The 100,530-nt window shown below is 63.2% G+C and carries 83 protein-coding genes and 1 tRNA gene; 42 read left to right on the top strand and 42 right to left on the bottom strand.

Annotated elements, in window-relative coordinates:
* Window positions 1–41: 41 nt before the first annotated feature.
* The 3 genes from acnD (at window position 42) to prpD (ending at window position 5,391) form a co-directional block, all read left to right on the top strand.
* The gene (gene acnD, locus APH28_RS05415; protein ID WP_060507946.1) at window positions 42–2,630 is read left to right on the top strand and encodes a Fe/S-dependent 2-methylisocitrate dehydratase AcnD; all 2,589 of its coding nucleotides are present in this window, start codon (window positions 42–44) and stop codon (window positions 2,628–2,630) included.
* A gap of 13 nt (window positions 2,631–2,643) precedes the next feature.
* Window positions 2,644–3,834, top strand: coding sequence for a 2-methylaconitate cis-trans isomerase PrpF (prpF, locus tag APH28_RS05410; protein WP_060507945.1), 1,191 nt, complete (start codon window positions 2,644–2,646; stop codon window positions 3,832–3,834).
* 72 nt (window positions 3,835–3,906) lie between these two features.
* Window positions 3,907–5,391: a 2-methylcitrate dehydratase gene (gene prpD, locus APH28_RS05405; protein WP_060507944.1), complete on the top strand. Its 1,485-nt coding sequence runs from the start codon at window positions 3,907–3,909 to the stop codon at window positions 5,389–5,391.
* A 66-nt stretch (window positions 5,392–5,457) separates the two neighbouring features.
* On the opposite strand, the gene acnB is transcribed toward prpD, so the two are convergent.
* Window positions 5,458–8,067, bottom strand: a complete 2,610-nt coding sequence (acnB, locus tag APH28_RS05400; RefSeq protein ID WP_060507943.1) for a bifunctional aconitate hydratase 2/2-methylisocitrate dehydratase — start codon at window positions 8,065–8,067, stop codon at window positions 5,458–5,460.
* Between the two features lie 404 nt (window positions 8,068–8,471).
* On the opposite strand from acnB, the gene APH28_RS05395 reads away from it, so the two are divergent.
* Both APH28_RS05395 and APH28_RS05390 read left to right on the top strand, forming a co-directional pair.
* On the top strand, window positions 8,472–8,969 hold the full coding sequence (locus APH28_RS05395) for a DUF1289 domain-containing protein (RefSeq protein ID WP_156340867.1): 498 nt from the start codon (window positions 8,472–8,474) through the stop codon (window positions 8,967–8,969).
* Between the two features lie 49 nt (window positions 8,970–9,018).
* A complete protein-coding gene (locus tag APH28_RS05390) occupies window positions 9,019–9,612 on the top strand; it encodes a hypothetical protein (RefSeq protein WP_060507941.1) in 594 nt (197 codons plus the stop codon).
* Between the two features lie 13 nt (window positions 9,613–9,625).
* Here the strand turns inward: APH28_RS05390 and queD are convergent, their stop codons facing one another.
* Both queD and APH28_RS05380 read right to left on the bottom strand, forming a co-directional pair.
* The gene (gene queD, locus APH28_RS05385) at window positions 9,626–9,982 is read right to left on the bottom strand and encodes a 6-carboxytetrahydropterin synthase QueD (RefSeq protein ID WP_019097597.1); all 357 of its coding nucleotides are present in this window, start codon (window positions 9,980–9,982) and stop codon (window positions 9,626–9,628) included.
* Window positions 9,983–10,035: 53 nt separating this feature from the next.
* Window positions 10,036–11,115, bottom strand: coding sequence for a patatin-like phospholipase family protein (locus tag APH28_RS05380; RefSeq protein ID WP_060507940.1), 1,080 nt, complete (start codon window positions 11,113–11,115; stop codon window positions 10,036–10,038).
* Between the two features lie 152 nt (window positions 11,116–11,267).
* Here APH28_RS05380 and APH28_RS05375 point away from each other — a divergent pair, with 152 nt between their 5' ends.
* The 5 genes from APH28_RS05375 (at window position 11,268) to APH28_RS05355 (ending at window position 15,184) form a co-directional block, all read left to right on the top strand.
* On the top strand, window positions 11,268–11,576 hold the full coding sequence (locus APH28_RS05375; protein ID WP_060507939.1) for a PepSY domain-containing protein: 309 nt from the start codon (window positions 11,268–11,270) through the stop codon (window positions 11,574–11,576).
* Window positions 11,576–11,890, top strand: coding sequence for a PepSY domain-containing protein (locus APH28_RS05370; protein ID WP_060507938.1), 315 nt, complete (start codon window positions 11,576–11,578; stop codon window positions 11,888–11,890). The genes APH28_RS05375 and APH28_RS05370 overlap by 1 nt, the downstream gene beginning before the upstream one ends.
* 1 nt (window position 11,891) lies before the next feature.
* The gene (locus tag APH28_RS05365; protein WP_060507937.1) at window positions 11,892–12,560 is read left to right on the top strand and encodes a response regulator transcription factor; all 669 of its coding nucleotides are present in this window, start codon (window positions 11,892–11,894) and stop codon (window positions 12,558–12,560) included.
* Window positions 12,557–13,876, top strand: a complete 1,320-nt coding sequence (locus APH28_RS05360) for a sensor histidine kinase (RefSeq protein WP_060507936.1) — start codon at window positions 12,557–12,559, stop codon at window positions 13,874–13,876. The genes APH28_RS05365 and APH28_RS05360 overlap by 4 nt, the downstream gene beginning before the upstream one ends.
* Window positions 13,877–14,026: 150 nt before the next feature.
* On the top strand, window positions 14,027–15,184 hold the full coding sequence (locus APH28_RS05355) for an HPP family protein (RefSeq protein ID WP_060507935.1): 1,158 nt from the start codon (window positions 14,027–14,029) through the stop codon (window positions 15,182–15,184).
* Here the strand turns inward: APH28_RS05355 and APH28_RS05350 are convergent.
* Window positions 15,158–16,024 carry a LysR family transcriptional regulator gene (locus APH28_RS05350; protein WP_060507934.1) on the bottom strand — a complete coding sequence of 289 codons (867 nt, stop codon included), beginning with the start codon at window positions 16,022–16,024 and terminating at the stop codon, window positions 15,158–15,160. The genes APH28_RS05355 and APH28_RS05350 overlap by 27 nt on opposite strands.
* Before the next feature lie 180 nt (window positions 16,025–16,204).
* Between APH28_RS05350 and APH28_RS05345 the strand changes: the two genes are divergently transcribed.
* The gene (locus APH28_RS05345; RefSeq protein WP_060507954.1) at window positions 16,205–18,094 is read left to right on the top strand and encodes a propionyl-CoA synthetase; all 1,890 of its coding nucleotides are present in this window, start codon (window positions 16,205–16,207) and stop codon (window positions 18,092–18,094) included.
* A gap of 49 nt (window positions 18,095–18,143) precedes the next feature.
* Here the strand turns inward: APH28_RS05345 and zapE are convergent, their stop codons facing one another.
* On the bottom strand, window positions 18,144–19,232 hold the full coding sequence (gene zapE, locus APH28_RS05340) for a cell division protein ZapE (RefSeq protein WP_060507933.1): 1,089 nt from the start codon (window positions 19,230–19,232) through the stop codon (window positions 18,144–18,146).
* A 108-nt stretch (window positions 19,233–19,340) separates the two neighbouring features.
* Window positions 19,341–19,583, bottom strand: coding sequence for a hypothetical protein (locus APH28_RS05335; RefSeq protein ID WP_060507932.1), 243 nt, complete (start codon window positions 19,581–19,583; stop codon window positions 19,341–19,343).
* Window positions 19,584–19,854: 271 nt separating this feature from the next.
* On the opposite strand from APH28_RS05335, the gene APH28_RS05330 reads away from it, so the two are divergent.
* Window positions 19,855–19,929 (top strand) — tRNA-Gln (locus APH28_RS05330).
* 193 nt (window positions 19,930–20,122) lie between these two features.
* On the opposite strand, the gene APH28_RS05325 is transcribed toward APH28_RS05330, so the two are convergent.
* Genes APH28_RS05325 through APH28_RS05315 form a run of 3 tightly spaced genes read right to left on the bottom strand, consistent with a single transcriptional unit; the run spans window position 20,123 to window position 25,271 of the window.
* Window positions 20,123–22,510: a hybrid sensor histidine kinase/response regulator gene (locus APH28_RS05325; RefSeq protein WP_060507953.1), complete on the bottom strand. Its 2,388-nt coding sequence runs from the start codon at window positions 22,508–22,510 to the stop codon at window positions 20,123–20,125.
* A gap of 13 nt (window positions 22,511–22,523) precedes the next feature.
* Entirely contained in the window at window positions 22,524–22,985 is a 462-nt protein-coding gene (locus APH28_RS05320; RefSeq protein ID WP_060507931.1) for a response regulator, read from the bottom strand.
* A gap of 15 nt (window positions 22,986–23,000) precedes the next feature.
* Window positions 23,001–25,271 (bottom strand): ATP-binding protein, encoded by a 2,271-nt coding sequence (locus tag APH28_RS05315; protein ID WP_060507930.1) that lies wholly within the window; start codon window positions 25,269–25,271, stop codon window positions 23,001–23,003.
* Window positions 25,272–25,468: 197 nt separating this feature from the next.
* On the opposite strand from APH28_RS05315, the gene APH28_RS05310 reads away from it, so the two are divergent.
* Genes APH28_RS05310 through APH28_RS05280 form a run of 7 tightly spaced genes read left to right on the top strand, consistent with a single transcriptional unit; the run spans window position 25,469 to window position 31,808 of the window.
* Window positions 25,469–25,996 carry a spore coat U domain-containing protein gene (locus APH28_RS05310; RefSeq protein WP_060507929.1) on the top strand — a complete coding sequence of 176 codons (528 nt, stop codon included), beginning with the start codon at window positions 25,469–25,471 and terminating at the stop codon, window positions 25,994–25,996.
* 30 nt (window positions 25,997–26,026) lie between these two features.
* Window positions 26,027–26,563, top strand: coding sequence for a spore coat U domain-containing protein (locus tag APH28_RS05305; RefSeq protein WP_060507928.1), 537 nt, complete (start codon window positions 26,027–26,029; stop codon window positions 26,561–26,563).
* A 19-nt stretch (window positions 26,564–26,582) separates the two neighbouring features.
* Window positions 26,583–27,116, top strand: a complete 534-nt coding sequence (locus APH28_RS05300; protein WP_060507927.1) for a spore coat protein U domain-containing protein — start codon at window positions 26,583–26,585, stop codon at window positions 27,114–27,116.
* 3 nt (window positions 27,117–27,119) lie between these two features.
* Window positions 27,120–27,623 (top strand): spore coat U domain-containing protein, encoded by a 504-nt coding sequence (locus tag APH28_RS05295; protein ID WP_060507926.1) that lies wholly within the window; start codon window positions 27,120–27,122, stop codon window positions 27,621–27,623.
* Between the two features lie 40 nt (window positions 27,624–27,663).
* Window positions 27,664–28,440 carry a molecular chaperone gene (locus APH28_RS05290; RefSeq protein WP_060507925.1) on the top strand — a complete coding sequence of 259 codons (777 nt, stop codon included), beginning with the start codon at window positions 27,664–27,666 and terminating at the stop codon, window positions 28,438–28,440.
* Window positions 28,441–28,452: 12 nt separating this feature from the next.
* A complete protein-coding gene (locus APH28_RS05285) occupies window positions 28,453–30,846 on the top strand; it encodes a fimbria/pilus outer membrane usher protein (protein WP_082432264.1) in 2,394 nt (797 codons plus the stop codon).
* Window positions 30,843–31,808 (top strand): spore coat U domain-containing protein, encoded by a 966-nt coding sequence (locus APH28_RS05280; RefSeq protein ID WP_060507924.1) that lies wholly within the window; start codon window positions 30,843–30,845, stop codon window positions 31,806–31,808. Before APH28_RS05285 ends, APH28_RS05280 begins: the two co-directional genes overlap by 4 nt.
* Window positions 31,809–31,927: 119 nt before the next feature.
* On the opposite strand, the gene APH28_RS05275 is transcribed toward APH28_RS05280, so the two are convergent.
* Window positions 31,928–33,076, bottom strand: a complete 1,149-nt coding sequence (locus APH28_RS05275; RefSeq protein WP_060507923.1) for a M14-type cytosolic carboxypeptidase — start codon at window positions 33,074–33,076, stop codon at window positions 31,928–31,930.
* A 253-nt stretch (window positions 33,077–33,329) separates the two neighbouring features.
* Between APH28_RS05275 and APH28_RS05270 the strand changes: the two genes are divergently transcribed.
* Window positions 33,330–34,544: an MFS transporter gene (locus APH28_RS05270; protein WP_060507951.1), complete on the top strand. Its 1,215-nt coding sequence runs from the start codon at window positions 33,330–33,332 to the stop codon at window positions 34,542–34,544.
* Here APH28_RS05270 and APH28_RS05265 read toward each other — a convergent pair.
* Window positions 34,524–35,036, bottom strand: a complete 513-nt coding sequence (locus APH28_RS05265) for a DUF4880 domain-containing protein (protein WP_060507922.1) — start codon at window positions 35,034–35,036, stop codon at window positions 34,524–34,526. The two genes, APH28_RS05270 and APH28_RS05265, sit on opposite strands and share 21 nt — an antisense overlap.
* Window positions 35,037–35,467: 431 nt before the next feature.
* Complete coding sequence (locus tag APH28_RS05260) at window positions 35,468–35,779, bottom strand: DUF6124 family protein (RefSeq protein WP_060507921.1); 312 nt, start codon at window positions 35,777–35,779, stop codon at window positions 35,468–35,470.
* Between the two features lie 88 nt (window positions 35,780–35,867).
* Here APH28_RS05260 and APH28_RS05255 point away from each other — a divergent pair, with 88 nt between their 5' ends.
* Window positions 35,868–36,575, top strand: coding sequence for a LexA family transcriptional regulator (locus APH28_RS05255; RefSeq protein ID WP_060507920.1), 708 nt, complete (start codon window positions 35,868–35,870; stop codon window positions 36,573–36,575).
* Between the two features lie 34 nt (window positions 36,576–36,609).
* Here the strand turns inward: APH28_RS05255 and APH28_RS05250 are convergent, their stop codons facing one another.
* The 4 genes from APH28_RS05250 to APH28_RS05235 are packed head-to-tail and all read right to left on the bottom strand — an operon-like array spanning window position 36,610 to window position 42,168.
* Entirely contained in the window at window positions 36,610–38,562 is a 1,953-nt protein-coding gene (locus APH28_RS05250) for an acetyl/propionyl/methylcrotonyl-CoA carboxylase subunit alpha (RefSeq protein WP_060507919.1), read from the bottom strand.
* Window positions 38,559–39,374 carry a gamma-carboxygeranoyl-CoA hydratase gene (locus tag APH28_RS05245; RefSeq protein WP_060507918.1) on the bottom strand — a complete coding sequence of 272 codons (816 nt, stop codon included), beginning with the start codon at window positions 39,372–39,374 and terminating at the stop codon, window positions 38,559–38,561. The genes APH28_RS05250 and APH28_RS05245 overlap by 4 nt, the downstream gene beginning before the upstream one ends.
* A 3-nt stretch (window positions 39,375–39,377) precedes the next feature.
* Window positions 39,378–40,985, bottom strand: coding sequence for a carboxyl transferase domain-containing protein (locus APH28_RS05240; protein WP_060507917.1), 1,608 nt, complete (start codon window positions 40,983–40,985; stop codon window positions 39,378–39,380).
* A gap of 19 nt (window positions 40,986–41,004) precedes the next feature.
* On the bottom strand, window positions 41,005–42,168 hold the full coding sequence (locus tag APH28_RS05235; protein WP_060507916.1) for an isovaleryl-CoA dehydrogenase: 1,164 nt from the start codon (window positions 42,166–42,168) through the stop codon (window positions 41,005–41,007).
* Window positions 42,169–42,491: 323 nt separating this feature from the next.
* Here APH28_RS05235 and APH28_RS05230 point away from each other — a divergent pair, with 323 nt between their 5' ends.
* Window positions 42,492–44,168 (top strand): AMP-binding protein, encoded by a 1,677-nt coding sequence (locus APH28_RS05230; protein ID WP_060507915.1) that lies wholly within the window; start codon window positions 42,492–42,494, stop codon window positions 44,166–44,168.
* A gap of 48 nt (window positions 44,169–44,216) precedes the next feature.
* Here the strand turns inward: APH28_RS05230 and APH28_RS05225 are convergent, their stop codons facing one another.
* From APH28_RS05225 to APH28_RS28825, 5 genes are all read right to left on the bottom strand, one after another.
* Window positions 44,217–44,477: a hypothetical protein gene (locus APH28_RS05225; RefSeq protein ID WP_060507914.1), complete on the bottom strand. Its 261-nt coding sequence runs from the start codon at window positions 44,475–44,477 to the stop codon at window positions 44,217–44,219.
* A gap of 31 nt (window positions 44,478–44,508) precedes the next feature.
* Window positions 44,509–44,745 (bottom strand): acyl carrier protein, encoded by a 237-nt coding sequence (acpP, locus tag APH28_RS05220; RefSeq protein ID WP_060507913.1) that lies wholly within the window; start codon window positions 44,743–44,745, stop codon window positions 44,509–44,511.
* 239 nt (window positions 44,746–44,984) lie between these two features.
* Window positions 44,985–45,221, bottom strand: a complete 237-nt coding sequence (locus APH28_RS05215) for a hypothetical protein (RefSeq protein WP_256248565.1) — start codon at window positions 45,219–45,221, stop codon at window positions 44,985–44,987.
* Between the two features lie 74 nt (window positions 45,222–45,295).
* Window positions 45,296–45,607, bottom strand: coding sequence for a hypothetical protein (locus APH28_RS05210; RefSeq protein ID WP_060507912.1), 312 nt, complete (start codon window positions 45,605–45,607; stop codon window positions 45,296–45,298).
* A gap of 90 nt (window positions 45,608–45,697) precedes the next feature.
* Window positions 45,698–45,859, bottom strand: coding sequence for a hypothetical protein (locus APH28_RS28825; protein WP_177334220.1), 162 nt, complete (start codon window positions 45,857–45,859; stop codon window positions 45,698–45,700).
* 140 nt (window positions 45,860–45,999) lie between these two features.
* Here APH28_RS28825 and APH28_RS05205 point away from each other — a divergent pair, with 140 nt between their 5' ends.
* The 3 genes from APH28_RS05205 to glgB are packed head-to-tail and all read left to right on the top strand — an operon-like array spanning window position 46,000 to window position 53,562.
* Window positions 46,000–48,018, top strand: a complete 2,019-nt coding sequence (locus tag APH28_RS05205) for an alpha-1,4-glucan--maltose-1-phosphate maltosyltransferase (RefSeq protein WP_060507911.1) — start codon at window positions 46,000–46,002, stop codon at window positions 48,016–48,018.
* Between the two features lie 15 nt (window positions 48,019–48,033).
* Window positions 48,034–51,351, top strand: a complete 3,318-nt coding sequence (treS, locus tag APH28_RS05200; RefSeq protein ID WP_060507910.1) for a maltose alpha-D-glucosyltransferase — start codon at window positions 48,034–48,036, stop codon at window positions 51,349–51,351.
* Entirely contained in the window at window positions 51,352–53,562 is a 2,211-nt protein-coding gene (gene glgB / locus APH28_RS05195; protein ID WP_060507909.1) for a 1,4-alpha-glucan branching protein GlgB, read from the top strand.
* A gap of 94 nt (window positions 53,563–53,656) precedes the next feature.
* On the opposite strand, the gene APH28_RS05190 is transcribed toward glgB, so the two are convergent.
* Window positions 53,657–54,736 carry an autotransporter outer membrane beta-barrel domain-containing protein gene (locus APH28_RS05190; protein WP_060507908.1) on the bottom strand — a complete coding sequence of 360 codons (1,080 nt, stop codon included), beginning with the start codon at window positions 54,734–54,736 and terminating at the stop codon, window positions 53,657–53,659.
* Window positions 54,737–55,055: 319 nt separating this feature from the next.
* Window positions 55,056–55,850: an endonuclease/exonuclease/phosphatase family protein gene (locus APH28_RS05185; protein ID WP_060507907.1), complete on the bottom strand. Its 795-nt coding sequence runs from the start codon at window positions 55,848–55,850 to the stop codon at window positions 55,056–55,058.
* A 203-nt stretch (window positions 55,851–56,053) separates the two neighbouring features.
* Between APH28_RS05185 and APH28_RS05175 the strand changes: the two genes are divergently transcribed.
* Complete coding sequence (locus APH28_RS05175; RefSeq protein ID WP_082432263.1) at window positions 56,054–58,930, top strand: RHS repeat-associated core domain-containing protein; 2,877 nt, start codon at window positions 56,054–56,056, stop codon at window positions 58,928–58,930.
* Between the two features lie 109 nt (window positions 58,931–59,039).
* On the opposite strand, the gene glgX is transcribed toward APH28_RS05175, so the two are convergent.
* The 7 genes from glgX to APH28_RS28820 form a co-directional block, all read right to left on the bottom strand.
* A complete protein-coding gene (glgX, locus tag APH28_RS05170; RefSeq protein ID WP_060507904.1) occupies window positions 59,040–61,193 on the bottom strand; it encodes a glycogen debranching protein GlgX in 2,154 nt (717 codons plus the stop codon).
* 91 nt (window positions 61,194–61,284) lie between these two features.
* Window positions 61,285–61,554 (bottom strand): DUF2934 domain-containing protein, encoded by a 270-nt coding sequence (locus APH28_RS05165; RefSeq protein WP_060507903.1) that lies wholly within the window; start codon window positions 61,552–61,554, stop codon window positions 61,285–61,287.
* A gap of 14 nt (window positions 61,555–61,568) precedes the next feature.
* Window positions 61,569–64,343 carry a malto-oligosyltrehalose synthase gene (locus APH28_RS05160; RefSeq protein ID WP_060507902.1) on the bottom strand — a complete coding sequence of 925 codons (2,775 nt, stop codon included), beginning with the start codon at window positions 64,341–64,343 and terminating at the stop codon, window positions 61,569–61,571.
* Window positions 64,340–66,409, bottom strand: a complete 2,070-nt coding sequence (malQ, locus tag APH28_RS05155) for a 4-alpha-glucanotransferase (protein WP_060507901.1) — start codon at window positions 66,407–66,409, stop codon at window positions 64,340–64,342. The genes APH28_RS05160 and malQ overlap by 4 nt, the downstream gene beginning before the upstream one ends.
* On the bottom strand, window positions 66,406–68,148 hold the full coding sequence (treZ, locus tag APH28_RS05150) for a malto-oligosyltrehalose trehalohydrolase (RefSeq protein WP_060507949.1): 1,743 nt from the start codon (window positions 68,146–68,148) through the stop codon (window positions 66,406–66,408). Before treZ ends, malQ begins: the two co-directional genes overlap by 4 nt.
* A 13-nt stretch (window positions 68,149–68,161) precedes the next feature.
* Window positions 68,162–69,721 carry a glycogen synthase GlgA gene (gene glgA, locus APH28_RS05145; protein ID WP_060507900.1) on the bottom strand — a complete coding sequence of 520 codons (1,560 nt, stop codon included), beginning with the start codon at window positions 69,719–69,721 and terminating at the stop codon, window positions 68,162–68,164.
* A 524-nt stretch (window positions 69,722–70,245) separates the two neighbouring features.
* The gene (locus tag APH28_RS28820; RefSeq protein WP_256248556.1) at window positions 70,246–70,413 is read right to left on the bottom strand and encodes a DUF6026 family protein; all 168 of its coding nucleotides are present in this window, start codon (window positions 70,411–70,413) and stop codon (window positions 70,246–70,248) included.
* A 205-nt stretch (window positions 70,414–70,618) separates the two neighbouring features.
* On the opposite strand from APH28_RS28820, the gene gnd reads away from it, so the two are divergent.
* The 7 genes from gnd (at window position 70,619) to APH28_RS05110 (ending at window position 76,644) form a co-directional block, all read left to right on the top strand.
* The gene (gene gnd, locus APH28_RS05140; protein ID WP_060507899.1) at window positions 70,619–71,599 is read left to right on the top strand and encodes a phosphogluconate dehydrogenase (NAD(+)-dependent, decarboxylating); all 981 of its coding nucleotides are present in this window, start codon (window positions 70,619–70,621) and stop codon (window positions 71,597–71,599) included.
* Window positions 71,599–73,104, top strand: coding sequence for a glucose-6-phosphate dehydrogenase (gene zwf, locus APH28_RS05135; protein ID WP_060507898.1), 1,506 nt, complete (start codon window positions 71,599–71,601; stop codon window positions 73,102–73,104). The genes gnd and zwf overlap by 1 nt, the downstream gene beginning before the upstream one ends.
* Before the next feature lie 18 nt (window positions 73,105–73,122).
* Window positions 73,123–74,919, top strand: a complete 1,797-nt coding sequence (locus APH28_RS05130; protein ID WP_060507897.1) for a glycoside hydrolase family 15 protein — start codon at window positions 73,123–73,125, stop codon at window positions 74,917–74,919.
* Between the two features lie 106 nt (window positions 74,920–75,025).
* Window positions 75,026–75,304 carry a type II toxin-antitoxin system RelE/ParE family toxin gene (locus APH28_RS05125; RefSeq protein ID WP_060507896.1) on the top strand — a complete coding sequence of 93 codons (279 nt, stop codon included), beginning with the start codon at window positions 75,026–75,028 and terminating at the stop codon, window positions 75,302–75,304.
* Between the two features lie 15 nt (window positions 75,305–75,319).
* Entirely contained in the window at window positions 75,320–75,607 is a 288-nt protein-coding gene (locus APH28_RS05120; RefSeq protein WP_060507895.1) for a HigA family addiction module antitoxin, read from the top strand.
* A 60-nt stretch (window positions 75,608–75,667) separates the two neighbouring features.
* Window positions 75,668–76,024 (top strand): VOC family protein, encoded by a 357-nt coding sequence (locus tag APH28_RS05115; RefSeq protein ID WP_060507894.1) that lies wholly within the window; start codon window positions 75,668–75,670, stop codon window positions 76,022–76,024.
* Entirely contained in the window at window positions 76,024–76,644 is a 621-nt protein-coding gene (locus APH28_RS05110; RefSeq protein WP_060507948.1) for a TetR/AcrR family transcriptional regulator, read from the top strand. The genes APH28_RS05115 and APH28_RS05110 overlap by 1 nt, the downstream gene beginning before the upstream one ends.
* Before the next feature lie 40 nt (window positions 76,645–76,684).
* Here APH28_RS05110 and preA read toward each other — a convergent pair whose 3' ends face one another.
* The 3 genes from preA to hydA form a co-directional block, all read right to left on the bottom strand.
* Window positions 76,685–77,959: an NAD-dependent dihydropyrimidine dehydrogenase subunit PreA gene (preA, locus tag APH28_RS05105; protein ID WP_060507893.1), complete on the bottom strand. Its 1,275-nt coding sequence runs from the start codon at window positions 77,957–77,959 to the stop codon at window positions 76,685–76,687.
* Window positions 77,960–79,327: an NAD(P)-dependent oxidoreductase gene (locus tag APH28_RS05100; RefSeq protein WP_060507892.1), complete on the bottom strand. Its 1,368-nt coding sequence runs from the start codon at window positions 79,325–79,327 to the stop codon at window positions 77,960–77,962.
* A 94-nt stretch (window positions 79,328–79,421) separates the two neighbouring features.
* Entirely contained in the window at window positions 79,422–80,861 is a 1,440-nt protein-coding gene (gene hydA, locus APH28_RS05095; protein WP_060507891.1) for a dihydropyrimidinase, read from the bottom strand.
* A gap of 619 nt (window positions 80,862–81,480) precedes the next feature.
* On the opposite strand from hydA, the gene APH28_RS05090 reads away from it, so the two are divergent.
* Complete coding sequence (locus APH28_RS05090; RefSeq protein WP_060507890.1) at window positions 81,481–82,980, top strand: NCS1 family nucleobase:cation symporter-1; 1,500 nt, start codon at window positions 81,481–81,483, stop codon at window positions 82,978–82,980.
* A gap of 11 nt (window positions 82,981–82,991) precedes the next feature.
* The gene (locus APH28_RS05085; protein ID WP_060507889.1) at window positions 82,992–84,275 is read left to right on the top strand and encodes a Zn-dependent hydrolase; all 1,284 of its coding nucleotides are present in this window, start codon (window positions 82,992–82,994) and stop codon (window positions 84,273–84,275) included.
* Window positions 84,276–84,369: 94 nt separating this feature from the next.
* On the opposite strand, the gene glpT is transcribed toward APH28_RS05085, so the two are convergent.
* The 3 genes from glpT to APH28_RS05070 all read right to left on the bottom strand — a co-directional run bounded on the left by glpT (window position 84,370) and on the right by APH28_RS05070 (window position 87,424).
* Window positions 84,370–85,722, bottom strand: coding sequence for a glycerol-3-phosphate transporter (glpT, locus tag APH28_RS05080; RefSeq protein ID WP_060507888.1), 1,353 nt, complete (start codon window positions 85,720–85,722; stop codon window positions 84,370–84,372).
* Between the two features lie 118 nt (window positions 85,723–85,840).
* A complete protein-coding gene (locus APH28_RS05075; RefSeq protein ID WP_060507887.1) occupies window positions 85,841–86,800 on the bottom strand; it encodes a ribonuclease Z in 960 nt (319 codons plus the stop codon).
* A gap of 60 nt (window positions 86,801–86,860) precedes the next feature.
* Window positions 86,861–87,424, bottom strand: coding sequence for a lipocalin family protein (locus APH28_RS05070; RefSeq protein ID WP_082432262.1), 564 nt, complete (start codon window positions 87,422–87,424; stop codon window positions 86,861–86,863).
* A gap of 212 nt (window positions 87,425–87,636) precedes the next feature.
* Between APH28_RS05070 and APH28_RS05065 the strand changes: the two genes are divergently transcribed.
* A complete protein-coding gene (locus APH28_RS05065; protein ID WP_060507886.1) occupies window positions 87,637–88,971 on the top strand; it encodes a DUF6861 domain-containing protein in 1,335 nt (444 codons plus the stop codon).
* A gap of 14 nt (window positions 88,972–88,985) precedes the next feature.
* Window positions 88,986–89,609: a GAD-like domain-containing protein gene (locus APH28_RS05060; protein WP_060507885.1), complete on the top strand. Its 624-nt coding sequence runs from the start codon at window positions 88,986–88,988 to the stop codon at window positions 89,607–89,609.
* 35 nt (window positions 89,610–89,644) lie between these two features.
* Here APH28_RS05060 and APH28_RS05055 read toward each other — a convergent pair whose 3' ends face one another.
* Window positions 89,645–90,280, bottom strand: a complete 636-nt coding sequence (locus tag APH28_RS05055; RefSeq protein ID WP_060507884.1) for a dihydrofolate reductase family protein — start codon at window positions 90,278–90,280, stop codon at window positions 89,645–89,647.
* Between the two features lie 162 nt (window positions 90,281–90,442).
* On the opposite strand from APH28_RS05055, the gene APH28_RS05050 reads away from it, so the two are divergent.
* Both APH28_RS05050 and nudC read left to right on the top strand, forming a co-directional pair.
* Entirely contained in the window at window positions 90,443–91,255 is an 813-nt protein-coding gene (locus APH28_RS05050; RefSeq protein ID WP_060507883.1) for a crotonase/enoyl-CoA hydratase family protein, read from the top strand.
* Between the two features lie 36 nt (window positions 91,256–91,291).
* Entirely contained in the window at window positions 91,292–92,122 is an 831-nt protein-coding gene (gene nudC / locus APH28_RS05045; RefSeq protein WP_060507882.1) for an NAD(+) diphosphatase, read from the top strand.
* Here the strand turns inward: nudC and APH28_RS05040 are convergent.
* The 5 genes from APH28_RS05040 to APH28_RS05020 all read right to left on the bottom strand — a co-directional run bounded on the left by APH28_RS05040 (window position 92,090) and on the right by APH28_RS05020 (window position 97,173).
* On the bottom strand, window positions 92,090–92,869 hold the full coding sequence (locus APH28_RS05040) for a TSUP family transporter (RefSeq protein WP_060507881.1): 780 nt from the start codon (window positions 92,867–92,869) through the stop codon (window positions 92,090–92,092). The genes nudC and APH28_RS05040 overlap by 33 nt on opposite strands.
* A 144-nt stretch (window positions 92,870–93,013) precedes the next feature.
* Window positions 93,014–93,844 carry an alpha/beta fold hydrolase gene (locus APH28_RS05035; RefSeq protein ID WP_060507880.1) on the bottom strand — a complete coding sequence of 277 codons (831 nt, stop codon included), beginning with the start codon at window positions 93,842–93,844 and terminating at the stop codon, window positions 93,014–93,016.
* A 133-nt stretch (window positions 93,845–93,977) separates the two neighbouring features.
* A complete protein-coding gene (locus APH28_RS05030) occupies window positions 93,978–95,330 on the bottom strand; it encodes a glutamine synthetase family protein (protein WP_060507879.1) in 1,353 nt (450 codons plus the stop codon).
* Window positions 95,331–95,339: 9 nt separating this feature from the next.
* A complete protein-coding gene (locus APH28_RS05025; RefSeq protein ID WP_060507878.1) occupies window positions 95,340–95,891 on the bottom strand; it encodes a helix-turn-helix domain-containing protein in 552 nt (183 codons plus the stop codon).
* On the bottom strand, window positions 95,884–97,173 hold the full coding sequence (locus APH28_RS05020) for an FAD-binding oxidoreductase (RefSeq protein WP_060507877.1): 1,290 nt from the start codon (window positions 97,171–97,173) through the stop codon (window positions 95,884–95,886). The genes APH28_RS05025 and APH28_RS05020 overlap by 8 nt, the downstream gene beginning before the upstream one ends.
* 130 nt (window positions 97,174–97,303) lie before the next feature.
* On the opposite strand from APH28_RS05020, the gene APH28_RS05015 reads away from it, so the two are divergent.
* The 3 genes from APH28_RS05015 to APH28_RS05005 all read left to right on the top strand — a co-directional run bounded on the left by APH28_RS05015 (window position 97,304) and on the right by APH28_RS05005 (window position 100,491).
* Complete coding sequence (locus tag APH28_RS05015; protein WP_060507876.1) at window positions 97,304–98,191, top strand: LysR substrate-binding domain-containing protein; 888 nt, start codon at window positions 97,304–97,306, stop codon at window positions 98,189–98,191.
* Between the two features lie 93 nt (window positions 98,192–98,284).
* Window positions 98,285–99,394 carry an agmatine deiminase gene (aguA, locus tag APH28_RS05010; protein ID WP_060507875.1) on the top strand — a complete coding sequence of 370 codons (1,110 nt, stop codon included), beginning with the start codon at window positions 98,285–98,287 and terminating at the stop codon, window positions 99,392–99,394.
* Window positions 99,394–100,491, top strand: coding sequence for an extracellular solute-binding protein (locus APH28_RS05005; RefSeq protein ID WP_060507874.1), 1,098 nt, complete (start codon window positions 99,394–99,396; stop codon window positions 100,489–100,491). The genes aguA and APH28_RS05005 overlap by 1 nt, the downstream gene beginning before the upstream one ends.
* Window positions 100,492–100,530: the final 39 nt, after the last annotated feature.

Below are 100,530 nucleotides of genomic sequence, written 5' to 3'. Positions count from 1 at the left end.
GGTGAAACCTTCCGACTCCTGTGACTGAGCCTGAAAACGCTATGAACACTGCATTCCGCAAGAACCTGCCAGGCACACCCCTGGACTACTTCGATGCCCGCGCCGCCGTCGAGGCCATCAAGCCCGGTGCCTACGACAGCCTGCCATACACCTCCCGCGTGCTGGCCGAAAACCTCGTGCGCCGCTGTGCTCCGGCTACCCTCGACGCCTCACTGGGCCAGCTGATCGAGCGCAAGCGCGACCTCGACTTCCCGTGGTTCCCGGCCCGCGTGGTGTGCCATGACATCCTCGGCCAGACCGCCCTGGTCGACCTCGCCGGCCTGCGCGATGCCATCGCCGATAAAGGCGGCGACCCGGCCCAGGTCAACCCTGTAGTGCCGGTGCAACTGATCGTCGACCACTCCCTGGCCGTGGAGTGTGGTGGTTTCGACCCGCAGGCGTTCGAGAAGAACCGCGCCATCGAGGACCGCCGTAACGAAGACCGCTTCCATTTCATCAACTGGACCAAGAAGGCGTTCAAGAACGTCGACGTGATCCAGCCCGGCAACGGCATCATGCACCAGATCAACTTGGAGAAAATGTCGCCGGTCATCCACAGCGACCGCGGCGTGGCCTACCCGGACACCTGCGTCGGCACCGACAGCCACACCCCGCATGTCGACGCCCTGGGCGTGATCGCCATTGGTGTCGGCGGCCTGGAAGCCGAGAACGTCATGCTTGGCCGTGCCTCATGGATGCGCCTGCCGGAAATTGTCGGCGTCGAACTGACCGGCAAGCTGGCGCCGAACATCACCGCTACCGACCTGGTGCTGGCCCTCACCGAATTCCTGCGCAAACAGAAAGTGGTCGGCGCCTACCTTGAGTTCCATGGCGAAGGCGCCCGCGCCCTGACGCTTGGCGACCGCGCCACCATCTCAAACATGGCTCCGGAATACGGCGCCACTGCCGCGATGTTCGCCATCGACCAGCAGACCATCGACTACCTCAAGCTGACCGGCCGCGACGACCAGCAGGTGCAGTTGGTCGAGACCTACGCCAAGGTCGCCGGCCTGTGGGCCGACAGCCTGGCCAAGGCTGAATACGAGCGTACCCTGAGCTTCGACCTGTCGAGCGTAGTGCGCAACATGGCCGGCCCGTCCAACCCGCACGCCCGCGTTGCTACCAGCGACCTGGCGGCCAAGGGCATCGCCGGCGCCTGGGAAGAAGTGCCGGGGCAGATGCCCGACGGCGCGGTGATCATCGCCGCCATCACCAGCTGCACCAACACCAGCAACCCGCGCAACGTCATCGCCGCAGGCCTCCTGGCGCGCAACGCCAACAAGCTCGGCCTCAACCGCAAACCGTGGGTCAAGTCGTCGCTGGCGCCAGGCTCCAAGGCCGTGCAGCTGTACCTGGAAGAGGCGGGCCTGGAAAAGGAACTGGAGCAGCTGGGCTTCGGCATCGTCGCCTTCGCCTGCACCACTTGCAACGGCATGTCCGGTGCACTGGACCCGGTGATCCAGCAGGAAATCATCGACCGCGACCTGTACGCCACCGCCGTGCTCTCGGGCAACCGCAACTTCGACGGGCGTATCCACCCTTACGCCAAGCAGGCCTTCCTGGCTTCGCCGCCACTGGTGGTGGCCTATGCGATTGCCGGCACCATCCGCTTCGACATCGAAAAGGACGTGCTGGGCGTGGTCGACGGCAAGGAAATCCGCCTGAAGGACATCTGGCCGAGCGACGAAGAAATCGACGCGGTGGTGCGTGCGGCGGTCAAACCGGAGCAGTTCCGCAAGGTCTATATCCCGATGTTCGCCATCGAGGAAGACCGCGGGCCGAAAGTCGCGCCGCTGTACGACTGGCGCCCGATGAGCACCTATATCCGCCGCCCGCCTTACTGGGAAGGCGCCCTGGCCGGCGAGCGCACCCTGCGCGGCATGCGCCCGTTGGCGGTGCTGCCGGACAACATCACCACCGACCACCTGTCGCCGTCCAACGCCATCCTGCTCGACAGCGCTGCGGGTGAATACCTGGCGAAAATGGGCCTGCCGGAAGAGGATTTCAACTCCTACGCCACCCACCGTGGCGACCACCTGACCGCCCAGCGCGCCACCTTCGCCAACCCCAAGCTGTTCAACGAAATGGTGCGCAAGGATGACGGCAGCGTGATGCAGGGTTCGCTGGCGCGCATCGAGCCGGAAGGCAAGGTGACCCGCATGTGGGAGGCCATCGAGACCTACATGGAGCGCAAGCAGCCGCTGATCATCGTCGCCGGTGGCGACTATGGCCAGGGTTCGTCCCGCGACTGGGCAGCCAAGGGCGTACGCCTGGCCGGTGTCGAAGCGATCGTCGCCGAGGGCTTCGAGCGTATTCACCGCACCAACCTGGTGGGCATGGGCGTGTTGCCGCTGGAATTCAAGCCGGGCACCGACCGCAAGACCCTGGGCCTGGACGGCAGCGAGACCTATGACGTGCTTGGTGAGCGCAAACCGCGGGCGACGCTGACCCTGGTAGTCACGCGGCGCAATGGCGAGCGTGTCGAAGTGCCGGTGACCTGCCGCCTGGACACTGCCGAAGAAGTGTCGATCTATGAGGCGGGTGGGGTGCTGCAACGCTTTGCCCAGGACTTCCTCGAAGCGACCGCTTGAACAGGACTTGAACATGGCACATGTACCCCAAGTGAAAATTCCCGCCACCTACATCCGCGGTGGCACCAGCAAGGGCGTGTTCTTCCGCCTGCAGGACCTGCCGGAAACGGCCCAGGTCCCAGGCGCGGCGCGCGATGCCTTGCTGTTGCGGGTAATCGGCAGCCCCGACCCTTACGCCAAGCAGATCGACGGCATGGGCGGCGCCACTTCGAGCACCAGCAAAACGGTCATCCTGTCGAAGAGCATCAAGCCTGGGCACGATGTCGACTATCTGTTTGGTCAGGTCGCCATCGACAAGGCCTTCGTCGACTGGAGCGGCAACTGCGGCAACCTCTCTGCCGCAGTCGGCTCGTTCGCCGTCAGCAACGGCCTGGTCGAGCCGACGCGCATTCCGCGCAATGGCATCGCCACCGTGCGCATCTGGCAGGCCAACATCGGCAAGACCATCGTTGCCCATGTGCCCATCACCGAAGGTGAAGTGCAGGAAACCGGTGATTTCGAACTCGACGGCGTGACCTTCCCGGCCGCGGAGGTGCAGCTCGAGTTCCTTGATCCGGCCGCCGACGAGGAGGGTGGCGGCGGGGCGATGTTCCCCACTGGCAATCTGGTGGACGACCTGGAAGTGCCGGGGATCGGCACCTTCAAGGCGACCCTGATCAACGCCGGTATCCCGACCGTGTTCGTCAATGCTGCCGACATCGGTTACACCGGCACTGAATTGCAGGACGCGATCAACGGCGACTCGCAGGCGTTGCAGCGCTTCGAGACCATCCGTGCCTACGGCGCCGTGCGCATGGGGCTGATTGAGCATGTCGACCAGGCTGCCGGGCGTCAGCACACGCCGAAGGTGGCTTTCGTTGCGCCGCCGAGCACCTACACTGCGTCCAGTGGCAAGGCGGTTGCGGCCGGTGACATCGACCTGCTGGTGCGTGCGCTGTCCATGGGCAAGCTGCACCACGCGATGATGGGCACCGCAGCCGTGGCCATCGGCACCGCTGCAGCCATCCCTGGCACGCTGGTCAACCTCGCCGCTGGCGGGGGCGAGCGCAGTGCCGTGCGCTTCGGCCATCCGTCCGGCACCTTGCGGGTCGGGGCCGAGGCGCGCCAGGTGGATGGCCAGTGGACGGTGACCAAGGCAATCATGAGCCGCAGTGCTCGCGTGCTGATGGAGGGCTGGGTTCGCGTGCCTGGCGATAGCTTCTAACGCACCACCGACGCTCGGCTTTAGTTCGCTGGGGCTGCATGGCAGCCCCAGCAATTCTGAAGGGAGCTGGCTATGAGCGCTAACGTGGACCTGAACGACCGCCCGGACTACGACCGGGTGCTGCAAACCCTCGCCGACTATGCGCTCGGCTACCGGGTCGAATCCCCCGAGGCCCTGGACACCGCACGCAACTGCCTGATGGACACCCTGGGCTGCGGCCTGCTGGCCCTGCGCTTTCCTGAATGCACCAAACTCCTCGGCCCGCTGGTGGATGGCACCGTGGTGCCCAATGGCGCCCGCGTTCCCGGTACCGCCTACCGCCTCGACCCGGTCAAGGCCGCCTGGGATATCGGCTGCACCGTGCGTTGGCTGGACTATAACGACACTTGGCTGGCCGCTGAATGGGCGCACCCCTCGGACAACCTGGGTGGCATCCTGGCGGTTGCCGATCACCTGTCACAGAAGCGCGTGGCCAGCGGCGAAGCGCCGCTGCTGATGCGTGACGTGCTCGAAGCCATGATCATGGCCCACGAGATCCAGGGTGTGCTGGCCCTGGAAAACGCCTTCAATCGCGTTGGTCTCGATCACGTGATACTGGTCAAGGTGGCCTCGACCGCTGTGTGTGCCCGGCTGATGGGTGCCAAACGCGAGCAGATGCTTTCAGCCTTGTCCCATGCCTTCGTCGATGGCCAGGCACTGCGTACCTATCGACATGCGCCCAACGCCGGCTCTCGCAAATCCTGGGCAGCCGGCGATGCTTCCAGCCGTGGCGTGCGTCTGGCCGACATCGCGCTGCGGGGCGAAATGGGTGTGCCAGGCGTGCTGACGGCAGCACAGTGGGGGTTCCATGACGTCTCGTTCAGCCACACCAACAGGGACCTGGCGGTGAAGCCAGCCGGTCAGTATGAGCTGCGCCTGCCGCAACCCTTGGGCAGTTACGTGATGGAAAATGTGCTGTTCAAGGTCAGCTTCCCGGCCGAATTCCACGCCCAGACTGCCTGCGAGGCCGCGGTAAGCCTGCACCCGCTGGTACGTAACCGCCTGCATGAAATCGACCGCATCGTCATTACCACCCAGGAGTCGGCGATCCGCATCATTTCCAAGAGCGGCCCGCTGGCCAACGCCGCCGACCGTGACCACTGCCTGCAGTACATGGTGGCGGTGCCGCTGATCTTCGGGCACCTGGTGGCCGAGCATTATGAAGATGCTTTCCATGCCCACCATCCGAGCATCGACCGCCTGCGCGAGAAGATGGAGGTGGTTGAAGATCCGCGCTTCAGCCGCGAGTACCTGGAGGCGGACAAGCGTTCGATTGCCAATGCCGTGCAGGTGTTTTTCAAGGATGGCAGCAGTACCGAGCAGGTGCTGGTGGAGTATCCGATCGGGCATCGGCGGCGGCGGGAGGAGGGGATACCGTTGCTGGAGGCCAAGTTCAGGGGCAACCTGGCGACGCGCTTTGTGCGGCAGCGGTGTGAAGAAATTTTCGTATTGTGCAAAGACCAGCAACAGCTGGAGGCAATGGCGGTGCACCGGTTTGTGGATTTGTTCGTAATCTGAGGTCGGCGCAGGCTCATAAAAAAACCCGGCATTTCTGCCGGGTTTTTTATTGCTGCTTACTGCTGATTACGCCTGAACCACCGGGATCTTGGCGTTGGCAGCCGCTTCACGGAACTCGGCGATCTGGTCGAAGCTCAGGTAGCGGTAGACGTCGGCAGCCATGCTGTCGATGTCCTTGGCGTACTGCATGTACTCTTCGACGGTCGGCAGCTTGCCGATGATCGAAGCGACCGCAGCCAGCTCGGCCGAGGCCAGGTACACGTTGGTGGCGTCGCCCAGACGGTTCGGGAAGTTACGGGTCGAAGTGGAAACCACGGTCGAACCGGTCTGCACACGTGCCTGGTTACCCATGCACAGCGAGCAGCCTGGCATTTCCATGCGCGCACCGGCCTTGCCGTAGATGCCGTAGTAGCCTTCTTCGGTCAGCTGGTGGGCGTCCATCTTGGTCGGCGGGGCCAGCCACAGACGGGTCGGGATACCGCCTTTGACCTTGTCCAGCAGCTTGCCGGCAGCGCGGAAGTGACCGATGTTGGTCATGCACGAACCGATGAACACTTCGTCGATCTTCTCGCCCTGTACCGAGGACAGCAGGCGGGCATCGTCCGGGTCGTTTGGCGCGCAGAGCACAGGCTCTTTGACGTCGGCCAGGTCGATTTCGATGATTTCAGCGTATTCGGCGTCGGCGTCGGCCGACAGCAGCTCAGGCTTGGCCAGCCAGGCTTCCATGGCCTGGGCGCGACGCTCCAGGGTGCGGGCATCGCCGTAGCCTTCGCCGATCATCCAGCGCAGCAGGGTGATGTTGGACTGCAGGTACTCGGCGATGGCCTTTTCCGGCAGCTTGATGGTGCAGCCGGCAGCGGAACGCTCGGCCGAGGCGTCGGACAGCTCGAAGGCTTGCTCGACGGTCAGGTCGTCCAGGCCTTCGATTTCCAGGATGCGGCCGGAGAAGGCGTTTTTCTTGCCTTTCTTCTCGACGGTCAGCAGGCCCTTCTGGATGGCGTAGTAAGGGATGGCATGTACCAGGTCACGCAGGGTGATGCCAGGTTGCAGTTTGCCCTTGAAGCGCACCAGGATCGATTCTGGCATGTCCAGCGGCATGACGCCGGTGGCGGCGGCGAAGGCCACCAGGCCGGAACCGGCCGGGAACGAGATGCCGATCGGGAAGCGGGTGTGCGAGTCACCACCGGTACCCACGGTGTCAGGCATCAGCATGCGGTTCAGCCAGCTGTGGATGATGCCATCGCCTGGGCGCAGCGACACGCCGCCACGGGTGCGGATGAAGTCTGGCAGGGTGTGGTGGGTATTGACGTCGATCGGCTTCGGATAGGCCGCGGTGTGGCAGAACGACTGCATCACCAGGTCAGCGGAGAAGCCCAGGCACGCCAGGTCTTTCAGCTCGTCGCGGGTCATCGGGCCAGTGGTGTCCTGGGAACCGACAGTGGTCATCTTCGGCTCGCAGTAGGCACCCGGGCGTACGCCCTGGCCTTCTGGCAGGCCGCAGGCACGGCCGACCATTTTCTGGGCCAGGGTGAAGCCTTTGCCGGTGTCGGCAGGCTGCTCTGGCTTCTTGAACAGGTCGGAAGCACCCAGGCCCAGTTCGGCACGGGCTTTTTCGGTCAGACCACGGCCGACGATCAGCGGGATACGGCCGCCAGCGCGGACTTCATCCAGCAGCACTTCGGTTTTCAGGGCGAACTCGGTAACCAGTTCGTCGCTGCCGTGACGGCGCACTTCACCTTTGAACGGGTACACGTCGATGACGTCGCCCATGGCCAGGTTGGTGCAGTCGAATTCGATCGGCAGGGCGCCGGCGTCTTCCATGGTGTTGTAGAAGATCGGGGCGATCTTGGTGCCGAAGCAGAAGCCACCGGCGCGCTTGTTCGGCACGTACGGGATGTCGTCGCCGAAGAACCACAGCACCGAGTTGGTGGCGGATTTGCGCGAGGAGCCGGTACCGACCACGTCACCGACGTAGGCCACCGGGAAGCCCTTGGCCTTGACCGCTTCGATCTGTGCCAGTGGGCCGACCGAGCCTGGCTGCGACGGCTCGATGCCGTCACGGGCCATTTTCAGCATGGCCAGGGCGTGCAGCGGGATGTCAGGGCGCGACCAGGCGTCCGGAGCAGGCGACAGGTCGTCGGTGTTGGTTTCGCCAGGCACCTTGAACACGGTCAGGGTGTACTTGTCGGCGATGGCCGGACGCGAGGTGAACCACTCGCCGGCGGCCCAGGAGTCCAGCACGGCCTTGGCGTGAGCGTTGCCGGCCTTGGCTTTTTCGGCCACGTCGTGGAAGGCATCGAACATCAGCAGGGTGTGCTTGAGCTGTTCGGCCGCGACGGCGCCCAGTTCGGCGTCGTCGAGCAGCGCAACCAGCGTCTCGATGTTGTAGCCGCCCTGCATGGTGCCCAGCAGTTCAGCAGCGTGCTTGCGGTCGATCAGTGGCGACTGGGCTTCGCCCTTGGCGACGGCGGAGAGGAAAGCGGCCTTGACGTAGGCAGCTTCGTCGACCCCTGGCGGAACGCGGTTGGTGATCAGGTCTACGAGGAAGGCTTCTTCGCCGGCCGGCGGGTTTTTCAGCAGCTCGACCAGGCCTGCAGTTTGTTCGGCGTTCAGCGGCTGGGGCACGATACCCAGGGCGGCACGCTCTTCGATGTGTTTGCGGTAGGCTTCAAGCACAGTTATTTCCCTCATCAGTGGTCCCTAAAGGGGGTCCGGGACGCTCATCCAGCATTCAATGCACCCATGCGCTGCCACGGCTTTGTGGGCCGCCCAGCCAGGGTCGCAGAGAATCCTTACAGAAGCTGCTTTCAAAGTTTTACGCCTGCAGAACGGGAGCTGATGAGGGCTGGCGCGGGCATGCGAGGGGAGCATGGCCCGGGCCAACGCCGTTCTACCGGATGAACTGTGCTCGTGACGCTTTGAAAACAGCTTCCAACGGACATTGTTGCCTTGAAAAGGCGGGATGATTCTACGGCAAAAAATGCCTGAAGGTAAGGCGCCGATCATGACTTTAACGGGTGACCCTGGTTAGACAAAGGGCTAACATGGCCCCGTATTCCACCGCCAAGCCGTTGTTTTCAATGTCCAACCAGTCCATCAAAACCCCTTGCGTCGGCCTTTGCTCCACTGTCTACGGAGACACGGTGTGCCGTGGCTGCAAGCGTTTCCACCATGAAGTGATCAACTGGAACGGCTACGACGACGAGCAGAAGCGCGCTGTCTGGCTGCGCCTTGAGCAACTGCTGGTACAGGTGATGATGGCCAAGCTGGAAGTGTTCGACAAAAGCCTGCTGCGTCAGCAGCTGCAGCAGCGCTCGATACGCTTCGTCGAGCAGCAGTCGGAATATTGCTGGGCCTATCAGCTGATCGCTCGTGGGGCGCGGATGATCCGTGATCTGGAGGCCTACGGCATGGTGTTGCTACCAGAGTTCCGCGACTGGGAACTGCCGCAACTGCGCGATGCCATCGATCGCGAGTTCTTCTTGCTGTCCGAGGCGCATTACCAGCGCTATATCGCTCCGTCCTTCCTCAACGAGGCCCTTGGCCTGGAGCGCATTCCAACTGCTCGACGTAGTTGAGGCTACGTAAGGTTCACTTGCCCGACAACCGGACAGGAGAGCCAGACCCATGAGTAGCTATGAATTCCAACCCGCCAAAAGCTTTGTTGCCAAATTGTACTGGCAGCCCGATGACGCCCCAGGAAATGTCAGCGCCGTGGGTGATACCGGTAATGGGGACTCGCCCTTTACCAGTGGTGGCTGGCTGCATGCAGATGAAGATAACTACACCAACCATTGGGCGGCCGAACATGTGATTGCGCGGCGGAAATTTCGCACGTTGTTCTGGTTCGGTGGCTACGAAACCGATGGCGAGTGGGATTTCGAGATTCGCGCGGCGCAGGACGAGCAGAATCACCCCCACTGGCAGCGGCGCAATCATCGGCTTGATGTCAGTCGCAACGGCTATCTGGCGCTCTATTCAGCCAGCGAACCGGCTGGCCATGATCCGCTGGCGGCCGCCTCCATGCTCTGGCGCCTGGAGGGGTTGGATATGGCCAAGGTCAAAGTAGGGGCGTTCATTGCCAACCTGCGGTTGGTAAGCCTTCATGGCAAGATTGTGAAACGCCTGGTCGAGGATGACTTCCCATACCTGAGCGAAGAGCAGGGGCAGCACGGGTGCCTGGCCTTGAAGATCGTTCGCACAGGATGTGCCGCGCCCTGAGTGGCGCAATGTCTCAGTCGCCGGTGTATTCGCAACCGCTGGTGCAGGTCTCGTGGATACGCACCTTTGACAGTTCCGGCATCAGTGGCTTGACCTGCTCCCAGATCCACTTGGCGATCACTTCGCTGGTCGGGTTCTCCAGGCCGGGAATATCGTTCAGGTAGTTGTGGTCGAGCTGATCGTAGATCGGCTTGAAGATCGCCTTGACCTCGGCGAAGTCACGAATCCAGCCAGTATGCGGGTCGAGCGGGCCGGTCAGGTGCAGGCCGACCTTGAACGAATGGCCGTGCAGTCGGCCACATTTGTGGCCTTCCGGGACGTGGGGCAGGCGGTGGGCCGATTCGAATGTGAACTCTTTGAAAATTTCCACGCGGTCATAACTCTGTGTGAATCAATAATGCGCGCAGTCTACCAGCAAGGCCGCTACAAGGCTTGCAGCCGTTCGTGCAACCGCCCGGTGGCGATCAGCTCCAGCAACTCGTCCCCCAGCCGCTGGCTTTCGGCGATCGCCTTGTACCAGTAACGCTTGCGGCTAGGGGCATCGCCCATGAAGCGCTTGAAGTCGTTGCGGTCGGGCAACTTGCCGAAGGGTAGGGCGGCCAGATACTGCGGCGAAGGGGTCATCAGCAACACGTTTTGCAGGCGCGTGGCATCGCCCTTGCGCCAGGGCAGCGCCTTGTCGAACCAGCCGGGCACCACCTTGTCGATAAAGTGCGGGTACAGAACCAGGTCGTCACCGCGGTAGGGCAGGTCGAGGTGGTAGTCGAGCAGGCCGCCGTCGCGGTAGGTGCCGGCGCCTGCACCGGGAATATCACGCACTCCTTCCATCACCATCGGGATCGAGCCCGAGGCCAGCAGGGCCTGGCGCAGGTTGGCCAGGTCCAGCGGCAGGCAGCGTGAAGGGAAGTCGGTGAGGGCATCGAGCGGCGGCGCGCTGCGCTCATCATGCAGGATGATCCGTTCAAAGTGCCGGGCCAGGCGCGAGCGCCCCAGCAGGTTGCTGGCGATCACCGAGCCCAGGCCCATGCCCAGGCGGCCGCGGTGGTCGTGCGCGAGCTGGCCGTGGCTTTTTACCACCAGAATGTTCAGGCGATAGTGCGGGTTGGCGAGAATCTGGCCGTCGCGGCCCTGCAGCAGATCGTCGAGCATGCGCTGGCAGCTGCGGCTGATTTCGGCGGGGGTAACGCCCTTGGCAAAGTCCTGCTCGGTGTACAGCTCGCCCAGGCGGCGGATGCCGGCGACCGGGTCGTCGAGGCAGGCACTGGCGAAGCGCCAGGAGCCGATCGAGGCGCCGATCAGTGCGCGTTGTCGCGGTGCCGAAGGCAGCCATTCACCGAACAGTGCCAAGTCCAGTCCCTGGATGCCCAGGGGTTTGGGCCCGCCTGCCGCACCTGGCACTACACCCACATCCGCTGCCTGCAGGCCACCTTCGCGAATTCGCTGCAGCGCGCGTTGGCCAGCTTTGAAAGTGAGAGCAGGGAATTTGATGTGAATGGCGCTCATGACGGATCTCGCAGGTAACAAGGCGGTCATTATAGGGTCTTGATCCCGCGACAGCTGCGCTATCATGACGCCAGCTGTTTTCAGGTTGAATTAAGGACCGCTGGTTAGTCTTAACCCCGTAGACAACTTGAACGTCGCTCAGGAGAGCCACCATGAAAACCTTGACTGCCCTGTTCACCGCCGCTGCCCTTGCCCTGGGTGCCAATGCCGCCTTCGCCAAGGACGTCCAGCCTGACGAAGTGGTCAAACTGGTCAATGCCAAGACCATCAAGTCGCTGGACGAACTCAAGGCCGCCGCCGTGGCCAAGCACCCAGGTGCCACTGTCAAAGATTCGGAACTGGAAAACGAATACGGCCGCTACATCTACAAGGTCGAACTGCGCGACACGCAGAACGTCGAGTGGGATGTCGACCTGGATGCCAAGACCGGTGAAGTGCTGAAGGACGAGCGGGACAGCTGATGATCCACTTACCCCGGCCGGCGCGATACCTGGCGCTGTCGTTGCTGGCCGTGTGCTCTTTGGCCGTTGCTCGGGACCTGGATCAGGATGAAGCCCTGAAACTGCGCCAGAAGGGCGTCATCCTGCCGCTCGAGCAGTTGCTGGCAACCGCCCTGGGGCGTTACCCCGGGGCGCGCCTGTTGGAGGCCGAGCTGGAAGAAGACGACGGCCGCTACGAATACGAAGTCGAACTGCTGACCCAGGAAGGCGTGGTGCGTGAGATCAAGCTCGATGCCAGCAGCGGTGCTCTGCTCAAAGACGAGGAAGACGACTGACATGCGCCTGCTGCTTGTCGAAGACAACGTGCCCCTGGCCGACGAACTGACCACCAGCCTGCAGCGTCAGGGTTACGCCGTGGACTGGCTGGCCGATGGCCGCGATGCGGTGTACCAGGGGCAGAGTGAACCCTACGACTTGATCATCCTCGACCTCGGCCTGCCGGGCTTGCCGGGGCTAGAGGTGCTGGCGCAGTGGCGTGCTGGCGGCCTGGCTACGCCGGTGCTGATCCTCACGGCGCGCGGGTCGTGGGCAGAGCGTATCGAAGGCCTGAAGGCCGGGGCCGACGACTACCTCAGCAAGCCGTTCCACCCCGAGGAGCTGCAGCTGCGCATCCAGGCGCTGCTGCGCCGCGCACGTGGCCTGGCCAATCGGCCAACCTTGGAAGCTGCGGGTCTGCACCTGGATGAAAGCCGCCAGTGCGTGAGCCGCGATGGCGTCGACATCCAGCTCACTGCCGCAGAATTTCGCCTGTTGCGCTACTTCATGCTGCACCCGCAGCAGATCCTGTCCAAGAGCCACCTGGCCGAGCACCTGTACGACGGCGAAACCGAACGCGATTCCAACGTGCTGGAAGTGCACGTCAACCACCTGCGGCGCAAGCTTGGCCGCAGCGTCATCGAGACCCGCCGTGGGCAAGGTTACCTCTATGCCGGGAGCACCGGGTGAAGTCCATCCAGGCGCGCCTTAGCCTGGGCCTGGTCGCGGTGCTCGTGGTGGTCGGCGTGGTGCTGGCGCAGCTGACCCTGTGGCTGTTCGAGGCGGGCTTGCAGCGCTATCTGGAAAACGGCCTGCGCAAGGAAAGCGAGAACCTGCTGGTGGCGTTGGTGCGTGGGCCTAACGGCCTGCAGCTGGATGAGCGGCGCATTTCCGCGGCCTACCAGCGGCCCTTCTCGGGTTACTACTTCCGTATCGATTTCGAACAGGGCACCTGGCGCTCGCGTTCGCTGTGGGACCTGGACATGCCCAAACCGGCCGCGCCAGGGCTGTCCGACAGCCACGAACTGGGCCCGGAAGGGCAGCAACTGCTGGCATTGCGCGCCGATTACCGGCGCCTGGGCCAGGACATCTCGATCAGCGTGGCGCAAGACTATTCGCCGGTGCGCGAGGGTTTTCGTCGGCTGCAGCAGATTGGCCTGGGCATGGGCCTGGTGGCATTGCTGATCGTACTGGTGCTGCAGCGCATCACCGTCACCCGCTCGCTGCGCCCGCTGGAGCGTGCGCGCCAGCAGATTGTCCAGCTGCAGCAGGGCCAGCGCTCGCAGCTCGATGACGAGGTGCCCAGCGAGCTGACGCCGCTGGTGGACCAGATCAACCACTTGCTCAGCCACACCGAAGACAGCCTGCGCCGTTCGCGCAATGCCTTGGGCAACCTTGGCCATGCGCTGAAGACGCCGCTGGCGGTGTTGCTCAGCTTGGCCTCTAGCGAACGCTTGAAGGACCTGCCAGAGGTACAGGCGCAGTTGCGTGACCAGCTGGAACAGATTCAGCAGCGCCTGGCCCGCGAGCTGAACCGGGCACGCCTGGCGGGCGATGCCTTGCCCGGGGCGCAGTTCGATTGTGATGCCGAGCTGCCAGGCTTGCTCGCAACCTTGGGCATGATCCATGGCGAGGGCTTGCTGCTTGAGTACGATGTACCGCCGGGCCTGCTGCTGCCGTGGGATCGCGAAGATGTGCTGGAGCTGCTCGGCAACCTGTTGGACAACGCCTGCAAGTGGGCCGACAGCGAAGTGCAGCTGGGGATCGCGGCGACTGCCGAGGGGTATCAGTTGTGGGTCGATGATGACGGCCCAGGCATTCCCGAAAACCTGCGCCTGCAGGTGCTGGAACGCGGCTCGCGACTGGATGAGCAGGTCGATGGGCATGGGTTGGGACTCGGGATCGTGCGCGATATCGTCGAGGCCTGGGGCGGGCGCCTGGCGTTGCTGGAAAGCCCCTTGGGCGGGCTGCGGGTGAGCATTGAGTTGCCGCGCAAGGCTCGGTAGTGCCAGGGCCGCTTCGTGACCCCAGTGCCCAGATCGGCACTGCAAAAAAATTGCAGTACAGCCGCATTTTTTTGAATTAGCCCTGTCTTCCTCCACCCGGCACAATCCCCTCGTTTTTAATCAGAAAAACTACAGATCACGATTACTTGAATGTCTGCCATGCGTTCCGTAAGTCTTCTTCAGCGGCTGTTGCCAGCGCCCCTGAATACCCCTCCCAAAGAATGGTTGCGTGCCGGTATCGGCGCGTTGCTTGGCCTGTTGCTCGCCGGTTGGCTGACCAGCCTGGCCTATGGCCCGGGCATTGCCCTGCACCTGCTCGGCCCGCTGGCTGCCTCGGCGGTGCTGGTGTTTGCCGTGCATTCCGGGCCTCTGGCGCAGCCGTGGCCAGTGCTCGGCAGCTATGCCTTGGCCGGTGCGGTCGGCCTGGCCATGCGTCAGGGCTTGGGCGCCGAACTGTGGGTGGCCGCTGCGGCCCTGGGCCTCTCGATTCTGGTGATGTGCGTGTTGCGCTGTCTGCACCCGCCGGGCGGTGGCGTGGCAGTGAGTGCGGTGCTGGCCGACCCAGGGCTGACGGCCATGGGGGATCACCTGCTGGAGCCGGTGATGCTCAATGTGCTGATTCTGGTGAGCGTGGCGGTGATCTACAACCGCCTGACCGGTGTGCGTTACCCGAAGGGCACGGTGCCGCGCAAGGACCTGCACCACACCCATGACCCGCTGCCCAGCGAGCGCGTCGGCATCAACGGCGCCGACCTGGATCAGGCGCTGGAGGAGTTGGGCGAATTTGTCGACGTCACCCGCGACGAGCTGGAGCGCATCATCCTGGCCACCGAACAGCACGCCCTGCAGCGCAGCCTCGGCGGCATCACTGCCGGGGCGGTGATGTCCCGTGACGTGCAGTTCGCTTCACCGGATACCACGCTGGAGCAAGCCTGGAAGATGCTCAGCAGCCATCATCTGAAGGCCCTGCCGGTCCTGCAGGAGGGCAAGCTGGTGGGCATCGTCAGCCTCAGCGACCTGGTCGGCCCGGCCATGCAGCGCGGCCCGTTCAGCTGGCGTGGCCTGTTCGGCCGCAAGGCGGTGCGCATGGAGCAGGTGATGAGCCGGCGGGTGATCAGCGTCAGCATCCAGCATCCCCTGGAGCGCCTGTTGCCGCTGCTGTGTGAGCAGGGCCTGCATTGCCTGCCGGTGCTCGACGGGGACCAGCTGGTGGGGGTCGTCACCCAGACTGACCTGATCGCCGGCCTCAAGCGCCAGCTGCTAAGCGCCGCTGGCAGTGCCTCAGAGAACCGGGTCCCAGCGTTGTGACCAATCGCTGGCGCCGGCTGCCACCAGCCGGCGCAGCACGGTGAAGGCCTGCTGCAGGGCCTCGCTGTCGCGCTTGCGCGGGTATACCAGGTAGGTCGGGTAAGTGAATTCCGGCGCCTGCGGCACCCGCTCGAACACGCCGTTCTGCAGATAAGCCTGCACCACGCGGGTACGGAAGTAGCCGCTGCCTCCCTGATCGAGGATGAACTGCAAGGCCAGTGGGCCGAGGTTGAAGCTCAGTGCCGGACGTGCGCAGTCGGGCAGGGCGGCGTCATGCTGGCGGCGGAACGCCTCGCCCCAGTCAATGTAGATGTAGGGTTCGGGTAGGTCGACCCTGCGCACGCGGATCAGCTTTTCTTCCATCAACTGCTCCACCTGCAACCCTGGGCCGTAGGTCGGCTGGTACACCAGTGCGGCGTCGAGCAGGCCCATCTCCACCTTGCGCAGCAACGACTCACCATCGCTTACCTCGCTGCGGATGGCATGGCTGGGCAGCTCGCGGTGCAAGGCAGTGACCCAGTCAAGCAGCATCGGATTGCCCAGGCTCACTTCCGCGCCCACATGCAGCATCTGCTGGCAGCCTTCGGGCAGCGGCAGGTCACGACGCGCTGCCTCCCAGGTCTGCACCAGCTGGTTGGCGTAGCTGACGAAGGCCTCGCCATCACTGGTCAGGCTGGCGCCGTTGCGGCTGCGCACGAACAACTGGCAGCCCAGTTGCTGCTCCAGGCGTTGCACACGGGCGGTGATAGCGGTCTGCGACACGAACAGGCGCTCGGCGGCGGCAACCAGGCTGCCGCAACGTACAATCTCCAGAAAGGTTCGGGCCTGCTCAATGTCCATGGGTTGCTCTGTGGTGGAGAAGGGGGCTTATTCTAGAGGCTTTGCACCGTTGTGGGGCGTTTTTGCCTTGTCTGCAAATTTGCAGGTCCGTTGTGACTTTAGTCCCATGGCGGCCCCGGTGTGGCGGGCCATACTCGTTGTTCGCCCTTCAATAACAACAAGTACCGGGTTTTCACCACCATGACCTATCAGCACAGCTACGCCCAATCCATTGCCGACCCTGCTGCCTTCTGGGCTGAACAGGCCGAATCCCTGGCCTGGTACCGCAAGCCCTCGCTGACCCTGCAGAACAACCCCGACGGCACCCACCGCTGGTTCGCCGACGGCCAATTGAACAGCTGTTACCTGGCCCTCGACCGGCAGATTGAACTGGGCCGCGGCGAGCAGCTGGCGCTGATCTACGACTCACCGGTGACCGCTGCGCAGCAGGCCTTCACCTACAACCAGTTGCGCGACGAAGTGGCGCGCCTGGCCGGCCTGCTGCGTCAGTTGGGCGTGGGCAAGGGCGACGGGGTGATCATCTACATGCCGATGGTGCCCCAGGCGGCCATGGCCATGCTTGCCTGCGCGCGAATCGGCGCGGTGCATTCGGTGGTGTTCGGTGGCTTTGCCGCCAACGAGCTGGCGCTGCGCATCGACGATGCGCGGCCGACGCTCTTGCTCACCGCGTCCTGTGGCCTGGAGTTCGACCGGGTGATCGAGTATAAACCGCTGGTTGACCGCGCCCTGCAGGTGGCCTGCCACCAACCCCGTAATGTGCTGGTGCTGCAACGGCCACAGGCCCGCGCGCAGCTGCAACCGGGCCGTGATCTGGACTGGCAGCAGGCGCTGGCCGGTGCCGAACCGGTAGCACCCGTGGCGCTGGACGCTGGTGATCCGCTGTACATCATGTATACCTCCGGCACCACGGGCAAACCCAAGGGTATCGTTCGCGAAAATGGCGGCAATGCGGTCGCGCTTTGCTATGCGATGCGCCATATCTATGGCATGCAGGCTGGCGATGTGTGGTGGGGCATTTCCGATGTCGGCTGGGTGGTGGGCCATTCGCTGATCGTCTATGGGCCGCTGATGAGCGGCTGCACCACGGTGTTCTATGAGGGCAAGCCGATCCGCACTCCGGACGCCTCGGCGTACTGGCGGGTGGTCGAGCAGTACAAGGTCAACGCCCTGTTCTGCGCACCGACCGCCATGCGGGCGATCCGCAAGGAAGACCCGGAGGGTGAACTGATCCGCAAGCATGACCTGAGCTCGCTGCGCCAGCTGTTCCTGGCCGGAGAAAAGCTCGACTCCAGTACCCATGAATGGCTGGAGCGGGTCACGGACAAACCGGTGCACGATCATTGGTGGCAGACCGAAACCGGCTGGCCGGTGACCGCGCCTTGCGTTGGGCTGGAAGGCAGTGCGGCGCGGCCGGGTTCGAGCAATCGCGCAGTGCCGGGCTACCACGTGCGGGTACTGGATGACGACGGGCATCTGCTGGGGCCCGATCAACAGGGTTCCATCGTCATCGCCCTGCCGCTGCCGCCCGGCTGTAGCCAGACCTTGTGGGGTGACCATGAGCGCTACCTGCAGGCGTACCTGCAGACCTACCCGGGCTATTACCACACCGGCGATGGCGGTTACCTCGATGAAGAGGGCTTCGTCTACATCATGGGCCGCACTGACGACGTGATAAACGTCTCCGGGCATCGCCTGTCCACGGGCGAGATGGAAGACCTGGTCGCCCGTCACCCGGCGGTGGCCGAGTGTGCGGTGATCGGTGTCCATGACGAAATCAAGGGCCAGGTGCCGCTGGCGCTGGTGGTGCTCAAGGATGGCGAAGGTATAGCCGAAGCGCAGTTGCTGGTTGAACTGGTGGGCCGTGTGCGTGACGAGATCGGCGCGCTGGCGTGCTTCAACCGGGTGCGGCTGGTGAAGCGTTTGCCCAAGACGCGGTCGGGGAAAATCCTGCGGGCGGTGCTGCGCAAGATTGCCGATGGGCAGGTGTATGTGCCGCCATCGACTCTGGATGATCCAGCGGTGTTGGGGGAGATTGAGGCGGTGTTGGCGGATCTGCCACGGGCTGGATGATGGGTTGACCTGACCGGCCTCTTCGCGGCTATAGCCGCGAAGAGGCCCATCAGGCAATACCGTTAACAGGCCCGATCTGTTGCAACTGCCCCAAGCGGCTGCGGGTCCGCATCAGATCCGCCAGCGGCCCGCCGAGGCTTTCTTCCAGTGGTCGCCTACCGAGCACGGTCACCTGCCGATCCTGGTCATACAGCACATCCACCAGATTGACAAAGCGCTGCTGCGCCGCCAGCGAGCATTCCGCCAGGTCATCCAGTCCATCGATGATCCACTCGTCGTACTGCCCAGCCAGCACCAGGTAGTCGATCACCGCCGTGGCTTTCTCGCACAAGTCGTCGAAGGCCAGCACCACGCGTCGGTCATCGACGGCCAGGGCGCGTAGCGGGCGTTTATTGATCTCCAGCACCACCGGTTGATCATCGGGGATGTTCAGCGCCTGGCGCTGCGTCGCATCCCCAGGCCACACATAGTGCCCCTGGGTAAAGCGCTGGTGCTCGCGGTTGGCCGGCAGGCTGCGAAAGTCCGTGTCGCCGCCGACTTCGAGCACGTCCATCGAGCTGTTTATCAAGCGGATCACTGGCAAGAAACGCTCGTGGTACAGCGGGTTGGGCAGCAACCCTTCAGGCGCATAGTTGGAGGTCACCAACAGGAAGATGCCGCGGGCGAACAGGGCGTTGAAAAGCCGAGTCAGCAGCATGGCATCGCCAATGTCATGCACATGGAATTCATCGAAACACAGCACCTGGCAGTCGCCCAGCAGCTCGTCCAGGGTGGCGCCCAACGCATCGTCCAGCAGGCGATGCTGGTGCATGCCCTGGTGCAGGCGGGAGAAAAAGTCATGGAAGTGCAGGCGTCGCTTGGCCGTTACGGGCACCGCCTGGTAAAAGCCATCGAGCAGCCAGCTCTTGCCGCGGCCGACCGCACCATGCAGATAGAGGCTGCGAGGCTGGCCCCCCTCCAGCAGACGCGCAATCTGCGCAGCCATGCTGTCGATGACCCGGCGCTGACCGTCGCTGAGTTGGTAGCCACGGCTCTGCGCCTTGTCCTCGAACTCGCTGAGCAATTCACTCTGGTTAGCTGACGCGCCGCGCAAGCGCTGGCCAAGCTGGCGCAGCGGGGAGGGGATCCAGGCAGTCAAAAGCTAAGCTCCTTGGGCAAAGGCAGGGCAGCGTGCAGCTTGCCCGAGGGCGGCCATTTTGACTAATAGATAAAATGCCGGGCAACGATCGCCTGGGGCGATAGGTCGCTAGACCTTGCGCTCCAGCTGCCGCTCGATCATGTACTTCACGGTCAACCGGCGTTCCTTGAGGTGGCGCAGGTCTTCGTCTTCGAAATTGCCCGCGGAGATCGATTCGGCGGCCAGCACCTGGTTGTCGATGTCCACGTACTCGTCGAGCAGGCGGTCGAGGGTCTTGTCCTGCTGGCGGCGCTGCTGGACGATTTCGCGCGGGTAGTGCAGGTCTTGGTACAGATCGTGAGAAACGGGCATTGGGGTCCTCCTTGTCTATGCAGTTTGCTTATCTGATTGGAAAGGAGGAATGCGATTTGTGTTGAAGCGAAGCGGTAAAAAAGCGACGGGTGGTTGCACGGACGGCCCGCAGCTTCCACGTGTGAACACTAACTTGCTGTTTTAAAGCATTTTTTTTCACGAAAGGGGTTTACAGGGCGATTCTATGTGTTAAAGTGCCGCGCATTCCAAGACAACAACCCAGTTGTCAATCAGTTGGAATTGTCAGGGCAGCATCAGCTGCATCCGATACAGGGGCGTCGCCAAGCGGTAAGGCAGCAGGTTTTGATCCTGCCATGCGTTGGTTCGAATCCAGCCGCCCCTGCCATTTTCTCTATTCAAATACCTATTTTTGATTCGGTGCAGACGACAGTCGGCGCTGGGTTTTGTCGTTTCTGTTTCCTGCGCCGGCCTCTTCGCGGGCGCGCCCGCTCCCACAGGTACTGCACTGTCTTCAAGGGCGGCGATGTTCCTGTGGGAGCGGGCGTGCCCGCGAAAGGGCCGGTACAGGCAAAGCGAAACTAACCGGCCACCCGCAGCAGTTCATTCAATACCCTGGCCAGCTCATCCGCCTGCACCGGCTTCTGCATCACTAGGCTCCCCGGCACTTCCAGCCCTTCCAGCTCCGCATACCCGGTCAGGAATACCACCGGTAACCGCGGGTAGCGGTCGCGTGCCGCCAGGGCCAACTGCCCGCCATTGAATTCGGGCATGGCAAAGTCAGTCAGCAGCAGATCGATACCGTCGTCCAGCAGGGCCAGCGCCTGCTCACCGTTGTGCGCCTGGCGCACCTGGTAGCCATACTGGCGCAGCACATCACCCAACATGTCGCGCACCAGATGATCATCATCCACCAGCAGTACGGTACGGTCCCGGCCACTGTCATCATTCAACTGGATGGCGACTGGCGGGGCAGGGTCGGCGGCGACTTCCTCCTTCACGGCTGGCAAGTACACCGATACCTGGGTGCCATGCCCCAGTTCGGTATCGATGCGCACACCGCCGCCGGACTGCTTGGCGAAGCCGAACACCTGCGCCAGGCCTAGGCCTGAGCCTTTGCCGATGTCCTTGGTGGTGAAGAACGGCTCGAACACCTTGGCCTGCACCTCTTCGCTCATGCCGCAACCGGTATCGCGAATGCTCAGCATCACGTACTCGCCAGGCTCCGGGTCTTCCGGGCGCTGCGGGCGGGCGTTGATCCGCGTGTTGCGGGTCGACAGGGTCAGCTGGCCGCCTTCGGCCATGGCATCGCGGGCGTTGATGGCCAGGTTGAGGATGATCATCTCGGTCTGGGTCGGATCGGTCAGGGCCTGCCATAGGCTGTGATCCAGGTCCAGGCGCACGGAAATGTTGCCGCCGAGGGTGCGGCGCAACAGTTCTTCCAGGCCGGTGAGCGTGCGGTTCAAGTTCAGCGGCACCGGTTCCAAGCGCTGGCGACGGGAGAAGGCAAGCAGCTGCGAAGTCAGCTTGGCGCCGCGGTCACCGGCTTCGCGAATGTGCGTCAGACGGCTACGGGCCTTGTCCAGGTCGCCTTTGGCCAGGTCGCGTTCAAGGAAGCTGGCGCCGGTGAGGATGACCGTGAGCAGGTTGTTGAAGTCGTGGGCGACTCCGGCGGTGAGCTGGCCGACCGCTTCCAGCCGCTGCATCTGCTGCAGCGCCGCTTCAATGCGTTCGCGCTCGGTGATCTGTTCCCGCAGGCGGGTATTGGCTTCGGCCAGGCCCAGGGCCGTTTCCCGTTCGCTGGTGATGTCCCGCGCCACCACGTAAAGCAGCGTGTCTTCCGGCACCACCACCCAGGACAGCCAGCGCAACTGGCCACCCGCGTGCTGGATACGGCCGACAAAGCGCGCGCTGGTGCGGCCGTGCGCGAGGGCGGCCAGCTCGGTGAGCAGCGCTTGCTGATCCGCCTCGGGCAGCAGGTGCAGCAGCGAAGCCTGGCTCAGGCGCTCGCGGGTAAAGCCCAGGCTGGCCTCCCAGGCCGGGTTCAGGGCTACCGGGGTCAGGTCCTTGTTGAGCACCGCGAGCAGGTCCTGGGACAGCTCCCAGGCGCGGTCACGCTCGCGGGTGCGGCGCTCGACCCGTTCGCCGAGCATCTCGTTGAGCTGCTTGAGCGCCTGGGTAGCCTGGCGCTGGGTATGGATGTCCTGCAGCACGCCAGAAAACCGCGTGCACTGGCCGTCGACGAACTGGCACTGGCCGCTGCTGAGCAGCCAGCGTGGTTCCAGGCCATTGGGCTGGGAGATGCGGAACTCGACCCGGTACAGACCGTCACTGTCCGGTTGCATGGCGTTCTCGACGGCCTCGCGCACCTTGGCCTGGTCGTCGGGGTAGATGCCGGCATAGAACACCTGCATGTTCATCTCGGTCTCGACCGGCAAGCCGAACAGGACCTTGCAGCGGTCATCCCAGATCAACAAGCCGTTTTGCGGGCTGAACACCCAGGTGCCCATGCCGGCGGCATCGATGGCAATGCGCGCACGCGCTTCGACATCGGCCAGGGCCTCTTCGGCGCGGCGCCGGCGCTGGCGCTCCTGCACTTCGGTAAGGGCCCGGCGCACGGCCTTGGGCAGCAGCGGAAGGTTCTTCTTCAGGACATAGTCGGTGGCGCCCAGGCGGATCATTTCCACCGCGTGCTCTTCGCCGTAGATGCCCGAGAGGAAGATGAACGGCGTGTCGGGCGCCAAGCGTTGGGCGATGGCCAGCACCTCGGTGCCGGAAGAGCCGGGCAGCACGCAGTCGCACAGGATCAGGTCAAAGCTGGCCTCGTGCAGGGCGTGCTCGACCCCGATATGGTCGAACACCAGCTGCGACTGCAGCTGTAGCCCGCTGCGCTCCAGGCGCATCAGGGTCAGTTCGGCGTCCATCGAGCTGTCTTCGACCATCAACAATTTGAGTGGCGTTGGCAACATCTTTGCACTGACCTCAGAGGCTGCCACGGCGGTTCAGGCGTAGCGAGCCGGGTGGCGGCTCGTTGAGCACTGCCCAGAACACGCCAAGGTCGGAAATCGCCGCGACGAACTCCTTGAACTCCACCGGTTTGACCACATAGGCATTGACCCCCAGCTCATAGGCACGCAGCAGGTCGGGCTCTTCCCGCGAAGAGGTCAGCATCACTGTGGGTATGCTGCGCAGTTCGGGCGTGCCACGCACTGCCTTGAGCACTTCCAGGCCATCGACCTTGGGCAGCTTCAGGTCCAGTAGAAGGACCGCCGGGTTGCCGTCGTCACGGCTGGCATAAGCGTTGCGGCGCAACAGGTAGTCGAGGGCGTCGGCGCCGTCACGCAAGACGATAACCTCGTTGGCCAACTGGCTGCGTTCCAGGGCCAGGAGCGTCAGCTCCAGGTCCCGGGGATTGTCTTCGACCAGCAGGATCGGCTTGAGCATGGTGATACGGATACCTCAGGTGGTTGCCGGGTGATGGGGCAGGGTGAAGTGGAAGCTCGCGCCTTGGTCGACCTGGCCTTCGGCCCAGACTCGCCCGTCATGGCGTTCGATGATCCGCCGCACGCTGGCCAGGCCGATCCCGGTGCCTTCGAACTCTTCCATGCGATGCAAGCGCTGGAACACCCCGAACAGCTTGTTGGCGTAGGCCATGTCGAAGCCTACACCATTGTCGCGGATATAGATCTCGGTCTCGTCCATATGCTGCCGGGCGCCGACCGTGATCTGGGCAGGTTCGCGGCCACGGGTGTATTTGATGGCGTTGGAAATCAGGTTATGCAGAGCCAGGTTGATGAAGGCAGGGTCGGCAATGACCTTGGGCAGCGGTGCGATGTCCCAGACAATTTCGCGGCCTTCATAATCCGGGGCCAGATCCTGGCGGATGGTGTCGACCAGTACATTGAGGTCGACATCTGACAGGCGCAGTGCCGAACGGCCCATCTGCGAGAAATTGAGCAGGTTGTCGACCAGGCTGCCGGCAAAGTGCGCGGCTTCCTCGATGTGCTGCAGAAACCGCTTGCCGCGCTCGCTCAAGCCCTGACCCTCGATCTCGCCGAGCAGCTCGGTGTAGCCGGCGATATGGCGCAGTGGCGCGCGCAGATCGTGAGACACGCTGTAGGAAAAGGCTTCCAGTTCTTTGTTCGAGCGGCGCAGCTCGTTGGCCAGTTGTGCCAGCTCCTCGGCCTTGCGCAGGACGATGCCGAGCACTGCCGTGCGCAGTTCCAGCACGCCTTCGATGACCAGCGGGTCCCAGGGTTCGCAGTAGCCGCTGATCCGTTCCTGCCAACGATCAAAGCTGTGCCGCGGGTCGAGCGCACCTTGGGCGCCGATCTGCTTGTCGGGGCGCCCGGCCCAGTCGACCGTGTGCACCTGCTCGGGGCGGAACCACAGCAGGTAGTGTGAATGGATCTGCGAAATGGCGACCGCCAGCACGCCACCGGCATGGTCGGCAAGCTCAGGCAGCCCATCGATGTCACGGCGCAGGTTGTCGCTGTGGAATATCGGTTCTTCACCGCGCTCGCCCAGCCAATGCACCAGCGCAGTGACCTGCGCCGCCGGCGGGGTCTGGCCGAACAGGTCGCAGCGCTCGGCAGAGATCACCGCCACGCCGCTGGCGCCGGCGAATGCCAGCAGCACGTCGGGCAGGTCACGCAGGCCATCGCTGACGCTGTCGTGGTCGGCCATCGACGAAATCATGCGCACGATGTGCTGGCGCAGGTCGAGCAACTGGCGCGTCCTGGCGTGCGATTCGCGGGCCTCGATCTGCAGCGACAGCACGCTGGCCAGCAGTTCGCAAGCGGTGCGGGTGCGGAACTCGACCGCACGTGGCTGGGCATGGTGGCAGGAGATCAGGCCCCAGAGCTGGCCATCGACCACGATCGACAGCGACATCGAGGCCAGGGTGCCCATGTTGCGCATGTACTGCAGGTGGACCGGTGACACACTGCGCAGGGCAGCGAAACTCATGTCCAGGGGTTTGCCGGTGCGTGGGTTGATGGCCGGCAGCAACGCCGAGGCCTGGTAGTTGGCGTCCTCAATCACGCGGATGCGGTTGACCCGGTACAGCTCGCGGGCCTGGCGCGGGATGTCGGCAGCGGGAAAGCGCAGGCCGAGGTAACGGGGATAACCGGCGTCGGCCAGCTCGGCAAGCACCTGGCCGTTGCCTTCGGCGTCGAAGCGGTAGGCCTTGACCCGGCCAAAGCCGGTGATGCGCTTGACCTGCAGCACGCACTGCTGCAGCAACTCTTCGAGGCTGTCGGCGTTGTGCAGGCTGCTGACGAAACCGCGTACCAGCGGGTAGTAGTCGCCCTGGTCGGCCAGGTCCGCGGGCCGGCGAAACGGCTCGAACTCGGCGATCAGCACCTGGTCGTGTCGGTGGGCCAGCAACCGCAGGGCGTCGCTGCAGGGCGCGCCGTGACGCAAGTGCACATCGCCGATATGAAATGGAAAAGCCTCGTCACCTGGCAGGCGTTCGAGCTGGCGGCGCAGGTCAAAGCTGTCGCTGACCACGTCGGCGAAGGCGCAGCCGACCAACGCTCGCGCTGGCACGCCCAGCCACTGCTCTACGTTCTCGCTGGCCTGGAGAATGCGCAGGTCGTGCTCATCCACCACCAGCAGAAAACCGTGCGGCTGAATACTGCCAGGTACCTGGATCGGCTCCTGGGCGCAGCGCTCCACGGCGGCGGCGAGCGTGTTGTCTGCAGTCGTCAATGGAAACGCTCCTGTGATGTTCTTCCATGCATGCTGGGTACCGGCCCTCTGCCATTGGAGGCATAGGATGCCCGAGGGTTCGCCTTAGCAGGGAAATTTCTGCCCGCTTCGCCAGGGCTTTGTCGTTAACACCAAAGAATGGCACCCCGCCATCACGATTCTGTCACCTGCTGCTACGCTCAAGAAAAACACCGTAGGACAACAAGGATCACCCAGTGACGGAACGCTTTTTTGCCGTGCTGTTGGGCCTGTTATTGAGCGGCATTGCCGGGGCGGCGGACTTCCTCGTGGAAGTGCGGGTGCTGGTCGAACGTGGCTGCATGCTGACCCACCAACAGCGCGATGCGGGCGCACAGGCCCTGGGTGTGATCGACCTGGGCGCCGCTGCACGCCTGGATGGGCCCGGCGCGCTATTGAGTGGCGTGCTGATCAATCGACGGCCACCGCGCCTCGAATGCAACCCCGGCACGCCTTACCAGGTGCGGGTCGACGGCGGCCAGCACGGCGGCGTCGGCGAACTGCGGTTCCTGGGTAGCGACGATGCCAAGGCCAGGCCGATCCCCTATCGGTTGTACCGCGATGCTGCCTGGCGCGAGCCGGTAGTCGTCGGTCAGGCCCATGCCGCAAGCGTGCCGGACAGTGGTTCCGTCGAACTGCCGCTCTACGCCCGTATCGACAAGCTGGCCTGGGTGCCGCGCGCGGGCCAGTACGCCGATCTGCTTAAAATCACGGTCACCTGGTAGCGAGGCCGCCATGCACAAGGACGTCATGTAATGAACCGCACTTCGCTCCTGCTGCTCAGCCTCGGCCCGCTGCTGTTGCCCAGTGGCGTGGCGCATGGCACTACCACCGGCTTCATCCAGGCACGCCTGGTGATCAGTGCAGCCTGCGAGATCAACAGCGGCGACCAGCCGCCTGCCACCCTGGGCAACCCTGGCCTGATGGACTTCGGCCAGCGCGGTCCGAATTGGGACAGCCCTTTGCGCACGCGGGTTGATGAAGCCGGCGGTGAAGGCAGCCTGCAAATCAGCTGCACGCCCGAGGTGCGGGCTTTCAACGTGCGCATCAATGGTGGCCTGAACGGTGACGATGGTGTGCGCAGGCTCTCCAACGGCCGTGAAATGATCCCCTATCAACTGGCGGTCGACCCCGGCGGCAACAGCCGCTACGGCATCGGCCAGGCCCGTGCCTTCACCATCAGCAGCACCGAGCAGATTCCGATCCCCATTTATGGCGTAGTGGTGGCGCAACCGCGCGCACTGCCGGCCGGGCTGTACCGCGACACCCTGAGAGTGACCCTGGACTGGTAAACGACGCAAGGAGACTCCGATGCGAACGACTTTCACCCGCTGCATGCTCGCCGGCCTCGGCCTGGCCATGGTAGCTCACGCCCAGGCCGCCACGGTGACCGGGACCATCTCCTCGACCCTGACCTTGACCTCGGCCTGCCAGGTCAATGGTGCCGGCGGTACCACCGGGCTGAATTTCGGTACGCTGAACTTCGGTACCACAGGCGCCCTGTTCACCACAGCCAACGCCCAGGTGCTCGCCTCTGGGGGCGGCGCCATGACCATTCTCTGCTCGGCCGGCACCGTGCCGGCAATCCGCGTTCGTGCCGGCGCTCACGATGGCCAGTCCACCGGCGGCACGCGTGCGTTGGCCGACGGTGCGGGTAACTTCGTTCCCTATGACTTCTATACCGATGCCGGTGCCACCACGCTGCTGGCGATTGACGGCACCATTACCTTGCCGACCAGCACCGGCGTGGCGCAGACGGTCAACCTTTATGGCCAGGCACGCGGCAAGGCAGGCTTGCCGGCCGGGACATATACCGACTCGGTAGCGGTCGAGTTGTCGTTCTGAGCCATGCGCAACGGGCTCGGTGGGTGCCTGTTCGGCATTGGCATGCTGCTGGCCGCGCCCCTTGAGGCGGTGACCACCAGCACCTTTCAGGTGAGCGCGCAGATCGTTGCTGGCTGCCTGGTGGTGGGGGGCGTGACCAGCTATGGCACGCTCAATTACGGCACCCAGTCGGCACTGTCCACCGGCATTCTCAGTACCTCGCTGGGCGGCGCCACGGTGACCTTTCAATGCACCCCTGGGGTGGTCATGAGCATGAGCCTGGACGGTGGCCAGAACAGCGCCAGTGGTACGCGCAATCTCAAGCGCAGCGGCGGCACCCAGGTGCTTGCCTATCAGTTGTACCAGGATGCGGCTTTCAGCCAGGCCCTGGGGATTGGCCAGAGCGTGACGGTGAGCTACGCCGACGCCACGGCCATCAAGCTTCCGGTGTATGGCCGTACCCAGTTGCCCGGCACCTTGCCGGCCGGGACCTACACCGATGTGGTGCAAGTATCGGTGACCTGGTGAATGCACCAGCACCCCAGAAAAATACATCAAGGAGAGTTGCATGGGGGCATGCGCGAAGTGGGCGCAGGGTTTGATCGGGCTGACGCTGTTGGCGAGCCTGCCAGCGGGGGCCGCCACCTCGGTGCTGATCTGGCCGATCGACCCGGTATTGGAGGCTGACCAGAAAGCCGGCGCGCTGTGGCTGGAGAACCGCGGCACGGCGCCTGCCAGTTTGCAGGTGCGGGTGTTCGCCTGGCGCCAGGGCGACTACCAGGAGCAGTTCCAGGCCCAGCGCGAAATCATCGGCAGCCCGCCAGTGGCCTATATACCTCCAGGGCAGAAGCAGCTGATCCGCCTGACCCGCACTGGCAGCTCGCCGGTGGGCCAGGAGCAGGCCTACCGCATCATCATCGATGAAATCCCCTCACCATTGCCGACCGATACCGCCGGCCAAGGCACCACGGCGGCGATCCGCCTGCAGATGCGCTATTCGGTGCCGCTGTTCGTCTATGGCGAAGGGCTGTGGGGCAAGGCCGACCCGCAAGGCAAGCGCAATACCGAAGGCGTCGGCAAACCGCAACTCAGCTGGCGTCCGGTGACGGTGCAGGGCAAACCCTATGTGGAAATGCGCAATACCGGCCCGGTGCATGCGCGCCTGACCGATGTGGTGGTGCAGCACGGCAGCCAGGCCAAACCCCTGGCCGAAGGTTTGCTCGGCTATGTGTTGCCGGGTGCCAGCATGCGCTGGCCGGCACCGGTGGCGCCGAACGCAGGCAGCGTCATCAAAGGGAGGGTGAACGGTCAGGAAACGGCCGAAGCGATCCGGCAAGGGCAATGAGCCCGCCGCTGAATGAAAGGCAAGGGCCATGGAGGACCGGGCAATGGTCGGAATCCGTGTGTGAGATCGCTGTCGCGGGCTTCGCGCCGCTGGTGCCTGGGGCTGACCTTGTTCGGCCCCTGCCTGGTGCTGGCCGACGACCTGCCACCACCGCCCAGCGAAACCACCGCCGTCGCCGATGCCACGCTGTACCTCGACCTGCTGGTGAACCAGGTGCCCAAGGCTGAACTGGTGCCGGTGCAGCAGCGAGCCGGGCGCCTGTTCCTCGACAGCGACGTGTTGCGCGGCCTGGAGGTCAAGCTGCCGGGCGATCCGCAAGGTGAAGTGGCACTGGACGCGGTGGCAGGCTTGCACGCTGATTACGACAGCCAGAACCAGCGCCTGCTGCTGCAAGTGCCACCCGCCTGGCTGCCGGAGCAACAGGTCGGCGACCGCGGCCTGTATCCGGCCAGCGAGGCGCGCAGCAGCTTCGGTGCCTTGTTCAACTACGACCTGTACCTCAACGACACCGATGATGGCGGCACTTACCTGGCGGCCTGGAACGAGCTGCGCCTGTTCGACAGCTGGGGCACGTTCTCGACCACGGGCCAGTGGCGCCAGTCGTTCAATGGCGCACAGAGCGATGCCAACCGCCAAGGCTTCCTGCGTTACGACACCACCTGGCGGTTCACTGACGAGCAACGCCTACTCACTTACGAGGCCGGCGACTTCGTTACCGGAGCATTACCTTGGACCAGTTCTGTGCGGACCGGGGGCATTCAGCTATCGCGTGACTTTGGCGCGCGCCCGGACCTGGTGACCTATCCCTTGCCGGCCTTTGCCGGCGAAGCGGCAGTGCCGACCTCGCTGGACCTGTTCATCAATGGCTACAAGTCCAGTACCACTGAACTGCAGCCCGGCCCGTACACCCTGACCAACGTGCCGTTCATCAACGGCGCTGGCGAGGCCGTGGTGGTGACCACCGATGCCCTTGGCCGGCAGGTGTCCACCACCTTGCCGTTCTACGTCACCAGCAGCCTGCTGCAAAAAGGCCTGTCGGACTTCTCGGTGGCTGCCGGCAGTTTGCGTCGCGACTATGCCGTAGAAGATTTCGGCTACGGCACCGGCGTTGCCTCGGCCAGCCTGCGCCATGGCATCAGTGACAACTTCACCTTGGAAACCCATGTCGAGACCGCCGAATCGCTGCTGCTCGGTGGCCTGGGCGGCAACATGCGCCTGGGGACGTTCGGCGTGCTCAATGCGGCCTTGGCACAGAGCCAGTTCGAAGGCGAAAAGGGCCATCAGGTGGCTCTCGGCTACCAGTACAACAGCCAGCGCATGGGTTTCAGCTACCAGCGCCTGCAGCGGCATGGTGAATACTCGGACCTGACCCGGGTCGACATCCCCGACATGCAACTGAGCCAGCGCAGCGAGCAGGTGACCCTGAGCGTCAATCTCGACCAGTATGGCAGCCTTGGCGCTGGCTATTTTGATGTGCGCGCCGGCGACGACACGCGCACCCGGCTGATCAACCTGAGCTGGAGCAAACCGCTGTGGGGCAACAGCAGCCTTTACCTGTCGGCCAACCGTGAGGTCGGCGACAGCAGCTGGGCGGTGCAGGCGCAGGTCGTGGTTCCGTTCGACTTCGGCAGCACCCTGGCGGTGAGCACTGAACGCAGCAAGGATGGCGAAACCCTGCAGCGGGTCAACTACAGCCGCGCCGTGCCAGTGGGCGGCGGTGTCGGCTACAACCTCGGCTATGCCGGCGGCAGCGACCGCGATGCCTATCGCCAGGCCGACGTCACGTGGCGCCTGCAGTCGGTGCAGTTGCAGGCCGGTGTGTATGGCAGCCGCGGCGAGATGACCCGTTGGGCCGACGCCAGTGGCTCGCTGGTGTGGATGGATTCCAGCGTGTACGCCGCCAATCGCATCGATGATGCCTTCGTGGTGGTCAGCACCAGCGGCTACGCCGATGTGCCGGTGCGTTACGAGAACCAGGAAATCGGCCGCACCGACCGCAGCGGTCATTTGCTGGTGCCCTACAGCAGCGGTTACTACCGCGGCAAATATGAAATCGACCCGATGGACTTGCCGCCCGATGTGCTGGCGGCTGAGGTCGAGCAGCGGGTGGCGGTGCGCCGCGGCAGTGGCTACCTGCTGGAGTTCCCGCTCAAGCGGGTGCTGGCGGCGAGCATCGAATTGGTCGACGCCAATCAGCAACCGCTCAAGCTCGGTAGCAAGGTCAGCCACCAAGAGAGCGGCAGCCAGGCGGTGGTGGGCTGGGACGGGCTGGTGTACCTGGAGAACCTGTCGCCGCATAACCGCCTGCAAGTGACGGTAGAAGGAGGAGGGCAGTGCCAGGTGGAATTCGATTTGCCCGATACGCAAGGTACCGTCCCGCTGATCGGCCCACTGGTGTGCCGATGAAGCGGCTAGGGTGCGTGTTGTTGTTGCTGCCGGCCGGGTCCGCCTGGGCCTTGTGTTCATCCGTGGTGACGGTGCCTGCGGCGTTCGGCACGGTCAACTCGACCTTGGTGCGCACCGCCGTGCAGACGGCGTCATCGACCAACTCGGGGTTGCAGTGCACCGGCTCGCTGCTGAGCTTGCTCAGCGCCACTGATCACTTCTACGCCACCATCACCTCGGCCACGGGCACCACCGGCCTGGTCGGCCCCACTGGCGACGTCATCGGATACACCCTGTATGCCGACAACAGCACCAGCTACCCGATCACGCGCGGCGTGGCCTTCGACTTCGCCCGCAATGGCATCCTCGACCTGCTCGGTCTGCTTGGCGGCACCACGCCCAAGGCCGTGCCGCTGTATCTGCGCACCGTGGTCGGCAGCAACGTCGCGGCAGGGTTGTACCAGGAAAACCTCACCGTCGCCTGGAGCTGGAATTACTGCTCCGGGATCGGGGCCGGCAGCTTCTGCCTGGGCCGCGATATCGGCTCCGGCACCCAGACTCTGAACGTCAGCCTGACCGTCAGCAACGACTGCCAGATCACCACCCCCAACATCAGCTTCGGCAGCGCGCCAGTAGTGGCCGGGTTCGGCACGGTGAGCCAGAGCGTTAACCTGTCGTGCACCAAAGGCAGTGCCTACACGGTGGGTTTGAATGATGGGGAGAATGTGTCGGGCGGGCGGCGGCGGATGAAGTCCACGGCGGGCAACTTCCTGGCCTATGACATCTTCAAAAGCGCCGGCACGGTGCGCTGGGGCTCGCTGACCACGGCTCGGCGCGCGAGTAGTGATGCCGATGTGAACCCCGGAAACGGAACCGGGACGGGTAGCCAGGTGTTCAACTACAACGCCAAGGTCTACACCGACCAAGCCACGCCGCCGGCGGCGAGTTATCTCGACAATGTGATTCTCGATGTGCAGTTCTGACTTGTGATGCTTGTGTGGGCCTCTTCGCGGGCACGCCCGCTCCCACAATTACAGCGCACGCTTGGAAGCTGGTGATAGTCCTGTGGGAGCGGGCATGCCCGCGAAAAGGCCGGACTTGCTCAGCGCAAATCGTCGACCATCTTCAGCAAAGTCTCCAGCACCGCCCCGGCCAACCCCTTGGACCGCGTGCTCGACCACTGAGCCACCGGTTCCGGCGCATCGTCATGGTCCTTGAACGGCATCTCCAGGGTCAGCGACAGGCAGTCATACGCCATCCCCACCGCATTGCACGCCAGCGTGGTATTCGCCTGCCCCGGTTCGTCCCGGGTATAGCCATGCACCGTCTGGAAGTCCTTGGTCACGCTGCACAAGGTCGTGCGGAACTGCTCCTCCAGCTTCGCCAGCCGCGGCGTATAGCCCGGGTTGCCCTCGCAGGCCGCCGTGAATACGTGAGGAATTTCCTCATCCCCATGTACGTCGATGAACGCATCCACCCCGTACTGCTTCATCTGCGCCTGAGCAAAGAACACCTCTGGGCTGAGCTCGACACTGGCATCCTGCCAGGCCCGGTTCAGGTCTTTGCCCTTGAAGTTGGTGCGCAGGTGGCCGCGGAAGGCGCCGTCCGGGTTCATGTTCGGGATCAGGTACAGGTCGGCCTTTTCCAGTAGTTTCCGAACGGTTGGGTCATTGGCTTGCAGCCGGTCGATCACCCCCTCCATGAACCACTCGGCCATGTGCTCACCCGGATGCTGCTGGGCAATCAGCCACAGCTTGCGCTTGCCCGCCGCGCCATCGCCGGCACGCAACAGAGGGATATCCCGACCTTCCACGCTGCGCCCGTGGGCCAGCAGCTCGACGCCCGGGATCTGCTGGGCGCGTTCGATAAGCTGGTTGTGGCGAGCGCGAGGGTAGGGCTCGAAGTAGGCGAACCAGACCTCATCCTGCTCGGCCTTGAGCTCGAACGACAGCGCTTTGCCATCGAACTGGCTTGGCACACGGAACCAGCGCTGCTGATCGTAGGAGGCCACGGCGTTGTAGCCGCTCCAGGCATTCTTGTAGGACGACTCGCTGGCGTTGTCCAGGCTGAAGCGATGGACCTGGCCCGGGGTGAGGCCGCTGACCTTGAAGTGGAACCACTGGAAGTGGCCGCTATTTGTGTCCGGGCGAATGGCCAGGCGCACCTGGGCCGGGTTGCTGGCATCCAGGACCTGGATGTTGCCGGAATCGAAATCGCAGTCGATTTGCAGGGGGGACAGCTTCACGGTCATGGGCGGGCTCCTTGGGATTTGTTGTGGGGGTACTGTACACCGCTTGGGGTGGGGTGTGTGGGTGAACTACCACGCGCGCTGCCTAGGGTGCAGGAAGTTTCCTACGAGTATTATTGGTTTTTCCTTCAACGATAAATCTTGTGCATCTTGCTTTAATGGCGAATTATCGAACGCCGGAATGCCGCGGTGCTCAATGAAGTGGTTGAGTTTGAGTACATCCTATTTATATAGATTGAGAAAAATGGCTGACTCGATGAATAGACGAGACGCTTCGCAGTCCACTCGCTGTTATATTTTATTACTTCTCCTCATCAGCCTTCTGGGCGTATTCCCGCTCGATGTGATTTTGCCTTCTGTGCCTTTATTGGCCCGGGATTTTGCTGTCGATGCACAGTACATTGCATATTCGATTAGCCTGTTCGCTATTGGGGTGGCCATTTCGCAGTCCATCATTGGTCCGCTTTCTGACCGGATGGGGCGAAAGCGACTGCTGATTGTTGGCATAGTGGTTTCCATTGCAGGTGCGGTGGGGTGCATCCTCGCAAAAAGTTATGCAAGCTTCATGGTCTTTCGTTTACTCCAGGCGATGGGGTGCGGCTGCTTCGTGCTTAGCCAGGCGCTGGTGCAGGATAAGTTCAGCGGCCATCAGCGCAATGCGATGCGTATCCTGATGACCAGCGCAAGTGGCTTGTTTATTTCTTTATCGCCGCTTGCAGGCAGCGTGCTCCAGCAGTATCTCGGTTGGGCAGGCAGCTTTCAGGTCTTTGTAGTGCTGGCCATTATTGTGCTGGTACTTGCCTTGAGATTGCTGCAAGAAAAACCGACATCATCCGGCAGTGCCGGCGTGTTGAGTAGTTATCAGGTTTTGCTCAAAGACCGTGCCTTTATCGTCAGCTCGCTATTTTCTTGCTTGGCGTTCGCTTGCCATTTTTCATTTGTGGTCGTCTCCCCACTTTTGCTCATCGAGCAAGTGGGCCTGACGGAGTTTGCCTTCTCCATGGTGTTTCTCGGGTATGGGCTGGCATACCTGATCGGCGGCTTCGTTGCCAGCTGGCTGAATTGCCGCATGGAGATGCAGGCGCAGGTTGGTTGGGGATTCGCGCTCATCGGTCTGGCTGGGGTTGCTCTATGCCTGGTTGTGGCCGTGCATGAGCTTGGAGTTTTCAGCATTCTTTTTCCATTGGTGATCTGTACGATCGGTACAACCATCGTTCGGCCAGCTGCAACAACTCATGCGCTGGGCCGCCACCCAGAGCGGGCAGGTGCAGCGGCCTCGCTCAGCAATACGATGCTTTTTGCGTTCGGTGGGGGCGTCAGCATGCTGGTGGCATCTATGAAGAACAGCTTGCCGATGAGTCTGGCGCTGGGCTTTATCGCCTGTAGCCTCGCGGGCTTGTACTTGCTTATCTATCTGAAAGGTCTGGAGCGGCGCCAGCGGGTTTGTGACTCAGGCCCAATACCCGAATAACAGTAGCGCAGCCAAGCCCAAACCTACCGCCACCGAACACCCCCCGACCGAAATCGCCGCACGCCCTTGCCGATACCAGCCATCCTGCCCCAGCTCCCGCGCTGGGGCGAGCAGGCTGCGCCAGCGCAGCTCGGTATCGTGAAACGCCTGCAAGTGCGCGGGCGCCGCATCCAGCCAACGGCGAAAGTCGATGCGCTCGCACGAGGTCACGTCAGGGCTCTGCAACCGCACATACCATTGCCCGGCCACACTAGCCAGCACATCCCCACGTGGCTGCGCCACCTGCAGGGCCCGGTTCATGTTGCGTTCGATGCTGAGCAGCGAGAGTTCGAGGCGTTTGGCGATGCTGGTGAAGTCCAACTGATCGAGGCGGTTGAGCAGGAAGACTTGCTGCACACGGCGGGGCAGGCGCTTGAGCCCATACAGCAGCTCATTGTCGGCAGCCTGCTTGCGGGAAGGCGTGGGATGCTCAAGGGGCAGCAGACGGCTCATGGACAGCTCCTTGCTCGGGGGTAGGGGTGGGGGCATCGTCCTTGATGCAGAAACAGCGTAGTTAAAACGAGATTGATTCTCAAGTGCTGATTCCGCAAAGATTTGTAATGAGCGTTCACGCTCTGAAACACTTTTGCTATCATGCGCGCCATCAACGATCTTCATTAGCCTGAAGAGCCAAAAAAAAGACCCGGCAAAAAGCCGGGTCAAAAACCGTGATTAGCCTGATGAGGAGATAATCTGGAGCGACCTAAGCTCCGGGTTATCCAGCAGATCTCGCGATCAGCTGAGTGCAATAATAATCGTTATCATTTGCCAGTCAAATGAATTTTCATTTATCCGGTAAAAAAGTTTTACCGCCGCGCTTCCTTGTCCCGGCAATCGGGGCCTTTCGCCGATACGGCCATCACGTTCTCCCTTCTTCTTTTTGCTTACAGCCCGTTCTGCAGGGCGCGCCTGTGCTCCAGCAGGGCTCTGGCCATGTCGATCATGTGCATTAGCGCGAACGTCAGCTCGCGGGTGCTGCCTTCCTGGTGAGTTGCGGTTTCGTGAGCCGTGGCAGCGGCGCAGCGCAACAATTCGATGGCGTGGTCCTGGGCCTGCTCGGGGGTGACGCCTTCATGCAGGGTCCAGATCTGATTGTGCGCGCTAGGACGGGTAGGGTTGGGGTTCAGGTAATAATCGAGGGCGCGGCGGGCTGCTTCGCTGTCTAAATCTGTTACGTCGTCTTTCGGTGGTTTCATCCTGATACCTGCTAGAGCCAGTAGGGAAAGGGTTCAGGTCGATAGTAATACCTGAAGTATTTTTATGAACTTCAATAAATAATACTGAATGTTTATTGAGCGCCTGAAGGCAGTCCGTATCGTGCCAGCGATGAATATGGATAAATGGATTGCCCTCGTCCGTGACCGGATGGAGGAGCTGAAGCTCACTCAAGAGCAGCTGGCCGAGCGCGTTGGCGTGTCTCAAGGCAGCGTGGGGCATTGGGTGAACAAGCGGCGGCAGCCGAAAATCGAATCGATGAACCGCACGTTCGTCGAGATTGGCATGCCCCACTACAGCGTCAGCCTGCAGCTGCGCATTCAGGGCCAGGTTGGCGAGGAGCGTGGCCTTTACGAGGTCGATGACGACGATGACGATCTCGACCTCATGCAATACATTGTGTGCTTCCGCTACCCGGTACTGGCCTGGGATGAGCTAGGTAAAGCAGAGATTGCCGAGCCGGGCGTATTCGAGCAGACGGACTACCTGGCCCAGGGCAAGGCGTTCTGGCTGACCGTCGAGAATGATGCGATGAGCGCGGTCAGCGGCCGCAGTGTGCCGCAAGGCATGCGAATCCTGGTGGATCCGGGGTTGGACGTGGAACCGGGACGACTGGTGATTGCCCGGCAGCCGGGCAAGACGGCGATTCTGCGTGAGCTGGCCGAAGAGGGCGGGCAGCAGTACCTCAAGGCGCTGAACAGCAGTTATCCGGCGCTGGTGTGTGAAGAGGGTTGCGAGTTTCTCGGGGTGGTCGTGCGAGTGCACGGGGTCTTCTAGATTACAGGGGGCCGCAAAGCGGCCCCTGTGTGCCTTATTCGGCCAGTTCGACCAGCGCCGTCCCTTCGCTGACCATATCGCCTTCCTGGCAGAACAACGCCTTCACCGTCCCGCCATGGGGCGCGCGAATGCTGTGCTCCATTTTCATCGCCTCCAGCACCACCAGCGCGGTTCCAGCCTCCACAGCTTGGCCAGGCTCCACCAGCACCCGCACGATACTGCCGTTCATGGGCGCCCCCAACCCACCCTGATGACTGTGGCTGGCTTCGGCTTCGGCAATCGGGTCGAAGGCTTCAACGGCATGCACCTCGCCCTCCCAGCGCAGGAACAACGTGCCAGCACGGCGCACCGCCAGATAACGGCGACGGGTACCGTCCTGGTCATGAACCAGCTGTTCCCCATCAAGCTGCCAGGTTGAGGTGGCAGTGTGCTCCAGCGCAACGGCCTGACGTTCGCCACCACTGACCAGGTGCAGGCTGCTGCGCGCCGGCAGCCCAAGCCGCAGGCCATTGCGCTCGGCCCAAGGCGAGCGCGCATCGTCCTCCCGCTGTTGCAGCGCCTGGCCCTGTAGCCAGGCTTCTGCCGCTGCTTCCCAAAAACCCGCAGGCAATGCTTGCGGTGTTGGCAGCAGCACGTCCTGATGGCGTGGAATGAACCCGGTATCCAGCTCTGCCGCCGCGAAGGCCGGGTGAGCGAGAATGCGCCGCAGGAAGGCGATGTTGGTCTTCAGCCCGCCAATGGCAAACTCGTCGAGCATCGCCAACAAGCGCAGGCGTGCCTGCTCGCGGTCCTGGCCCCAGGCGATCAATTTGCCCAGCATAGGGTCGTAGAACGGCGAGACCACATCACCCTCGCTGACCCCGCTGTCCACCCGACGGCCTTCGCCCGGTGCCGACTCGCGGTACAGCGTCAGCGTGCCAGTGGCCGGCAGGAATTCATTAGCCGGGTCCTCGGCATACAGCCGCACCTCGATGGCATGGCCGATCAGCGGCACCTGCTCCTGACTGATCGGCAGCGGCTCGCCGCAGGCCACGCGAATCTGCCAGGCCACCAGGTCGAGGCCGGTGATGGCTTCGGTGACCGGGTGTTCGACTTGCAGGCGGGTGTTCATCTCCATGAAGAAAAACTCGCCACGGGCGTCGAGCAGAAACTCGACAGTACCGGCACCGACATAGCCAATGGCCTGGGCCGCGCGTACCGCAGCCTCACCCATGGCCCTGCGAAGCTCAGCGGACAGCCCCGGCGCGGGTGCTTCCTCGACCACCTTCTGATGGCGACGCTGAATCGAGCAGTCACGCTCGTTGAGGTACAGGCAGCTGCCGTGTTGGTCGGCGAACACCTGGATCTCGACGTGGCGTGGCTTGAGCACGTACTTTTCCACCAGCATGCGCGCATCGCCGAACGACGACTGCGCCTCACGCTGGGCCGAGGCCAGGGCATCGGCCAGCTGGCTTTCGTCCTCTACCACTTTCATGCCCTTGCCACCACCACCGGCACTGGCCTTGAGCAGCACCGGGTAGCCAATGCGTTCGGCGGCGGCGCGGAAGGTGTCCAGGTCTTGCGCTTCACCGTGGTAGCCGGGCACCAATGGCACGCCGGCGTCTTCCATCAGCGCCTTGGCCGCCGACTTGCTGCCCATGGCATCGATGGCGCTGGCCGGTGGGCCGAGGAAGATCAGCCCGGCCTGTTCGATGGCGCGGGCAAAGCCGGCGTTCTCGGACAGGAAGCCGTAGCCCGGGTGAATGGCCTGGGCGCCGCTGGCCTTGGCCGCAGCGAGGATCTTGTCGACCACCAGGTAGCTGTCGGCGGCCTTGCTGCCGCCCAGGTCGACGCGGATATCCGCTTCGCGGCTGTGGCGGGCGTCACGGTCGGTGGCGCTGTGCACGGCAACGGTAGTCAGGCCCATGGCCTTGGCGGTGCGCATCACCCGGCAGGCGATTTCGCCACGGTTGGCGACCAGCAGGGTGGTCAAAGCGGGGCGGCTCATGGGCGCGGTTCCTTCTTGTCTTCGGTTTGCCAGGCGGGGCGGCGTTTTTCCAGGAAGGCGCGCAGGCCCTCCTGGCCCTCAGCGCTGACGCGGATGCGGGCGATGGTGTTTTCGCAGTAGCGGCGCAGGGCCGGGCTGAGTTCACCGTCGTCCACTTCGCGCAGCAGGTCCTTGGTGGCGCGCAGCGCTTGCGGGCTGTTCTGCAGCAGGTTGCTCACCCAGGCTTCGACCTGAGCGTCCAGCTCACTGGCGGGATACACCTCGGCCAGCAAGCCCAGCTCGCGGGCCCGCACGCCGCTGAAGCGCTCGGCAGTCATAGCGTAGCGGCGTGCCGCGCGTTCGCCGATGGCCTTGACCACGAACGGGCTGATTACTGCGGGGGCCAGGCCGATGCGCACTTCCGACAGGCACAGCTGGGCATCTTCGGCGCCGATGGCCATGTCGCAGCAGCTGATCAGGCCCAGCGCGCCGCCAAAGGCCGCGCCTTGCACCACGGCCAGGGTCGGCGCCTTGAGGCGGTGCAGGGCGTACATCAGCTCGCCGAGTTCGCGGGCGTCATCGAGGTTGGTGTTGAAGTCCAGCTGCGCCGATTGCTGCATCCAGGCCAGGTCGGCGCCCGCGCTGAAGTGCCGGCCACGGCCGCGCAGCAACAGGAAGCGCAGGCTGGCGTCTTCGGCCAGCTGGTCGAGGGCGACGATCAGCTCGCGGATCATCAGCGCGTTGAAGGCGTTGTTCTTGTCCTCGCGGCTCAGCCACAGGGTGGCGAAGCCGCGTGGGTCACGGGTCACTTCGAGGGTGCTGAAAGCGCTCATGGGTCACATCCGGAAAATGCCGAAGCGGCTCTGTTCGATTGGCGCGTTCAGCGCGGCGGACAACGCAAGGCCGAGCACATCGCGGGTTTGCGCCGGGTCGATGACACCGTCGTCCCACAGGCGAGCGCTGGAATAGTAGGGGTGCCCCTGGTGCTCGTACTGGTCGAGAATCGGCTGCTTGAGCCTGGCCTCGTCCTCGGCGCTGAAGGCCTGGCCGCTGCGTTCGCTCTGCTCGCGCTTGACCTGTGCCAGCACCCCGGCGGCCTGTTCGGCGCCCATCACACCGATGCGCGCGTTGGGCCACATCCACAGGAAGCGCGGGTCGTAAGCGCGGCCGCACATGCCGTAGTTGCCGGCGCCGAAGCTGCCACCGATGATTACCGTGAACTTAGGCACCTGGGCGCAGGCCACGGCGGTGACGAGCTTGGCGCCGTGCTTGGCGATGCCGCCTTCTTCGTACTTCTTGCCAACCATGAAGCCGGTGATGTTCTGCAGGAACAGCAGCGGGATGCCGCGTTGGCAGGCCAGTTCGATGAAGTGCGCGCCTTTTTGTGCAGCTTCGGCGAAGAGGATGCCGTTGTTTGCCAAGATCGCCACCGGGTAGCCGTGCAGGTGGGCGAAGCCGCACACCAGGGTGGTGCCGAACAGGGCCTTGAACTCGTCGAACACCGAGCCGTCGACCAGCCGTGCGATCACTTCGCGCACGTCGAATGGCTGCTTGGCATCGGCTGGGACCACGCCATACAGCTCGTCGGCGTTGTACAGCGGTGCCACCGGCGCCTGGCGCTGCAGCTTGCCGAGCTTGTGCCAGTTGAGGTTGGCGACGCTGCGCCGGGCGATGGCCAAGGCGTGTTCGTCGTTGTCAGCGTAGTGGTCGGCGACGCCGCTGGTGCGGCAGTGCACGTCCGCGCCGCCGAGGTCTTCGGCGCTGACCACTTCACCGGTTGCCGCCTTCACCAGCGGCGGGCCGGCGAGGAAGATGGTCGCCTGCTGGCGGACCATGATTGCTTCATCGGCCATGGCCGGCACGTAGGCGCCGCCGGCGGTGCACGAGCCCATCACCACGGCGATCTGCGGGATGCCCAAGGCACTCATGTTGGCCTGGTTGAAGAAGATCCGCCCGAAATGTTCGCGGTCGGGGAACACTTCGTCCTGGCGCGGCAGGTTGGCGCCACCGGAGTCCACCAGATAGATGCACGGCAGGCGGTTCTGCAAGGCGATGGTTTGCGCGCGCAAGTGCTTCTTCACCGTCAGCGGGTAGTAGGAGCCGCCTTTGACCGTGGCGTCGTTGGCCACGATCATGCATTCCACGCCTTCGACGCGGCCGATGCCGGCGATCACGCCAGCAGCGGGCACGTCTTCGCCGTATACCTCATGGGCGGCCAGTTGGCCGATCTCAAGGAATGGCGAGCCCGGGTCGAGCAGGCGGTCGATACGCTCGCGGGGCAGCAGCTTGCCGCGCGAGGTGTGCCGCTCCTGGGCCTTGGGCCCGCCGCCCTGGGCCACCTGGGCGAGCAGGCCGCGCAGGGCCTGGACCTGTTCGAGCATGGCCGCGCTGTTGCCGGCGAACTCTGCCGAACGCGGGTTGATCTGGGTGTGCAAGGTAGCCATGTGCGCCCGTCCCCTGTGCTCAGCGGGTTTCGTTGAACAGTTCGCGGCCGATCAGCATCCGGCGGATTTCGCTGGTGCCGGCACCGATCTCGTACAGCTTGGCGTCGCGCAGCAGGCGGCCAGCCGGGAATTCGTTGATGTAGCCGTTGCCGCCGAGAATCTGGATCGCTTCCAGGGCCATCTGCGTTGCGCGTTCAGCGGTGTAGAGGATCACCCCGGCGGCGTCCTTGCGGGTGGTCTCGCCGCGGTCGCAGGCTTGGGCCACGGCGTACAGGTAGGCGCGGCTGGCGTTGAGCTGGGTGTACATGTCGGCAATCTTGCCCTGGATCAGCTGGAACTCGCCGATGCTCTGGCCGAACTGTTTGCGGTCGTGGATGTATGGCACCACCAGGTCCATGCAGCTTTGCATGATGCCGGTCGGGCCGCCGGAGAGCACCACGCGCTCGTAGTCCAGGCCGCTCATCAGCACGCGCACGCCGCCGTTGAGCTGGCCGAGGATGTTTTCTTCCGGCACTTCGACGCCGTCGAAGAACAGCTCGCAGGTGTTGGAGCCGCGCATGCCCAGCTTGTCGAACTTGTTGCTGCGGCTGAAACCTTTCCAGTCACGCTCGACGATGAACGCGGTGATGCCATGGGCGCCCTTGTCCAGGTCGGTCTTGGCGTAGATCACGTAGGTGTTGGCGTCGGGGCCGTTGGTGATCCAGGTCTTGCTGCCGTTGAGCACGTAGCGGTCGCCGCGCTTTTCTGCGCGCAGTTTCATTGACACCACGTCTGAACCGGCGTTGGGCTCGCTCATGGCCAAGGCCCCGATGTGCTCGCCGCTGATCAGCTTGGGCAGGTACTTGAGCTTCTGCTCGTGGCTGCCGTTGCGGTTGATCTGGTTGACGCAGAGGTTGGAGTGGGCACCGTAGGACAGGGCGACCGAGGCCGAGCCACGGCTGATCTCTTCCATCGACACCACGTGGGCGAGGTAGCCCAGGCCGGCGCCGCCGTATTCTTCGGAGACGGTGATGCCGAGCAGGCCCATGTCACCGAACTTGCGCCACATGTCGGCGGGGAACAGGTTGTCGTGGTCGATCTGCGCAGCGCGCGGGGCCAGTTCAGCGGCAACGAAGGTGCGCACCTGGTCGCGGAGCATGTCGATGGTTTCGCCCAGGGCGAAGTTCAGGGAGGGGTAATGCATGCTGGGGCACCTTCTTGTTCTTGAAATATGGGTAACACCCTAGCCCAAGAATCTGGCGCCGGACCCTGTGGGAGCGGGCTTGCCCGCGAATGCGTCAGCAGGACCACCGTCATTGCCTGAGTGATCGCATTCGCGGGCAAGCCCGCTCCCACAGGGTTCGGTGTCAAGCCTGGGGCAGGTGTTGTTCATCACCTTTACGTTAACGTAAACCTAGCTTCGATCACTGTCAATCGAGTCATCACCTTTACGTAAACGTAAATCTGCGCCAGAGTATTCTCAGCTCGCTTCAGCCGTGCCCAGAACAACCACAAGAAGGGACACCCATGAGTCAACCAAGCTACACCCGCGGCCGCCAGGACCAACCGCTGCTGACCCAGACCATCGGCCAGGCCTTCGACGCCACGGTGGCCCGCTGCGCCGACGGCGAAGCGCTGGTGGCGCGCCACCAGGGCCTGCGCTACAACTGGCGGCAGCTGGCCGAACAGGTCGACACCCATGCCCGCGCTCTGATGGCCTTGGGCGTGAACACCGGCGACCGGGTCGGCATCTGGTCGCCCAATTGCGCCCAGTGGTGCATCTTGCAGCTGGCTAGCGCCAAAGTCGGTGCGATCCTGGTCAACATCAACCCGGCCTATCGTGTGGGTGAACTCGAGTACGTGCTACGCCAGTCTGGCTGCCGCTGGCTAGTGTGTGCCGATGCCTTCAAGACGTCCGATTACCACGCCATGGTTCAGGAACTGGTACCGGAGTTGGCGACCACCACCCTTGGCGAGCTGGCCAGTGAGCGCCTGCCGGAGCTGCGCGGGGTAATCAGCCTGGGGGACACCCCGTCCAGAGGTTTCCTGCCATGGCCGGCACTGGCCGAGCGGGCAGGGCAGACCTCGAACGAAGCCTATACGGCGCGTCAGCACAGCCTGCAGTTCGACCAACCGGTAAACATCCAGTACACCTCCGGCACAACCGGTGCGCCCAAGGGCGCCACGCTCAGCCACTACAACATCCTCAACAACGGCTTCATGGTCGGCGAAAGCCTCGGCCTGACCGACCGTGACCGTATGGTGATCCCGGTGCCGCTTTACCATTGCTTCGGCATGGTCATGGCCAACCTCGGCTGCATCACCCACGGCAGCACCATGATCTACCCCAACGACGCTTTTGACGCCGAACTCACCTTGCGCGCCGTAGCTGAAGAACGCGCCAGCATCCTCTATGGCGTGCCGACCATGTTCATCGCCATGCTCGACCATCCGTCGCGCATGCAGCTGGACCTGTCGACCCTGCGCAGCGGCATCATGGCCGGCGCCACCTGCCCGATCGAAGTGATGCGCCGGGTGATCGACCAGATGCACATGGCCGAGGTGCAGATTGCCTACGGCATGACCGAAACCAGCCCGGTATCGCTGCAAACCGGCCCGGACGACGAACTGGAACTGCGCGTGACCACCGTTGGCCGCACCCAGCCGCAACTGGAAAACAAGCTGGTGGACGCCGATGGCTGCATTGTCGCCCGGGGTGAGATCGGCGAACTGTGCACCCGAGGCTACAGCGTGATGCTCGGTTATTGGGACAACCCCCAGGCCACGGCGGAGGCCATCGACCCGGCCGGCTGGATGCACTCGGGCGACCTGGCGGTGATGGACGAGCAGGGGTATGTGCGTATCGTCGGGCGCAACAAGGACATGATCATTCGTGGTGGCGAGAACATTTATCCGCGGGAGCTGGAAGAGTTCTTCTACACCCACCCGGCGGTGGCCGATGCGCAGGTGGTCGGTATTCCGTGCAGCCGTTATGGCGAAGAGATCGTGGCCTGGATCAAGCTGCACCCGGGGCATAGCGCCACGATCGAGGAGCTGCAGGGCTGGTGCAAGGCGCGCATTGCGCATTTCAAGGTGCCGCGGCATTTCCGCTTTGTTGAAGAGTTCCCGATGACGGTGACAGGGAAGGTGCAGAAGTTTCGGATGAGAGAGATCAGTATCGAGAGCCTGGCCGGGCAGCGATGAAGACAGAAACAGGTCGGTGTTCCGGCCTGTTTCCATCCACGGAATCGCTCATGGTGTATTAAGGGTCTTGACCAGATCGCCTACTGTCATCCTGTCGCTGAAACTGATGGGCTTGTGGGTAGCGACTCTCAAAGCCTTGAGGTATCGCTGCATCATGTGTTCGTTAAGTACTTCTCTTATCAATAGATCATCGTGAACCTTGCAGTTTGGAAGTAGTTCGCTATCGCCATAGGCTTTAATGTCTTCGGTATGTTTGATGGCAATGAGCTTCTGCAGAGTCCTGACTACCAGCTTGCGATATTTGTCCATGATGCAATCTCCGACGGCGTCGTGAAACGTTCTATTTGCTGAGGGTGGCATTGATGTAATCGATTGCTTCTTTAACCGTGGTGAGCTTTTCCGCCTCGTCGTCGGATATTTCCAATTCGAATTCTTCTTCCAGTGCCATGACCAGTTCTACAGTGTCGAGCGAGTCTGCGCCGAGGTCATCGATGAAAGAGGCTTCGTCTTTAATCGGTTCTTCCGCGCCCAATTGCTCTTTAACGATTGTTTTAACGCGTTCCTCAATAGTGCTCATCTTGACCTCCGGTGAATGGTTTGTACGCTCTGTATAGCGTGTGCGGAGATTTTGAGAAACTGGTAAAAATGACAGTTGCCGAAATCACCTTCGTGCTGACTGACTTTGGTTGTTGGCGGCTGATGTATTTGCGCTACCGGCCCTTTCGCGGGCACGACCGCTCCCACAGGTATCGCGCCTAACTTGATTACGGCGCGGTATCTGTGGGAGCGGGTTTACCCGCGAAGAGGCCGGAAGTGTCAGCTCAGTTCCATAGCCTTGCAAAGCCCGGCGGCAAGCTCGGCAACGGTCCGGTAATCACGGCGCAAGTGCACACCGTAACGTGCCTCCAGTCCCATCAGCGCGAATTCGAATTTTTCCCTGTCCTGATGCGCCAGCCCGGTCCCCAGCCAAGGATCGACCACCCCGGCATCCTGCAAGTAGTCGATCACTTGCCGCTCGAATTCCATGCGCAGCCAACGGGTCGCGATATGCACGATAGGGGCTCCTTGGGGTAAATAGAGCGCTTCATCTTCTACGTTGCCGGCAAACCACGCTACTGGGAAAAATATCAGTCGTAAAGCGGGGGGGCTAGCTTTTCCGCAATGCCATGGACATCCGTAACATCTTGTAGGTCATTGCCATCGAGCTGTTCAAGCTCGGTGAAGAATGCTTTTAAGTACTGATCGTTTGAGTACTGAGCGCTCTTAGGTTGAATCGACGCTTCCAGTTCATCAAGGGTTTGGTTTAAGTACTCATCACAACAGTCGCTGAACTGGCTCATGTCAATTTCGATGTCACTGAGTCGAGTCTCTGCTTTGATCTGCAGGTTGGGGCTCATCTTTTTGATGATTTCTATAATGTCGTCGAGGCTGATACGCATGATGCTTCTCCAATTGGCAAGGCAGGCCTAGCGTTGCGCACTGGGCCTGCCTTGCCAACTGGCAAAAATATCAGGTGCGGTGGTCTACCCTTAAGCCTTCACCGGAGGATCATCACTCGGCGGATCCCCCACCGTCGGCGGCATGGTCGGCTTGATCGGCAACTCGTCCGGGTCGTCCTGCGGCACGGGCGGCGGCAGGCTCGGGTCGTCTATGTTCGGATCTGGAGTTTCCGGTGGAATCGGGATGTTCATGGCCTGACCTCGCATGGGTGAATTGAAGAGGTGCTGCAGGCTCTGACCGCTGGCAGCTACCGTTCGCTCAATTTTTTGAACCCCTGTGCCTGTGCCCGGCTCTGAACCCTTACCGCCACCAGCCTGAGGGAGCAAGGTCGATGTCACGTAACGAGCCCTTTGAAAGTGCGCCCACGGCCAATGATCACCCGGAACAGGCCATTAGCCTGTCCCAGGCGCTACTGGCGCCACGTATCGTCATCGAAGATACCCAGCCGGTGCTCGATGCCGGCGCCTTCGCGACCAAGGCCATCAGTGGTCAGCCGGTGGCGGTCAGCAGCAAGGTCTACACCGACGGCCATGACCGCATGGCGGTGGTGCTGAACTGGCGTGAGGTACAGAGCCGCCGGGTGCATTGCGTGCCCATGCAGTCGCCGGGCAACGATTTGTGGTTGGCCGAGTTCACGCCCACGGAGATCGGCCCGCACGTGTTCAGCATCGAGGCGTGGATCGATCCGTTCGCCACCTATTGCCATGATCTGGAGAAGAAGTACCAAGCTGGCGTCGACGTCACGCTGGAGCTCGAAGAAGGCCGGCTGATGCTTGGCAAAGGCATGGAACTCAGTGAAGGCGTGCTTCGCGACGAACTGCAGCGCTTGCAACAGCAACTGGGTGAACTGCAAGTCGATGACCAGGTGGCGCTATTGTTGGGCGCCGAAGCGTCGCGGCTGATGGCCGAGGCCGAGCACCGTAGTTACCTGACCCGCAGCATAGAATTCCCGCTGGATGTCGACCGGCCGGCTGCGCAGTTCGCCAGTTGGTACGAACTGTTCCCGCGTTCGATCACCGACAGCCCTGAGCGCCACGGCACTTTCAACGACGTGCACCAGCGCCTGCCGATGATCCGCGACATGGGCTTTGACGTGCTGTATTTTCCGCCGATCCACCCCATCGGCAGCAAGCACCGCAAAGGCCGTAACAATGCCTTGCAAGCCCAGCCCGGCGACCCGGGCAGCCCCTACGCGATCGGCAGTCCGGAAGGTGGCCATGACGCGATCCACCCGCAGCTGGGCAGCCGCGATGATTTTCGTCGCTTGGTGTCTGCCGCCGCCCAGCACGGCCTGGAGATCGCCCTGGATTTCGCCATCCAGTGTTCCCAGGACCACCCCTGGCTCACCGAGCACCCTGGCTGGTTCAGCTGGCGGCCGGACGGCACCATTCGTTACGCGGAAAACCCGCCGAAGAAATATCAGGACATCGTCAACGTCGATTTCTATGCGCCCGACGCGGTACCCAGCCTGTGGCTGGCCCTGCGTGACGTGATCATCGGCTGGGTCGAGGAGGGGGTGAAGACCTTTCGTGTCGATAACCCGCACACCAAGCCGTTGCCCTTCTGGCAATGGCTGATCGCCAATGTACGTGCTCAATACCCCGACGTGATTTTCCTCGCCGAAGCCTTCACCAAGCCAGCGATGATGGCGCGCCTGGGCAAGGTCGGGTACGCCCAAAGCTATACCTACTTCACCTGGCGCAACACCAAGCAAGAGTTGCGCGAGTATTTCGAGCAGCTCAACCAGCCGCCGTGGAGCCAATGCTACCGGCCGAATTTCTTCGTTAACACGCCGGACATCAACCCGTATTTCTTGCAGTACAACGGCCGTGCCGGTTTTCTTATCCGGGCGGCGCTGGCGACCATGGGCTCTGGGCTGTGGGGCATGTATAGCGGCTTCGAGCTGTGCGAGAGCGCGGCGCTGCCGGGCAAGGAGGAGTACCTGGACTCGGAGAAATACGAAATCCGCCCCAGGGACTTCACCCAGCCGGGCAACATCATCGCCGAGATTGCCCAGCTCAATCGCATCCGTCGCCAGAACCCAGCGCTGCAGACCCACCTTGGCGTAGCGTTCTTCAACTGCTGGAACGACAACATCCTGTACTTCGCCAAACGCACGCCTGAGCGCGACAACTACATCCTGATTGCCGTGAGTCTCGATCCGCACAACGCCCAGGAAGCGCATTTTGAACTGCCTCTGTGGGAACTGGGCCTGGATGACAATGCCGAAACCCACGGTGAAGACTTGATGAGCGGCCATCGCTGGTCCTGGTACGGCAAGACCCAGTGGATGCGCATCGAGCCGTGGAACCTGCCATTCGGCATCTGGCGCATCAGCAAGGCCCGATAGGGCAAGGAGTCGCACATGGCCAAGCGGTCCCGCCCGGCAGCGTTCATCGATGACCCACTGTGGTACAAGGACGCCGTGATCTACCAGCTGCATATCAAATCGTTCTTCGATTCGAACAACGACGGCATCGGCGATTTCGCTGGCCTGATCAGCAAGCTCGACTACATTGCCGAGCTTGGCGTCAACACCCTCTGGCTGCTGCCGTTCTACCCCTCGCCACGGCGCGACGACGGTTACGACATCGCCGAATACAAAGCTGTGCATCCGGATTACGGCAGCATGGCCGACGCCCGGCGCTTCATCGCCGAGGCGCACAAGCGCGGCCTGCGGGTGATCACCGAACTGGTCATCAACCACACCAGTGACCAGCACCCGTGGTTTCAGCGCGCCCGCCATGCCAAGCGCGGCAGCAAGGCGCGGGACTTCTACGTGTGGTCGGACGATGACCAGAAGTATGACGGTACGCGGATCATCTTCCTCGACACCGAGAAGTCGAATTGGACCTGGGACCCGGTCGCCGGCCAGTACTTCTGGCACCGTTTCTATTCCCACCAGCCGGACCTCAACTTCGATAACCCGCAGGTGCTCAAGGCGGTGATCGGGGTGATGCGGTTCTGGCTCGACCTGGGCGTCGATGGCTTGCGGCTGGACGCCATCCCCTACCTGATCGAGCGCGACGGCACCAACAACGAGAACCTGCCGGAAACCCACACGGTACTCAAGGCGATCCGCGCCGAGATCGACGCCAACTACCCCGACCGTATGCTGCTGGCCGAGGCCAACCAGTGGCCCGAGGACACTCGCCCGTACTTCGGCGAGGGTGAGGGCGACGAATGCCACATGGCCTTCCACTTCCCGCTGATGCCGCGCATGTACATGGCCCTGGCCATGGAAGACCGCTTCCCGATCACCGACATTCTGCGCCAGACCCCGGAAATCCCGGCCAACTGCCAGTGGGCAATCTTCCTGCGCAACCACGATGAGCTGACGCTGGAGATGGTCACCGACCGCGAGCGCGACTACCTGTGGAACTACTACGCCGAAGACCGTCGTGCGCGCATCAACCTCGGCATCCGTCGGCGTTTGGCGCCGCTGTTGCAGCGTGACCGCCGGCGCATCGAACTGCTCACCAGCCTGCTGCTGTCGATGCCCGGCACGCCGACCTTGTATTACGGCGACGAACTGGGCATGGGCGACAACATCTACCTCGGCGACCGTGATGGCGTGCGCACGCCGATGCAGTGGTCGCCGGACCGCAACGGCGGGTTCTCCAGGGCCGACCCGCAACGCCTGGTGCTGCCGCCGATCATGGACCCGCTGTACGGCTACCAGACCGTCAACGTCGAAGCCCAGGCCCACGACCCGCACTCGTTGCTGAACTGGAACCGCCGGCTGCTGGCAGTGCGCAAGCAGCAGAAGGCTTTCGGCCGCGGCAGCCTGCGCACGCTGACGCCGAGCAACCGGCGGATCCTGGCGTATATCCGCGAGTACACGGACGCCGACGGCAACACGGAGGTGATTCTCTGCGTCGCCAACGTTTCCCGCGCCGCCCAGGCTGCCGAGCTCGAACTGTCGCAATACGCAGGCAAAGTGCCGGTTGAGATGCTCGGTGGCAGCGCCTTCCCGCCGATCGGCCAGCTGCCGTTCCTGCTGACCTTGCCGCCCTATGCCTTTTACTGGTTCCTGCTGGCTGCCCACGACCGCATGCCCAGTTGGCACATCCAAGCTACCGAGGGGTTGCCGGAATTGACCACGTTAGTGCTGCGCAAACGCATGGAAGAACTGCTCGAGGCCCCCTCCAGCGACACCCTTCACCAGACCATCCTGCCGCAATACCTGCCCAAGCGCCGCTGGTTCGCCGGCAAGGAAGGCCCGATCGACCAGGTGCGCCTGCGCTACGGCGTGCGCTTCGGCACCGCCACCACGCCGGTGCTGCTCAGCGAGATCGAAGTGCTCAGTGACGGCGTGGCCAACCAGTACCAGCTGCCGTTCGGCCTGTTGCCGGAAGAGCAGATCAACACGGCGCTGCCGCAGCAGCTGGCGCTGTCGCGGGTACGCCGTGGCCGTCAGGTTGGCCTGATCACCGATGCCTTCGTCCTGGAGCCGTTCATCCGTGCGGTGCTGCGCGCCTGCCAGGACGGCATGCGTTTGCCTTGCGGCAACGGCGAGGGCGAACTGCGCTTCGAATCCACAGCTCAGCTGGCCGGCCTGGGGTTGAACGAGGAAAGTGAAGTGCGCTACCTCAGCGCCGAGCAGTCCAACAGCTCGGTGGTGATCGGCGACCGCGTGGTGCTCAAGCTGATCCGTCGGGTCAACCCGGGCATTCACCCGGAACTGGAAATGAGCGCCTACCTCACCGCCGCTGGCTTCGCCAATATCTCGCCGTTGCTGGCGTGGGTCAGCCGCGTCGACGAGCAGGGCGCACCGCACCTGTTGATGATCGCCCAGGGTTACCTGAACAATCAGGGCGATGCCTGGGCCTGGACCCAGAACACCCTGGAGCGAGCCATTCGCGACGAGATGGAGCCGAACAGCGTCGACGCCGAGGCACACACCGACGCGCTGGCCGAACTGAGCGGCTTTGCCACATTGCTCGGTCAGCGCCTGGGCGAGATGCACCTGCTGCTGGCGGCCCCGACCGATGATGAAGCCTTCCAGCCACGCCCCAGCGACAGCGCAGACAGCGAGCGCTGGATTACGCAGATCAGTGCCGAACTGAACCACGCCCTCGACCTGCTGGCTCAGCACCGTGAACACCTCGACAGCGATAGCCAGGCCCAGGTCGACGACCTGCAACAGCAGCGTGACGGCCTCGCCCAGCACATCGCCAGGCTCGCCGAACAGGCTCAGGGCGGCCTGTTGATGCGCGTGCACGGTGACCTGCATCTGGGGCAAGTGCTGGTAGTGCAGGGCGATGCCTACCTGATCGACTTCGAGGGCGAACCGGCCCGCCCGCTGGACGAGCGCCGGGCCAAACACAGCCCGTACAAGGATGTCAGCGGCGTGTTGCGATCCTTCGACTATGCTGCTGCGATGATCTTGCGCAGCGCGTCTGCGGTGGACCTTTCCGGCCCCGCGCGGCAAGCCCGGCAACGTGTTGCCCGGCAGTACCTGCACCAGTCGCGGCATGCCTTCGTCGAAGCTTATGGCCTGGCCACCGCCGCCATGCCCCACGCCTGGCAACAGGCCGAGGGCGAGCGCGCCGCACTGGAATTGTTCTGCCTGGAAAAAGCCGCCTACGAAATCACATACGAAGCCGAAAACCGTCCAAGTTGGCTGGCCGTGCCTTTGCATGGCCTGCATGGACTGATCAGTACCTGGGGAGAGTCATAGATGAATGCAACCACGCGTGAAAACGGCGGCCTTCGGCAACGGGACCTGGATGCCCTGGCCCGCGCCGAGCACGCCGATCCATTTGCAGTGCTGGGCCCCCACGACGACGGGCAGGGCGGCGTGTTCGTCCGTGCCTTCCTGCCGACTGCACTGAATGTACGGGTGCTGGCGCGCCATGATGGGCGCATCCTTGCCGAGATGGTGCAGGGTAGCCTGCCCGGCCTGTTCACCGCGCACCTCGATCAAGCACAGCCGTACCGGCTGCAGATCGGCTGGGCCGGTGGCGAGCAGGTGACCGAAGACCCCTACAGCTTCGGCCCGCAACTGGGCGACATGGACCTCTACCTGTTCGCCGAAGGCAACCACCGCGACTTGTCCGGGCGTTTCGGTGCGCAACCGATCCAGGTCGATGGCATCGACGGCGTGTGCTTCTCGGTGTGGGCGCCGAATGCGCGCCGGGTGTCGGTGGTGGGTGACTTCAACAATTGGGACGGCCGCCGTCATCCCATGCGCCTGCGCCACAGCGCCGGGGTGTGGGAGTTGTTCGTGCCGCGCCTGGGTGTGGGCGAGACTTACAAATTCGAGGTGCTCGGCAAGGACGGCATCCTGCCGCTGAAGGCCGACCCGCTGGCCCGCGCCACCGAGCTGCCGCCGAGCACCGCATCGAAGGTGACCGCAGAGCTGAGCCACGAGTGGCGCGACCATGAGTGGATGGAACATCGCGCCCAGCGCCATGCCTACAGTGCGCCGCTGTCGATCTACGAACTGCACCCCGGCTCCTGGCAATGCGAGCTCGACGAGCTGGGTGAAGTGTCGCGTTACTACAACTGGCGTGAACTGGCCGAACGCCTGGTGCCTTACGTGCAGCAGTTGGGCTTCACCCATATCGAGCTGCTGCCGATCATGGAGCACCCGTTCGGTGGCTCGTGGGGCTATCAGCCGCTGTCGATGTTCGCGCCGACCGCGCGCTACGGCAGCCCTGAAGACTTCGCGGCATTCATCGATGCCTGCCACCAGGGTGGCATCGGGGTGATCCTCGACTGGGTGCCGGCGCATTTCCCCACCGATGAACACGGCCTGGCCCGGTTCGACGGCACTGCGCTGTACGAGTACGACAACCCGCTCGAAGGCTATCACCAGGACTGGAACACGCTGATCTACAACCTCGGGCGCAACGAGGTGCGTGGTTTCATGATGGCGTCGGCCTTGCACTGGCTCAAGCACTTCCACATCGACGGCTTGCGCGTCGATGCGGTGGCCTCGATGCTGTACCGCGACTACTCGCGCAAGGCCGGTGAATGGGTACCCAACCGCCATGGCGGGCGCGAAAATCTCGAGGCCATCGACTTCATCCGCCACCTCAACGGTGTCGCCGCCCATGAGGCACCGGGTGCGCTGATCATCGCCGAAGAGTCCACCGCCTGGCCGGGCGTGAGCCAGCCGACAGAGCAGGGCGGCCTGGGCTTTGCCTACAAGTGGAACATGGGCTGGATGCACGACACCTTGCATTACATCCAGAACGATCCGGTGCATCGCACCTATCACCACAACGAGATGAGCTTCGGCCTGATCTATGCCTATTCCGAGCACTTCATCCTGCCGATCTCCCACGACGAGGTGGTGCACGGCAAGCACTCGCTGATCGACAAGATGCCCGGTGACCGCTGGCAGAAGTTCGCCAACCTGCGCGCCTACCTGACCTTCATGTGGACCCACCCGGGCAAGAAACTGTTGTTCATGGGCTGCGAATTCGGCCAGTGGCGTGAGTGGAATCACGACCACCAGCTGGACTGGTACCTGCTGCAGTATCCCGAGCACCAAGGCGTGCAGCGCCTGGTCGGCGACCTCAATCGCCTGTACCGGGACCTGCCAGCGCTGCATGAACAGGACTGTCAGCCTCAGGGCTTCCAATGGCTGGTCGGCGATGATGCGCGCAACAGTGTGTATGCCTGGTTGCGCTGGAGCAGCCACGGCGAGCCGCTGCTGGTGGTCGCCAATTTCACCCCGGTGCCGCGCGAGGGGTACCGGATTGGCGTACCGTTCGGGGAACGCTGGCAAGAGTTGCTCAACAGCGATGCCGAGCTGTATGCGGGCTCGAACGTCGGCAACCTGGGAGCGGTAGAGAGTGACAATGTAGCCAGCCATGGGCAGCCGTTGTCACTGGCGCTGAACCTGCCGCCGCTTGGGGTATTGGTGATGAAGCCAGCCTGATGCCTGTGCTGGCCTCTTCGCGGGTACTGCACCCACCTCAAGGGCTGTGCAGTAGCTGTGGGAGCGGGTTCACCCGCGAAGAGGCCAGACCTGCCTACCACCGCATCCGCACCCCAAGGCTGCCTATCAGTCCGTTGAGGTCGTTGCCATCCACATCACTGCTGTAATCGGCACTGACGAACAGCGCCACCTTGGGTGTCACCCGTGCCACCAACCCCAAGCCCAGTTCCACCGTGGTCGAATAGCGCGAGCTGGAGATCTTGTCGACCTGGTCCAGCTTCACATCGCTGGTGTCGTTGAAGTCATACCAGACGTCGGTCCGCACATAGGGCTCGATCGGCATGCCTTTCACCTCATAGCGCCCGGACAGTTTGGCGCCGACCCGGCCGCTCCAGCTGGGCTGGCTATCGAAGGCCTGCAAGGTCTCCGCCTGCACCTGGTTACCTGGGAAGAATTGCTGGTTGATCAATTGCGCCTGGGGCTCGATCACCCAGCCGCCACCCAGGCCGATCGGGTAACCGCCCTCTACCGAAAAAGTCATCGCATGGCCGCTGTCATTCAGGCGTTGGCCACTGTCGCCGCGGCCCATCACCTCGATGCGTGAGCCCATGGCCACGGCATCCAGGTGCCAGCCTCGCTCATGGGTCATGCTCCAGAATACCCCCAGGCTTTCGCCACTGAGGTTGACTGCGTTGCGCTGCTTGTCGCCCAGCAACGGCCGTACTCCATTGAAGCTGCTTTGCAGATTGTTGTGGCCCACGAATATCCCCGCACGGTGGACGTTGCCATCGGCGGTTTCACGTACGAACAGGTCCGGGCCGATCATCAGTTGCTGGCTGGGGGCTTCCAGCTGCTCTGGCGTCCGCGCGCCAGGCTGCGGTGTGGCACCAGGGAAAAACTGTGCCCACTGGCCGCCCATCAGGTCGGGGGCCGGCAGGCTATGCCGCTCGCTCATCTTCTCGCTGAAGGCGTTCAGCGTACCCATGTTCAGGCCGCTGGCGCTGACCGGGTCGAGCGACAAGGTCGGCATCGTCGGTTGTTGCAGGTAGCTGGGGGAGATCGGATCGTCCTGCAGTTCGAACGCGAAAGTTTCCACCGGGGTTGCCAGAAGCATCGACGTGGAAACCGCGTAGAAAATACGGTCGAAGCGCAAGGGATTCGAGGTTCTTTTCATGGCGGATCTCCTCTGTTTTTTGTTGTACAGCCCAAGGACCTGGCCTGCGTGTCACGCGCTGTACGACAAAAACAGAAGGCGACCCAAACCAGCACGCCAGCTTCCGCGGGCGCGTGCAAAAGCGCGAGCTAGAGGCCCGGCGCGATTATTTACATCCAGTGATAGTGTTCAGCTAAGGAGAGAGCGGCGCGTGCGTCAAGAAAACGTGAAAGGTCTGTTCACGCTCCGTGGAATTCATTAACTATCTGATTCGGCTGATTAAATTGTCGCGCATAGCGGGGATCGCTATTTCTGTGTCGCTGGCTATGCCGAATCATTGTTACAACCTGACCTCCACGGCCAGTGGCAGATGATCGGAAAGGTGCGTCCAAGGTTTGTGCCCCAGAATCTGCGGCGCATGGCTTTCGGCATTGCGCAGGTAGATTCGGTCCAGGCGCAGCAGTGGCAGGCGGGCCGGATAGGTGCGGGCGAGGTGGCCATGATGGCGTTCGAAAGCCTCGTGCAGGTCACGCTGCAGGCCGAGGGTGCGGTTGCCATGGGACTTCCAGTCGTTGAAATCGCCAGCGATGATTACCGGCGCCTCGGCAGGCAATGATTCGAGCAACTGGCGCAGCAGCTTGAGCTGCTTCTGGCGATGGCTTTCCAGCAATGACAGGTGCACACAGATGGCATGCACATTGTGCTGGCCAGGAACGTCGAGGACGCAGTGCAACAGGCCGCGACGCTCGGGGCCGGTGATCGACACGTCGAGGTTGCGGTGTTCGATGATAGGGTACTTGGACAGCAGCGCATTACCGTGATGGCCGTCGGGGTAGACCGCGTTGCGGCCATAGGCGAAGTCGCTCCACATGCTGTCGGCGAGGAATTCGTACTGCGAGGTCTGCGGCCAGCCAGAATATCGCGCGGCATGGCGGTCGTGGCTGCCGAGTACCTCCTGGAGGAACACGACGTCGGCCTGGGTGCTGCGCACCGCCTCGCGCAGCTCAGGCAGGATGAAGCGCCGGTTGAAGGCGGTGAAGCCCTTGTGGGTGTTCACCGTCAGCACCCGCAGCCGATGCACGGCGGGGGCCTGGTTAGTGCTGGCGAAACCTGGGCTACCGGCTTCGAGGTTCACGGTGGCTCCTCAATGGCTGCTGCTAGGGCTGTTGCTCCTACAAGGGACAGGTACTGGCAAGTGAGGTTCAGTCTGGCTCGCGCTGGCCGGCTTGTGTGTCTACGCTTGCCACAAGGGAGGCGTATGGCTGATGTGTCGTAGAGCTTGTATTGATGCTTACCGGGTAGATCAAAGCATCCACACCAGCGAAAGGGAATTCAGCCATGACGACCTTCAATTCCTCTGCGTTACATGCGGGCACTCCCAGCCTGGTGGTGCTGTGTTCTCGCGGTTTACCGGTGGGTGAGCTGGCGTGTTATCGGGCACAGGCAGCAGAATCTGTTGAGCTTCGTATCACCCGGCATCGTCACGACGCCCGCGGCAACCTTGCGCAAAGCCTTGACCCCCGTTTTGCCGAAACGGCTACTCCAAACTTCCGCTGGCACAGCGACTTGGCTGGGCGACCTGTGCACACCGAAAGTGTCGATGCCGGCTCGAGCGTGGCCCTGCCTGACATGGCCGGGCATCCGCTGCTGGCGGTCAGTGCCACCGGCGTCAGCCAAGTCTGCATCCATGAAGCGCCTTCGCTACCCGGCCGGCTGCTGGCCGTGACCGAGCAGGGCGCTGGTGAAGCGCTGCCGCGTGTCGCAGAGCGCTATCGCTGGGCAGGCCTGAGCCTGGGGGAAAAGAACCGTAACCTTGCCGGTCAGTGCATGCGCCACTACGACACCGCAGGCCTCATCGAACTGCGAAACCTCGCGCTGAGCGGCGCAGCGCTGGCCCAGTCTCGCCGCGTGCTTGCAGGCGAAGACGAGGCAGACTGGGTGGGTGACGACGAGCAAGCATGGCAAGCTCGGCTGGAACTTGAAACCTACATGATCCTGCGTACACGTGATGCCACGGGTATCCAGTTGACCCAGACGGATGCACGAGGCCACCAGCAGCGCCAAGCTTATGACGTTGCCGGGCAGTTGCAGGGCAGTTGGTTGACCGTGCAAAACCGTGACGAGCAGGTGATTGTTGCCTCCCTGCGCTATGCGCCGACCGGGCACAAGCAGCAGGAGGTCCATGGTAATGGAGTGGTCACGGACTACGGCCTCGATCCAATGACGCAAAGGCTGACTGGTATTCGTGTGCAGCGCCCAGGCAAGCAGACCTCCGCTGCCACGACGCTGCAGGACCTGCGCTACCGTTATGACCCGGTGGGGAATGTGCAGAGCGTACGCAATGACGCCGGTGCCCCCCGCTTCTGGCGCAATCAGAAGGTAACGGCAGCAAATACCTTCGCCTACAACAGCCTGTACCAGCTGGTGCAGGCAACGGGGCGGGAGATGGTCGGACGTGGAGCTCAGGGGCCCCAGTTGCCTGACGTACTGGTTCCTTTGCCGACCGACGAGAGCGCCCTAACAAACTACGCCCGCCGTTACAGCTACGACCGCGCAGGCAACCTCACCCAGATCCAACACAGCGCTCCGGCCAGCAGCAACGCTTACACCACCCGAATGACGGTCTCCAACCGCAGCAACCGCGCGGTGCTGGCGCGTGAGGGATTGTTGCCTGAGCAGGTGGATGCGTTGTTCGATGCTGGTGGTCATCAACTCGAGTTGCTGGCCGGGCAGGACATGCGCTGGAGTGCGCGGGGTGAGTTGGCGCAGGTGAAACCGGTCGAGCGAGAAGCGGGCGTGGATGATCGCGAGTGGTACCGCTATGGCAGTGACGGGTTGCGCCTGCTCAAGGTGAGCGAACAGCAAGCAGCGGGCGTCACTCAAGCTCAGCGAGTGCTTTACCTGGACGGCCTGGAATTGCGTAGCACTTATGAAACTGCCCGCCTGCATGTCATCAAGGTTGCGGCAGGGGGCGGTGCAGATGTGCGGGTGCTGCACTGGGCCAGTGGCTTGCCAGCAGGACTGGACAATGATCAGGTTAGCTACAGCTATCACAACCTGATCGGCAGCAGCGGGCTGGAGCTGGATGGGCAAGGAGCAGTGATTAGCCAAGAGGAATACTACCCGTTCGGCGGCACGTCCGTATGGACGGCGCGCAGCCAGATCGAAGCCGATTATAAGACCATTCGTTACTCCGGGAAAGAACGCGATGCGACAGGGCTGTATTACTACGGTTATCGCTATTACCAGCCTTGGGCGGGGCGGTGGTTGAGTGTGGACCCGGCAGGGACGGTGGATGGGCTGAATCTGTATCGCATGGTTAGAAATAATCCACTGACGTTGCACGATTCGGACGGGAGGCGCCCTCAAGAACGGTATATTTATGCCTTTTCTGCAGCGGATGAGTTGCCTCAGGAAATTTTTTCTACAAATCACCAGCGGCTCGTTGCTAAGAAACCGTTTGCAACCATTCTGGTGCCTGATGAGCAAGTACGAGAAGGGTTCGAGTCCGACAGGCAGGTATATCTCAATAGCGGGCGATTACGCGCAGCGATAACTCATCCCTATGCGATGTATGCCATCATAATGTCCATTTATATGCTGGCTCTAGTCATCGGCCATGCTTTCTTCGGCCGGCCGTCGGTGGGGTACCTTCTTATAAATTTTGGCCTGATTGCGGCGGGCGCTTTGGGGATGGTTGCCGCGATGAAAACTCCCCGGCTGGCGGGGGCATTGTTCATGGAGAATCAGGTGAGGCAAGTATTTGAAGATACAAAAGTTGAGCTGGCTAGTTCAGTATTAGATAAGATGGCGCCGGATGATAAATTGTACATTGTCGGCCATGGTTATGCGGGGGCTGAGCAGCTTGTCAGCGGTTCCGGAGAAGGGGCAGACAGTATTTACGCGACTGCGCTGGTGTTTAACCTGGAGCGTATGGGTTTGCCAAAAAATTTTAAAAATATCAAAATATTGGCATGCGAAGGCGCGGACGTGCCTGAGTCAAGGTCTGTCGATAACGAGGCGGCCGAAAGACTGACCATTGGAGGTTCAAAAAGTTTGGGGCGAACATTTGCTGATGCGTTTAAGCGGCGAGGCTTTGATCAGGTAAAAGTAACCGCTTATCAGGGTAAGGTTGAGAATATAGGAGGGCGTCACAATACGGTTTTAATAGGGGGTCAACGTAAAAGGCGATCTCAGGCAGCGAAACAATTTTAGTTGCCAGGATATCGACTTCAATCGTGTAGGTATTTAACGGCGATACCCGGGCAACGGTGCAGCGCGCTGCCGGGGTTTCGTCATTCATTTGCCTTGAAATGCTGCGGTCTTACTCTTCCTCACGCTGCAACACCATCAACAACAACGACCGCCCCTTGACCTCGAAGCTGCTATCGAACTGCAGGTGTTGAGGCTTGCGCATCTCCGGCCGGTCGGTATCGATCAGGCAGCTCCAGTACTCGCCTTCCGGCACGCTCGGCAGCTTGAATGGCACCACGTCATGGTGCGCATTGACGATCAACAGCATGGTCGCCTCAGCGCCGGGCCGCGCGATGCCACTCTCCTGCGCACGCCCATCGATGAGCATACCGAGGCAGCGCCCGTGGGGGTCTTCCCATTGCTCGACGCTCATCTCGCTGCCATCCGGCGCCAACCAGGTGACGTCCTTGACCCCGATCGCCTCGTTGTAGTCGCCGACCAGGAAGCGCGAGCGGCGCAGCACCGGGTAGGCCAGGCGCAGGCGGGTCAGGCGCTTGACGAACGCCAGCAGCGCCTTGCCCTCATCGTCCAGGTCCCAGTTGACCCAGCCGATCTCGCTGTCCTGGCAATAGGCGTTGTTGTTGCCGTGCTGCGTGCGGCTGAACTCGTCGCCGGCCACGATCATCGGCGTACCCTGGGCAAACAGCAGTGTGGCGAAGAAGTTGCGCATCTGGCGCATGCGCAGCGCGTTGATTTCAGGGTCTTCGGTCGGGCCCTCGGCGCCACAGTTCCATGACAGGTTGTTGTCGGTGCCGTCCTGGTTGTTTTCGTCGTTGTCCTCGTTGTGCTTGCCGTTGTATGACACCAGGTCGCGCAACGTGAAGCCATCGTGGGCCGTGATGAAATTGACCGAGGAGTAAGGCCGCCGGCCGCGGTTGTTGAACATGTCCCCGGACGCGGTCATGCGTGCAGCAAATTCGGCCAGTTGGCCTTCGTCACCCTTCCAGAAGGCCCGCGCGGTATCGCGGAATCGGTCGTTCCACTCGGCCCAGCCCGGGGCGAAGTTGCCCACCTGGTAACCGCCGGGGCCGCAGTCCCAAGGTTCGGCGATCAGTTTGACCTGGCTCAGCATCGGGTCCTGGCGGCAAGCCACGAGGAAGCCGTGACGCTCGCTGTAACCTTCGTGGTAGCGGCCAAGGATGGTCGCGAGGTCGAAGCGGAAGCCGTCGACGTGCATCTCGCCCGCCCAGTAGCGTAGCGAGTCGGTGACCAGCTGCAGTACGCACGGGTGGCTGAGGTCGAGGGTGTTGCCAGTGCCGGAATCGTTGATGTAGTAGCGCTTGTCGTCCGGCATCAGGCGGTAGTACGAGGCGTTGTCGATGCCGCGCATCGACAGGGTCGGGCCGCGTTCGTTGCCCTCGGCGGTGTGGTTGTAGACCACGTCCAGGATCACTTCGAGCCCAGCATCGTGCAGGTGCGCGACCATCTCCTTGAACTCGGCGATCTTGCCACTAGCCAGGTACTTGGGATGGGGGGCGAAGAAGGCAATGCTGTTGTAGCCCCAATAATTGTTCAGGCCTTTGTCCAGCAGGTGCTGGTCGTTGACGAAGGCGTGGATCGGCAGCAGCTCGATGCTCGATACACCCAGGTCCTTGATGTGCTTGAGCAACTCATCGTTGGCAAGGCCGGCGAAGGTGCCGCGCAGCTCCTCCGGCACCGCCGGGTGGCGCATGCTGATGCCGCGGGTGTGGGCTTCATAGATGATCGTGCGTTCCCATGGCACCTGCACACGCTGGTCGCGCCCCCACGTGAACGCCGGGTCGATGACCTTGCACTTGGGCACGAAGGGCGCGCTGTCGCGCTCGTCGAATGACAGGTCGCCATCAGGGTGCCCAATGGTATAGCCGAACAGCGCCTCCGACCATTTCAGCTCGCCCACCAATTGTTTCGCATAAGGATCGATGAGCAATTTATTGGGGTTGAAGCGGTGGCCGTTTTCCGGCTCGTAGGGGCCATAGACACGGTAGCCGTAAATCAGCCCAGGATGGGCGTCGGGCAGGTAGCCGTGGTAGATCTCGTCGGTGTATTCAGGCAGCTCGATGCGTTCGATCTCTTGTTCGCCGGTGGAGTCGAACAGGCACAGCTCGACCTTGGTGGCGTTGGCGGAAAACAGGGCGAAGTTGACGCCCAGGCCATCCCACGTGGCGCCCAGAGGAAAGGGTTGGCCTTCACGAATGCGCGATGGTGCTACGGAGCGGGTTTTCTTTGGGGTGCGCGGGCTCATGGCAATCCTCGATTGGCCGTTTTGAAAGGGGGTGTTGCGCAGATCTGTACCGGCCTCCTCGCGGTTAACCCGCGAAGAGGCTGCGGCAGACTTAGCCAGCAGTTGGCTTTTTCACTGCGCGAGGCTTCTTCGCAGCCACCGGTTTGCTGGTTCCAGGCAACGCTGCTGCTTTCGGCTCAGCCGCTAATTTCGGCTTGGCCGGGGTCCGTTTGCGCGGCTCGGCCTTGGGTGCCAGGGCCTCGGCCTCAGCCAGCTTGCGTGCCATGTCCCAGTGGCGTTCCTCCTGACCCTCCGGCTTACCCTCCGATTCCCAGATCTGGTAAGCAAATTCGCGTACTCGTTTTTCTTCGACACTCATCACGACGCTCCTGAATGCTATGCATGTTCAATCAACAGGTTGACTGGGAATTCCGCCAAGACCGCGCTCAACATCAGCTCCCTTGTAGGGCTGACAGCAGTGCCGCCGAAAAGTCCAGTCCAAGTGGCAGGCGACAAGGCAAACGGCAGGATTACCCGGGTGTCGTCCCAGTTCTGTGCCGGGATCAACGGTGTTGTGGCGCCGCCAAGCAGGCCGCTGGCCAGGCGCGGGGCGACGACGATGGCGCGTTGGCCTTCGCCCAGGCGGGCGAAGGCAATCACCTGGTCGGCATGCCGGCCCTGCACGTTCAGCGGCAGGTAGGCCCCTCGACGGAACAATTCGGGGTGCGCCTGGCGACAGTCCAGCACTCGAGCGATCAGAGCCTGCTTGATGCGGCCGTCGCGCCAGTGGGCCAGCAGCTCGCCGAGGGCGCTGGCATCGTCGAGGGTGCGGCGTCTGCAAGCGTAGTCCACCGCACGGCGGTTATCCGGGTCGACCAGGCTGAAATCCCAGTATTCATTGCCCTGGTACAAGTCGGGCACGCCAGGCACAGTCATGCGTAGCAGGCTCTGGACCAGACCGTTGAGCGCGCCGGGGCAGGCGATCAGGTGGGCCGCATCGGCCAGCGACTGGCGCAGCTGCTGGTTTTCCCGATCCAGCAGCAAGCCGTCGACATAGGCGGCGCAGGCCGCTTCATAGGCCTCGTTCGGCGCGCTCCAGCTGCTGCGCAACTTGGCTTCGCGCAGGGCCTTCTGCTGCCATTGGCGGATACGTTCGGCGTACTGGCGTAGCGCGTTGTCGTCGTGCAGGTCGAGGGTGAGTGGCCAGCTGCCCAGCAGCGTTTGCAACAGCAGCAGCTCGTCGCCGGGGCTGGGGGCCACGCCGTCGTCCAGTTGCTCGCGCAGCGGCGTGGCCAGCTCGTGCCAGTGCTCCACGCGGCTGGCAAACCAAGGTCCCCGCTCACTCAGCACGGCCAGGCGAGCACGGCTGTCTTCGCCCCGCTTGTGGTCGTGAGTGGCGGTGGCCAACAGGTTGTCGGGGAAGTCGCGCAGGCGGCGCTGAGCCTCGTTGTGGAAATGCTCGGCGGCAGCACTGAAGCGCTCGGCCTCGAAGCCGACATCGTTGCGTGACAGCAGCCGTGCCGAGCGGTAGAAGGCGGTGTCCTCGACGGCCTTGGCGGCACTGGGGGCGGTGAGCTGCTGGAAGCGCACGCAGGCATGGCGCAGGTGCTTGCGCGGCCGGCCGGGAGGCATCTGGCGCCAAGGCTGGCCACCGAGCCATTGCTCAAGCTGGTCAAGCAACGGCCAGTCGGCTTCGCCAAGGTCCTGGCGGGCATTGGCCAGGGCCTGTTGGAAGAAGCGTTCATCCTCGGCCGGGCGCCCGCAGGCGTTGAAGTAGGTGCGATACACCGGGTAATGCGCGACCAGCGCCTGCAATGCCCGGCGGATCGCGCCCAAGGTCAGATCGCGGGTCATCAGGTCGTCGCGGGCGACCTGCAACAGGGCCTGGGCCACCGATTCGCAATCGCCGGCGAGGCTGGCATTGAGCACCAGGTGGCGCGCCAGGCGCACCTCCTCGGGGAACGCGGGACGCTCGCTGACCGTCGCCCACAATTCGGTCAGCGGTACTTCACCGGCCGGGTCATGCTGCAGCAGCGAGACCTGGTTCATGAACTCGTAGCCGGTGGTGCCGTCGGTAAGCCAGTCGCGGTGCAGGTGCTCGTCGGCGCCGAGGATCTTTTCCACGTAAATCGGGAAGTGCTCAAGCGCAGCCTGCACCGGGCGCTTGGCGAGCAGGCTGTCGACCCGGCGACGCAGCTTGCGGCAATAGCCGCGCGGGTCGGCCAGGCCGTCGATATGGTCGATGCGCAGGCCGTCCACCAGGCCGCGCTCGATCAGTTCGAACAGCTTGGCGTGGGTGGCTTCAAACACTACGCCACGCTCCACGCGCAAGCCGCCCAGCTCGTTGATGTCGAAGAAGCGCCGCCAGTTGATGTCATCGGCGGCAGTGCGCCAGCTGGCGAGGCGGTAGGTCTGGCGTTCGAGCAGCAGGTGCAGGCGCTTGAAACCGCTTTCGCTGCGGCTGTCGAAGGCGATCAGGGCCGACTCCAGGTCCGCGCCTTCACGCACCAGGCGCGCCAGTTCGGCGTGCAGGGGCAGGGCATTCGCCAGTGGCTCGGGGGCTTCGCGCAAGGCAGTGAAATGCTCTGCCAGGGCCTTTAGCGCAGGCTCAGGGCTTTGCGCGAGGATCCAGCCATAGTCCAGCGGGCAGATCGGGAAGCGATGCTGATAGTGGGCGATCTGCAGCTCGCCCGATTGCGCGTCGAATTGCAGCGGGATTTCGCCGTTCTTCAGCGCCGCGCCATAGTCGCTGCCGAGGAATGGCAACAGCAGCTGGCCGGCCAGCAGCGGGTCGCTGGAGTGCCATTGAATGTCGAAGAACTCTGCGTAGGGGCTGCGCCGGCCCCAGGCCAGCAGGCTCTGCCACCAAGGGTTGTCGGCGCCGCCCACGGCCATGTGGTTGGACACCGTGTCGAGGATCAGCCCCATGCCATGCTGGCGCAGCGCAGCCACCAGCCGTAGCAATGCTGCCTCGCCACCGAGCTCGGGGTTGACGCAGGTCGGGTCGACCACGTCATAGCCGTGGCGCGAGCCGGCGCGGGCCTTGAGGATCGGCGAGGCGTAGAGGTGGCTGATGCCCAGTTGGGCGAAGTACGGTACCAGTGGCACCGCGTCATCAAGGCTGAAGTCGCTGTGAAATTGCAGGCGCAGTGTCGCGGTCAACGGCTTCATCGGTCACGCTCCCAAGCTTGTTCGCGGGCCTGGGCCAGCAGTTCAAGGCGCCGTGAGGCGTCTTCGTCGTCGAGTAATTCACGCACCGGTGCGGCGAAGCGCCGGCGCCAGTTGGGGTGGCCGCTGGTGGTGCCGGGCAGGTTGGGCTGCTCGTCGCTGCCGAGCAGGTCTTCCAGGGGGATCAGCACCAGCGGGGCTCGGGTGTGGCCGACATAGCGGATGGCAGCGTCGATCAGCGCGTCGTTGTTCGCCTGCGGGCCGTAGTTGGCCTCAAGGATGCGACGCAAGCCTTCGCGCTCCTTCTGCCGTTCGTGGCGCCAGTGCAGTTCGGTGGCGGCATCGATCAGCTCCAGGCGGTGGCTCCAGTCGATGTCGCGGCTTTGCAGCCAGCCGGCCAGCGGTGCCAGGTCGTGGGTGCCGGTGGTGGCCAAGGCGTCGTCCGGCCAATCGAGGATCGGCTTGAAGAGGCCGGGCTGGGTCTGCTCGAACGGCAGCACGCGCATGCCCAGCACAGCCTTGGCCGCCAGCTGTTCGCGCAGGCCTTCGGGCACGGTGCCGAGGTCTTCGCCGAGGATGATCGCCTGGTGGCGCACCGACTCCAGGGCCAGCAGGCGCAGCAGGTCTTCTACCGGGAAACTGAGGTAGGCGCCTTCGTCGGGCTTGCAGCCACGGGGGATCAGCCACAACCGGCGCAGGCCCATCACATGGTCGATGCGCAGGCCGCCGGCATGGGTCAGGTTGGCCCGCAGCATCTCGATGAAGGCGCGGTAGCCGTTGCGCTTGAGGCCTTCGGGAGAGAAGGCGCAAATGCCCCAGTCCTGGCCCGAGCGGTTGAGAATATCGGGCGGAGCGCCCACATTTAAGTTGGCCAGCAGCTCGTCCTGGCGGCTCCAGGCCTGGCTACCCGCACCGTCGGCTCCGACGGCCAGGTCGGCAATCAGGCCGATTGCCATGCCATTGCTGCGTGCCGCGTGCTGGGCGCGTTGCAGGCTGCGTTCGGTCAGCCATTGGCAGAACGCGTGGAATTCGATCTTTGCCGGATAAGCGTTGGCAAAGGCTTCGACTTCCGGGTGGTACGGATCGTGCCAGGCACTGGGCCAGTTGCGCCAGTCGGCGCCCAGGCCATGCTCGACGGCATGCGCCTGCAGCACTTCGAAACGGCAGTGGTGCTCCAAGGCCTGGCCACGGGCTTCACGGAAGCTGTCGAAGTCCTTGCGCAGTGGGTGGTCGGCCTGGCTGAAATCCAGATAAAGCGCTTCGAGCAGCCGCAGGCGGGCGTCGGCGGCGCGAGGCCAGTCCACCAGCGGGCGTTGTTCCAGCTCTTCGACTACCTGTTCCAGGCCGCAGGCCTCGATCGCCATGCGCACGGCGCGCTCACCCAGCAGGGCGGCGGGGCTGGCGTACAGGGTGTTCAGCAGCAGACGGCTGGACGGCGAGTAGGGGCTGTAGTGTTGCTGGTCGATGGCCGACAGGGCATGGATCGGGCTGATCGCCAAGGCGTCAGCGCCGCGTTCGGCGGCGCTGCGTGCCAGCTGCTCCAGCGCCAGGCAGTCGCCATAGCCGCCATCACCGGGGCGGCGCAGGCTGTAAAGCTGCACGGCCAGGCCCCAGCAGCGCGGCGGTGGTTCGGCGACGGCGTCAGCCAAGCCCCAGCAACGTGGCGGTGCGACGGCGACGGTGAAGCTGCGGTCGTTGATCTGCAGCAGGTGATAACCGACCGGCAGGCCGCCGGGGAGGTTGCCCTGGGCATCGAGGGTCAGGTCCTGCAGGCGGTTGCTTTCCAAGGTGCAACGTACGGCGCTGCCTGGCGGGAAGTAGCGCCCCAAGGGCAGCGGTTGGTCAAGCTCGGCGGTAATCAGCGGGGGCAGGTGTTCGCCGTCATCGGCGGCCTCCACGGCGCGCAGGCTGGCCTGGATGGCAGGCTCGTCGCGGGCGGGGTGACCCAGGCCGTCGAGAACCTTGCGCAGTACCTCGTCGCTGACCTGTTGCGGCCGGTTGTTGGCGTCGATCCAGTCGCGGGCCAGCCCTACGCGGGCGGCCAGTCGGTGCAAGGCGGTTTCGCTCATGGGCGCTCCTGGCCGGGTGGAAGCAGGCTGACCACGCAGCTGTGGGCGGACAGCGCAGTATTTGGGTGGGAGGTGTCGCTGCTGTCGAACAGGCGCCATTGTGCGGCGGGCAGTTCGACGCCCTGAGGTGTGGCGGCCAGGTTCAGGTCAATGCGCAGTATGCTGCCATCCCCCAGGCGCCAGCGCGCGGTCAGGGCTCGGTCGCCCAGCACCTCGGCGCCCAGTGCGCGGCTGCCGGGCAGGTGCGGGATGACGTGGCGCTGGCGCAAGGCGAGCAAGCGCTGATAGAGCCCGCGCCAGCCAGCGATCACCTCGTTGTTCTGCGGCCGCGAGGCCTCGAAGGTCTGTTCGGCATTGGGGTCGGGGATGTGAGCGCGCTGCTCGGGGTCGGCAAATGCCTTGAAGTGGGCGAACTCGCCGCGCCGGCCCTCGCGCACGGCATCGGCCAGTTCGTCGTGGAAATCGGTAAAGAACAGGAACGGCCGACAACTGCCATCGTCATCGCCCATGAACAGCAACGGGATCATGGGCGCCAGCAGCAACAGGCCGGTGGCCGCACGCAAGGCCGGCGCCGGGCACAGGCGCGTCAGGCGTTCGCCCAATGCGCGGTTGCCAATCTGGTCATGGTTTTGCAGGAACAACACGAACGAAGAGGGTTCGAGGTGCCCGCTGGGTTCGCCGCGTGGTACACCGTGGCGATTGGCCTGGCCTTGGAACACGAAGCCTTCGGACAGGCAGCGGGCCAGTTTTTCGATGGGCCGTTCCTGGTAGTCGGCGTAATAGCCTTCCGTTTCTCCGGTCAGCAGTACGTGCAAGGCGTTGTGGCCATCATCGTTCCATTGCGCATCGAAGCCTTGTTCGAGCAGCGAGGCCTGGTTGTGCTCGTTTTCCAGCACCAACCACACATGCCGGCCGGGTTCCACGGCAGTGCGTACTCGCTGCGCCAATTCAACCAGAAAGTCAGGCTGGTCGATGGCGTGCACCGCATCCAGGCGCAGGCCATCGCAGCGGTAGTCGCACAGCCACATCAGGGCGTTCTGGATGAAATATTCGCGTACCTCGCGGCGGCGAAAGTCGATGGCCGCCCCCCAGGGTGTCTGGCGGTCTTCGCGAAAAAACGGGCTGGCGTACTGGTGCAGGTAATTGCCGTCCGGGCCAAAGTGGTTGTAGACCACATCGACCATCACCATCAGCCCCTGGCCATGGGCGCTGTCCACCAGTGCGCACAGCTGTTCGGGGCTACCGTAGGTATGCTGCGGTGCATAGGGCAGCACACCGTCATAGCCCCAGTTGCGTTCGCCGGGGAATTGGCCGAGCGGCATCAGCTCGATGGCAGTGATGCCCAGTTCGGCCAGCCGCGGCAACTGCCGGGCGACGCCTTGGTAGCCTTCGAGCACGCCGACGTGCAGCTCCTGGATCACGGCTTCGTGCCAAGGCCTGCCTTGCCACGGGTGTTGCCAGTCGTAGCGGGCTACATCCACCACCTGGCTTGGCCCGTGCACACCTTCGGGCTGATAGCGCGACGCCGGGTCGGCCACCTGCAGCTTGCCGTCGATGCGGTAGTGATAGCGGTCGCCGGCCTGGCACGGCGCAAGGCCCGTGAACCAGCCGTCGTCCTCGGGCAGCAGCTCGATGGCGGGCTGCTGTTCCAGTTCCAAGCTCACGCTGCGCGCATCCGGCGCCCAGAGGGCGAAGCGCGCCGACGTGGCGTCCAAAAGGTGTGCGCCATGCCTGTGCATCTTCAAACCCCGCTCAATAGTGGCTCAGGTGTGACTGCTTGACCAAGTCTTCATAGAGCCGCGCATAGGGTTCCACTGCCTGGCACCAGTTGAACGGCTGGGTCATCGACAGGCAGCGCATGGCGTTGAGCAGGTCCTTCTTGCCGTAGGTATAGAAGGCACGGCTCAGCGCTTCGCGGTAGCTGTCGATGGTCGATTCATTGAACAGGAAGCCGGTAACGCCGTCCTCGATGGTGTCGGCCAGGCCGCCGGTATTGCGCGCCACCGGTAGCGAACCAAAGCGCTGTGCATACATCTGGCTCAGGCCGCACGGCTCGTAGCGCGAAGGCATCAGCAGGAAGTCGCTGCCGGCGAACATGCGCCGGGCGTCGGTTTCGTTGAAACCGATACGCACGCCAATGCGGCCAGGGTGACGCAGGGCCAGCTCGCGCATGGCCTGTTCCTCTTCCGGCTCACCGCGGCCGATGATCGCGATCTGACCACCTTGTTCGACGATGTAGTCGGCAACGCCCAAGGTCAGGTCCAGGCCTTTCTGGTAGACCAGCCGTGATACCACCGCGAACAACGGCCCCTCAGAGGCTTCCAGGCCGAACAGCTTGCGCACGGCGTCGCTGTTGCGTGCCTTGCCGTCCCAGTCATTGATGCTGAAGTTATGCTCCAGGTGCTTGTCGGTGGCCGAGTCCCAGCTTTCGTCGATGCCATTGGGGATGCCGCCGAGCAGGCCTTGCTGGGCCTTGCTGGCCAGGAAGCCATCAAGCCCGCAGCCGAATTCCGGGGTGGTGATTTCCTGGGCATAGGTGGCGCTGACCGTGGTGATGTGGCTGGAGTAGGCCAGGCCGGCCTTGAGGAAGGACAGCTTGCCGTAGAACTCCATGCCTTCCTGTTGCATGGCATGCTCGGGGATCGCCAGCTCCGGGCTGCAGCCGCGGCTGTAGACGCCCTGATAGGCCAGGTTGTGAATGGTGAACAGGGTCGGCGTGTTCAGCCCCCGCCAGTGCATGTAGGCTGGCGCCAGGCCGGCGGGCCAGTCATGCGCGTGCACCACTTCGGGCTTCCAGTGGATCATGCCTTCGCCAGCGGCGATTTCTGCTGCGGCCAGGCCCAGGCGGGCGAAACGGATATGGTTGTCAGGCCAGTCGCGACCGTTGTTGGCACCGTACGGGGTGCCGTCGCGTTGGTACAACTCGGGGCAGATCAGCACATAGATGACCAGGCCGTCCGGCATGTCCATGCGGCCAATCTTGCAGGGTGGCAGGGCGGCGTGGCCGCCGAGTTCGCCGACGATATGGATCGGGTTGTCGCTTTCCATCACCTGGGGGTAGCCGGGGATCAGCACCCGTACATCGTGCAGGTGCGCCAGGGCCCGGGGCAGCGCTGCAGACACGTCACCGAGGCCGCCGGTCTTGACCAGGTCGGCGATTTCCGAAGTGACGAAAAGGATCTTGCGCTTGTTCGGGTTGTGCTGGCGCTGGGCGCCGGGTGCCTTGCCTGTCTTGGCGAAATCCGGGGTGAGCGGCTCGCGGTTGTCGCGGTTGAATGAATCTACGTGAGGCTCGACAGCGGCACTGATCATACTTCTCTCCGTCCCTAAGTGTTGGCTGGGTGCTGGCACCCATTGCAATATCTCGTGCTTGTTCTCTCTGATTCGGCAATTGCGTAACGCTATCCATGCCCCTGAGTCGTGCGCGAAGGCACAACGCGATCAGCATTCCGGCCGAAGGCGTTTGGACTGGGTGGGGTAGGCGGGCCGTGCGAAGGAGGTCCTTTTGCGTTTGGCCTACTTAGTTGCTGACCCGCCACCATTTCCAAAAGTTCGACTTTTTTACGTCGCTCTTCCTCTGAGCAAATGGCGGGCCGAAACCTGAGTGTAGGAGAGAGGGAGCTAAAAAGGTGACCCACTGGTCACTTTCGTTATGACGCGAGATAGACGCAAACGTTGGCGTGTGTGACCGGAAATGAATGGGGGTGTCCGAGGGTGGGGCAGGGCGGATTGATGCGTGCGCCATCGGCTGGCTGAGCAGCTTTTGATGCACCATTCTGGGGCGAGGGTTCAGCAGTGTGGGAGCGCGAAGCTCCCACCGAGCGGGAGGGGATGAATCAGAGTGTGACGATTTTGCCGTCGCTACGCGCTTGTTCCAGCAACATGTGCAACTGAGCGACCTGCTGGCGCAGCTGGTCACGTTCGTCCTTCAGTTTGCGCAGCTCGTCGCGGCGCACGGAGACATAGAGGGTCTGGGTTGCAGTAGCAGGCATCAAGGTACCCATGAGCACACCTCGCGGTTTTGGCTGGTGACAGTTAAAGCGTAGACGCTTCACGCGGCGCGCATTCTGAATTCTTTCGCCGCCTAAGGGAACTTTTTTGTTTAACGTTGTCATGCCGTTCGTCGCTGAACCCTCGGGCGCAGTGCTGGACTAATCTGAAATGTCGAACTGTGTATGTCATCCATTTTGAACAGGGGAGCGTCAGCTCATGCAACTGGGAATCGTCGGGCTGGGCCGCATGGGCGGCAATATCGCAAGGCGCCTGATGCGCGCCGGCCACCAAACCGTGGTGCATGACCGCAACCGTGATGCCGTCGAAACCCTGCATCGCGAGGGCGCCCTGGGCGCCCACGACCTCGGCGCGCTGGTGCAGAAGCTCAAGGCGCCCCGCGCCGTCTGGGTGATGCTGCCCGCTGGCGAGCCTACCGAGCAAACCATTGCCCAACTGGCCGAGTTGCTGGAGCCGGGTGATGCGATCATCGATGGCGGCAACACCTTCTATAAGGACGACATGCGCCGCGCCAAGGAGCTGGCCAAACGTGGCCTGCATTACCTGGATGTCGGCACCTCCGGTGGCGTATGGGGGCTGGACCGTGGCTACTGCATGATGATTGGTGGCGAGAAGGACGTGTTCGAGCGCCTGGAGCCTTTGTTCAAGGCACTGGCACCGGGTGTGGGCGACATACCGCGCACCCACGGCCGCAGCGGCGAGCATCAACGCGCCGAACATGGCTATATTCACGCCGGCCCACCTGGCGCCGGGCATTACGTGAAGATGGTGCACAACGGCATTGAATATGGCCTGATGCAGGCCTATGCCGAAGGCTTCGACCTGCTGCGCAGCAAGGGTGGTAATGAGCTGCCGGAGGAGCAACGCTTCGACCTCAACGTCGCCGAGATCGCCGAAGTGTGGCGCCGTGGCAGCGTGGTCACTTCCTGGCTGCTCGACCTCACTGCCGATGCGTTGGTGGCCGACCCGCAGCTGGCGCAGTTCAGTGGCTCGGTGTCCGACAGCGGCGAAGGCCGCTGGACCATCGACGCTGCCGTCGAACAGGCGGTGCCAGTGCCGGTGCTGTCCAGTGCACTGTTCGCCCGCTTCCGCTCGCGTCAACAGCAGGGCACCTACGGCGACAAGATCCTCTCGGCCATGCGCCTGGGCTTCGGTGGCCACGTCGAGAAAAAAGACTGATGACCAAACAGACCATACCTGCTGCTCCGCCCTGCACGCTGTTCCTGTTTGGCGCCAATGGTGACCTGGTCAAGCGCCTGTTGATGCCGGCGCTTTACAACCTCAGCCGCGACGGCCTGCTGGACCGCAACCTGCGTATTGTCGGCGTTGACCATAACGCGGCCACGGCTGATGAATTTGCCGAGCGCCTGCATGCCTTCATGCTGGAGCGCGACAAAGGCAGCGAGGGCGCTGCCAAGTGCCTGGACGAGAAACTCTGGGCGCGGCTGGCCAAGCGCCTGGACTACCAGACCGGCGACTTCCTCGACCCGGCGACTTACGCGGCGCTGGCCAAGCGTATCGACAAGACGAGCCACGGCAACGCCATCTTCTACCTGGCCACCTCACCGCGCTTCTTCCCTGAAGTGGCCCAGCGCCTGGGCGAGGCCGGCCTGCTCGACGAGTCTGCCGGTGGCTTCCGGCGGGTGGTGGTGGAAAAGCCCTTCGGCACCGACCTGGCCAGTGCCGAGGCGCTCAATGCCTGCCTGCTGAAAGTGATGAGCGAGCGGCAGATCTACCGCATCGACCATTATCTGGGTAAGGAAACGGTACAGAACATTCTGGTCAGCCGCTTCTCCAATGGCCTGTTCGAGTCGTTCTGGAACAACCACTACATCGACCATGTACAGATCACCGCGGCCGAAACGGTCGGTGTGGAAACCCGTGGCGCGTTCTATGACAACACCGGCGCGTTGCGCGACATGGTCCCCAACCACCTGTTCCAGTTGCTGGCGATGGTGGCGATGGAGCCACCGGCAGCGTTTGCCGCCGATGCCGTGCGGGGCGAGAAGGCCAAGGTGATCGGCGCCATCCGCCCCTGGTCGGCGAAGATGGCCCTGAAGAACTCCGTGCGGGGTCAGTACAGCGCGGGCAAGCAGGGCCGCAAGCCGCTGCCGGGGTATCGCCAGGAAAACAACGTCGCACCCGACAGCCAGACCGAAACCTACGTGGCACTCAAGGTGATGATCGACAACTGGCGCTGGGCCGGGGTGCCGTTCTACCTGCGCACTGGCAAGCGCATGAGCGTGCGCGACACCGAGATCGCCATCTGCTTCAAGCCCGCGCCCTACGCGCAGTTTCGCGAGTCGGAGCTGGAGCGGCCCAAGCCCAACTACCTGAAGATCCAGATCCAGCCCAACGAAGGCATGTGGTTCGACTTGCAGGCCAAGCGGCCGGGGCCGGAACTGGTGATGGAGAACGTCGAGCTGGGCTTTGCCTACAAGGACTTCTTCAAGATGACCCCGGCCACCGGCTACGAAACGCTGATCTACGACTGCCTGACTGGCGACCAGACGCTGTTCCAGCGGGCCGACAACATCGAGAACGGCTGGCGCGCGGTGCAGCCGTTTCTTGATGCCTGGGCCCAGGCGGGCGAGGTGCATGAGTACCCGGCGGGCGAGGATGGCCCCGAAGCCGGCAATGAATTGCTGACGCGCGACAAGCGCGAGTGGCACAAGCTGGGGTAACCGCATAAAGGAGGTGCAATGCCCGCCCATATCGAAGACTACGCCCTGCTTGGCAACTGCCGCAGCGCCGCCTTGGTCAGCCGCGACGGCTCACTCGACTGGCTGTGCCTGCCGCGCTTCGACGCCCCGGCCGTATTCGCCGCGCTGTTGGGCAACGAAGAGAACGGCCGCTGGCGCCTGGCACCCAGCGACCCCATCGAGCACACCAGCCGCCAGTACCTGGGCGACACCCTGGTGCTGGAAACCACCTGGGTCACCGCCAGTGGCCGCGCCCGGGTGCTCGACTTCATGCCGCTGGACGAGGTCAACTCGGTGGTGCGCATCGTCGAAGGCCTGTCTGGCGAGACCCACTTCGAAATGGACCTGGTGCTGCGCTTCGACTACGGGCGCAGCGTGCCCTGGGTAGAAAAAATCGACCCGCTGACGCTCAGCGCGGTGGCCGGCCCCGACCGTGTGATCCTGCGCAGCAGCGTGGTCTCTCACGGCCTCGACCACCACACCGTCGCCCGTTTTCGCGTGGGTGCCGGTGAGCGCCAGGTCTTTAGCCTGCGTCACCAGCCCTCGCACTTGCCGGTGCAGCCCGACTGCGACATCGACCAGGCGCTGCAACACACCCTCGAGCATTGGCAGGCGTTCGCCGACCGTTGCCCGGAGGTCGGCCCCTACACCGGCCTGGTGCGCCGCTCGCTGCTCACCCTCAAGGCCATGACCTACGCGCCCACTGGCGGCATCGTCGCAGCAGTCACCACCTCGTTGCCCGAACGTATCGGCCACGAGCGCAACTGGGACTACCGCTTCTGCTGGCTGCGCGACGCCACCATGACCTTGCTGGCCTTCATGAACCTTGGCTACTTCGATGAAGCCCAGGCCTGGCGTGCATGGCTGCTGCGCTCGGTAGCTGGCAATCCTGAACAGATGCAGATCATGTATGGCCTGGCCGGCGAGCGTGACCTGCAGGAATACACCTTGCCGTGGCTGGCCGGCTACGAGCACTCGCAGCCGGTACGGGTCGGCAATGCGGCTTCCGAGCAGGTGCAACTGGACATCTACGGCGAACTGGCCGACGCCATGGCCCAGGCAATCAGAGGCGGCCTGCCGCGCCACCCGCGCAGTGCGGCGATCGCCCGGCTGATCCTGCCCTATGTCGAGCGCATCTGGCGCGACCCTGACGAAGGGTTGTGGGAGGTGCGTGGTGGGCGTCAGCATTTCGTCCACTCCAAGGTCATGGCTTGGGTCGCCTTCGACCGCGCGGCGGGGCTTGCCGACACCACCGAGGAAGGCCGCGAGCAAAGCCGCCACTATCGGCAGGTGGCCGACGAGATTCATCGCGAAGTCTGCGCGCGCGGGCTTGATGCCGGCGGCCAGCACTTCGTCCAGGCCTATGGCTCGGCCGAGATGGATGCCAGCCTGTTGCAAATCGCCCTGACCGGCTTCCTGCCGGCCGACGATCCGCGTTTTCAGCGCACCCTGGCGCAAATCGAGCAACGGCTGCTCAAGAACGGCTTGCTGCTGCGCTACGACAGCGACAGCTGCAGCGACGGCCTGACGCCGGGGGAGGGCACGTTCCTGGTGTGCTCGTTCTGGCTGGCCGATGTGTACGTAATGCTAGGGCGCGAGGCTGAGGCCCAGGCGCTGTATGAAAAGCTTACCGCGTTGTGCAATGACGTCGGCCTGCTGGCCGAGCAGTACGACCCGGCGGGCAAGCGCATGCTCGGCAATTTCCCTCAGGCGTTCAGCCATATCGGCATCATCAATACGGCGGTGAACCTGCATCGGGCGCAATGCCCGGTGCGTGAACGGGCACGTTGTAGTTAGCGGTGAAATTTCTGTGTGACGCATTGCGTCACACATGATACTTTGAATCGTGTGACGCATGGGGTCACACTCTGTCGGTCTCCCAAATGGACGCGGCGAGCTACCCATGATCATCAGTTTTCGACACAAGGGACTGCGATTCTTTTACGAAACGGGTAACACCCGGGGTATTCAGGCCACTCATGCAAAACGTCTCAAGCGACAGCTGCAATTTCTGGAGCGCGCCATCATCGCGCAGGATTTGAACCTGCCAGGTTGGCAATTGCATTCGCTCAAGGGTGGGCTGTCGGGCTTCTGGTCAGTGAGTGTTTCCGGTAACTGGAGGCTGATCTTTCGTTTCGTGGGCTCGGATGTCGAATTGGTCGATTACCTTGATTATCACTGAACAGGAGGGCTGTTCATGCCTTTGCACAATCCGCCACATCCCGGCGAAACCTTGCGTGAGGATGTATTACCAGCGCTCAGCCTGACGGTAAAGGCGTTCGCAACGCATCTGGGTTTTTCTCGAGAAGCGCTTTCGCGGGTACTGCATGGCCGTGCGGCCATGTCGCCAGACTTGGCGCTGCGCCTGGAAATGGCAGGTATCAGTACAGCTCGGATGTGGCTCGCCATCCAGGCCGACTATGACATCTGGCAGGCCCGCCATCGTCAGCAGCCCGTCATCGCCCGGTTATTTCAGGCGGCCTGATTCAGTTGGATGAAAGTACCGGAGTAGACTAGGTCAATCCCCATTCGGCAAGGAGCACGCATGAGCGTTCGTGGCCACGATCGGCAGATCGACAACATCGAGTTCAACGTCAGCGACATCGCACGGAGCAAGGCTTTCTACGGTAGTGTGTTCGGCTGGCGCTTCACCGACTACGGGCCCAGCTATACCGAGTTCAGCGATGGTCGCTTGACCGGCGGCTTCACCACTGGCGAAGCGGTGCGGCCGGGGGGGCCACTGGTGATTCTGTATGCCGACGACCTGGACGGCGCGCGACAGCGGGTCGAGGCGGCCGGGGCGAAAATCAGCCGCTCGACCTTCGCCTTCCCGGGTGGCCGTCGTTTCCACTTCATCGACCCGGACGGGTACGAACTGGCGGTGTGGACGGCCCAAGCCTGATGGCCAACCACAAAATCGAAATCCGCCGTCGCAATATCGAGAAGATCCTCGTCGCTGCCGAAAAGGTGTTTGCCGAAAAGGGCTATGGCGCCACTTCGATGGGTGACATCGCCGAGCAGGCCGAGCTGCCGCGCTCCAACCTGCACTATTACTTCAGCACCAAGGACGAACTGTTCCGTGCCGTGCTGCAAGACCTGCTGGATGTGTGGAAGCAGGACGCGCTGTGCTTCGAGAGCTTCGATGACCCGCGGGTGGTGCTGACCAGCTACATCCGCGCCAAGATGGGCCATTCGCGTTCACGGCCGCTGGGCTCGAAAATCTGGGCCGAGGAGATGCTGCACGGAGCGCCGGTGCTGGGGGTGAACCTGGCGGAGAGCCTGGTGCCCTGGGCAAAGCTCAAGGAGGACAAGATCCGCCGTTGGGTGGCGGACGGGCGTATCCTGCCGGTAGAGCCTTCGGCGCTGCTGTACATGATCTGGGCGTCGACACAGCACTATGCCGACTTTGGTTATCAGGTGGCGTTGCTGAACGCCGGCGAGCCACTGTCCGACAGGGCGTTCGAGCGTGCGGTGCAGACGGTGACCTGCGTGATCTTGCGCGGGATCGGGCTGGAGCCATGAGTGGATGGGGCTGCGCAGCAGCCCCAGCAATCTGCAGTCTTCAGCTGGCCTCACGGTAGGGATTGCGCGGATCCTGCGTCCAGTTCAGGTAAGGCTTGCCGGTATCCTGCGCGACCATTTCGATGCAGTTCTCCACCGGGCAGGTGATCTGGCACAGGTTGCAGCCCACGCATTCGTCCTCGATCACGCTATAGGCATGGGTCCCGTCAGCCTTCAGTGTGCTGGTAATCGCCTGGTGCGACGTATCCTCACAGGCAATATGGCAACGTCCGCAACCAATGCATGCGTCCTGGTCGATATGCGCCACGGACTTGTAGTTGATGTCCAGGTACTTCCAGTCAGTGGTGTGCGCCACGGCTTGCCCGCGGAACGCCTCCAGGTTGCGGTGGCCGTGCTGGTCCATCCAGCGCGCCAAGCCATCTTTCATATCTTCGACGATGCGGAAGCCATGCAGCATCGCCGCCGTGCATACCTGCACTGCACCGCTGCCCAGGGCGATGAACTCGGCTGCATCGCGCCAGTTGCCGATCCCGCCGATGCCGCAGATCGGCAGCCCGCGGGTCTCTGGGTCGCGGGCGATCTCGGCGACCATGTTCAAGGCGATCGGCTTGACCGCCGAGCCGCAGTAACCGCCGTGTGTACTCTGGTCGCCGACAATGGGGTGGGCGACCATGCGGTCCAGGTCGACACGGGTGATCGAGTTGATGGTATTGATCAGCGACACCGCATCCGCACCGCCGCGGTGGGCCGCCCGGGCCGACTGGCGAATGTCGGTGATGTTCGGCGTGAGCTTGACGATCACCGGCAGCGAGCAGTGCAGCTTGCACCAGCGGGTGACCATTTCCACATACTCCGGCACTTGGCCGACGGCCGCGCCCATGCCGCGCTCAGGCATGCCGTGGGGGCAGCCGAAGTTCAGCTCGATGCCATCGGCGCCGGTGGCCTCCACCAGCGGCAGGATGAATTTCCACGACTCCTCCACGCACGGCACCATCAGCGACACGACCAGCGCGCGGTCGGGCCAGTCCTTCTTCACTTGGGTGATTTCCCGCAGGTTGATCTCCAGTGAACGGTCGGTGATCAGCTCGATGTTGTTGATACCTTGCACCAAACGGTTGGCGCCGTAGTGCGCGGAATAACGTGAAGACACGTTGACCGCCGCCGGGTCTTCACCCAGGGTCTTCCAGACCACGCCGCCCCAGCCCGCTTCGAAGGCGCGGACCACGTTGTAGGCCTTGTCAGTCGGCGGCGCAGAAGCCAGCCAGAAGGGGTTGGGCGCCTTGATGCCGGCGAATTCGATGGACAGGTCGGCCATTTACGCTGCCTCCACGTTGAGCATGAGTTGGGCATGGATGGCTTCGGCGGCCAGCTTGCCGTGTTGCACGGCCTGGACGGTGAGGTCCTGGCCCAGGGCGGTGCAATCGCCGCCGGCGTACACGCCCGGCAGGCTGGTGCGCAGGTTGTCATCGACACGGATACGCTCGCCGTCACGCGCCAGTTGCGCAGCGACCGGGTCGTTGAGGCAAGCGTCGTCGAAGCGTTGGCCGATGGCCTTGAAGATGGCGTCGGCGGCCAGTTCGTAGGTTTCACCGGTATCACGCAGGCGGCCGTCGGCCAGTTCCGTACGCATGAAGCGCATGCCGCGCACGCGGCCGTGTGCATCGAGCAGCACGGCGTCGGGGCGGGCCCAGGTGTGCAGGCGTACCTGATTGGCCTTGGCGATGTCCTGTTCGTGACCGGTGGCGCCCATGTCGGCGTGGCCGCGGCGGTATACCAGGTTGACGTCGCGGGCGCCCAGGCGGCTCATTTGCACAGCCATGTCGATGGCGGTGTTGCCGGCGCCGATCACTATGCAGCGGTCGGCCAAGGGCAGTTGCGCAAGGTCTTCGGCTTGGCGCAGCTCGCGGATGTATGCAGTGGCAGCGAGCAGGCCGGGGGCTTCTTCGTCGGCCAGCCCGAGCTGGCGCACGGCGTTAAGGCCCAGGCCGAGGAACACGGCGTCGAACTGGTCGCGCAACTCGCCGAGGGCGAGGTTGGCGCCCAGGCGCTGGCCGTGACGGATCTCGATGCCACCGATACCGAGCAGGAATTCCACTTCGCGCTGGGCATAATCGTCCACCAGTTTGTAGCGGGCGATGCCGTACTCGTTGAGACCACCGGCTTTTTCGCTGGCTTCGAACATCACCACGTCATGGCCGTGCATCGCCAGCCGATGGGCACACGACAGCCCCGCAGGGCCGGCACCGACCACGGCGATGCGCTTGCCGGTGGCGGGTGAGCGCTTGAAGGGGTGTTCGCTGAAATGGGCATTGTCCAGGGCGTAGCGCTGCAACTGGCCGATCAGCACGGGGGCGCATTCCTGGGCGTTGTTACGCACGCAGGCTTGCTGGCAGAGGATTTCGGTGGGGCACACGCGGGCGCAGCTGCCGCCCAGGATATTGGCCGACAGGATGCGCTCGGCGGCGCCTTGCAGGTTCTCGTCGCTGATGCGGTGGATGAACGACGGAATGTCGATTTCGCTTGGGCAGGCGTTGACGCACGGGGCGTCGTAGCAATACAGGCAGCGGGCACTTTCGACGGCGGCCTGGCGGGCGGTGAGGGGCGGGGCCAGGTCGGTGAAGCGCTCGGCCAGTCGGTCGCTGCCGGCACGCGGGCGCGGCAAGTGGTTCAGGGCATCGATCACGGTTGTAGCCTCTCTTTTCTTTTTTGGTTGTGGCAGTCAACGGCAATACGGCGCCGCCCGGCCTCTGAGGGCCGGTACGGCAATGCGGGGCAGCTCAGCGCTGAACGGGTGTCGGGCGCTGTTGCTCGGCGCGTCGGCCCAGTACCTCGTACACCGAGGGGTAGGCGGGGCGCTCCACGTAACGACCGGCGCCAGGTTCGGCGCGCAGGTCGCCATCGGCCCAGAGCACCTTGCCCTGGCTGATGGTGTGGCTGGGGATGCCGCGTACCGTGCGGCCTTCGAAAATGTTGAAGTCGACCCGCTGGTGGTGGGTCTGGGCGGAAATGGTGCGCGTGCCCTGCGGGTCCCACAGCACCAAGTCGGCGTCGGCGCCGACGCGGATGGCGCCCTTGCGCGGGAACAGGTTGAAGATCTTCGCGGTGTTGGTCGAGGTCAGCGCGACGAACTCGTGCATCGACAGGCGCCCGCTGTTGACCCCGGCATCCCACAGCACCGCCATGCGGTCCTCGATGCCGGCGGTGCCGTTGGGGATGCGGCTGAAGTCGTTGCGGCCCATGGCTTTCTGCTCGGCGCAGAAGCAGCAGTGGTCGGTGGCGGTGGTGTGCAGGTTGCCCGATTGCAGGCCGCGCCACAGCGCTTCCTGGTGCTCGCGCGGGCGGAACGGCGGGCTCATCACGTAACCGGCGGCGGTCGCCCAGTCCGGGTTGCGATAGACGCTGTCGTCGATCAGCAGGTGCCCCGGCAGCACTTCGCCGTACACCGGCTGGCCTTTGGCCCGGGCGTAGGTGATTTCGTCCAGCGCTTCACGGCTGGAGATATGGACCACGTACAACGGCGTACCGATGGTCTCGGCAATGCGGATGGCGCGGCTGGCGGCTTCGCCTTCGACTTGCGAAGGGCGCGATAGCGGGTGCGCTTCTGGCCCGGTCAGGCCCTGGGCCAGCAGTTTCTTCTGCAGGTGGTAGACCAGCTCGCCGTTCTCGGCATGCACCGTAGGCACTGCGCCCAGTTGCAGGCAGCGCTCGAAGCTGGCCACCAGGGTGTCGTCGGCCGCCATGATGGCGTTCTTGTAAGCCATGAAGTGCTTGAAGCTGTTCACCCCATGTGTGTTGACCAGCTCGCCCATTTCTTCGGCGACCTGCTCGCTCCACCAGGTGATGGCGACATGGAAGCCATAGTCGGATGCGCTCTTCTGCGCCCAGCCACGCCAGGTGTGGAAGGCCTCCAGCAATGACTGCTGCGGGTTGGGGATGACGAAGTCGATGATCGAGGTGGTGCCACCGGCCAGCCCTGCGGCGGTGCCGCTGAAGAAGTCCTCGCTGGCGACGGTGCCCATGAAGGGCAGCTGCATGTGGGTATGCGGGTCGATGCCGCCGGGCATCAGGTACTGGCCGCTGCCATCGAGGATCTCGCAGTCGGTGGGGGCCTCGAGGTCTTTGTCGATGGCGCGGATCTGGCCATCGATACACAAAACATCGGCGGGATAATGCTCTTCATGGGTTACCACGGTGGCGCCACGGATCAACAGGGACATGCCGTCTTCCTCGCAGGCTGACCGGTCTGTGCCGGTTCTTGAAATTGTTATGTGTCAGTGGCTGAAAGCGGCGTGTTAATCCTGTCAGGCCTGACAAGATTGGAATTTAGATGCAGTTTCTGGATTGTTCAAGAAAATAATTTATATGCTTATGCTTCCACTAACTTGCTGATATTTAACAATTAATTTCTTGTGTCACCAAAATGGTGAGGCCTTTCACCATTTTGACGCACTTGACAAGATGCCAAATTGGTCAAGATTTTCCATGCAAAATCAGCTGCTTGATTCCTGGCTTCGAGGCGCAGGCCGCGCCGATGAAAAACCAGGCTGCACCAGTTTGAAACCTGTTGCGGGGGCCAAGGCCGGCCCAAGGTGGCGCAAGCGGCAGGCGAGGGGATAACCGTGCCCGCGCCTGCCGTACGAGAATGCTTTGCAGATCAGTTGATTACCTCCGGTCGGCGGCGGCCGGCCGGGTAGGCGCAAGCCAACCCGGCACGCATTTTGAGTACGGCCACAACCGCCAGGCCGGACCGGAGGAGCAGTACTGGTGGTGTGTGTACTCCGGCCATCGCGTTAGCCCGATGAGCAAACAACTAGAAAAAAATCTGGAGAAGGCCCCATGCAACAGAGCAGATCGGAAGTGATCGAGCAGGCTGGCCTGTTCGAGCTGTCCGCAGGCAGTGATGTTCTCGACAGCCCGCGCTACAACCACGACATCGCACCGACCAAGGTGCACCAGCGCACCTGGAACAAATGGCACATCACCGCGCTGTGGGTGGGGATGTCCATCTGCGTGCCCACCTACACCCTCGGCGGCGTGCTCACGGCCTACTTCGGCCTGAGCGTGGGCGAGGCGTTGCTGGCGATCCTGCTGGCCAACCTCATCGTGCTGATCCCGCTGACCCTCAACGCCTTCCCCGGCACCAAGTACGGCATCCCGTTTCCGGTGCTGCTGCGCGCCTCGTTCGGCATTCTCGGCTCGAATGTGCCGTGCCTGATCCGCGCGGTGGTGGCCTGTGGCTGGTTCGGTATCCAGACGATGTTCGGCGGCCTGGCCATCCACCTGTTCCTCGGCTCGATCTTCGACGGCTGGAAGTCGCTGGGCGGGACCGGCGAGGTGATCGGTTTCATGGTGTTCTGGACGCTCAACCTGTGGGTGGTGCTGCGCGGTGCCGAGTCGATCAAGTGGCTGGAGACCTTGTCGGCCCCGTTGCTGGTGGCGGTCGGCTTCGGCCTGCTGTTCTGGGCATTACCGCATATGTCGATGACCGAGTTGCTGGCACAGCCGCCCAAGCGCCCGGAAGGAGCCAGCGTGGTCGGTTACTTCTGTGCCGGGCTCACCGCCATGGTCGGCTTCTGGGCCACCTTGTCGCTGAACATTCCCGATTTCAGCCGCTACGCCAAGAGCCAGAAGGACCAGATTCTCGGGCAGATCTTCGGCCTGCCGTTGACCATGTTCCTGTTCGCCTCGCTGGGCGTGATCATGACGGCAGCGTCCGCCTCGCTGGTGGGCGAGACGGTGTCCGACCCGGTCAGCCTGATCGGCAAGATCCACAGCCCCGGCTGGGTCGCACTGGCCATGGCGCTGATCGTGATCGCCACGTTGTCGACCAACACGGCCGCCAACATCGTCTCGCCGACCAACGACTTCCAGAACATCGCCCCGCGCCTGATCGGGCGCAGCCGCGCGGTGTGGCTGACCGGCTTCATTGGCCTGGCACTGATGGGGCACGAGCTGCTGAAAAAGCTTGGCTGGATCGTTTCCGACCTGAGCCTGGAGAGTGTCTATTCCAACTGGCTGCTGGGTTATTCCAGCCTGCTTGGGCCGATCGCCGGGATCATGGTGGTGGACTACTTCCTGATCCGCCGCCAGCAACTGGACCTGGCCGGCCTGTACCGCGATGACGTGTACCCGGCGTGGAACCTGGCCGGTTTTGCCGCCTTCGCCTTGCCGGTGGCACTGACCGTGCTGGCCATCGGCAACAGCAGCTTCAGCTGGTTCTACGACTATGGCTGGTTCACCGGGTCGCTGCTGGGCGGGGCGCTGTACTACGCCTTGGGTGGCCTGGCGGTGCGCGGGCCGGCGATCGCGCCAATACAAACCAATAAAAATGCCTGAGGAGAAACACCATGAGCCAATCCCAGCATGTTTTGAAATCCACCGAGCGCCACGTCGACAGCACACGCCTGTGGCAATCGCTGATGGACCTTGCCCGCCTCGGCGCCACGCCCAAGGGCGGCGTGTGCCGGCTGGCACTGACCGACCTGGATCGCCAGGCGCGCGACTTGTTCGTCCAATGGACCGAGGCCGCCGGCTGCACCGTCAGCATCGATGCGGTGGGCAACATCTTCGCCCGCCGCCCGGGGCGTAACCCCAAGCTGCCACCGGTGATGACCGGCAGCCATATCGACACCCAGCCCACCGGCGGCAAGTTCGATGGCTGTTTCGGCGTGATGGCCGGGCTGGAGGTGCTGCGCACCCTCAATGACCTGGGCATCGAGACCGAGGCACCGCTGGAAGTGGTGGTGTGGACCAACGAAGAAGGCTCGCGCTTCGCCCCCTGCATGATGGGTTCCGGTGTGTTTGCCGGCAAATTCACCCTGGAAGAGACCCTGGCCAAGCGTGACGCCCAGGGCGTGTCGGTCGGCGAGGCGCTGCACGCCATCGGCTATGCCGGCCAGCGCGCGGTGCTCGGCCATCCGGTCGGCGCTTACTTCGAAGCACATATCGAACAGGGGCCGATCCTCGAGGACCAGGCCAAGACCATCGGCGTAGTCCTCGGCGCCTTGGGGCAGAAGTGGTTCGACCTGACCCTGCGTGGCGTCGAAGCCCACGCCGGGCCGACGCCGATGCACCTGCGCAAAGACGCCCTGGTGGGCGCCGCAGCCGTGGTCGAAGCGGTCAACCGCACCGCCCACGCGCATCAGCCACACGCCTGCGGCACGGTCGGTTGCCTGCAAGCCTACCCCGGTTCGCGCAACGTGATCCCGGGCGAGGTACGCATGACGCTGGACTTCCGCCACCTGGAAGGCGAGCAGTTGGATGCGATGATCGCCGACGTACGCACGGTGATCGAGGCGACCTGTGCCAAGCATGGCCTGAGCCATGAGTTGGTGCCCACGGCGGACTTCCCGGCTTTGTACTTCGACCGCGGTTGCGTCGATGCCGTACGCCAGTCGGCTGAGGCACTGGGCCTGCCGCACATGGACATCGTGAGCGGGGCAGGGCATGACGCGATCTTCCTCGCCGAGCTGGGGCCGGCGGGGATGATCTTCGTGCCTTGCGAGAATGGCATCAGCCACAACGAGATCGAGAACGCCACGCCGCAAGACCTGGCGGCGGGTTGTGCCGTGTTGCTGCGGGCCATGCTGGCAGCTTCGGAGGCGATTGCCAGCGGGCGGTTGGCGGCATAGGCCTGTACCGGCCTCATCGCCGCCAAGCCGGCTCCACACAGGGCTCGCGCAGCCGTTGAAGGTTGCGCGGCCCTGTGTGGGCCAGTCGCTCAGGTCAGGCCAAGGCCTCGCGGCTGCTGCTGGCCACCTTGGTGTGACGCAAGGTCGGCAGCAGGAAAGCGATCGCCAGCAGACACGCGGCCACCAGCATCACAAAACCACCGTCCCAGCCGAAGTGGTCGACGGTGTAGCCCATCGCCGCACTCGCAGCGACCGAGCCACCCAGGTAACCGAACAGCCCGGTGAAGCCGGCTGCGGTGCCTGCCGCTTTCTTCGGTGCCAGCTCCAGTGCCTGCAGGCCCACCAGCATGACCGGCCCATAGATCAGGAAGCCGATGGAGAACAATGCGACCATGTCGATGGTCGGGTTGCCCGGCGGGTTGAGCCAGTACACCAGGGTCGCCACGGTCACCAGTGCCATGAACACGATGCCGGTCAGGCCGCGGTTGCCGCGGAAGATTTTGTCCGACATCCAGCCGCACAGCAGGGTGCCGGGGATGCCTGCCCATTCATAGAAGAAGTACGCCCACGAAGTGGTGTCGACGCTGAAGTGCTTGGCTTCTTTCAGGTAGGTGGGTGCCCAGTCCAGTACGCCATAGCGCAGCAGGTAGACGAACACGTTGGCCAGGGCGATGTACCACAGCATCTTGTTGCGCAGTACGTACTGCACGAAGATCTGCTTGGCGGAAAACTCCTGCTCATGGCTTTCGTCGTAGCCTTCCGGGTAGTCGTTCCTGTACTGCTCGACCGGTGGCAGGCCGACCGATTGCGGGGTGTCGCGCATGGCCGCAAAGGCGAACACCGCCACCAGCACGGCCACCGCCGCAGGTACATAAAATGCCGCGTGCCAGTCGTTGGTCCAGCCCAGGCCAAGCAGGAACAGCGGGCCAATCAGGCCGCCACCGACGTTGTGCGCCACGTTCCACACCGACACCACGCCACCGCGCTCTTTCTGCGACCACCAGTGCACCATGGTCCTTCCGCTCGGCGGCCAGCCCATACCTTGGGCCCAGCCGTTGATGAACAGCAGCACGAACATGATGGTCACGCTGGAGGTGGCCCAATGCGCGAATCCGAACACGAACATCACCGCCGCCGAGATCAGCAGGCCGAATGGCAGGAAGAAGCGCGGGTTGGAGCGGTCCGAGACCAGGCCCATCAGGAACTTGGACAGGCCGTAGGCAATCGCGATGGCCGAGATGGCCAGGCCCAATTGGCCTCGGGTATAGCCCTGTTCTTCAATAAGATAGGGCATGGCCAAGGAGAAGTTCTTGCGCAGCAGGTAGTAGCCAGCGTAGCCGAAGAAGATCCCGGCGAAGATCTGCCAGCGTAGCCGGCGGTAGGTGCTGTCTATGCGCTCGTCGGGCAGTTGCGCCCGATGCGCGGCAGGGCGGAAGAAAGCGAACATGCGAAGCTCCAGCATTGTTATAGGTATGCGAAAGCGAATATTACATTTTCATTACGGAAAAAATAACGCTTTCATTGGCTGGATTTGTTGAATTTCGAAGAAGATGAAGGGGCTTCAATCAGGTAACCGGGGCCAGGCATCCATCACGCCCGATATGGTAGCGCTGTAGATCCCGCGCCAAGGTCAAATGCCCGCGGTAATGGGCCAATGCCTCATCACGCACATCATCAATGCACGGACTGCGTCTCGGATCCCCCTGATACCGCGCACTGAAATGCGTCAACACCAGATTGCGCACCCCCGCCGCTTCAGCGAACTGCGCCACCGCCGCCGCCGTGCTGTGGCCGAACGTATTGCCACTGCGCTCGACGATGGCCTGGGTATAGGTCGCCTCGTGCACCAGCACATCCACGTCCCTGGCGGCCTCGGCGAGCAGTGCCGGGTTGTCGTTATCGCCACAGACAATCACCCGCCGTGCTGGTCGCGACGCTTTCAGGTAGTCACGCGGGTCAAGCCGCTGCCCGTCATGCTCGACCACCAGCCCCTTGGCCAAGTCACCCCACAGCGGCCCACGCGCAATGCCTTCTGCCTCCAGCCGCTGAATGTCCAGGCGGGGTTCGGGGTTCAACTCGGTGAACACGAAGCCAACGCTCGGCACCCGGTGCGAGAGCTGCACGGTACTGACCTGGATGTGATCGCTGCGCCACTGTTCCAGGCGCTCGACCGGCAGCAGCCGTAGTTCGAACGGCAGGTAGGTTTCGCTGGCCGCCAGGCTCAGGCGCACCCAGTCATGCAGCGCGGCCGGCAGGACCAAGTCCAGTGGTTCGATGCGCCCGGCCATCCCGGCACTGGCCAGCAACCCCGGCAGGCCGAAGCAATGGTCGCCATGCACATGGGTGATGAAGATGCCGCGCAGGTCGCGTACCGAGAGCGAACTGTGCAGCAGCTGGTGCTGGGTGCCTTCGCCACAATCGACCAGGTACCAGTGCTTGCCGCTGGCTTCGATGACGGCGGTGGCGCTGACGTTGCGGGCTTTGGTGGGCACCCCCGAGGAGGTGCCCAGGAACTGCAGGTCCAATGTTTCGCTCCGTGCGTGGGGGAGCTACACCTTAGACGGAATGCAGCAAGGCGTCGATGCTCAGGGCACGGCAGGGGCGTCCTGACGCCAGATCAGCTTGCTGGTGTCATAGCCCTGCTTCTGGGCAGTTGCTATCAGCTGGTCACGGGTCTGGTCGGTGATTGCTGGCGTACGAGACAGCAGCCACAGGTATTCGCGGTTGGGGTGGCCGACCAGCGCTACGCGGTAGTCCTTGTCGTGGTACAGCACCCAGTATTCGCCCTTGGTCAGCCCCGGCGCCAGGCGGCTGAACCAGTTGTCGAAGCGTACCCAGAGCTTGTCGGTCTTGCCGGGCACCTGGGCTTCGGCAATACCGCGGGCTTCGTTCAATGTGCCGTCCTTTTCCTTGCAGCGGTTGGTCACGTCGATGCGGCCATCCTCGCGCAGGCCGTAATGGGCCTCGGACTGCACGCAGTTGCGCTGGAAGAACATCGGCAGGCGTGCAAGCTCGTACCAGGTGCCCTGGTAGCGCTGCAGGTCGACCTGTTCAGTGGATGGCGGGGTGTGGTGATCGTCGTTGGAACCGACGCAGCCCATCAGGGCCAGGGTCATGCAGGAAAGCATCAGGGCCGTGCGCATCGCCATGGCAAATCTCCTGTCAGCGAGTGTGGAGCTTACCTCTGGTTCGATGCGGGCGGGGCGTAAAAGTTGTATTGAGGATGCATGGCGTAAGCATCGAGTGCTTTTGTCAGCTCAGAGCGAAAGTGAAAGAGAACTTTCCTACAACTGACTCAGAATTTTCCCAAGCAAATCCATGATGGGATTTCCCCCTGCACACGCTGTCAGGGAGACACCTCATGTATCTGGATTACCTGGTGCCCTCGTGGCTCCAGATCGAATCACGTATCACCGATCAGATGGGCTATCAGGGAGGCGCCCATTTCCGTACCTACCTGAACGAACCGGTCGCCTCACTGGCCCTCAACCTGCGTCGGGTGAGGGCTGTCCAGGCGGCCTTCAACCACGCCGAGTGGCAAGCCGGCAGCATGCTGCGCCAGCGCTTTGCCGAGCTGGAAATCGCCAGCATCCTTGACGAACTGCTCAAGGTGGTCAGGGAAATGGCGATGATCGTCGTCGGCAGTACTCTCACCGGTGGCGCGCTTGGCGCCGGGGTTGGCGCGTTTGGCGCTGGCGCGGGAGCTATTCCTTTGGCCGGCGCTGGCGCAGCGATGGGCCTCAAGGTCAGCGGCTGGATACTTGGCGTGCTGGGGCTTGCCTCAATTGCCGAGTTTTTTCTCGAGGGCCTGCCTCGCATTGGTGAGTATTACCTCGACGGCATACGTATCGCTTGGGAGGGAACAAGGGACGAAGGTATCAACCCGTTCGGAGCGGACGATCCGAACGCCATTTTCAGAGCTGCCCATCATATCGCTCTAGGTCATGTAGAGGTCGTGGTCTTGCTGCTGGGCGCGATCGTCACGTACCTCACCCGCGGGCGCGGCGATGCTCGGGTGCTGGCGCAGGAGATGGCGGCCAGCAGCAAAGGTGCACGGCTGGGGCAATGGATGCTCAAGCATGAAGAGGGGTTGAAGAAACGGCCGGACTTGCAGGTGCCGGAGCGGCGCAACGTGGGGCTGGGTGATCCGCACCCGGATCAAAGGAATCAGCCGAAGCAGGATCCGCCTGTGCGACAGCCCGGCAGAATGGCATTGCATAATGTCGAATGCTTCAAGGCTGACAAAGTGCCGGAATACAAAGTGGGTGAATTCAAGCGGCAGTTGGGTGGACAAGAGGATGGGCTCAACGGGATGACCGTTGAAAGATTTTTGCAGTACATACAAAATCCCAGGCAACGAAACAAAGGTATTGCAGCGAAAGCAAGGAAAGATTATCAGGACTCCATTCAAGATGAATTCGAGAGTGAGCTAAGAAAAACAATGGGCCCATTTGAAGCGCAAGCGGCAGCCATCGAAAAGACGAGAAATCACATGATGGTCACAGCTGCGCTGCACAATCCGGACCTCGTGGCGGGTGGCAAAGATGTCATATCCGACTTCGGAGATCGTCAAGTAAACTCGATAATCGGTCCACAATGGAAGAAAAAGATACCCAGTCTGAGGAGGGCAGCCGAAGCAGTGCCGCCAAGCCTTAGAGGCTCAATAAGAATGCATGTAAAATTAAATAAGTGCTGATTCAAGGACTCGTAATGGATGAATTTTTTGCTAGATTTATAGAAAACTTTGGGCCGCCAATAGAACGGCGAGAAGTCCCCCTATCTACAATAGAACGTTACAGAAACAAGCTTCCCTCCACGCTTTTGGCGTATTGGTCTGAACACGGGTGGGCAGGTTATGGCGAAGGCATTTTCTGGCTTGTCAATCCGCAAGAGTATGATGCCGTCGTTTCTTGCTGGATTCAAAATAGCAGGTTGAGTGCGCATGATGCTTATCATTTGATTGCGCGAAGTGCTTTTGGGGATCTTTACTTCTGGGGCGAACGGTCTGGTTTTTCGTTAAAAATTACAAGTGTAAGCTCTCAGTATGTTTTCTATAAAACTGAATTAACAAAAGTGCAGCTTGAAAATGAGCTTCGAGGCTTCATAATATCTAGAAAAGTGGATTCAAATGACTTCAATGACCTCTTCGCGCCTGCCGTGGCGAAACTCGGAAGACTCAAACATGATGAAATGTACGGTTTTTTCCCCGCTCTCATGTTAGGTGGCTCTGACCGCCTGGAGCACCTCAAGAAGGTTAGCGCCGTCGAGCATCTGATCTTTCTTGCACAGCTGACAGACCTTGAGCCCTACGCCTTCTCCAGCCAGCCAGATTGAAGAGGTTACTCGGCGTGCTGGTGTACTCGCCAGCCTTAATCGCTTTGCTCTAGCACGTCGAATGAGCCGGTCTGTACTTCGCCAACGCGCACATAGCGAGCAATGATCACGCCATTGGGCGTCTCCTGTGAATGCTGCAGGCTGAACGCCCCAGGTGCGGCATCGTTGCCGAACAGGCGTTTGCCATGGCCCAGCAACACCGGGTGAATCAGCAACTGCAGCTCATCGACCAAGCCGGCAGCCAACAGTTGTTGCACCAAGTTGGCACTGCCCTGGGTCAGCAGATCGGCGCCGTCCTGCTGCTTGAGGGCACGCACCGCCGCAACAACATCCGCGCCCAGTGCATGGCTGTTATGCCATTCGAGGCTGTCGGGCTTATGGGTGGCGACGTGCTTGGCCACGCTATTGAACAGGTTGGCGATGGCGAAATCCTCGGTATCGTCCTTCACCTTGGGCCAATAGCCGGCAAAGATATCGTAGGTGCGCCTTCCCAGCAGCAATTCGAACGGCTGGCTGAACAGCGCCTGCATGGCCTGGCCGAACACTTCTTCGGCATGGGGCACGAGCCAACCGCCAAAGGTGAAACCGCCGCTGGTGTCTTCCTGTGGCCCTCCGGGGGCCTGCATGACGCCGTCGAGGCTGACGAAGGCGGCTACGATGAGTTTGCGCATGGTGGCTCTCCTGAAAGGCCTGCCGGGTTTGATGATTCACCTATGGTCGAACGGCACGCGGCCATTTCGACAAGGCATGCAGTCCCGTTTTTGGCACAAGCACGGTCACTCGCCTGGGTTACCATCCACGCCGTGAAGCCTATCCCCACAGGAGTGCCGCCCGTGACCGAATACACCGCGTTCAAGGTCGAACTGACCGACAACATCGCCCATGTACAGATCAATCGCCCGGAAAAGATCAACGCGATGAACGCGGCTTTCTGGGCGGAAATCGTCGATATCTTCCAGTGGATCGACGACACCGAGGCCGTCCGCGCGGTGGTGATCAGCGGTGCTGGCAAGCATTTTTCCGCCGGCATCGACCTGATGATGCTGGCGTCGCTGGCCGGGCAGATGGGCAAGGATATCGGCCGCAATGCCCGCTTCCTGCGCAAGACCATTCAGCGCCTGCAGGCGTCGTTCAATGCCGTGGACAACTGCCGCAAACCGGTGCTGGCGGCGGTGCAGGGTTACTGCATCGGCGGTGCCATCGACCTGATCTCCGCCTGTGACATGCGCTACTGCAGCCGGGATGCGCAGTTCTCGATCAAGGAAATCGATATGGGCATGGCTGCCGATGTCGGCACCTTGCAACGTTTGCCACGTATCATCGGCGACGGCATCATGCGTGAGCTGGCCTTCACCGGGCGCAATGTGGAAGCTGACGAGGCGCTGCGCATCGGCCTGGTCAACCAGGTCTATGATGATCAGGCCGCGCTGCTCGACGCGGTCTTTGCCATTGCCCGCGAGATTGCCGCAAAATCGCCAATCGCCGTGGCTGGCACCAAGGAGATGCTCAGCTACATGCGTGACCATCGCATCGACGATGGCCTGGATTACATTGCCACCTGGAACGCCGCGATGCTGCAGTCCGAAGACCTGCGCGTGGCCGTGGCGGCGCACATGAGCAAACAGAAACCGACGTTCGCCGACTGACCGGGCCGGGGGACGCGCAGTAAAGGAACCCCCCACATGTCAGCTCGCTGGACTACCGCAGTACTCGACCCACAGCTCACCGGGGGGCTGGCCGTGGCCCGCAGCCCGGAAGGGTTCCTGGTGGACGCCAACGGCGCGCTGTTCCCCCGCGACTGGCTCAAGCGCCAGGACCTCGACGTGCTCTGCGAACACGGCATCGGCCACTTCGACGGCGAGCCAGTGTTCCTGCTCGAGCTGCGCAGCGCGACCGAGGTGCCGGGCTGCAGCTGGCGTGGCCTGCGTGCGTTCATGCTGGAAGGTGACTTCGACACCTACAAGGTGCTCGGCTATGCCGCGCAGATCGGCACCTGGGCCCGCGAGCACCGCTTCTGCGGCAGCTGCGGCCAGGCGATGACGCAGATCCGCTGGGAGCGGGCGATGTATTGCCAGCCCTGCGACCTGCGCAGCTACCCGCGCATTTCGCCAAGCATGATCGTGCTGGTGACCCGTGGCGACGAGATTCTGCTGGCCCGTTCGCCACGCTTCGTCACCGGTGTGTACAGCACCCTGGCCGGTTTTGCCGAGCCGGGCGAGTCCGCCGAGGACTGCCTGGTGCGCGAGGTGCGCGAAGAGGTGGCGGTGGACGTGCAGAACATCCAGTACGTCGGCAGCCAGTGCTGGCCATTCCCGCACTCGATGATGCTGGGCTTCCATGCCGAATATGCCGGGGGCGAGATCGTCATGCAGCCGGACGAGATCGAGGATGCCAAGTGGTTCAGCGTCCATGACCTGCCCCCACTGCCGGCCGGGCGCTCCATCGCCCGCTATCTGATCGACCTTTATGTGGCGCGGCGGTTAGGCTTGCCCGAACCAGTGCTGCCACGCTAAACGAACGGTCAACGCCAGCACCACGGTGATGAAGACGGGGCGGATGAACTTGCTGCCGCCACTGATCGCCGTGCGTGCGCCGAAGAAGGCGCCGACCATCACCGACAGGCCCATGCACAGGCCGACGATGTAATCCACCTGCCCGGAAATAATGAACACCGTCAGCGCCGCGATGTTGCTGACGAAGTTCATGCTGCGCGCCACGCCGCTGGCGCGGACCAGGTCGATGGGGTAGAGCAGCAGTGTGCTCACGGTCCAGAACGCACCGGTGCCGGGGCCAGCCACACCGTCGTAGAAGCCCAGGGTAAAGCCTTGGGGAAATTGCCATTTTTTCTTGATCGGCGCATCGGCATCCAGCGGTGCCTTGGGCGTGCCGCCGAACAGCAGGTAGATGCCACAGGCGAAGACGATTACCGGCAGCATCTTGTTCAGCCACTCGGCCGGCATGTAGTGGGCCACTACCGCACCGATCGAGGCGCCGACCAGCGTCGCGAGCAGGGCCGGGCGCCATTGTGCCGGGTGGAACAGCTTGCGCTTGTAGTAGGTGAAGCCGGCAGTGGCCGAGCCGAATGTCGAACTGAGCTTGTTGGTGCCGAGCACCAGGTGCGGTGGCATGCCGGCGGTGAGCAGCGCCGGGGTGGTCAGCAAGCCACCGCCGCCGGCGATGGCATCGATGAAACCGGCGACGAAGGCGACCAGGGCGAGGATCAGCAGGGTGAGCGGGTCTACGGTAAGTTCGAAAGGCATGGGTGTCTGGCAGGCAGGAGGCAGGGCATGCGGCAAAAGGCCGCGCTAGGAGGGGGACATGGTAGTCCTGGGCGCAAACGGTTGCCAGTACCGGCCTCTGTGGGAGCGGGCTTGCCCGCGAAGAGGCCGGTACAGCAAACCCCATCAGTTCTGGATGAACGCCAGCAGATCCGCATTGATCACATCGGCATGGGTAGTCGGCATGCCGTGCGGGTAGCCTTTGTAAGTCTTCAGGGTGCCATTGGGCAGCAACTTGGCCGACAGCGGCCCGGAATTTTCATAGGGCACGATCTGGTCATCATCGCCATGCATCACCAGCACCGGCTGTTTGATGCCCTTCAGGTCCTCGGTGAAATCGGTCTGCGAGAACGCCACGATGCCGTCGTAATGCGCCTTGGCGCTACCGATCATGCCCTGGCGCCACCAGTTGCCGATGATGCCTTCCGACGCTTGCACCCCTGGGCGGTTATAGCCGTAGAACGGCCCGCTCGGCACATCACGGTAGAACTGCGCGCGGTTGTTGGCGACCTGGGCCTGGAAGTTGTCGAACACCGACTTGGGCAGGCCGCCGGGGTTGCCAGGCGTCTGTACCATCAGCGGTGGCACGGCGGCGATCAGCACCGCCTTGGCCACCGGGTCCCCAGGGTGCCGCGCCATGTAGCGCACCACTTCGCCGCCACCGGTGGAGTGGCCCACATGCACCGCGCCCTGGGTGCCGAGGTGCGCGACTACGGCTGCCACATCGTCGGCGTAGTGGTCCATGTCGTGGCCGTCCCACACCTGGCTGGAGCGCCCGTGACCGCGGCGGTCGTGGGCGACCACGCGAAAGCCCTTGGCGAGGAAGAACAGCATCTGCGCGTCCCAGTCGTCAGCGCTGAGCGGCCAGCCGTGGTGGAAGTGGATGACCGGCGCATCGCGCGGGCCCCAGTCCTTGTAGAAGATCTGAACGCCATCCTTCGTGGTTACGTAGCTCATGTCGTGTGTCCTCAGTGCAGGAACCGAAGTGAGCTATTGAGAATAGGAGGGATTTCACACTGCATTGAAAAATGTATTGGCAGTACCGGCCTCTTCGCGGCGGTTCGACGCCGCGAAGAATCCAGCACCGATGTCACATGAACCAGCGGTATTCCCGCGCACTGACTTCCTGCATGAATGCCAGATGGTCCTGGCGCTTGTTCTCGCAATACACCATCACGAATTCCTCTCCCAACCCCTCGTTCACCGCCGGGTGGTTGCGCATCGCCGCGACCGCGCCGAGCATGTCCTTGGGAAAGTCGATACCGCTGCTGCGATCGTCATTCAGCGGTGCAATCGGTTCCTGCCCGGCATCCAGCCCATGCTCCATGCCACACAGGATCGCCGCCAGCACCAGGTACGGGTTGGCATCTGCCCCCGCCAGCCGGTGCTCGATACGCAGGTTGCGCGCATCCGACTCGGGAATGCGGATGCACGCATCGCGGTCCTCGAAGCCCCAGCTGGCGCGGCTGGCGGCGTTGACCATGGCGCCATAGCGGCGGAACGCATTGTGGTTGGCGGCGAAGATCGGCATGCAGTGCGGCAACAGTGCCAGGCAGCCGGCCACGGCATGGCGCAGCGGGCGTTGCTGATCGGCTGCCAGCAGGTTGTTGCCAGCCTGGTCGTACAAGCTCACATGCACGTGCATGCCACTGCCCGGTGCTTGCAGGTAGGGTTTGCTCATGAACGAGGCGCGGTGGCCGTGCTTGAGCGCCACCCCCCGGGTGCTGCGGCAGAACAGGGCGGCCCAGTCGGCGGCCTGCAGGCCGTCATCGCAGTGGCCGAAGTTGATCTCGAACTGGCCGGGGCCCAGTTCGGCGGTGATGACGTTGGCATCGATCCCTTGGGCATTGGCCGTCTTGACCATGTCGTGCAGCACTTCGCTAAAGCGCGACAGCCGTTCGATGTGCATGTTGGGTTGGTCGTCCGGGTCATCGCTGAGCGGGTCGCGGGGAAATTGCGGTAGGCCCTGCTTGAGCGACCGGTCGAACAGGTAGAACTCCAGCTCGAATGCCACCACCGGGCGAATGCCGCGTCGTTGGAGGCGCTGCAGCACACGGGCAAGAACCTCGCGGGGTTCGAACTCGATCGGCGCGCCAGTGCCGTCCGAGCTGATCAGCATCTGCCCCAGCGGCTCGCGTTCCCAGGTCACCGGCTTGAGCGTGCCGGGGATCAGGCGGCGGATGGCATCCGGGTCGCCATCGTTGAAGCAGTAATCGCCAATCGGGAACAGCCCACCTTGCACGCCCAGCAGCACGCAGTTCTGCGGCAGTTTAAGCGGGCTCCCGGCGGCGACTTTTTCCAGCATGTCGATGGGGTAGCGCTTGCCATAGAAGTGCCCGGGGATATCCAGGCTCAGCAGGTCGACATGGCTGACGTCGGGGTATTGGGCACGGAATGCGCGGACTTCGCTGAGCAGATCGGGAAAGCCTGTTGTTGTGGTCATGCTGTGCTCTCATCGGAATACCCAGAGGACGCGGGTCGTCTGGTCGGTCAGGTTGGCGTAGCGAAAGTGGCGGTTGGGCGGCAACTGGAAGCTGTCGTTGGGGGCGAGGGTCACGGCGTGCTCGTCGTCGGCGAGCCAGAGGGTCAGTTCACCTTCAAGGACGAAACCGCCTTGCTCGGAACTGTCGTCCAGATGCCCCTCGCCGCTGCTGGCGCCGGGTGCGAGGTGGCTCTCGAGCATGGCGAAACGGCCGTTGAGCGTGGGCGAGACCAGCACATCGCTGATGCCCCCTGCGTAGTAGATCGTGCGCCGCTCGCCGGGGCGGGTGACCCAATCCAGGGCGGGTAGCTGGCTGGCCTGGTAAAAGTAGGTGGTCGGCACCTGCAAGGCTTCGCTGATGGCCGTGAGGTCGGCCACGGTCGGCTGCGACAGGCCGCGCTCGACCTGGGACAGAAAGCCCAGCGAGCGTTTGACCTTGCCCGCCAAGTCATCGAGGGTGAGCCCGCGGTGCTTGCGCAGGTCGCGGATCAGCAGGGCCAGGCCTTGGGCGTCTTCAGACATGGTCGCGCATCCTGTACCAGGCCTTGGCCGCCGCTTCCAGCGGTGCGGCCAGCAGGTCACCGCCGGGGAAGCGGCCGTTGTCGATGCCTTGGTACAAGGCCAGCAGGTCGTCGTTGCCGAGGATGGCATCGCTCACCGCACGCGCCGCGGCCAGGGTCGGCAGCACGCCATGGCCGGAGAAGCCTTGCAACCAGTAACGCTGGCCCGCGCGGCCGACGTCCGGAGTGCGCTGGATGCTGCAGTCGATGTGGCCGCCCCAAGCATAGTCGATGGCGACCCCGGCCAGTTGCGGGAACACCCGCTCCAGGTAGGGGCGGGTGGCGCTGGCGACGTCCTTGGGGATACCGCCCAGGTAGGTGCAGCCGCCGCCAAACAGCAGGCGGTGGTCGGGGGTGAGGCGGAAGTAGTCGGGCACGAACTGGTTGTCGATCACGCAGCTGTTGCGCGGCAGCAGGGAGCGGGCGAACTCGGCTTCCAGCGGCGCGGTGGCTACCTGGTACGAGCCGACCGGCAGCAGCCGGCGCGACAGGCCGCGGTCGAGGCGGTCGATGTAGGCGTTGCAGGCCAGAACCAGCACCTCGCAGCGTATCTCGCCCTGCTCGGTGCGGGCCACGTAGCCGTTGGCACTCGGCTGATAATCCAGCACCTGGCTCTGTTCGAAGATGCGCCCGCCATGGGCTTCGATGGTGGCGGCCAGGCCCTGGGCCAGTTTCAGCGGGTTGAGGTGCGCGCCCCTGGCGTCGTACAGCGCGGCCTGGTAACGCGGGCTGTCGATCCATTGCGGCAACTCGTCGCGGCCGATCAGGCGCAGGGCGTCGTAGCCCCATTTATGTTCGGCATCGTGCAGGGCTTCTTCGAGCATCTTTATCCTCCGAGGCAGCACCGCCGTCCATAGGCTGCCGAGCCGGTAGTCGATGTCGAAGCCATGGCGCAGGGGCAGCTCGCGCATCTCGTCGGCGGCCCAGGACATGCTGTCCCACAGGCGGCGGGTGCGTTCCACACCCAAGGCCTTTTCCAATGGCGGCATGTCGCACGACCAGCCCAGCAGTGCCTGGCCGCCGTTGCGCCCGGAGGCGGCCCAGGCGACCCGGCTGGCTTCCAGCAGGGTCACGCGCTTGCCGGCCAGGGTCAGGCGCAGGGCAGTGTGAAGGCCACTGAAGCCGGCGCCGATAATCAGCACATCGGTGTCGTGCGGGCCTTGCAAAGTAGGGCGCAGGGGGATGCTGGCGGGGTAGGTCTGGGCGTAGTAGCTGGCGACGTGTTGGGCGGATTGCTTGAACATGCCTGGGCCTCGTGAAATTTATTGTGGTTATTTTCATGAAAATTTAGCAGGGATTTTTCATGACGCCAGGCCGTTCGTCTTTCTGAATGGGTTGTATATGATCGGCAGGCCGCTCTGACAGGAAAAACCGATGCGCCGCCTGCCGTCTCTCACCGCCCTGCGCACCTTCGAATGCGCTGCCCGCCATGGCCACTTCGGCCGCGCCGCTGCTGAGTTGTGCGTCACCGACAGCGCGGTCAGCCACCAGATTCGCCAGCTTGAGGAGCAGCTCGGTGTCGCCCTGTTCGAGCGCGCGGGCCGCCAGGTACGCCCCAGTGCCGAAGCCGAACGCCTGCTGCATCACCTGCAACAGGCCTTCGAGTTGATCGGCAAAGCCTGCGACGAGCTGCGCGACCCGGCCTCGCAGGCGGTGCTGCGGGTGGCGGTGACGGCGGAGCTGGCGCAGAAGTGGCTGGTCACGCGCCTGGCCGATTTCAGCAGCCGTTATCCGCACATCACCCTGCACCTGCACGACCAGCCAATCGATGCCGGCGCCCCGGCGCTGGACGTCGACCTGGCCATCACCTACGGCACCAGCGCCCTGGACGCCAGCACCCACTTCGTTCGGCCGCTGCCGCTGTTGCAGTTTTTCCCCGTGTGCAGCCCCGGCCTGTTCAACCAGGGCGGCCTCAAGCGCCCGCGTGACTTGGTGCGCCACTGCCTGTTGCACGATGACCAGGATGGCCGCACCTGGACCACTTGGCTGGCCACCCACGCCGAGGACGCCTTGCCCACCCGCCAGCTGTACTTCCCCCATGCCGCGCTGGCGCTAGAGGCCGCATTGCTGGGGCAGGGCGTGGCCATGGGCGACAACCTGACCTGCCAGGCCGACCTGCAGAGTGGCCGGCTGGTGCGCCCGTTCAGTGCCAGCGTCACGGCCCAGGGGCAGTACGCGCTGGTGTGTGAGCGGCTGCGCTTGGAGCGCGCGCCGGTGGCCGACTTTATTGAATGGTTCATCGAACAGCTGGGCGATAGCTGAATTGAATTCAGCTATCGCTGAGTTTTCATCGTTGGATCCCGCAGGCGAGGCGACGTAGCGTGCAACCATCACTCACCGACACGAGGTTGACCCATGGCACGTTCGCTCACCACCACCCCCAAGGCCGATGGTTTCCGCCTGCCCGGCGAATTCGAGCGCAAGGCCGGTTGCTGGCTCGGCTGGCCAGAGCGCCCGGATGTCTGGCGCAATGGCGCCAAGCCTGCGCAGAAAGTCTGGGTCGAGATCGTCACGGCGATCGCCTCCAGTGAGCCGGTCACGGTCTGCGCCTCGGCTGCCCAGTACGCCAACGCCCGGCGCCTGTTGCCCGCGCAGGTGCGCGTGGTGGAAATGACCTGCAATGACACTTGGTTCCGTGACAGCGGTGCCTGCTTCGTGGTCAACGATAAGAGTGGCGAAGTGCGCGGCGTCGACTTCGAGTTCAACGCCTATGGCGGCCTCGATGGCGGCCTCTATTACCCGTGGGACAAGGACGACCAGATCGCCCAGAAGATCCTCGAGATCGAAGGCCTGGACCGCTACCGCGCGCCGCTGATCGCCGAGCTTGGCGGTATTCAGAGTGACGGCCAGGGCAGCTTGCTGACCACTGAGCAATGCCTGCTCAACCGCAACCGCAATGCTCATCTGGGCAAGGCCGAGGTGACCCGGCGCCTGGAAGACTACCTGGGTGCCGAGCAGGTGATCTGGCTGCCGCGTGGCTGCAAGTTCGACGAAACCGATGGCCACGTCGACGATTTGGCTTGCTTCGTGCGCCCCGGCGAAGTGGTCCTGCAATGGACCGACAACCGTGACGATCCGCAGTGGGAAATCTACCAGGAGGTCTACGACATCCTGCGCAGCACCCGTGATGCCCGTGGGCGTGAACTCAAGGTGCACAAGCTGCCCCAACCTGACGTACTGCAATGGACGGCCGAAGAGGCTGCGGGGCTGGACCAGGTCGAAGGCACTCACCTGCGCGAGGCCGGTACCCAGATCTGTGCTTCGTACATCAACTATTACGCCGGCAACTCGGCCATCGTCGTGCCGCTGTTCGGTGACCGCAACGACGCCATTGCCCAGGCGACCCTGGCGGAGCTGTTCCCTGAGCACCGCATCATCGGCATCGAAAACTCCCGCGAGATCCTGCTCGGTGGCGGTAATGTCGCCTGTATCACCATGCCGCAGTATGCCGGGGGCCGCCGCTGATGAAGCTGAGCGCACTCACCTTTGCGCTTGCCCTGGGCTGCGCCGCCTCGGCGGCCCAGGCTGCCGACGCACAACAGCCGACCGTCAACCTTTACATTTGGGGCGAGTACCTTGCACCCGATACCTTGACTCAGTTCGAGAAGGAAACCGGCATCCGCGTGGTCGCCGACCACTTTGACTCGCTGGAAACCGCCGAGACAAAGCTGTTGACCGGTGGCAGTGGCTACGATGTGGTGCTCACAGCCGGCCAGCACCTGAGCCGTGCCATTGCCAGCGGTGCCCTGCAACCGCTGGACAAAGCCCAGCTGCCACACCTGGCTGGGGTGGGTGAGGAGTTCCGCCAGCACATGGCCTTGTTCGACCCGGGTAACCGTTATGCCGGGACTTATGCCTGGGGCACCACCGGGGTGGGTTTCCAGCAGCAGGCTGTGACGGCGCGCATGGGCGATGCGCCGCTGGACAGCTGGGCGATGCTGTTCGACCCGCAGGTGGTGGCGAAATTCGCCGACTGCGGGGTGAGCCTGCTCAACGATCCCAACGAGGTGTTCGCTGCGGTGATGCGCTACATGGGCCTGGACATCAATCAGCAGCGCCTTGAGGACCTGAAGGCTGCAGAAGTGCAGTTGCGCAAAATCCGGCCGTACATTCGCTATTTCGACAATGACCGCAACATCAACGACCTGGCCAATGGTGAGACTTGCGTGGCGATGTCGTGGAACGGCAACGTGGCCATCGCCGAGGGTCAGGCGCAGCAGGCGGGCAAGGCGTTTGCGCTGGACTACAGCATTCCGAAGGAGGGCACGTTGATTTGGCTGGATGCGCTGGTGGTGCCCAAGGACGCGCCGCACCGGGATGCGGCGTGGAAGCTGGTGGATTATCTGATGCGGCCAGATGTGATCGCGCCGATCACCGACACCATCCATTACGCCAACGCGATCACGGCGGCGGATGGGCTGGTGGATGCGCGCATCCGCAATGCGCCGGGGACCTACCCGCCGGCTGAAGTGCGGGCGCGGTTGTATGGCAAGAATGACAATGGCAAAGCCTTCAACCGCGAGCTGACCCGGGCATTCAGCCGGCTCAAGAGTGGGACCTAGATTTTCGGTGGCTGTGCCGGCCTCTTCGCGGCTAAAGCC

Source organism: Pseudomonas sp. NBRC 111124 (assembly GCF_001320245.1).
Taxonomy (GTDB): Bacteria; Pseudomonadota; Gammaproteobacteria; order Pseudomonadales; family Pseudomonadaceae; genus Aquipseudomonas.
This window is presented reverse-complemented; position numbering and strand designations above follow the sequence as displayed.

What these genes read in the sequence shown, in the direction of transcription:
- APH28_RS05060 (WP_060507885.1), top strand. Translation starts at nt 88,986, where the DNA reads ATGGATGAATTTTTTGCTAGATTTATAGAAAACTTTGGGCCGCCAATA.
- APH28_RS05250 (WP_060507919.1), bottom strand. Translation starts at nt 38,562, where the DNA reads ATGAGCCGCCCCGCTTTGACCACCCTGCTGGTCGCCAACCGTGGCGAA.
- zwf (WP_060507898.1), top strand. Translation starts at nt 71,599, where the DNA reads ATGACCAAACAGACCATACCTGCTGCTCCGCCCTGCACGCTGTTCCTG.
- acpP (WP_060507913.1), bottom strand. Translation starts at nt 44,745, where the DNA reads ATGAGCACTATTGAGGAACGCGTTAAAACAATCGTTAAAGAGCAATTG.
- preA (WP_060507893.1), bottom strand. Translation starts at nt 77,959, where the DNA reads ATGGCCGACCTGTCCATCGAATTCGCCGGCATCAAGGCGCCCAACCCC.
- hydA (WP_060507891.1), bottom strand. Translation starts at nt 80,861, where the DNA reads ATGTCCCTGTTGATCCGTGGCGCCACCGTGGTAACCCATGAAGAGCAT.
- APH28_RS05260 (WP_060507921.1), bottom strand. Translation starts at nt 35,779, where the DNA reads ATGAAACCACCGAAAGACGACGTAACAGATTTAGACAGCGAAGCAGCC.
- APH28_RS05270 (WP_060507951.1), top strand. Translation starts at nt 33,330, where the DNA reads ATGAATAGACGAGACGCTTCGCAGTCCACTCGCTGTTATATTTTATTA.
- malQ (WP_060507901.1), bottom strand. Translation starts at nt 66,409, where the DNA reads ATGAGCGAAACCGCCTTGCACCGACTGGCCGCCCGCGTAGGGCTGGCC.
- APH28_RS05230 (WP_060507915.1), top strand. Translation starts at nt 42,492, where the DNA reads ATGAGTCAACCAAGCTACACCCGCGGCCGCCAGGACCAACCGCTGCTG.
- glgB (WP_060507909.1), top strand. Translation starts at nt 51,352, where the DNA reads ATGAATGCAACCACGCGTGAAAACGGCGGCCTTCGGCAACGGGACCTG.
- acnD (WP_060507946.1), top strand. Translation starts at nt 42, where the DNA reads ATGAACACTGCATTCCGCAAGAACCTGCCAGGCACACCCCTGGACTAC.
- treZ (WP_060507949.1), bottom strand. Translation starts at nt 68,148, where the DNA reads ATGCACAGGCATGGCGCACACCTTTTGGACGCCACGTCGGCGCGCTTC.
- APH28_RS05390 (WP_060507941.1), top strand. Translation starts at nt 9,019, where the DNA reads ATGAGTAGCTATGAATTCCAACCCGCCAAAAGCTTTGTTGCCAAATTG.
- APH28_RS05345 (WP_060507954.1), top strand. Translation starts at nt 16,205, where the DNA reads ATGACCTATCAGCACAGCTACGCCCAATCCATTGCCGACCCTGCTGCC.
- APH28_RS05265 (WP_060507922.1), bottom strand. Translation starts at nt 35,036, where the DNA reads ATGAGCCGTCTGCTGCCCCTTGAGCATCCCACGCCTTCCCGCAAGCAG.
- APH28_RS05110 (WP_060507948.1), top strand. Translation starts at nt 76,024, where the DNA reads ATGGCCAACCACAAAATCGAAATCCGCCGTCGCAATATCGAGAAGATC.
- gnd (WP_060507899.1), top strand. Translation starts at nt 70,619, where the DNA reads ATGCAACTGGGAATCGTCGGGCTGGGCCGCATGGGCGGCAATATCGCA.
- APH28_RS05280 (WP_060507924.1), top strand. Translation starts at nt 30,843, where the DNA reads ATGAAGCGGCTAGGGTGCGTGTTGTTGTTGCTGCCGGCCGGGTCCGCC.
- APH28_RS05370 (WP_060507938.1), top strand. Translation starts at nt 11,576, where the DNA reads ATGATCCACTTACCCCGGCCGGCGCGATACCTGGCGCTGTCGTTGCTG.
- APH28_RS05365 (WP_060507937.1), top strand. Translation starts at nt 11,892, where the DNA reads ATGCGCCTGCTGCTTGTCGAAGACAACGTGCCCCTGGCCGACGAACTG.
- APH28_RS05235 (WP_060507916.1), bottom strand. Translation starts at nt 42,168, where the DNA reads ATGCATTACCCCTCCCTGAACTTCGCCCTGGGCGAAACCATCGACATG.
- aguA (WP_060507875.1), top strand. Translation starts at nt 98,285, where the DNA reads ATGGCACGTTCGCTCACCACCACCCCCAAGGCCGATGGTTTCCGCCTG.
- APH28_RS05395 (WP_156340867.1), top strand. Translation starts at nt 8,472, where the DNA reads ATGTCCAACCAGTCCATCAAAACCCCTTGCGTCGGCCTTTGCTCCACT.
- APH28_RS05130 (WP_060507897.1), top strand. Translation starts at nt 73,123, where the DNA reads ATGCCCGCCCATATCGAAGACTACGCCCTGCTTGGCAACTGCCGCAGC.
- APH28_RS05090 (WP_060507890.1), top strand. Translation starts at nt 81,481, where the DNA reads ATGCAACAGAGCAGATCGGAAGTGATCGAGCAGGCTGGCCTGTTCGAG.
- APH28_RS05065 (WP_060507886.1), top strand. Translation starts at nt 87,637, where the DNA reads ATGTATCTGGATTACCTGGTGCCCTCGTGGCTCCAGATCGAATCACGT.
- APH28_RS05240 (WP_060507917.1), bottom strand. Translation starts at nt 40,985, where the DNA reads ATGGCTACCTTGCACACCCAGATCAACCCGCGTTCGGCAGAGTTCGCC.
- APH28_RS05070 (WP_082432262.1), bottom strand. Translation starts at nt 87,424, where the DNA reads ATGGCGATGCGCACGGCCCTGATGCTTTCCTGCATGACCCTGGCCCTG.
- APH28_RS05115 (WP_060507894.1), top strand. Translation starts at nt 75,668, where the DNA reads ATGAGCGTTCGTGGCCACGATCGGCAGATCGACAACATCGAGTTCAAC.
- APH28_RS05030 (WP_060507879.1), bottom strand. Translation starts at nt 95,330, where the DNA reads ATGACCACAACAACAGGCTTTCCCGATCTGCTCAGCGAAGTCCGCGCA.
- APH28_RS05255 (WP_060507920.1), top strand. Translation starts at nt 35,868, where the DNA reads ATGTTTATTGAGCGCCTGAAGGCAGTCCGTATCGTGCCAGCGATGAAT.
- APH28_RS05375 (WP_060507939.1), top strand. Translation starts at nt 11,268, where the DNA reads ATGAAAACCTTGACTGCCCTGTTCACCGCCGCTGCCCTTGCCCTGGGT.
- APH28_RS05015 (WP_060507876.1), top strand. Translation starts at nt 97,304, where the DNA reads ATGCGCCGCCTGCCGTCTCTCACCGCCCTGCGCACCTTCGAATGCGCT.
- APH28_RS05325 (WP_060507953.1), bottom strand. Translation starts at nt 22,510, where the DNA reads ATGTTGCCAACGCCACTCAAATTGTTGATGGTCGAAGACAGCTCGATG.
- APH28_RS05290 (WP_060507925.1), top strand. Translation starts at nt 27,664, where the DNA reads ATGGGGGCATGCGCGAAGTGGGCGCAGGGTTTGATCGGGCTGACGCTG.
- glgA (WP_060507900.1), bottom strand. Translation starts at nt 69,721, where the DNA reads ATGATCAGTGCCGCTGTCGAGCCTCACGTAGATTCATTCAACCGCGAC.
- APH28_RS05210 (WP_060507912.1), bottom strand. Translation starts at nt 45,607, where the DNA reads ATGCGTATCAGCCTCGACGACATTATAGAAATCATCAAAAAGATGAGC.
- APH28_RS05295 (WP_060507926.1), top strand. Translation starts at nt 27,120, where the DNA reads ATGCGCAACGGGCTCGGTGGGTGCCTGTTCGGCATTGGCATGCTGCTG.
- APH28_RS05085 (WP_060507889.1), top strand. Translation starts at nt 82,992, where the DNA reads ATGAGCCAATCCCAGCATGTTTTGAAATCCACCGAGCGCCACGTCGAC.
- APH28_RS05245 (WP_060507918.1), bottom strand. Translation starts at nt 39,374, where the DNA reads ATGAGCGCTTTCAGCACCCTCGAAGTGACCCGTGACCCACGCGGCTTC.
- APH28_RS05055 (WP_060507884.1), bottom strand. Translation starts at nt 90,280, where the DNA reads ATGCGCAAACTCATCGTAGCCGCCTTCGTCAGCCTCGACGGCGTCATG.
- APH28_RS28820 (WP_256248556.1), bottom strand. Translation starts at nt 70,413, where the DNA reads ATGGGTACCTTGATGCCTGCTACTGCAACCCAGACCCTCTATGTCTCC.
- glgX (WP_060507904.1), bottom strand. Translation starts at nt 61,193, where the DNA reads ATGAGCCCGCGCACCCCAAAGAAAACCCGCTCCGTAGCACCATCGCGC.
- nudC (WP_060507882.1), top strand. Translation starts at nt 91,292, where the DNA reads ATGTCAGCTCGCTGGACTACCGCAGTACTCGACCCACAGCTCACCGGG.
- APH28_RS05120 (WP_060507895.1), top strand. Translation starts at nt 75,320, where the DNA reads ATGCCTTTGCACAATCCGCCACATCCCGGCGAAACCTTGCGTGAGGAT.
- APH28_RS05285 (WP_082432264.1), top strand. Translation starts at nt 28,453, where the DNA reads ATGAAAGGCAAGGGCCATGGAGGACCGGGCAATGGTCGGAATCCGTGT.
- APH28_RS05320 (WP_060507931.1), bottom strand. Translation starts at nt 22,985, where the DNA reads ATGCTCAAGCCGATCCTGCTGGTCGAAGACAATCCCCGGGACCTGGAG.
- prpD (WP_060507944.1), top strand. Translation starts at nt 3,907, where the DNA reads ATGAGCGCTAACGTGGACCTGAACGACCGCCCGGACTACGACCGGGTG.
- APH28_RS05305 (WP_060507928.1), top strand. Translation starts at nt 26,027, where the DNA reads ATGAACCGCACTTCGCTCCTGCTGCTCAGCCTCGGCCCGCTGCTGTTG.
- APH28_RS05205 (WP_060507911.1), top strand. Translation starts at nt 46,000, where the DNA reads ATGTCACGTAACGAGCCCTTTGAAAGTGCGCCCACGGCCAATGATCAC.
- APH28_RS28825 (WP_177334220.1), bottom strand. Translation starts at nt 45,859, where the DNA reads ATGAACATCCCGATTCCACCGGAAACTCCAGATCCGAACATAGACGAC.
- APH28_RS05335 (WP_060507932.1), bottom strand. Translation starts at nt 19,583, where the DNA reads ATGCCCGTTTCTCACGATCTGTACCAAGACCTGCACTACCCGCGCGAA.
- APH28_RS05040 (WP_060507881.1), bottom strand. Translation starts at nt 92,869, where the DNA reads ATGCCTTTCGAACTTACCGTAGACCCGCTCACCCTGCTGATCCTCGCC.
- prpF (WP_060507945.1), top strand. Translation starts at nt 2,644, where the DNA reads ATGGCACATGTACCCCAAGTGAAAATTCCCGCCACCTACATCCGCGGT.
- APH28_RS05175 (WP_082432263.1), top strand. Translation starts at nt 56,054, where the DNA reads ATGACGACCTTCAATTCCTCTGCGTTACATGCGGGCACTCCCAGCCTG.
- APH28_RS05275 (WP_060507923.1), bottom strand. Translation starts at nt 33,076, where the DNA reads ATGACCGTGAAGCTGTCCCCCCTGCAAATCGACTGCGATTTCGATTCC.
- treS (WP_060507910.1), top strand. Translation starts at nt 48,034, where the DNA reads ATGGCCAAGCGGTCCCGCCCGGCAGCGTTCATCGATGACCCACTGTGG.
- APH28_RS05020 (WP_060507877.1), bottom strand. Translation starts at nt 97,173, where the DNA reads ATGTTCAAGCAATCCGCCCAACACGTCGCCAGCTACTACGCCCAGACC.
- APH28_RS05005 (WP_060507874.1), top strand. Translation starts at nt 99,394, where the DNA reads ATGAAGCTGAGCGCACTCACCTTTGCGCTTGCCCTGGGCTGCGCCGCC.
- APH28_RS05035 (WP_060507880.1), bottom strand. Translation starts at nt 93,844, where the DNA reads ATGAGCTACGTAACCACGAAGGATGGCGTTCAGATCTTCTACAAGGAC.
- APH28_RS05300 (WP_060507927.1), top strand. Translation starts at nt 26,583, where the DNA reads ATGCGAACGACTTTCACCCGCTGCATGCTCGCCGGCCTCGGCCTGGCC.
- APH28_RS05380 (WP_060507940.1), bottom strand. Translation starts at nt 11,115, where the DNA reads ATGAGCGCCATTCACATCAAATTCCCTGCTCTCACTTTCAAAGCTGGC.
- APH28_RS05025 (WP_060507878.1), bottom strand. Translation starts at nt 95,891, where the DNA reads ATGTCTGAAGACGCCCAAGGCCTGGCCCTGCTGATCCGCGACCTGCGC.
- glpT (WP_060507888.1), bottom strand. Translation starts at nt 85,722, where the DNA reads ATGTTCGCTTTCTTCCGCCCTGCCGCGCATCGGGCGCAACTGCCCGAC.
- APH28_RS05190 (WP_060507908.1), bottom strand. Translation starts at nt 54,736, where the DNA reads ATGAAAAGAACCTCGAATCCCTTGCGCTTCGACCGTATTTTCTACGCG.
- APH28_RS05225 (WP_060507914.1), bottom strand. Translation starts at nt 44,477, where the DNA reads ATGGACAAATATCGCAAGCTGGTAGTCAGGACTCTGCAGAAGCTCATT.
- APH28_RS05160 (WP_060507902.1), bottom strand. Translation starts at nt 64,343, where the DNA reads ATGAAGCCGTTGACCGCGACACTGCGCCTGCAATTTCACAGCGACTTC.
- APH28_RS05350 (WP_060507934.1), bottom strand. Translation starts at nt 16,024, where the DNA reads ATGGACATTGAGCAGGCCCGAACCTTTCTGGAGATTGTACGTTGCGGC.
- APH28_RS05125 (WP_060507896.1), top strand. Translation starts at nt 75,026, where the DNA reads ATGATCATCAGTTTTCGACACAAGGGACTGCGATTCTTTTACGAAACG.
- APH28_RS05355 (WP_060507935.1), top strand. Translation starts at nt 14,027, where the DNA reads ATGTCTGCCATGCGTTCCGTAAGTCTTCTTCAGCGGCTGTTGCCAGCG.